This window comes from Hymenobacter psoromatis (assembly GCF_020012125.1).
GTDB lineage: Bacteria > Bacteroidota > Bacteroidia > Cytophagales > Hymenobacteraceae > Hymenobacter > Hymenobacter psoromatis.
In genome coordinates this window covers 4,577,378-4,692,720 of the sequence record NZ_JAIFAG010000001.1, presented here as the reverse complement: position 1 = coordinate 4,692,720, position 115,343 = coordinate 4,577,378, and the positions used below count along the sequence as shown (strand labels likewise).

Genomic DNA, 115,343 nt, shown 5'->3' with positions numbered 1-115,343 from the left:
CCGGCCGCCGCGCTGGCCGTGGCTGAGCAGCAGCGGCAGCTGCTGGCCCAGGTGGTGCTGGCCGGCACCACCATCGGCAGCGTGGCCGCCGAGCTGGACTGCGAGGGCGAGCGGGCCGACCAACTCTCTACCTACCTGGCTAATCTAGACAGCCGCCGCGTGCAGCGCTTCAACACGTTTTCGCTGCTGGCGGGGGCCGGCAGCGGCATCGGGGCCACGGTGGCCAGCGCCCAGGGCGGGCAGTACGGCTTCGCCATCGGGGGCGGCGTGCTCACGGCGGTCCTGGGGCTGCTGGCCCTCAAGCCGCCCAAGTACACGGCCGATTTTCAGCATCCGCGCAACCTGCTGGCCGCCGTGTGGACCGAGCAGGCCGACTCGGCCCTGTGGCCGCCGAGCCTTTGGTATATGCTCACGAATCCGGCGTTCAGTAACTTCGGCAAGGCCAGCATCGCTCATAATACGCGCCTGCGCTGGCAGCACTACGGCCCACTGGCCCACCCCGACTCCAAGGCCAGCCGGCAGCTGGCGGCCCTGCTCTTCGGCCCCGGCGGCACGTACTCGGGCGACCAGCTCGCCATTCGGGCCGACCTGCTCAACGAGCTGCAAGCCGCCGTGCGCCTCTTCGACCAGGAGCGGCAAAGCCTGCTGCTGACGCTGAACGAGGCGTGAGCCCGCGTTACACTACCCCCTACCCCCCTCTAATACCCGGATGATGTTGGCGGTCGTGTCCACTTCCCCGATGCGGGGGAAGATAACCCGCAGGCTGTTTTCCTGGGCGCTGGCTACCATATCCGTCATGGCATCCTGGGCGAAGGTGAGGTTGTAGCCGCGCTCATTGGCGGCGCGGGCGGTGCTTTCGACCCCGATGCTGGTAGACACGCCCGCCAGCACGATGCCCGTCACGCCGCGCTGCCGCAGCGCCTCCTCTAGTCCCGTGTCATAAAAAGCGCCCCAGCTGTGCTTGGTAATGCGAATATCGTCAGGCACGGGCTCGATTTCGGGAGTCAGCGCCAGCGCTTCGGGCGGAAAAACGGTGCGCGAGGGCCGCTGGGCGTCGTTGCGCAGGTCGGGCCGGTTGGCGGGGTCCACGGTGACGAGCACCACGGGCAGGCCCGCCCGCCGAAACGCGGCCAGCAGTTGGCCGGCATTGGTCAGCACGCCGCTAATGGGGTCAACGACGGGCATTTGGACTATCGCCCGCTGCAAGTCAATCAGCACGAGGGCGGTATTTTTATCGAGGGCGGTTACCATGAGAAAAAGGAAAAGAGGGGAAATTTGACGAAAATCAACATCAAGCCCGAACGGCCTGGGTAGCCTCCACGGCTTGACTGGCCAGCAATGGGGTAGGGGCCGCCGGCGCGGCGGCGCGGGTCTGGCGCAGGTTGCGCAAATACAACAGCCCGATGAGCAGCGCCAATACGCCCTCGGCCAGCACGGTGGCGCGCACGCCCACGCGCTGCGACACCGTCCCCACTACCAGGCTGCCCAGCGGCAGCGCGCCCGTGTACATGAGCACGTAGAGGCTGATGACGCGCCCGCGCATGGCCGGCTGCACGGTGGTTTGCAGCAGCGTCACGTTGAGCGTGGTCTGCACCATCATCCCGAACGAGCTTCCCACCAGGAAAGCCAGCGCCAGCCAGTAATAGGGCGTGTAGGCAAACAGCAGCAGCCCTACCCCCAGCACGAAGGCGTTAGTGGTCATCACCCGGTTGAGGTCGGCACCGGGGGGTAGGGACGTGAGGTAGAGCGCCGCCGCGAAGCCGCCCAGCCCCATCGCCCCGTCGAGCAGGCCGAAGGTGGCGGCCGTGCCGTGAAAAACATCCTTCGCAAACACCGGCATGAGCGTGGTGAAGGGCAGCACCAGCAAGGCCATCAGCCCGATAGAGAGCAGAATAAACCGAATGGCCGGCGTGTCGCGCACGTAGCGCAGGCCGTCGGCCAGCTCGTCGCGCAGGGCCTGCGGGCGCGGCTTGGGCACGAAGGCCGGCAGCCGCAGCGCCAGCAGCGACCCAATGACGGCCACGAAGCTGAGCGCGTTCAGCCCGAAGCAGGCCGCCGCCCCCAGCCGCTCGATGGCGAAGCCCGCCACCGCTGGCCCCAGCAGCTTGCTCAGGTTCATCATGGTCGAGTTGAGGGCCACCGCGTTGGGCAGGTCCTGCTTATCAGCCATCAGCTCATACACCAATGACTGCCGGGCGGGCACGTCGAAGGCGTTGATAATGCCCAGCACCGCGCTCAGGCCAATGATTTCCCACACCGCATCCTGCTTGTCAAAAAACACGGCTAGCGCCAGCAGCGCCGCCTGCACCAGCGAGAGCACCTGCGTGGCCAGCAGCACCCGGTAACGGGCGTAGCGGTCGGTCACGACGCCCCCGAGCAGCGAAAAAAGCGCCGACGGAAAGAGCGTGGCAAACACGCTCACGCCGAGCATAAACTTGGAATGCGTCTGGGCATACACTACCCAGCTCACCGCCGTTTTCTGCATCCAGGTGCCCAGCAAGGATACGGACTGCCCGGCAAAGAACAAGCGAAAGTTACGGTTGCGCAGCGCGCGAAAAGCGTCGGAATTCATCTTATCAGTCTACTTCAACTATTCGGGCCAGCACCCGCACGGCCTCCGCCAGGGTGGCCTGCTCCGGGGCCGAGCAGGTGGCTTGCAGCGCGCGGCCCAGCCAGTCGCTGGCTTCCCGGCGCACGGCCGGGATAATAGCCTGGCCGGCGGTCGTGAGACCGATGCGCACCTTGCGCCGGTCGGTGGCCTCGGGCTGCCGCGTGAGGTAGCCCAGCGCATCGAGGCGGCTCAGTATCTGCGACATAGATTGGGTGGTCACCTTTTCGCGGGCGGCCAGTTCGCTGGGCAGCAGCGACCCGTGCTGGGCCAGCTGCTTGACGACCGCCCGCTCGGTGAGCGAGAGCCGGCCGGCCGTGGGCGAGTGCGTGCGCAGCTTTTTAATCAGCCGCGACACGACCATTTGCAGCTCGGCGGCCAGGTGCTGAGGGTCGGGTTGGTTAGTCATACTTGCAAGCAAACTTGTTAGTTTACTTAACAAATATACTACGCGTTTTTGCGAACCGCCTCGTTCGTTATGCAGCCAGTCGGTGGGGTAAGGCGCGAGGCCCTACCCCCATCGGCCAACCCAACGCCCGGTTGGGCGTTAGTACTCTACCCGGCACTACCCGCGGCAGCCGGGCAACTTTCTTACCCCTTCGCTATATCATGGCAACCCTTCGTGAACTCGGCCACTCCGGCCTACATATTGCACCGCTCGTGCTGGGCGGCAACGTCTTTGGCTGGACAGCCGACGAAAAAACCTCCTTCGCCGTGCTCGATGCCTTCGTGGCGGGCGGCGGCAATGCCATTGATACCGCTGACGTGTACTCGGCCTGGGCCCCCGGCCACGCGGGCGGCGGGCAGTCCGAAACCGTCATCGGCAAGTGGCTGAAGCAGCGCGGCCGGCGCGACGACGTGCTCATTTTCAGTAAAGTGGGCATGGAGCTGGGCCCCGATAAAAAGGGCTTGGCCAAAGCCTACATCAAGCGCGCCGTGGAAGACTCATTGAAGCGCCTGCAAACCGAGTACATCGACCTCTACCAGAGCCACAAAGATGACGAGAGCCTACCCGTGACCGAGCCGCTGGAAGCCTACGCCGAGCTGCTGAAGGAGGGGAAAATCCGGGCCATCGGGGCCAGCAACTTTTCACCCCAGCGCCTGCAAGCCGCCCTCGACGCCGGGGGTAGGGACGGCCTGCCGCGCTACGAAAGCCTGCAGCCCGAGTATAATCTCTACGAGCATGAGACGTTTGAAAAGGACGACCTGCCGCTGGTGCAGGCCAGCGGCATCGGCGTGATTCCGTACTTCGGGCTGGCCTCAGGCTTTCTCACCGGCAAATACCGCTCGGCGGCCGACCTTAAAAAGAGCCAGCGCGGCGACGGCATTGGCAAGAAGTATTTGAACGACAAGGGCTTTCGCATTTTGAAAGCCCTGGACACGGTGGCCGCCCGCCACGGCGTGAGCCAAGCGCAGGTAGCGCTGGCCTGGCTCATGCAGGCACCCGGCATCACGGCCCCCATCGCCAGCGCCACCAGCGTGCCGCAGGTGCAGGAGTTGCTGAAGGCGCTGGACGTGCAGTTGTCGGCCGACGACGTGCGGGAACTGCAAGCCAGCCCGCCGGTAGTGGGGTAGTAAAAAGCAAAAAAGGCGTTGCTCTCGTGAGAGCAACGCCTTTTTTGCTTTTTACTACCCCAGCCAGCTAGCGGATGGGATTATCGGCGGCAGCCTGGGGGTCTACCAGCATATTTTGAAAGGCGGTGATGAGCCAGCGGCCCTGGCGCTTCACTAGCGTCGTGGTGCTGGCAGTTTGGGGGTGGGGCGGCGCGCCAGGGGGTAGGGGCTTGCTAACCCACACCACCAGCACCACCTCAGGCGCGATGGGCTGGAACGAGAGCGCCTCCATATCGAGGGGCGGAAAGGTCGTGTTCTTATACCGGCTATCGAATATCACCTGGTGGCCTTTTTGCACGGCCGGTTCGCCCTGCCAGAGCATTCCCACGATAGTTATCGACGTTATATCGGGCGTAGTATAGTCCACCATTTCTGCGAATTTATGGTCGTTCAGGTTTTTCTGAAAGTGCTGGAGCGGGGCCACAATGGCCTCTTTATCGGCCGCTGGTAGCGGGGCGGGGCCGGTCTGGGCGGCGGCCAGCTGGCCACCGCCCAGGCTGACGAACATACTTAGTAAGAGCGTTTTCATAGCGGCTATCAGTGAGTAGGAGCAAGGGTAGGGTAGACTAGTGCTGGTCGGCTACTTGGGCGGGGTCGCTAGCCGCGGGGTTGTTGGGCTGGGCGCTGGCGCGCACCACGGTATTCTGGCCGGCCGTGAGCAGCCACTGGCCCCGGCGCTGCACTAGCACCAGCGTCAGCAGGTCGTTGGTGTCGCCCTCCTTATTGGTGCCCCGGTTCACGCCATCGGGCGGGTAAAAGGCCCCCACGTGGCAGTACATGGTGACGACGGCCACGCCAGGCGCAACGGCGCGCACGCTGGTTTCGCCGGGGGTAAAGGCCACGCCCTTAAACATAGCATCGAAAATATGCTGGTGCGCCTGCTGCACCTGCACCCGGCCGCGCCAGTACATGCCCACAATGTTCACCCAGCCCACGTCGGGCGTGGTATAGGCGGCCATGTCGGCAAACTGGTGGTTTTGCCAATTCGTAGTCATATGGGCCACCGTCTGGCGAATGGCGGCCTCATCGGCGGCCGGGTTTTGGGCAAGGGCGCGGCTGGCCGCCAGCAGCAAGCTCAGGCTTAACAAGCAGGTTTTCATGGGGGTAGGAAAAATGATGAGGCCGCAAAGCTCCGGCTCCATCCCCCTTCCTTACTAGTAAAAAACCGACATTATGCGCCCGGCACCGGCCGGTGGTTCGAGGCCGCCCCGCCGGCCACGCGGGAGTGGGCGGTTTCGGCGGCCAGCAGCCGCGGCGGCGTGGTGCCCGCAAACTCTTGGAAGTCGCGCACCAAGTGGCGGTAATCGTAGTAGCCGCACCGCACGGCCACGGCCAGCCAGTCGAGGTCCGGCAGCCGCTCCTTCAGCCGAAACGCCTGGTCGAAGCGCGCAATGCGGGCAAATAGCTTAGGGCTGAGCCCTACCCGCGCCACAAAATTGCGCTCGAACTGCCGGGGGCTGAGGCAGGCTTCGGCGGCAAGGCTATCGAGCGAGCCACGGAGGCGGCCACTGGGCAGCAGCACTGCCAGCAGCCGGTCGATGGGCCGTTCGGCGGGCGCGCGCAGGCGGCGCAGTTGGCCCAGCAGGTAGGTTTCGAGCACGGCCAGCATGGTGGTGTAGTCGGGGGCTTCGGCCAGGCGGGCTTCTATCTCGGCCACGGCCGGGCCGAGCAGCGCCCGGCTTTCCACGGAGAAATCCAGCATTTCCGTCACCGGCACTTTCAACAAGCGGTGCAGCCCGCCCGGCCAGAACGCGGCGCACACTACCAGGTGGTCGGACGGAAAATGCAAGTCGAGCCGCGCCACCTGCGGCCCCACCAAAATGCTGGTGGGCAAGGCTACGAACCGCTGCTCTTTATGATGAAACGTGCGCACTCCACCGCGCGGGTAGAAGTACAGACACTGCTGCGGGGCCGGCGGCATGGGCTTCACCGCCGGGGCCGAGGCCAGGCCGTCGTAGCGCGTGTGCACCAGCAGGTAGTGCTGCACGAACGGGCGCAATGGCGCGGCTGGGGGGCGAAGGCAGAAAAGCATACGACCAGACGAATAGTGAGCCGTAAAGTAATACCTAGAAAATCAATTAATTAACAGCTAGAAAGTCCCGCTAATTAACTGGCTATTTCCCTACCCCCCCGCCTACGCCGGAAAGCGCAGCGTAAACGTGCTGCCCCGGCCCAGCTCGCTCGCCACGCTCAGCTCGATGCCGAGCAGCTGGCAGGCTTTGGCCACGATGGACAAGCCCAGGCCGGTGCCGCTTATCTCCTTGTGGCTGAGCGCATCAGAGCGGTAGAGGGGGTCAAAAATCCGGTCCAAATCCTCGGGCCGGATGCCGATGCCTTCATCCTGAATGGCGCAGCACAGCCGCCCATCGGCCGCCCCCAGCGCCACTGTGATAGTGGAGCCGGCCGGCGAGTACTTGATAGCGTTGGCCAGCAGGTTGTCCAGAATGAGGTCGAGCAGGTAAGGGTCCGAGCGCAGGGGTAGGGCATCGGCGGCGGGCACTTCCACGCGCAAGCACTTGGCACTGAGCGTTTCGCGATGGCGGTGCAGCACGTCGTGCACGCTGCTCAGCACCGACAGCTCCTGGTGGTGCAGGTCCTGGCCGTGGTTCTCAAAGCGGGCTAGCAGCAGCAGCTGGTCCACGAGGTGGCTGAGGCGGTCAATCTCCTGAATGCCCAGCCCGATGCTGGCCACGTACTCCTCGGGGCGGCGGGGCTTGCGCACCAGCACTTCGAGGGTGCCGCGCAGCGCGGCCAGCGGGGTGCGCAACTCGTGCGAGGCATCGGCCGTGAACTGTTTTTCGCGCGCCACGGCCTGCTCAATGCGGTGCAGCAGCCCGTTGATGGCGCTGGCCAGCGTGTGCAGCTCGTCGGGGCGCGGGGGTAGGGCCACCCGCGCCGATAAGTCGTGCCGCGTGATGCGGTTGGTAGCCGCCGTAATGGCGATAATCGGTGCGATGCTGCGGCCCGCCAGCCCCCGCGCCAGCCCAAACAGCGCCAGCAGCACCACCGGGTACGAGCCCAGCAGCACCAGCCCCAGGCTATCCAGCACATGCCGCGCCGCCTCCGACGAAATAGCGGCCAGCAGGTAGCCCATCCGCCGGCCATCCTGCTCCACGGGCACCTGTATTTGCCGCAGGGCCTTGCCGCGCAGCATAGAGTTGTGCGGGGCGCGCCAGCCGGGCGCGGCATCAAAGGCCAGCTGGTCGGCCTTCAGGTTGGGTGAGCGGTCGAGCAGGCGGCCTTGCGGGTCGCTAAGCTGAATAAAAACGGGGTCCACCTGCACCTCGCGGTGCTCGCGCTCCTCCCATTCCTCTCGGTTGGCGAAGCGGATGACCGGGCCCGCCACGCGCAGCTCGCCCAGGTGCTTGGTGGCCTCCAGGCGCAGGTTGCGGTCAAGGTCGGTATATACCCGGTCGCGCACCACCCCAAATACCACCAGGTAGGCCACCGCTACCAAGGCGGCCGTAGCTAGCAGGTAGTGCAGCGCAATGCGGTCCTTAAACGCCAGGTTCATGAGGAGTTAGTTGTTAATTGGCAATCAACTCAATCCCGCGCCACGTAGCCCACGCCGCGAATGGTTTGCAGATAATCATCCTCCTTGCTGAGGCTCAGCTTCTTGCGCAGCGCGTTCATGTATACATCGAGCACGCCGGTATTGTACTCAAAGTGAATATCCCACACGTTTTCGATGATGCTCTGGCGGCGGCACACCCGGCCTTTGTGGCGCAGCAGGTATTCGAGCAGGGCAAACTCCTTCTGCGTGAGGGTAATTTCCTCGTCGTTTTTGTGCACCCGGTGGGTAGCCACGTCGAGCACGATGGGGCCTACCGCGAACCGCTCGGTAGCCTGCCCCGGCCCTACCCCCCGCAACTGCACCCGGATGCGCTCCAGCAGCTCGGCGAAGTGAAACGGCTTGCGAATGTAATCGTTGGCCCCGGCTTGCAGGCCAGCCACGGTATCGGCCACGGTATCCTTGGCAGTCAGGAAAATGATGGGTGCTCCTACCCCCTGCGCACGCAGCTGCCGGCACACTTCGAGGCCCGTGAGGCCGGGCAGCATCCAGTCGAGTAGCAACAGGTCGTAGGGCTGGGCCAGCGCCAGGGCCAGGCCAGTGGGGCCGTCGGCGGCCACGTCCACGGCATAGCCTTCTTCTTCGAGGCCCTGCTTCACGAACCGGGCAATGCCGGGCTCATCTTCTAGCAATAATACGTGCATGGGCGGGGCGATTAGATGCGTAGCACGGGGTGGTGGGCGAAGGGGGGGTAGGGCAACTCCCTGCCGGAGAGTTCCTAACGGCCAGGCCGGCGTTTGGATACTTCGGCGGGTGGTAGGGCCGGTTTTTTAAGCAAATCTTAATTTTTTACTCAGAAAATACTAAGAAATCCTCTCGTTAAAGGGCTATCCACCAACTCCGAAAGCTAGTTGACATCCTGCCAGCTACTGCTTCACTCGTTTTCTTTTTCATGAAAATTTACCTCTTGCCGTGGCCGCTGCGCTGCTGACCCTGACCGCCCCGCGCGAGGCTACCGCCCAAAACCGGCGCGGCAACAACGTCGGCAACACCACCAATTCCGGGGCCAACACCGTGCCCGCTACCCCCGCCCCCATAACACGGCCAACCCGCCCGGCGAAACCAACGGTAAGCTCGAGTACCGCAACCCCGCCGCCGACCCGCTCATCCCCGTGGAGGCCGACAAGCGCCAGCCCACGACCGACGACATTCAGGCCACCTGGAGCTGCTGCAACTCTACCACGACTCGAAACAGAGCCACTGGAACCTACGCGGCCCCCTCTACCTGTCGTTGCACGAGCAGCTGCAGCAAAACGCCAACACCTACCTCAAGTACACCGACCTCCTGGCCGAGCGCATCCTGCAAGTGGGCCACCCCGTGGACGGCCGCACCAGCGTAGTGGCCGCCACCGCCAACCTCGACAATTACCCCGGCGGCTACCTCTCCGACAAGCAAGTACTCATCCTGATGACCGAGCGCATCAACACCGTGGCCAAGCGCGAGCGCATCGCACATCTGAGTAAGGTGGATGAAGTAACGTCCAATCAGCTTCAGGACCTAAGCTACCAGCTGGATAAGCAAGTGTGGAAATTCCGCGTTATGCAGCAGTAAAGCTGTCAGGACTTAAGGGCCATTAGCCAAAGTTGTCTTTTAACAGCCAAGGAAGAACGTCAGGCTTCCCTGCGGTCTGCCTAACGTTCTTCCTTGGCTGATTTTCCTCACGCCTTATCAGCCAACAGCTCAGAAACTACTGCGCTGCTACCAGCGCATCGGCCCGCTTCTGAGTGAGGGCGATGAGGTCGTTCAGGCTCAGGTCGTTCATTTCCTGGGTGCTGATGAAGGGCGTGAGCTTGCCGGCCGCATCGACGCTGAAGGCTGCGGGCAGCGTATGCTCGGCCAGGGCGGGGTAGGCCGCCCGAAACTGGTCGCGGTGCAGAAACTCGGCGGGTAGCGGCAGGCCGGCCACGGCCTGCTTCCACTCGGCGCGCATCCCGCTGAAGGCGTAGGTTTTGGCGCACAGCGCGCACTCGTAGCTGCTGGGCGCAATGGTCTTGTGCAGCATGTCCTTGAAGCCGTTGAGTGTACCGCCGTCGGCGTTGTACACGAAAATCAGCTTGGTGGCCTTATCCTTAGTCGGAGTCACCACACCAGTGGGGCGGGCCTCATCCTCAAAAAGATACGTGTGCGCCACGTCCAGCGGCTGGCCGTCGGCCTCGGCATAGGGGTACACGAAGTAGTTGAGCGGTGGGCCGGCCTGCCGGGGCGCTAGCGTCAGGTCGCGCCCACGGGTAAACTCGACGCGGTTTTCGTCGTGCGCGCCAAAGAAGTAGGTGCGGCGGCTGGGGTCCTTGGCCGCCTCGGAGGCATCGACGGGCACCCAGCCGGTTTCCTTGGTAAAGAATTCGGCCCAGCAGTGGTAGCCCTTCACCTCGCCTTGGCCGCGCTGGGGGGGTAGAGGCAAGCCAATGCTAAAGCGCGCCGGAATGCCCAGCGCCCGGCAGTAGCCAATCACAATGGCATGAAAATCAGTACAATTACCCCGCCGTGCGTCGCAGGCATAGTAAATATCGCCGCGGCCCCAGCCCTGGCCGGTTTTATCGTAGGTCACGGTGCTCACCACGTGCTCGTAGATGGCGCGGGCCTTTTGCAGGTCGGTTTTGGCCCCGGCCTGGTCCACCACGGCCTGGGCCTGGGCTTTAATCTTGAAATCGAGGGGCACGAGGCGGTCGGGGGCCAGCCAGCGGGCCAGATTGGGGTCTTGGGCCTCGATTTCGGCGGGGGCGCGGTCGTCGGTGGCGCGCAGGTTTAAGTGCTCGCGCCGCGTGACGAGGGCCGTGAGCGTGACGGTAAGTGGCGCGATGGGTGCGGCCGGCAACTTCGCCCAGTTTTGCGATGTCATACCAGGCTGTACCTCCTTCGCGGCCAGCACTACTAAGTGCAGGATATGGTTGCCGTACTGGTCGGTTTCGATGGTATAGTTAGGGACATTTGTAGGCTGGTCACCAGCTTTCCGAATGCGAACTGGCGCGGAGGCGTCAATTTTCAGCTCGCGTACATCTTGGCTTTTATCGTCGTGGGGCACGGGCATCCAAAAGTCCAGCGCCTTGGTGCCGGCGGGCGGCACAGGCACCGTGGCCCGGCACGTGAGCCGGAAGGTGCGGCTACGCTTCGCCGCCGGAGCGGTAGAGGCTGGCGCGGCGGCCGTGAGCAGCAGCGCAGCGGCGGCCAGCAGGACAAGTTTCATAAATGCGGAACTGGTAATAAATCACAAAGTTACGGCCTGGATTCGGGCGCGGTGCCGGCCAGGGAGCGGGCTACCTTCCGGCCGGGCCTGCCTTATTTTGCCGGAAGAACCGGGCGGGGCTTAAAAACGAGGCGAAACGCGCGGAGCGCCGCCGGGTGGTAGATAGTGGCGTGCGTTTCATCGGGCAGGGCCTGGTAGTGCCAATTAAGGCCGGGCTGGGGCGCGTGCCGGAGCGCGGCGGCAAAGTGCCGCACGGGGGCCGTGCCCAAGGCGTCGCGGCTGAAGGCGACGTACAGGGTTTTGGCCGAGCCGGCGTAGGTACGTAGCTGCTGGGCAGCCTGGTTCGCCAACTGCCCGTCATTCCACCACAGGCTTGGGTCGAACGCTACGTAGGTATCAAACAGCGCGGGCTCCCGCAGCAGCGTTTCGACGACAAATAAGCCGGCCAGCGACTCGCCCACGATGGCCGTTTCGGCCGTGGTACGGTAGCGCTGCCGGATGGCGGGCATCAGCTCGGTGCGGATAAACTGCCGGAAGGCGGCCGAGCCGCCCACGCGGGGGGCTATCTTTTGGTCTTCGGCATTGGTGGTGGGGCCGGTTAGGTCGCGCCGCCGCTCGGTATTCTCGATGCCCACCACGATAAACGGGCGCATGGTGCCGTTGCCGGTCAGCACCTGCACCAAGCCGGCCACGTGCAAAAAATCTTCTCCCAGGCCACCGTCGGGCATATAAAGTACCGGTAGCCCGGTGGCCGAGTCGGTGTAGCTAGCCGGCAGATACACGTTGATGCGGCGCGTTTCGCCGAGCACGGCCGAGGGCAGGGCAAATGTCTGGCCGATGCACAGCGGGGCAGCGCCCGCCTGGGCGCGCGCCGCTGGCCGGGCCACAAAGCCGAGCAGGCCGGCCAGCACCAGAAATCGAAAACGGGCTTTGAACACGAGGCGGGGGATTGCTGGGAGGGGAGATAAACGACCCGCGCAACTTTGGGGGTAGCAAGCGTAATAATTCGGAAGGAGATTGAGAAGTAGCAATCTCCTTTGTAGGTTCTAAAAGCCTTAGCAACACCGCAAAGGAGACTTATTTCTGAACGAGTACTGGCAAAGTACCGGTGCAAGCCAGCGTTTCAGCCAAACGCAAAACAGCCACTCCGCTCTTGACGCGAAGTGGCTGCCTGAAGTGGTGGGAAGTAAAGGATTCGAACCTTCGACCTCTTGCGTGTGAAGCAAGCGCTCTAAACCAACTGAGCTAACCTCCCGGAATTTATCGCCTCGGTGGGTATAGCCAAGGTAGTTGTTTAAATCAACGTTTAAACTAAAAGCAAAACACCCAGCTAGCTTCGTAGCTAAGTGGGTGTTACTCAACGTGGGAGATACTGGGTTCGAACCAGTGACCCTCTGCTTGTAAGGCAGATGCTCTGAACCAGCTGAGCTAATCTCCCAAGAGCTATTCCCGTTTGGGACTGCAAAGATGCAAGGCTTTTTTGGAATTGCCAAGCCGGGCGGCTAAAAAAGCGGCCCGCTACCCCGGCGGCCCGAGGTAAAAATGTAGCAATCAGCCCTAAATTTTTTTGGGAAACGCGGCCCGCTGCGCGCAAAAGGGCTAGTCAGGCAACGCCGCCGCGGCGTAGCCGTTAGCAAGGCCGGGCACGGCTGGCAGCGAGCGGGCTGGGCCTCAGGCTTCTTTTTTCATCTTTTTTATTCTTCACATGGATACGCAGTTGCTTCAGAATTATTCGGATGCCGAAAAAACGGCCTACATCAGCGCCATCGCGGCGCTGGCTACGGCCGACCGCCAGGCGACAGCGCCTGAAGCGGAGTTTTTGCAGCACCTCGCGCAGCAGGCTGGCCTCTCTGACGATGCCACGCGCCGGATATTGACCGCCGCCGACAGCGCCGACAACCAGACCGTGCAGCAGGACCTAGACGAGTTGAAAGGCAGCGACCTACGTTTCTCGCTCGTCACCGACCTCATCAGCTTTGCCCGTGCCGATGGCACTTATTCGCCCGGCGAGCAGGAAATGGTGGATAAGATGGCTGCCTATCTCGGCGTGAACCCAGACCAGAAGCAAACCCTCGAAACCGTGGTTGACCAGGCCGCTAACGTGCAGCACAACCCGCAGGACCCCGCTAAGGAAGGCTTTTTGAACAGCATCGGCGATAAGCTCAGCAACGTGGGCATTCCCAAAGGAGCCCTCATGGCGGGCTTGCTGGGGGTAGTAGCCCCGATGGTTATCTCCAAAGTGATAGGCGGCGGTGGCAGCAGCAACAGCGGCCAGCCCCAAAGCCAGAGCGGTAGCCTGGGCGGCTTGCTGAGCGGCGCGATGGGCAGCCTCAGCGGCGGCGGCGGCGGCAGTAGCTTGGGCGGTATGCTCGGCGGCCTGCTGGGTGGTGGGATGCTGAGCAGCGTGCTGGGCGGCGGCAACCAAGCCAGCGCCAGCCAATACCCGCAGCAGGGCTCGATGGGCAGCGGCGGCCTGGGCTCCATCATGTCGGTGTTGGGCGGCCTGGGCGGGCAGTCCAACTCGCAGCCCGCCAGCGCGGGCGGCGGTGGCATCATGGGCAGCGGCCTCGGTGGCCTGCTCGGCGGCCTCTTCGGGAAATAAGTAGTGGAAGTAACGAGTAATGGGAGTACTGTCGTTCTATTACGAGAACGACAGTACTCCCATTACTCATTTATATAGCTGAACAACTCATCGACTCCGACGCGCTCTTGGCTGTGCCAGCCGCGTAGGCCCAGGCGGGGCGCAGCCACGCCGCGCTCCAGGCGCTTGGGACTACGGAAAACCCGGATTTCGTCCCAGGTATTGCTGTTAATGAGTGCGTTGAGGACCGTGGGGCCACCCTCCACCAGCACCGACTGGATGCCGCGGGCGTGGAGGTCGGTGAGCACGGCGGGCAGCAGGTCGGGCGAGGGCGGGGCACCGGGCGGCGCGAAGGGTAGGGCCACGTAGGTCAGGTTGGGCTTGTCGGCCCGCTCGCGGTAGGTATAGATGATAGTAGACTGCGAGCCGTCGAGCAGGTGGTGGCTGGGGGGTAGGGCCAGATTTTTGTCGATGGTGAGGCGCACGGGCTGGGGGCCGGGCCACTCGCGGGCACTCAGGCGGGGGTTGTCGTGCAACGCCGTGCGGGTACCTACCAAAATGGCCGCCTCCTCCGTGCGCCACTGGTGAGTGAGCAGCTGCGCCTGCGGCCCGCTGATTTGGACCTGCTGAAAGTGCGGGCCAGCCAGAAACCCATCGGCCGACTCGGCCCACTTCAGCACCAGGTGGGGGCGCTTCTTTTCCTGAAACGTGAAAAACCGGCGGTTGAGCTGGCGGCCGGCTTCAGCCAGCAGGCCGGTACTGACTTGGATGCCGGCGGCGCGCAGTCGGGCCAGGCCCTGGCCGGCCACCAGCGGGTTAGGGTCGTCATTGCAGACGATAACTTCGGGCACGCCCTTGGCGATGAGCAGGTCGGCGCAGGGAGGCGTTTTACCGTGGTGGGCGCAGGGCTCCAGCGTCACAAAGACGCGGCTTTGGCGCAGCAGGTCCTGGTCGGCCACGCTGGCCAGGGCGTTCACTTCGGCGTGAGGGCCGCCGTACTGCTGGTGGTAGCCCTCGCCCAGAATGGTGCCCGTGGGGCCCACTACCACGCAGCCCACCAGCGGGTTGGGGCGGGCATAGCCCCGCCCCAGCACCGCCAGGTCGAGGGCGCGGCGCATGAAAAATTCGTCGTCGGGCAGCAGCATAAGCAGGGCAGGGTAGGGCCGGGGTCAGCGGGGGGGGTAGGGCCGGGGCAAGGCTAGCCACCATCTTTGCAGCCGCCATGACGACCCAGCAGCTGACGACCACCCTTGCCCAGGCTCTGCAAGATATTTACTCCGCGCCGGAGGCCCAAGCCCTGGCTGCCCTCGTAACAGAGGAATTGCTGACTATCAGCCCCTTGCAGCGCCGGATGCGGGCCGATATTCTGGTGCCCGCCGCCGTGGCGGCCCGCCTGCCCGCCATTCAGAGCCGCCTGCTGGCCCACGAGCCGGTGCAGTACGTGCTGGGTACCGCTCATTTTGCCGGCATGGAGCTATCCGTGACGCCTGCCACCCTCATTCCGCGCCCCGAAACCGAGGAGCTGGCCCAGCTGGTGGCCCGCGCCCACGCCGGCCGGCCGGGCTTGGTGGTGCTCGACGTGGGCACCGGCAGCGGCTGCCTGGCCCTGGCCCTGGCCCGCGCCCTACCCCCCCCGGCACGGGTCGTGGCCGTCGATATTTCGGCCGAGGCGCTGGCCGTGGCCCGGAGCAACGCGGCCCGCTACGCGCCATTGGTCGAGTTCCAAACGCTTGATATTCTGATTGAAAGCCCGGCCAGCCTGCTCCCCGGCAGCCTCGATGTGCTGGTGAGCAACCCGCCCTACGTGCGCGCCAGCGAGCGGGCGCTGATGCGCGCCAACGTGCTGGCCTGGGAGCCCGCCACCGCCCTGTTTGTGCCCGATGCCGACCCGCTGCTTTTTTACCGGCGGCTGGCGGCGCTAGCGACCGCGCTGCTACGGCCGGGGGGTAGCATCTGGCTGGAAATCAACGAGGCGCTGAGCGCGGAAACGGCCGCGCTGTTCGGGCCGGAGTCGTTCGCGGAGGTGGCGGAACTACCCGATTTTCGGGGACGGCCACGCTTCGTGCGGGCCACCCGGCGCTGAAGCGGCCGGCGGCCGGGCGCAGGAAAATAATGTAGCAACACGAAACAAAAGACCGGACTACGGGCTTATCAGGCGCTTGCGCGGCTAGCGCGCGCTACCCCCTTCTTTTTAGTTTTTTGACCATGACTCCGCAATCCCTTTTAACTCCCTACCACACTGATAAGCTGAACCTGCGCAACCGCGTAGTGATGGCCCCGATGACCCGCAGCCGCGCCGACAACGCCGGCAGCGTGCCTAACGACCTGATGGTGGAATACTATTCGCAGCGCGCCGCGGCGGGCCTCCTTATTACAGAGGGCACCTACGTGAGCCGCGAGGCCGTGGGCTACATCAACGTGCCCGGCATCTACACGCCGGCGCAAGTAGCTGGCTGGCAGAAGATTACCAGCGCCGTGCACGAGCTGGGCGGCACGATTTTCGTGCAGCTCTGGCACGTGGGCCGCATGTCGCACCCCGATTTACTCAATGGCAACCTGCCGCTGTCGGCCTCGGCTCTCAACCCCCACGCCCAGGTGTACACGCCCACTGGCATGAAGGACACGGTGGCCCCCGCCGCTATGACGACGGCCCAAATCAAGCAAACGGTGGCCGACTTCGTGCAAGCCGCCCAAAATGCGCTGACCGCTGGCTTTGATGGCATGGAAATCCACTCGTCGAACGGCTACCTGTTTCACCAGTTTTTCAATGGCACCAGCAACCACCGCACCGACGAGTACGGCGGCTCCATTGAGAACCGCGCCCGGTTTTTCTTCGAGGTGCTCGATGCCATGAAGGCCGCCGGGGTAGACCTAGGCAAGGTGGGCGCGCGCCTCAACCCCTCGCTCGACGGCCTCTTTGGCACGACGCTCGACGCGGAAACCATCCCGACGTTTGACTACATTGTGCGGCGGCTCAACGACTACGGCCTGGCCTACCTGCACCTCTCGGAGCCGTTTACCGACGTGAGCCAGAACGAGTTCGCCGAGCCGCACATCGCCAAGCACTACCGCCCGATGTACCAGGGCACGCTCATCATCAACGGCGGCTTCGACCAGGAAAAAGGCAACCAGGTAATCGCCGACGGCGACGCCGACCTCGTGGCCTACGGCACGCTCTTCATCGCCAACCCCGACCTGGTAGCCCGCTTTGAGCACCACGCGCCCCTGGCCGAAGGTGATAAAGCCACCTTCTACGTGCCCGGTGCCCACGGCTACACCGACTACCCGGCGGCAGTAAGCGAGTAAGTGAGCAGACCAGAACGGTCATGCTGACGAAGGAAGCATCTTTACTGCGTAACTACCTCTTAACGACTGGGTTACTTGCGCGGTAGAGATGCTTCCTTATGTCAGCATGACCGTTCTGGTCTGCTCATTTACCGCTGCCGCAGCAGCCAGGCCAGGGCCGTGGACTCGTCGTCGAAGGAGCGGTAGCGGATGGGTAGGCCGTGCACATTGGTGGTAACAAAAGCCGTGGCCAGCCGCGAGTAGATATCGGTGGCCAACACGATGGCCCCGGCGCGGTAGCCAGCTTCGCGCACGGCCGCTGGCAGCCATTGCTGAGTTATCCAAGCCTGCTCCTCGGGCGAGAAAGGAGTCATCTCGACCTGGTTGATGAGGACCAGGGGCCAGCCGTGTCGGCGCATCCCCTGGCTGAGGTGCTGCAACAGGGCCTGGGTTTCGGCCAGCGTACGGGGGGCCGGGCCCCAGTGCGAGCGCATAAAGCCGGCCGGGTCGGCCTCGACGCGGCCGGCCGCGTTCTCAAAAACCAGCATGGAGGCGGGGGCCGTAAGCATTGGCTAAAGATAAAAGCGCGTGCATGAGAGCTTGCTGAAAATAAGGGGGGTAGGGATTTATTAAGCTAATTTTTGCTCAAACCCCGGCGGCGGGGGCGGGGGGAATAAGTAGCCCGCGTCGCGCGTTAGCTAGCGGCGGGCCGCGCCTGCCGACCTTTGCCGGGTCGTCGCCTTTCTCCTGTTTTGCCGCTATGCGTTTTTTGCTTGCCGTTCTGAGTCTGCTTTTGCTGGGGGGCTGCGCCAAGTCCAATGGTCCCGTGCGGCTTTATTTCATCAGCTCGGGCCGCTTCACGTCGGGGAGCCGCACGGGGGTAGGGCCCGGCGACACGCTCGCCACGCGCATCTACGTCGATGCCAACCCCACCAGCACCAGCAGCGCTACTAGCACCAGCAAGAACACGCTCGCGCAGTTCCTGGTGCAGGTGCAGTATTCGCCGCTGCGTACGCCCTTCGTGTATCCTTTTCCGCTGGCCACGTTCAGCTACAGCAGTCTGCCCAAAGACTCGCCGATAACCTACCTCGACTCGACGCTGACCAGCCGGCCCACCGATTTTCTCTACACCTCCGTGTTTGGCACGCGCACCACTTCGGGCAGCGAAACCTGGACGTTTACGGCCACGGATAAGGATGGGAATATGTCGGTCCGCTCGTTCACGCTGGCCGTGCGGCGCGCCGACTCCACGCAGGTTTTTCACGACTACACGCTCAATCTGCCGGCGGTGGCCAACAACGTGGCCGCCCGCCGCTTCATCGACCTGCGGGCCGGGCAGGCTTACCCCCGCTACTCGGTGGCTAACCCGCAGGTGCAGCAGTTCGTAGACCTAGTGCTGCTGCCCGATGGCCAGCGACTGGCCTCGCCCGACGACCCCGCCGTGAAGCTCACTACCTGGGCGGCCCCCCGCCACCATACCACCTTCCGCCTCACCACCCTCACGGCCATCACCTTCACCAGCACCCAGGATACCACGGCTATCCACCAGGCATTTATCGATGCCGGGGCGGCAGCTAACACGACCCTGCTCGATAAGCTGGCCTTTGACCAGGTATACGCCTTCAATGCCCTGAACCCCGCTGACAAAACGAGGCCATATTTTGGGCTAATACACGTGCAGAATCTGCCCACCGGCACCACGGCCGGCTTGCAGCTGCAGGTGCGTCTGGCCAAGCAGCCCCGCTAGCGGGCGCCCTACCCCCCCTGCACCCGCTGGCTACACGTTTTCGCGCTGAAAGAGCGCCGGAATGGTCCGCAACAGTATCTTGACATCCTTCCAGAAGGAAATATCGCGGGCATACTCGTTGTCCAGGGCCTTGCGCTCGTCGTCGGAGAGCGGGCCGCGGCGGCCGCGGCGGCTCACCTGCCACAGGCCGGTGATACCCGCCGGGGCCAGAAAGCGCCGCGCGTGCGCATCGGTCAGCAGCTTCTCGGCTTCGTAGAGGGGTAGGGGCCGGTTGCCGACCAGCGACATCTCGCCCCGCAGCACGTTGTAGAGCTGCGGCAGCTCGTCGATGCTACTGTTGCGCAGAAAATGACCCATGCGGGTTACGCGCGGGTCGTTCACAATCTTCACGAAAGCGGGCGCGGCGGCGGCTTGGCGCAGCTGGCGGTGCCAGCGCTCACAAATCACCTCGCCGCGCCCGTCGATGAGGGGCTGCAAGCAGCGGGAGCCCGCGGCCGCGCAGGCCGCGCACAGCGCCCACGCGGCGGCGGTTTCGGGTGGGCCGGCAGCCGGCTGGTACTGGTTCAGGCCGGCCATTGTGGCTAGCAGCTGGTCGGCGTCGGAGCGCATCGAGCGCAGCTTCCAGAACTTAAATACCCGGTAGCCGGCCCCTACCCGGTAGGAATAGTAGAAGACCGGCCCGCGCGACTCTAGCTTAATGAGCGCCCCCACCAGCAGAAAAAACGGGGCCAGGACGACCAGCGCGCTGCTGGCTACCACCACGTCGAGCACGCGCTTCGCGAGCGGCATTTGCCATTCGGCCCCGGCGGGGGGGGGTAGGGGCTGCGGGCGCACCAGGGCCGCGAGCCGCGCCAGTAGCCGCGCGGGGCCGGCCTCCTGCGCCACTACGTCGCTGCCGCTCACGGCTAGCAGCAGCTCGCGCAGGGCGGGCACGGCCGCCGCCGGGGCCAGCCACAAGATGGGCTGCCGCTGGCCGTGCCGCTGGCGCAGCTCATACACGAAGCGCAGCCCCAGCGGCGAGCCGGGGTCGGTCGCGTTCACGATGGCCGCGAGCGGCGCGCCGGGTGGCGGCACGCGCACGGCGGCCAGCGCCTGGCCCGGCGTAGTAGCCACCACCACGTCCAGCTCGGGCGCGTACTGGTCCTGAAACCCGGCGGCGGCCTGGGCATCGGCCGCCAGCAAGAGCACCCGCAGCCGGGCGGCGGCTACCCTCATACCCTGATGCGCTGGAACAGCTTGGCAATGCGCAGGCTCAGCTCTTCGGGGTTGAAAGGCTTGGCCAGAAAGTCGTCGGCCCCCGCCCGCAGGCACGCAATTCGGGTGCTGGTTGTGTCCTGGCCCGAGAGCATAAGCAGGTTGGTGAGGCGGTGCGCGGCGCTGGCTCGCACCTGCCGCACAAATTCCAGGCCATCGAGAAAAGGCATGTTGTAGTCGGCCACTATCACGTCGGGCTGGTGGCCGGCCGCCAGCCACTGCATGGCTTCCAGGCCGTTGGCTTGCAGCACAACGGTAAAATCCGGCTCGAAATAGCGTTGCAGCACAAACCGGATGGCCGGCTCATCGTCTACGACCAGCAGCGTTTTTTTCATAAAGCAGATAGAGGTGCCAGGCAGCCGGGCTCCCCGCTGCCGCACCAGCCGGCGGCGGGTTAAAGATACCGCGCAAAATAGCAGTCAACCATGCCCGCCGGGTACTTTACGAAGGCAAGGAGGGGTCAAAAACCGGCTGCCAGATTCTCTGCCTACCCCCTCTACTGCGGCTGAAGCGTGTGCGCCAGCCGTTGCCGGAAAATAGCGCAGTACGAATCGGCGGCGGCCGCGACCGCATTGATAAGCGGCTGAAACTCACTGCGCGAGGCTCGCCTTTCGGCCAGCCGCTCTAGCAGGCGCAGCTGCTCCATTTCGAGCTGGATGTTGAAATTGCCAAACGTGGTTTTCAGGTGGTGCGCTTCCCGGATGATGGCCAGCCAGTCGCGGTGGTCGGTCGCTTCTTGCAGCGCCTGCACCTGGGCCGGCACGGTGGTTACGAATATTTCCAGCAGCTTACTCACGAAGTCCTGGTCATCGGCCAGGCGGCCAAACAGTTGCAAGTCATAGGCTAAGCCGGGTCCAGCCGGGGCCGAGGCTGAGGCTGGCGCGGGCACCGGCAGTAGCGGGGCGCGGCGGCTCACCTGGGCCAGCATTGCGTACAGCGCCGCCTCGTTGTAGGGCTTGGTGAGGTAGTCGGTAAAGCCCAGCGACTGGTACGAGCCGGCGTCTACCTTCACCGCGTCGGCGGTGAGGGCCACAATGGGCGTGTGCTGGTTGAGGCCGGGTTCGGCGCGCAGGCGGGCCGTGGCTTCCAAGCCATCAAAATGCGGCATCTGCACGTCCATCAGAATGAGGTCGTACCGGGTGCGGCTGGCCTTGTGCAGCGCATCGGCCCCGTTGTGGGCCACCTCTACCTGGGCCTGCCACTGCCCCAGCATCGCCACCGCGATTAGCTGATTCACGGCGTTGTCTTCGGCCAGCAGAATGGTGAGCCCTTGCAGCAAATCGGACTGCTGCACCACGGCCGCCTCCTGGCGCGCGGGCGCTTCACTCACCGGGTACGGGATGGTGAAAGAGAAGCAGGTGCCGCTGCCCAGCGTGCTGCGCACCCCCATGCTACCCCCTTGCAGCTCCACCAGGTTTTTGCAGATGGTGAGCCCCAGCCCGGTGCCGCCGTACAGGCGCGGAATGCTGCTGTCAGCCTGCTTAAAGCTTTCAAAAACCTGCCCCAGATTTGCTTCGTCAATGCCAATGCCGGTGTCGGCTACGCTTAGCGTAACGGGCAGCTCGAGGCCCCGGCGCTGGCCGGTGTCGAGGGTAATGGTGATGGTGCCTCGCTGGGTAAACTTGATGGCGTTGCTGAGCAGGTTCACCAGCACCTGGCGCAGGCGGTAGGGGTCGCCGCGCAGCAGGGGTAGCGGCTGGTCGAAGCCCGCGTAGCGCAGCAGCAGGCCCTTTTCATCCATGCGAAAGGCCAGCGAGCGCACGGCTTCGCGCACGGTTTTGGGCAGGTCGAACGGGATGGCTTCGAGGCTGAGGTGGCCCGCCTGGAGCTTCACGAAGTCGAGAATATCGTTGATGACAACCAGCAGGCCCTCAGTGCTGGCCTGAATCATCTCCGCATAGTCGGCCTGCTCGTCGGAGAGCGGACTTTTGCGCAGCAGCTCGGCCAGGCCCATAATGCCGTGCAGGGGAGTGCGCAGCTCGTGGCTCATGCTGGCCATGAACACCTGCCGCGCCTGCACGGCCTCTTCGGCCAAGCGGTTGGCCCGCTTCAGGTCGGTAATTTCCGAGGCGAACGTGACCAGGCAGCGCTGGCCATCGGGCTGCACCAGGGGCGTTTTGGTGGTGTAGTACCAGATTGTTTCGCCGCCTGGTAGTTGGTACGACTCCTCAAACGACACGGGGCCTTCGGCTGCGGCGGCCGGCGCGGGCCGATAAGCTACCTGCGCGTGCAGCTGGCGGTAGCGTTCGTTGGCCAGCAAACAATTGCCGGCTTCGTCTTCCACGTATATCAGGTTGGGGCTACTATCCATCACCTGCCAAATCAGTTGCTGCTGGTGGGGGGGGGGTAGGGCCGCGGCGGGCGCGGCTTCGGGCCGGGCGGCGAGCTGCGCCCGCAGCCGCAGCACTTCGGCTTCGGCGGCCTCACGCCGCTGGCGCTCCGATGATAGGGATATTTCCACACTCATAAAGCAACTAACTAAACGAAGCCTATAGCTTCCTAATTTTCACGCTGATTTTGATAGCACTAGCTGGCCGGGTCGGGCACTGCCTTCCGGCCGAAAGCGCCTCCTCAAAAAAGTGGCCGTTTTAGAGAGCACTACCTACGTAGCTGCTGGGCGCAAGGCGTTAAGCCAAATTCAAAACCAGCTTAGGATGGGGCTCAGGCAGCTAATTAGGCATATTTTAATCGCGCCAGCGGGGTTTGGCTGGTTGCCGGGGGGTAGCAAATACGCTGCTTTTTTTTAATGGGCAGCCCCTAACGCAAGCGGGGCACCTCACGAGACTTCTTTGGATTGTGCTCCAAAGAAGTCTCGTGAGGTGCCCCGCGCAGGGCGAAACAACAGCCCCTACCCTACTTAGCCGGGTAGATGCGGGCGGCCCAACCGCCGCCGTTGCTGAGCTTGATGGGCAGCTTATCCTGGGCCGAAACGCTGATAACCTCCCGCTTGTAATCGGTGGCATCGCGGTCGGCGTTCACGCCGTCGCGGAAGACGACGGCCTCGTAGCGGCCCGGCCCCAGGAAGGATAGGTCCAGGGTCAGGTCGCGCGGGTCCCAGTTGTTGAGTGCGCCCACGTACCAGGTATCACCTTTTTGGCGGGCCAGGGCCACGTACTCACCCACGCGCCCATCGAGGGCCACCGTTTTGTCGAACACGGTGGGCACGGCGGCGATAAAGTCGGTGCTCTCCTGCTCTTTTTGGTAAATGGTGGGGTTGTCGCAGAGCATTTCCAGCGGGGCTTCAAACACCACGTAGGTGGCCAGCTGGTGGCAGCGCGTGCCCTGGCTCATGGGGTTGGAGCCGATGGGCCGGAACTGGGTGCGGGTGGCGTTGCGCATGGCCCCTGGGGTGTAGTCCATTGGCCCGGCCAGCATCCGAATAAAGGGAAGGCTGGTGTCGTACTGCGGCACGTCGTCGTTGGGGGTCCACTTGTTGTTTTCCAGGCCCTTCACGCCCTCAAAGTTGAGCACGTTGGGATACGTGCGCTGGAGGCCGTCGGGCTTGTGCATCCCGTGGAAGTCGAGTATCAGGTGGTTATCGGCCGCCTTGCGGGCCAGCGTGTACGACGAGTTAATCATCTTCTGGTCGTCGCGGTCCAGGAAGTCAATCTTGAAGCCTTTCACGCCCATTTTGGCGTATTGGGCGTAGGCCGCGTCCATCTTTTCGCTGATGGCGCGCCAGTTGGCCCACAGCAATATTCCTACCCCCTTCTGCTGGCCGTAGGCGAGGAGCGCGGCCAAATCGACGGCCGGCGAGGGCTTCAGAATGTCAGTTTCTTCCGACCAGCCTTCGTCCATAATAATGTATTCCAGCTTATTGGCCGCCGCGAAGTCGATGTAGTACTTATAGGTTGGCGTGTTGATGCCGGCCTTGAAATCGACGTGCGAGATGTTCCAGTCGTTCCACCAGTCCCAGGCCACCTTGCCGGGCTTAATCCAGGAAGCGTCTTTGATGCGCGAGGGGGCGGCCAGCTTATACACCATATCGTTGTTGGCCAGCTGCTTATCGGCGGTACTCACCACCAGGGCGCGCCACGGGAAGGTGCGGTTGCCCTGGGTTTGGGCCAGGTAGGGCGCGCGCTTGCTCACCAGCAGCTGCATGTTGTGGAAGCCGCCATTGCGCTCCTCGGTGGGGTAGGGCGCAAACCCACCGTGCAGGCCTGGCGCGGCCCCGACGTTACCCTTCAAGAACATGCCGGGGTAGTCCTCCACATCCGACTCCACGATGGCCGCTTTCTTACCGTCGCCCAGCGTTACGAGCACCGGCAGAAAAGCCAGCGTATCGCGCTTGAGCGGGGCCACCTGCGAGAGCTTGAGCGGGGTGTAGAGCGACTCAAACGAGGAGATGTAGAAGTCCTTGGGGTCGCGCAGGTCGCGCACGAAGGGAATTAGCGCCGGCGCGTCGGTGGTAAAGTTGAAGGTGGCCGTTTCGGCCCGCACCGTCAGCGGTCCCTTGCGGGTGCTGAAAAAGCGGTAGGCCACGCCGTCGTCATACGCCCGAAACGTGATTCCATAACTCCCCTTCATATTCAGGGTCAGCTGGTTGTAGTGGTCAACTACCTGGCTTTTCTTGTATATCGGCGTGGCGAAGCTGGTATTAACTGCCGTGGGCACGGCGCTCCGCACCACCGGGCTTTGGCCCAGCACCTCGCCCGTGGCCAGCGTCAGGGCCAGGGCTGAAGGCGCGAGCACCGGCGTGGCCTCGTGGCGCACGGCCCAGGTGAGGGTAGGGCCGGCCTGCACCGTAATTTCCAGCTTACCATCGGGCGAGCTAAGGTGGTAGGAGCCAGCGCCCTGGGCGTGGCCGGCGCGGCCGGCCAGCACGAGTAGGGCCACAAAGAACAACGAGCGTAAACGCAGCATGGGGGAATGAAAGAAGGGGAGTGAAAACGGGCGCGGCAACGGCTTATCCATTAGCAAAGTAAAGCCGCCCGGCGCTTGCGGGGCAGCACATGAGTTAGAGGCGTACTACCTGCTGGAATTTCACCTCGCGCGAGGAAGGCCCCACCAGCACGTTCAGGTCGTCTTTTTCCAGAATGAACTGTTGGCGGCCTTCGTCCCAGTAGCGCAGGTCGGCGGCGCGCAGCGTGAGCTGCACGGTGCGCTTTTCCTGCGCCTTAAGCGTGACGCGCTGGAAGCCTTTCAGCTCCTGCTGGGGCCGGACCACCACCGAGTGCTGGTGGCTGATGTAGAGCTGCACCACCTCGTCGCCGGTGCGGTCGCCGGTATTCTGCACGTCCACGCTCACCAGCAGCTCGCCGGCTTTGTTGAATTTCGGGCCCCCGAGGCGGAAGTTGGAATACCGGAACGTGGTGTAGCTCAGGCCAAAACCGAAGGGGTAGAGCGGCTCGCCCCGGAAGTACTGGTAAGTGCGGCCGTTGCGAATGTCGTAGTCCAGCATCGGCGGCAAGTCGCTCAGCGCGCGCACCCAGGTCTGGGTGAGGCGGCCGCCGGGGTTATAGTCGCCGAAGAGCACGTCGGCCAGGGCGTTGCCCAGCTCCTGGCTGTTCTGGGCCAGGTGCACAATGGCGGGCACGTTCTGCTGCGTCCAGGTAATGGCGTAGGGAAAGCTCGACACCAGCACCACGATGGTGCGCGGATTGGCCCGGCGCACCTGCTTGATAAGCGCCTCATCGCTGAGGGTCAGCGACTTGCGGTCCACGGCTTCCTTGCCCTCCGAGGCATCGGGGCAGTTGGCCCAGCCGGCGTTGCAGGTGGGGTGGTTGCCCACCACCACAATGGCCACGTCGGCGGCCTGGGCGGCATTCACGGCCCGGTTGTCTTGGTTGGTTTCCTCGTAGGTAATCTTCACGCTGTCACCCACTTTGGCCTTTATGCCGGCCAGCGCGCTCACCACGTAGGGCGGCGTGCCGCTGTACCAATCCAGCAGCACCTGGTCGGCGCGCGGCCCAATCACGGCGATAGTCTTGAGCTTGCTTTTATCGAGGGGTAGGAAGCTGCCTTCGTTCTTGAGCAGCACGATGGATTTCTGAGTCACGAGCCGGGCCACGGCCTTGTGCTGGTCGGTCAGCCACGGCTCCGGCCCGTCCTTGATGGCGGCGTACTTATTCGCGCCGGGCGGGTCAAGCAGGCCCAGCTTGAGCATTACCCGAAAGTCGCCCCGAATTACGCGGTCAATGTCCAGCTCGGTCAGCAGCTTCGCCTTCAGGGCGTTGGTGATGGGAATTTTATAGTCGTCCAAAAACTGATTGATGCCCATTTTCACGGCCTGGGCGGCCGCCCACGCGCTATCGGGGTAGTAGTGGTGCTCCCGCACCAGCAGCTTGAGCGCCCCGCCATCGGTGCAGATAATGCCGTTTTGGCCCCATTTATCTACGGTCACGTCGCGCAAAACCGGGTTCACCATCATCGGAGTGCCGTTCCAGGCATTATACGAAGCCATGTAAGCCCGCGAGCCGCCCAGGGTCACGCCCATCCGAAAGGGCACCGCGTAGTACTCGTGAAACAAGCGCTCGTCAAAATTTGACGAAGTGCGCTCCCTACCCACCTCGTTGCTGTTGGCCAGGAAGTGCTTCATGAGCGCCGCCGTTTGCCAGTAGGTGGGGTCGTCGCCCTGCAAGCCTTTTATCAGGCCTACGGCCAGCGTGCCGGTCAGAAACGGGTCTTCGCCGTAGCATTCCTCGGTGCGGCCCCAGCGCGGGTCGCGGCCCAGGTCAGCGTTGGGAGCCCGAATCACTAGGCTGCCGGTGGCGTACTTAGGGTTTTGGAGCGCGTAGCGGGCCTCGTAGCCCTCCACCCGGCCCACCTGCCGCAGCAGGTCGGGGTCCCAGGTTTCGCCCAGGCCGTAGCCCTGCGGGAACTGGGTGGTAGGCACCTCGTGCCGGCGGTTCCAGTGGGCCGGGCCGCCCAGCGCCAGCCCGTGCAGGCCCTCCGAGTGCCCCGTGCCCACAATGCCCAGCCGCGGAATGCTAGGGTTGGTGCCCAGGCAGCTAACCTTTTCCTCCAAAGTGAGCAGCGACAGAATGTTGTCGATGCGCTGTTCGGCGGGTAGCTGGGGGTTTCGGAAGGGGTAAGCGGTTTGGGCGGTAGCGGGTGCCTGAGCGCGCAGCAGGCCCGGCACCAGGGCCAGGAGCGTGGCAAGCAGGCAGGAAAGTACTTTCATAGAGCCAAATATTGAAGAGCGGCGGGCCCTACTTCCCACCCCCTTCGGCGCGGCCAGGGGGGTAGGGGCCGGCCGCCAATTACCGAAAGTCAAACCACAAGCTACCGCTAACCGGCGTGTAGTTAAGCATCATATCCTTCTGGCTGCGCGGCCCCAGCAGGGCCGGCGGCTGAAACTTGGTGCCGATGGGCGCGATAGCGTTCAAAAAGCTCAGGTTGCCGTCGGTGGGGAAGACGGAGGTCATGTTCTCGGTGCGCGCGCCCACGGGCCGGGCCGGCTTGAGCATCTGCAAAAACACGTTCTGGTCGTCGGTATACACCGTGAAGGGCGATTCCTTGTTCTCCACCACTACCCAGTATAGGTCGGCGTAGTAGCCCTTAAACTCGGGGTACTGCCAGGTTTCGCCGGTACGCGCGTCGTTGTACGCCTTGTGCCACACGCCAAACTGCTGGCCCTGGAGGCGGTTTTTCCACACCCGGTAGGGTCCCCTACCCAGCCACTTCATGCCCGTCACCTGGTCTTCGGGGTAGGTGAAGGTGAGGCCCAGGAAGTCGGCCTCGCCCTTCTGCGAATACTGGTAGTCGAGGTGGGCCGGCTGGCCGGCGGCAAACGTCCACTTCACGTGGAGAAAGCCCTGGCCTTCGTAGTCGGCCTCCACGATTTGCGTGGTGCCGGCCGCCGCGTGGCGAAAGCTTTTCAGGGTTTGCGGCACGCCGGCCAACCGCGGGCCGCCACCCAGCGACACGTCGCCTTTGGCAGTAGTTACTTTTAGCAGGTAGCCGGTGGCCGGGTCGAAGGCGTAGCGGATACCGTCGGCGCTTATTTGCAGGCTGCCGGCCGCTTCGGTGGCCTGGGGGGGGGTAGGGCTGCCCGGCGCGGGGGCCGGCCGACGGGTGCGCGTCGGGTAGGCGATGGGCATGGTCCAGGTGAAGATTTCGCGCTGGTCGGGGCCAGTGGCCGTCACGTAGAGCGCGTCGCTTCGGTGCCAGCCTGCGGGCAGCGGCAGCACCAGCTGGCCCGCGGCACCGGGGGCCAGCGCCGGGGCCGGGGCGGTGCCGGCCGCGTCGGTTTTGGGCGCGGTGGCCGGGTCGCCGGGGCCCGGAAACGACACCAGCTTCCAGCTGAAGCGGCACTGGCTGAGGTTGGTGTAGAGATAGCGGTTCTCCACCGCCAGGTGGCCATCGAAGCCGGGGGCCAGGAATTTTTTGGTAATCACCACCGGCGACCATAACTCCTTGATGGTGAAGAAGCTGCCCTCCTTCTCGCGGTGCGGCCCCAGGATGCCGTCGGGAGCCGAGTCGCCGGCCGCATCGAGGCGGCCGTTCTGGTCGGTGCGCACCACGGCTTCATCGTGAAACGACCACAGAAAGCCGCCGCCGAAGTACGGGTGTTGGCGCATCATGTTCCAGAAATCTTCCAGCCCGGCCCCGTGCCCACCGTCGTACAGGCCGTGCATAAACTCGGTGGGGAAGAATACTTCCTTGCCATACAGCACCGAGTTCACCACGTAGTTGAAGTCGGGGTAGTGCTTGGTATCGGTGCCGTTGAAGCGCTCCCAGGGGTGCAGCACGGGCCGGCTCTGCGGGTCATACAGTGCGTAGTCACCATCGAGGGCGCGGTTGAAGCCGCCTTCGTTGCCGTTGTCCCAGAAGATGATGCTCGGGTGGTTCACGTCGCGCTCCACCAGCTCGCGCACCAGCTTACGGCCCACCAGCGTATCGTACTTGGCCTGCCAGCCAGTCAGCTCATCCAGCACAAACAGGCCCAGCGAGTCGCACACGTTCAGAAAGTGCGTGTCGGGCGGGTAGTGCGACATCCGCACGGCGTTCATGTTCATCTCCTTCATCAAACCCACGTCGAGCAGGCTGATTTCCTTGCTCAGCGTACGGCCCGATTCGGGCCATTCGCTGTGCCGGCACACGCCCTTGAGAATCACCCGGCTGCCATTCACGTAGATGCCGTCCTGGGGCCGCAGCTCCATCGTGCGGAAGCCGAAGCGCTGCCGCATGCGGTGCACGGGGCCTTGGGCATTGGCCAGCGTCAGCACCAGCTCGTAGCGCTTGGGGGCTTCCGGGTTCCAGGCCCGAATACCGCTTATTTGGGTTCGCAAGGTGGTTTTTTCCAGCCCTACCCCCGCTTTCACCGCGAAGGGCTTGCCCACCAGCCGGCCGTCCAGCTCCTGCACCTGGCCCGTGAGGGTGTAGCCGGCTTTGGCATTCACGGGAAACGCATCGACGCGCAGCGCGCCATCGGCGCGGGCATCCAGGGCCAGGCGGTCGAGGTAGGCGGCGGGCACAACTTCGAGGTACACCGGCCGGAAAATGCCGCCAAACTGCCAAAAATCGGCCTTGCGCTCGGCCTGGTTGATGGAGGCGTTGGCTGAGCGCTTGCTCACGGTCACTTCCAGCAGGTTGTCCTGCCCGGCGGGCTTCAGCTTATCGGTAATGTCGTATTTGAAGCGGTAGAAGCCACCCTGATGCACCGGCCCCGCCAGCTGCCCGTTTATTTTCACCTCGGTATCGGTCATGCTGGCCTCAAACACGATAAACACATGCTTGCCCCGCCCGGCCGCCGGCACCCGAAACGCGTGCTTATAAAGCCCCTGCTCATCAGGGTTCACCTCATCGCGGTAATAATTATAAGTGCCGAAGCCTTGGGTTTCCCAGTTCGAGGGCACCGCGATTTTGCTCCACTTGCCGCTGTTCTGGCCCTTGGTGCAGTAAAAATCCCACTGCACGGTGTGGTCCTTATCGGTGCCCGACAGGTATTGCGTGACGGTTTGCTGCGCCTGGGCTGGTAGCTTCAGCAAGCTCAGTAGGGCTATCAGCAGGGTTAATCGTAGGTTGCTATGCACTAGGTGTACAGTTGAAAATTGGAGTAATCAGCCGCCCGCTGCCATTATTCACTTCCTGCTTCAGCCAGCCTAAACGGCGCAAGTCATAATAAGCGCTGCATTCCATAAAATACTCTATCTCGCGCTGGCATCGGATTTCGGTCATTATCCGGGCCTGACCCAAGCTGACCATCAACGCTGGCTTAGCTTTAGTTGGAGGCCGGGTTTGGGGCCGCGCCGAGCGCGCCTACCGAGCGCGCCTACCGGGGCGCTGCCGGGCGGGCCGCCCAGCAGGCGCATGGTGTAGGTATAAGAATACATCTTGTCGAGCAGGCGGTAGGGCGCGTGGGGCAGCGCGCCCCAGCTGTTGTCGCCGCCTACGCCGCGCTGTTTCAGGTCCAGTTGCAGGCACACGAAATCGAAGCTGCGCACATCGTCGGTATGCTGCTGCTTTTTGGTGAGGCCGGGGTCCAGAAACTCGGTGCGGGTGGGTAGGGCGCTGAAACCCAGGGCCTGCGCACCTTCGATGCGCAGGCCCTGGCCGGCGGCATCGGTGAGCGTTAGCCAGCGCACGCCGGTGCGGTAGCCGCTCTCCTGGGGCCGGATGTAGTTGGTGGTCAGCTGGGCACTAACCGAGTCGTGGTACACGCCCAGGAAGGCCGCCGAGTGGCGGTCGGCGTAGTTTTCCCAAGGGCCGCGGCCGTAGTAAGCCAGCTGGCCAAAGCGGGCGGGCAGCTCCAGGCGCATCCCGAAGCGGGGCAGCTCGGGCAGGTTTTTGCCGGTCATGTCGATGGCGGCCGTTACGCGCACTGCACCGTCGGGGGCAATGAGGTAGGCCACAGTGTAGGGCACGCCCAGGTCGGCCAGCAGGTAATCTACCGTAATGGGCAGGCCGGCAGCGGTTTGCTCGCCTACCACCACGCGCTGCACTAGGCGGTGAGCGTGGGCCGTGCGCCACACGCCGAGGCGCTCGGGCATGTTGTTGCCAAAGTCGTTATCAGTAGGCGCGCGCCAGAAATAAGGCTCCGGGAATTGGTCGATGACGCGCTGCCCCCTCCGCTCGTAGCGAATGAAGCGGCCGGCCTTGGTGTCAAACTCGCCGCGCACGTCGCCGGCCGCGAAGCTGAGCCGGTCGCCGGCCCGCGTCACGCGCAGCTCGCCAGCGGCCGCGACGGGGGTAGGCGGCGCGAAGTAGGTGGCCTCGGGCGTGAGCACAAACTGCTCGCGGGCCACCTCGTGGCCGGCCGGCACCGCCGCGGTGGCCGCTTTGGTATTGGCAAATACCTGGAGCACGTACTCGGTGCCGGGCGCGGCGGGCAGCGGCCCCAGCGGCAGCCGTACTTCCTGCTGCTGCCCGGCGGCCGGCCGGGCCACGAAGGTGCCCGCCTTGGCCAGCACCCCGTTTTTCAGCAGCTCCCAGCGGAAAGCGTAGTTATCTAAGCTACTGAACGAAAATCCGTTGAGCACCGTGAGGCGGCCCGTGGCGGGCTGGGCGGCGCTGAAACGGATATCCTGGTACACCTTCTTCACTTCCCACAGGCCGGGGTGCGGGGTGCGGTCGGCGGCCACCAGGCCGTTGGCGCAAAAGTTTTCGTCGTTCTGGCGATTGTAGCCGCCCAAGTCGCCGCCGTAGGCCCACCAGACGCGGCCGGCGGCATCGGTTTGGCGCAGGCCCTGGTCCACCCAGTCCCACACGAAGCCACCTTGCAGGTGCGGGCTGCTGCGAATAATGTCCCAGTATTCCTGGAAGTTGCCGGTGCTGTTGCCCATTGCGTGGGCGTATTCGCACATGATGAGGGGCCGCGTGCGGTTGGGGGCCGCCCCGTAGCGCTGCAACGAATCCAGGCCGGGGTACATCGGGGCGATGATGTCGGTATCCCAGTCGGCCCCGGCTTGTTCGAAGGTGACTAGGCGGCTGGGGTCGCGCTGCTTCAGCCAGCGGTACATCTCGTGAAATATTGGGCCGTTGCCGCACTCGTTGCCCATGCTCCAGAGGATAACCGAGGGGTGGTTTTTGTCGCGCTCCAGCAGCCGCTCAATGCGGTCGCGGTGGGCGGGGGCCCACTGCGGCAGGTAAGCGGGGTGCTGGGTTTTGTCGAGGCCCCAGGGCTCATCGCCCATGCCGTGGCTTTCAATATTGGCCTCGTCCACCACGTAGAGCCCGTACTCGTCGCAGAGCCGGTACCACAGCTCGGCATTGGGGTAGTGGCAGGTGCGCACAGCGTTGATGTTGAACTGTTTCATCAGCTCAATATCCTGGCGCATAGAAGCTTCGCTGATAACATGGCCCGTGTATTGGTCGTGCTCGTGGCGGTTCACGCCGTGCACTTCCACGGCCCGGCCATTCACCAGCAGCTGGCCATTTTTAAGCTCCACCTTACGGAAGCCGATGGCGGCCCCCGTCAGGGCCAGCGGGCGGCCCTGGGCATCGGCCAGCGTGAGCAGGCACTGGTAGAGGTTGGGCTGCTCGGCGCTCCAGGGGCGCACGTTTTTAAGCGTACCGCCGAAGGTGACGTGCTGAGTAGCCCCGGCCCCGAAGGCGGCCACCGGCTGCTGCTGGCGCAGCACGAGGCGGCCGGCGGCATCGCGCACCTCCACCGTGAGGCGGGCGGCGCGGGCGGCCGCGCTACCCCCAAAGCCGCGCAGCGTTACGTCGGCCCCAAACTGCCCGTGGCGGTACGTGGCGTCGAGGTCACTTTTCAGGAAGAAGTCCCACACCGTTTGGGGGGGTAGGGCACATAAGTACACCGTGCGCTCAATGCCGCTGAGCCGCCAGAAATCCTGGTCTTCGAGGTAGCTCCCATCGTGCCAGCGCGTTACCTGCACGGCCAGCTGGTTGGGTCCCGGCTTCAGGTACTTGGTCACGTCAAACTCGGCCGGCGACTTCGATGCCTTGGTCATGCCCACGCGCTGGCCGTTCACCCACACCACGGCGTAGCCCGTGATGGAGCCAAAGTGCAGCAGCACCTCGCGCCCCGCCCAGCCGGCCGGCACCGCAAACGTGCGCCGGTAGGAGCCCACCGGGTTGTCGCGCCCATCAATAAACGGCGGGTTGCGCGGGAAGGGGTAGATGATGTTGGTGTAAATCGGCACCCCGAAGCCCTGCATCTCCCAGTTCGACGGCACCGCAATGGTTTTCCAGGCGGCATCATCGAAGTCGGGCCGGGCAAAGTCCAGGGGCTTGTCGGCGGGCCGGCCCACGTAGCTGAACTTCCAGGGGCCGTTCAGGCTCTGATAGTAGGGCGAGCGGGCGGGGTCGGCGGCGGCCACGTCGGCGGGCGTGTCGTAGAGCATAAAGCTGGCGCGCGCCGGCTCCTTGTTTTGCTCAAAAAGCAGGGGGTTTTCCCATTCCTGGGGCGTGGGCTGCGCCCCCACGGGGCCGGCTAGCGCGAGCAGCAACAGGCAGAAATAACGGAAAGCAGTCATGTGAAATTAGCGTGGCTAAAAGTACCCTGCCGCTACCAAGTGCTAGGGGGGAAAAGGAGTTTAAAAGCGGGGGGTTATTCGTCGGGGTGGGGTAGGGCTTCCCAAAGGATTTGCTTAAAAACAAGAGTTAAAGCTGTTTAGAAATAACATAGAGGATAAAAAAGAACGTCATGCTGAACGCAGTGAAGCATCTCTACCGCTTCGTTGCAACGGCGCAAGTGAAGCGGTAGAGATGCTTCACTGCGTTCAGCATGACGTTCTAATAAATTGCTAAACGGCTGTAATTCCCCCCCCAAACCCTACCGGGTATATAGCCGCACCCGCACCACCTGCGGCACCGAGCTGAATTGCAGGCCCCAGTCCGTCTCGTCCCCATTCCAAATGCGAACGGGCTTGAAAACGCCGTTTTCGTACTGCCCTTCCTCCACCCGCATAAACTGCCAGGGCTTGCCGGCGGCGGCCCCGGCCGGCCGGAAATTGACGCGGGCGTAGGCCCCGGTTACCAGAAACTCATCGGGGCCGAGCTGAGCCAGCATGGCGCGCCCGATGGGCTGGGCGTTGGCCCCGGCTCCGGTGCCAACGCGCGGGCCGTAGGCCACGGTGGCATCCCAGCCGGCGAAGTGCAGGGGCGGCGCAAGCTGGGCCACGGCCGGGGCCGGCGTGGCGGTAGCCGCCGCCGGACCAGCCGCCGCATCGGGCGCTGCGGGGGGGGTAGGGGGCGCTTCGGCCACGGCCCGGAGCTTGCCCTCAAAGTTGAGGCGAGCCACCTCGCGGGCCATCGGGGCGAAGGCCCGGTAGTTGAGAGCGAAGGCGGCCAGGTTGGCGGCCGTGAGGGCGGGCGCGCCGGGCGGCGAGTCGGCAAAGTTGGCCAGGTCGAGCCCGAACGGCGCGAAGCCGATGGCCCCCAGGCCCAGCGCGGCGTAGAAGTAGCGGGCGTTGGCGGCCTGGCTGCCGGTTTCGGGTATCAGCAGGGCATTATCGGGCCGCTGGTACAGCTCCAGCACCCGGCGGTAGCGAGCATCGTCGGTCATGTAGATGTCGGGGGCCAGCAGGTCGAGGGCCGGGGCAGCGGCCTTCCAGATGGCCAGCACGTTGTCGGTAGGGTCGCCGCTCTCGTAGCTGGGTGGGCGGCTGGGCCGCAGCGGGTCGCGCAGGGCAGCGTTGGTGTAGAGGGGTAGCGGGTACACCGCCTTGCCCGCCGCGGCTACCTGCCCCACGAAGCGCCCGATAAACCAGGCGTGGAAAAACTCGTCGGCATCTTCCCCAAACACCGCTTGCCAGCTGCCAGCCCCGGCCGGCTTGCCGAGCGCCGCCAGCAGCCCGGCCGGCACCGGGGCCTCAAATAGGCGTTGGGCAGCGGGCGAAAAATCGCGCACGCCGCCCCAGGTACCCGGCTCGTTCTCCACCTGTACCATGATAACGGTGCGCGCCGGGTCGATGAGTTTCAGATGCCCCATGAAGGCGGTAAAAGCCCGAATATCGGCCGCCAGCGTGGCCGGGGCGTGGGGCGAGGGCGAGTCGAGGGGCTGGCCGGTGGCACCCACCACGTTGGGGTAGCGCTGCGGCTGGCGCTTCATCCAGGCGGGCGTGTAGTGGTTACTGCCGTTTTTCCAGGTGCCAAACCACAGCAGCACCAGGCGCACGTGGTGGGCGCGGGCCTGCGCCACCAGCCCATCGACCACCGAAAAATCGAACTTGCCCGGCTCCGGCTCCAGCTGCTCCCAGTACACGGGCATTTCCACGGTGTTGGCGTGCAGGGCCTGCATGGCGGGCCATACCACGGTGGGCAGCACCGCCGGCCAGGCGCTGGAATTGTGTATCTGCGCGCCCAGCATGAGGTAGGGCGCACCATCCACGAAGAGGGCGTAGCGGCCATCCTAGCGCACGAGGCGCGGTATTGGCGCGGGTTGCGGCGGCCCCGCCGCCCACGCGGCCAGGCCGCCGCCAAGGCTCAGCCCGGCCAGCAGCAGCACGCCTACCAGCCGCCGCACCCGCGCCCCGGCCCAGCCAGAAAATGAATGATTCAACTGCTTGACCATCTTTTGAAATTAAGGTTTATAGAACTTGCGCAACAGACGCTTGTCATTGCGAGCGCAGCGGGGCAATCTTTCCCTCACGCCAGGGTTACTAACCAGATGCCGAGGACGACAAGGAAAGATTGCCGCGCTGCGCTCGCAATGACAAGCGTCTGTTGCATGAGCCCTACTATGAAAGTCTCCCCGACCCTTCGGGGGCGCAAAAGAAACCAGCACACCCGCCGGCCCAAAGGTCGGCTGGTGTGCTGGCCAGTTGTTTTCAATAGGTGCTCAGATGCCGCTCACGCCGTAGCTGGTGGTTTTGAAGGTGCCACCAGCGATGATTTCCCAGCCCGCCTGGATGCTGGTCATGTAGTTGGCGTTGCTCATCCAGCCGCGAGCCACGCAGTAGTCGATGATGGGCTTCACGTCGATGCTCACCCAGCTGGTTTTAGTGGTGGGCAGGAAGGAAAACACATTGTCGCGCCGGTACACGTTCCAGGTTTTGCCGGCCAGGCTCACGTTGGAGGCATATGGTACGGCGTTGCCGCTGGCATCGTAGTTCGTCGCGATGGGGTTGGTATTCTGCCAATCGAGCCATATCATCAGCTCGTACTTGGCGGCGTTGTTACCGGGATTGGCCGAGGGGTCGAACCAGATATCATACGCCGCGTCGTAGGCTGAGCCCGACGACGACTGCGTGAACCAGGTATGCACGTTGCCGAGCGCGCTGATTTTCTTGGGTAACGCCGTGCCCGACGAGCACCCGCCGTAGTGGCAGCCGTAGACCACGGCCGGGTAGCCCTTGATACCGGTCGAAGTGTTGGTGTGCGTGGCCGTCACGCCCCAGTCGTTGATGCTGTTGAAGTAGATGCACTGCGAGCCGGCCCCGGCCTTGCTGGCCCCCCACTCATCGCTCATCATAAAATACTGCCCCGAATTGATGGAGCCACCGTTGCAGGACTGGGCATCCTGGACAGCCGGCGCGGCGGCGGTGGGCGCGTCCATTTTATCTTTGGCGCAGCCCGCCAGGCCGGCCGTAGCCAGCAGGGTCAACAAAAACTTCTTCATGGATAAGTGGAAAAATGAAGGGTGGGAGAAAAGGAGCGGCCCGCACGGGCACGAACTACAAGGAAAGAGCCGGCCACACGCCGGCTATTGCTTAACCACGCGGGTCACGGCGCTTTGCGAGCCGCTGGCTATCCGCACCACGTACAGGCCGGCGGACAACTGACTCAGGTCCAGCGTATAATCTGCGCGAGCTGCGGTGCTGGTGCGTACTATGGCCCCCAGGGTATTGATAACGGTAACCGTGCCGCCCACCAATTCGGGGGGTAGGCGCAGCGTGAGGCCACTGCCCGTGGGGTTCGGGTAGGCTTGCAGGCTGGCTTGGCCGCCAGCGGCCAAGCGGGTGGCCAGCGGGGTGGCCGGCATTCCGTAGATGATGCCGCGGCCGGCGGTGCTCATGTACACGCGGCCGTAGGTGTTGAGGTCGCCCATCACGAATTGCCCGTTGGCGGGGCCGCCGTACTCGTGGGCCTCGTCATTCACCCGCACCCAGCTCACGCCCTGGTCGTTGGAGCGGAAGATACCCACTACCCCCCCCACAACGCCGTACATGTAGATGGCCTCGTAGGTGCCGCCGGGCGCGGCCTTGCCGAAGCCCACCGCGTCGCAGCGCGTCACGCTGGCAAGCTTGGTAAACGTAGTGCCCGCATCAACGGAGCGCGTGAGCCCCCCGCCGTAGAGGGCCACCCACAGGTGCCCCTCGCGGCCCTGCACAGCCCGAATAATGTTGGAGCCACCGGCTGCCCCCACGTTGCCGGCCACGGCGAAGGACACGCCGCCGTCGGTGCTCACCAGCATATCGCCGGTGCTGGTATTGTGCAGGTAGAACTTAGCGGGGTTCACGGCATCGGCCACGGGGCGCGAGCTGGTGAGGGTGGTAGGCACGCCGGTGGCCTTAGTCCAGGTAGCGCCGTTGTCGGTGGTGCGGTACACGAAGGTGTTGTCGGCCACCGGGAAGCTGCTGCTCATGCCGTTGCTCGGGCTGTGCAGCAGCACAGTGCCATCGGCCGAGAGGGCCACCTGTCCGCCCGAGCCGTTCATGGTGGCCGTGCGCGTCCAGGTCAGGCCCGTGTCGGTGGAGTAGAGCAGCACCGAAGCCGAGGTTGCGTCGTTGCGGTAGCCTACCCGTGCCACATTAGTAGGGCTGAGCTTGGCAAAGTCCAGGCCGCTGGTGCTCCCGATGCGGGGCTGGTAGATGGGCGCGTACTGCGTCACGTCGGTGTGCCGGAAGCCGTCGTAGTCGCCGATGACGGAGAGCAGCGGCCCGCCGTTGGGCATACTCACCAGGTTCAGGGCCACGGTTTCCTCCAGGCCCTTCACGAAGAATTTCCACGTACCGGCCGTGTTGGTAATATCATCGTTGGCGTAGATGCCGTTGCCCGAGTCCACGAGCACACGGTTGGGTACGAAGGGGTCAAACTGGATGCAGGCAGCCCAGTGAATGGACTGACCTGGTATCCAGGTAATGCCGTTGGGGTCGAGGGTGAAGCCGCGGGCCACTATGTCGGTCCAGGTCGTGCCGCCGTCAGTGGTCAGATAAATCCGGTCGCCGTAGGGGCTGCTCGACGTGGGCCCCTGCTGCAAGTAGCTGTTGGTAGTCGAGATGATGATGCGGTTGGGGTTAGCATGGTCCACGCTGATACCGCCAAAGGCCCGGTTGGTGCCGGTAGTAGGCGTAAGGTTGGTCCAAGTGTCGGCGGCAATGTCATACTTCCAGATTTGGCCCGCGTCATAAGACTCGTTGGAGGCCGGCAGGGTAGCGGTGGCGGCAAAGGTGGTGCCGTAGGGCCCCGAGCCGTTGCCGTAGCTGATGTAGAGGCTGCCGCCCGCCTGCACGGCGCGCTGCGGCATCATGCTGGCCCCCAGGTTGGGGTTGGTCACGGCCGTGAACGTGGCCCCGGCGTCGTCGCTGCGGTAGAAGTTGGCCCCTACCCCACTGTTGCGCGACACGCCCGCAAACACGCGCTGCGAGGCCCCGCCCGCGGCGGCACTGGTATTATCAACCACCACGAAGCTCAGGCCATTGCCGTTGGGCGTCACCGTCACGGGCAGGTTAGTCAGGTTGGTCCAGGTGGTGCCCGAGTCGGTGCTCTTCCAGATGCCGTTGTAGCGGGTGCCGCAATAAAGGGTAGCGCTGCTGCTGGGGTCTACCTGCAGCTTCTCGCCGTTGCCGCGCCCGATGCCGTTGCCGTGCGCCTTGAACTGCGCCGTCACGTCGATAGTCGTGAACGTGGCCCCGTAGTCGGTCGAGCGCATGATGAACGTGCGGCCGTTGTTAAAGTAGCTGATGCCGCAGTAAGCGTATAAGGTAGCCGAGTTCTGCGGGTCGAGGGCCAGCGATTCTACCCCGAACATGCCCTGCTCCAGCTCCGAGGCCCCGTCCATGAGCGGCACCCAGCGGCCGGCGGCCGCGTCCCAGCGGTAGGCCCCGCCCACGTCGGTGCGGGCGTAGTAGAGGCCAGCCTGGGTGTTACTCATAATGAGGCCCGACACGAACCCGCCGCCGCCAATGGCGATGCTGTTCCAGGCATACTGCTCAGTCGTTTGGGCCTGCGCCCGCGGCACGAGGCCGCAGCCCAGGCAAGCCAGCAGGGTCCAAATAAATGCGCGGCGCAGCGAAATTTTTGGCCACTGAGGGGAGGTAAAGGGAAGTGCCATACGGTAGGTGGGAATGGTTGAAAGTGGAAAATGAAGAAGGAAAAACAGCGCAATCGTTTGCGTTAGTAGCCGCAGCGCAAGCCGCGGTAGCACTGCCTGATTGCCAGCGCACAACGCAAAGTCCCCGGATGAATTCGGTGTCCTAAAAGTACCAGGCTCGCCGGAAGCCGGCCGGGGGGTTTTCAGCCAAAAAGCGGGGGGTAGGCCGTCGGGAAGCCACAGCTGGTGCTGGTGGGCACTAGGTCATTTTCGGCTTACTTTGTATGGACCAATGCTAGTACCGTAATAGTCAGTATAGTTGAGCGCAATTCTGTATTTTCTGCTTGCGCGCGCCCAACGCGCGCCCGGGCCACGCTGGGCCGGACTGCTGGCGGGCGGGCTCTGGCTGCTGGCGGTGGTGGCTGTTGCCGCGTCCCTACCCCCCCGCCCGGCGGCCTTCCGCTTCGAGCACCTCACCGTCAACCAGGGCCTCGCGCATTCCGATGCGCTGGCCGTGGCCCAGGACCGCGCGGGCTTTCTCTGGATTGGTACTAACAAGGGCATCGACCGCTACGATGGCTACGAGCTGCGCCACTATGCCCTACCAGTTAACCCCCTCAACGCCATGCCGGCCAACCGGGTGCGGGTGCTACATCTGGGCCCCGATGGCACCCTGTGGGCCGGGGTAGAGAGCGCCGGCCTAAGCCGCTACGACGCCGACCACAACCGCTTCAACTTCGTGGACGGGCCCGCTACCCCCACGAGCCGCCTGCTGGCGCAAGCCACGGTGGTGTCGATTGCCGGCGGGCCGGGCGGGCGGCTGTGGGTGGGCACTGAAATCCACGGCCTGTTTGCCCTGCGCCTCGATGCGCGGGGCCACCTGCTGGCCCTGAGCCGGGTGCCCCTACCCGGCCCCCGGCCCGTGCTCGACTACCACGCCCGCGCCCTGGCCCTGGCCCCCGACGGCCGCCTGTGGATAGGCACCACCGGGGCGGGCCTACTGGTGCTCGATACCCGCGCGGCGGCGGCCCGCCCGGTGGCGCTGGCGCTGGGGTCCACCGTTATTCGGGCGCTGTGCCTCGACCGGCAGGGCGACCTCTGGGTGGGCACTGACCACCAGGTGCTGTGGCTGCCCCAGGCGGCCCGGCACACCACCGGCCGCCAGCCGGCCTGGCCGCTGCCCTACCCCTACGCCGACATCCAGTCGGTACTGCGCGACTCGTTTGGCCGGCTGTGGGTGGGCACCACCTATGGCCTGCACCTGTGGGAGGCGGCCGCAGCCGTCGGCGGCGGCCCGCCACTGCGCCTCGACCGACCCACTGAGTTCCTACCCCTCGATAATGACCCGACCAGCATCAACTCCGACCGGGTGCAGCAAGTGTTTGAAGACCGCGACCAGGTGCTGTGGCTGGCAGCCTCGGCCGGCGGCCTCAATAAGGTAGACCTGCGCCAGAAGCCCTTCTTCAACCTGCAGCGCCAGGTATCGGCCCAGCCCACGCTGGCCAACAATTTCGTCAACGCTATTTATGAGGAGCAGGCCCGCCATCGCCTCTGGCTTGGCACCCGCGGCGGGCTCTCGTGCTATAATCTCGCCAGCCGCACGTACCGCAACTACCTCGTGCCCGAGCAGCCCGGCAAGTCTACCGGCACCGACGTATCGGCCCTGCTCCAAACCACCGATAGCGCCCTGTGGGTGGCCACCATTAACCGGGGCCTCTGGCGGCTGCGCTTTCCCCACGGGCAGGCCAAGGCCGAGCTTACGCCCTGCCCCGGCGGCGGCACCGGGTACTTCGAGAGCCTGGCTCAGGACCGGTTTGGCACCGTGTGGGCAGCTTCTTTACGGGGTCTGAGCCGGTTTGGGGCCGATGGCCGGCTGCTGCGCACATATCGGGATAATGCGCTGCCCACCAGCCAGTTTACCTACCTGCTCTATGACCGGCGCACCGATGTGCTCTGGGCTAGCACCCGCAACGCGGGCCTGCTCAAGCTGCGCGTCACCCCCGATTCGCTGGTGCTACTGCGGCAGTTCCAAGCCAACCCTGCCGGCCCTACCGGCCTGGCCGTAAGCTTCGTGTGGCCGCTGCTGCTCGACGCCCAGGGCACGCTCTGGATTGGCACCATCGGCGGGGGCCTGCACCGGCTGGTGCGCAATGCCCAAGGCCGGGAAACCATCGAGCGCTACCACCGCTGGCTGCCCGAAAGCGACGTGGAGAGTATGCTGCCCGATGCCGACGGTAACCTCTGGATTGGGGGCACCGGCCTCTACCGTTTCACGCCCGCCACCCGCCAGTACCTGCGCTACGACGTGGCCGATGGCTTGCAAAGCAACGCCTTTAAGGTGGGCGCGGCCTGGGCCGCGCCCGATGGCACGCTCTATTTTGGGGGCATTAATGGCCTCACTTACTTTCAGCCCCGCGCCATTCAGGCCAACCCGTTTGCGCCGGTGGTGCAGCTCACCAGCCTGCGCCTGGCCAACAAGCCGGTGGCCGTGGGCGAGGTCGTGCACGGCCGGGTGGTGCTACCCAAGCCCCTCACCAGCCCGCAAGCCATCATTATCAAAGCCGCCGAAAATGACTTTTCCATCGGGTTCGTGGCCCTCAACTACGCCAACCCCAACAAGCACCGCTACGCCTACCGGCTGGTGGGCTACAACCCGGACTGGGTACCGGCTGCCCCCGGCCAGCGCACGGCCAGCTTTGCCAACCTGCCCCCCGGCGACTACACCTTTCTGGTGAAGGCCAGCAACGGCGAAGGCCGGTGGTCGGCCCAGCCCGCCACGCTACGCATCACGGTGCTGCCGCCGTGGTGGCGCACCTGGTGGGCGTATTTGCTCTACGGCCTGGCCGCGCTGTCGGCGGTGGCCCTGTACCGGCGCGTCGAGATGGCCCAGCAAAAGCTGAAAAACCAGCTGGCCCTGGAAGAATACCGCGTTGAAAAAGAAAAGGAGCTAACCGACTTGAAAATCAGTTTCTTCACCAACATCAGCCACGAGCTGCGCACGCCGCTCACCCTCATCCTGGGCCCGATGGAAGAGCTGGTGAGCCACCCCGAAAAACTTAGCCAGGCCGGCGAAAAAGTAGCACTTATGCACAAGCAGACCCGCAAGCTGCTCGACCTGGTAAACCAGCTCTTGGATTTTCGCCGCGCAGAGGGCGGCCACATCCCCCTGCGCGTCAGCCACGGCGATATTGTGGGTTTTCTCACCGAGATTTTCTTGATTTTCAAGCTCAAAGCCGAGGAAAAAGGCATTGCCTACACCCTAGAGGCCCCCGCCGAAGTCATTCCGCTCTACTTCGACCGCAACAAGCTCGAAATCGTGCTCACCAACCTGCTGGCCAATGCCTTCAAGTACACCGAGGCGGGCGGGCGCGTGCGGGTGGCCGTAGCCGCCGTGGGCGACCCCGCCGCCCCGGCCCTGCGCCGCAAAAACAAGTTGCTGAATAACTACCTGGAAATAAAGGTGATAGACGAAGGTATCGGCATGGCCCCCGACGACCTGCACCGCATATTCGACCCGTATTTCCGGGTGGCTTCGGCTCCCAACCAGCCCGTGCCGGGCACCGGCATCGGGCTGGCGCTGGTGAAGCAGGCGATGGAGCGGCACGCCGGTGAGCTGGAGGTGGCCAGCGCCCTAGGCAGCGGCACCACCTTCACGCTGCGCCTGCCGTTTGGGCGGGCGCACCTGGCCCTCAGCGAAATAGAAGCCACCGTGCCCGAAGACGTGCTGGCCACCGCTCCGCCGCTGGCCCCTACCCCCTCCTTAGTGGCCGAGGCTCCACTGCTGGTTCCTGCCAGCCCCGCGCTGCTACTCATCGTGGAAGACAACGACGAAGTGCGCCACTACCTGCACCAGCTCTTTACGCCCGATTTTGAAGTGGCCCTGGCCGCCGACGGCGTGGAGGGCTGGGAAAAAACCCTGGTCCTACTACCCGACCTGGTTATTTCCGACGTGATGATGCCGCGGCGCGACGGCCTGGCGCTGTGCCGCCAAATCAAGGAGCACCCCAAAACGGCCCACATTCCGGTGATGCTGCTCACGGCGCGCACCGCCGCCATGCACGAACTGGCCGGCCTCGAAACCGGGGCCGACGACTACGGCGGCAAGCCCTTCAACCCGCAGGTGCTGCACGCTAAAGCCCTGGCTTTGCTCAATAACCGGGGCAAGCTGCGCGAGTATTACCAGCGCCAGCTGCTGCTCGAACCTACCCAGCTCGTTATTCCTGATGCCGAAAAGCAGCTGCTCGAAAGCGCCATGCGCATCGTGGAGGCCAACCTCGACAACCCGGACTTCGGCGTACCTATGCTGGTGCGCGAAATGAGCATGAGCCAATCGGTATTCTACCGCCGCATCAAGAGCATCACCGGACAGTCTGTGGCTGAGTTTATTCGCGATGTGCGCATGAAGCGAGCCGCCCAGCTGCTGGCCACTGCTGGGCTGCGGGTTTCAGAAATCGCGTATCAGGTGGGCTTCGAAGACGCTAAGCATTTTCGGGAGGCATTCCGCAAGATTTACGACCTCTCACCCTCCGAATATGCGGCCCGGCATCGGCCCGCCGTGAGCAAAGGCCCTGCAAACGGTGCTTAACGCGGCTAGCAAAAAACTGCCTCTACGCCCTATACAGCTCCTGAAACGCCTCGGCCCGGCTGATTTCGCCGTTCAGGTAGCGCTGCAGGCGCTGCTGGCTGCCCGGCCGCGGTGCTTGGCCCCCAAACGCCTGGCACAGCAGCAGGTTCTCCACCTCGCGCAGCCGCACGGCATACGCCTGCTGCTCGTCGGGCGACTGCTGGGAAACCGCCGTGAAATCAAATTGCAGTCCGGAACTCAGGTAGTTTAAAGCCATATACACATAGCAGGTTGGCAGAGCGAAAGGAAGAGGCTGGCTTCGGCAAGGGGGGTAGGGCCTGGCCACCAGCGGCGGGCACGAGCAGCAAATGCCTATTCTAACTGCCTACCTAGCCAGAATAGTATGCTCTCACGCCGGGCAAACGGCATTTTCTCCGTAAATAGAGGGGCCACGCTACCAGCGTGAGCGGGCCTTGCCGGGCCAGCGGTGCGGGGCATCCGGGGCCGGACCGGCAGGCTAGCGGCGGCAACGCCACACGGCGCACAGCGGTCAGAAGCAGCCGGCTGGGCAAAGACCCAGCCGGAGAGGTAAGCTTGTTTCATGGTAGAGTAGAGTAGCGCGAAAGCCGGCCAGCTGCTCGGTGAGCAGCCCGCGGCGGCATTGTTTCCCCTCGGTGAAGAGCGCTTACCCGCTGGCTTGCGCACTGCTGGCAATTACCGGCTACTTACCTGAAGAAAAACAACGGGGTAAAAGTAGGTTGTTTACCGCGCTACCCTGGCGGATATAGCCGAATGAACACTTTGGGTAGCCAGACAGAAATGTGTGCTAGCTGAATAAAAATTTGCACTTTACAAAGAGGCGCTGCCAAAGTGGGCTATTGTATCATCTAAAACTTGCGCCGCTACCAGCGGCCAGTACCTAGAAGGAACCGCCTACTTCCGCAATAAAACCTTATTTATTCTTAGGAAAATACCTGACGTTGTGCCAGATATCGACTAAGTTCGCGCTGTTTCCCTCTACTAAAAAAGCAGAAAATGCCTGGCTCTACCCCCTCATTTCTCAACGTGGGCCCCGCTGCTTTCGCGCTGGTGCGGCCCTCATTTTTCCCGATTAGCCACCGCTATATCGCCTGGCTCTTAGCGCGCGGGCAGGGTGCGGGCGGGGGTAGCGGCGTTCTTATCGTGGGCCGCCAGGTATTGGTGGCGCCATATTACCCAGGCCAGGCCGATGGCGGCAGTCAGCACCAGCAGCGTGTAGACGATGCGGTCTTGCCGAAACAGGATGTCGGTGCGTTTCATGGGCAAAGAAGGTGCTGGTGTAAGCCGCTCCCTTAACGACTTCTTTCCCAGCGGGGTTGCCCGGCCCACTGGCGGGTCAGCGCGGGCGGTAGCTAGCGGGCACGCCCCAGCCGCGCTACTTTTGCCCAATGCCTTTGCTCGAAGTTACTACCCCCCCGCAGCAGCAGCAGTTCTGCGCGCTGCCCCACCGCCTGCACCGCCACGAGGCGGCCTACATCGGCGCGCTCGATAATGAAATCGACGCCGTGTTTGACCCGGCCAAAAACAAGCTCTTTGCCGCCGGCGGCCAGGCCCGGCGCTGGCTGCTGCTTGATGCCCAGGGTACGGCTATCGGGCGCATCGCGGCGTTCGTCAATCCCCTCACTGCTACCATGATGGATGCCTCGCTGCCGGCCGGCGGACTGGGTTTTTTTGAGTGCATAAACGACCAGGCGGCGGCCAATGAGCTGTTTGACGTAGCGACGGAGTGGCTGCGCGGCCAAGGGATGCTGGCCGTGGATGGACCCATTAATTTTGGCGACCGCGACCGGTTCTGGGGCGTGCTCATCGATGGCTTCGACCGCGAGCCCAACTACGGGATGTTCTGGCACCCAGCCTATTACCAGCAACTATTTGAGGCGTATGGCTTTCAGCTTTACTACAAGCAGTATACCTGCTGGCGGCCGGTGCTGCTGCCGCTACACGCCAGCTTTTACCAGAAGCTGGTCACCTTTCAGGCCGATAAGCATTACCGCTTCGTGCACGCCCGCAAGGCCGATACGGAGAAGCTGGCGCAGGATTTTCTATATATCTACAACCTGGCCTGGGGCGGCCATTCGGGCGTACAGCCCATGACCATCGTGCAGGCGCGTGCCATCGTGCACGAGATGGGGCCGGTGCTCGATGAGCGCTTGTTGACGTTCGCGTATTATGACGACGAGCCCATCGCCTTCTTTATCAACATCCCCGAGCTAAACCAGATTTTCAAGCACGTCGGCCACCGGCTGGATGCGCTGGGTAAGCTGCGCTTCGTGTGGGAGCGCTGGCGCTACATGCGCCGCAAAGACAAGAAGCTACTAGGCATTCTCTACGGCGTAGTACCCCGCTTTCAGGGCAAGGGGGTAGACCAGGCGCTGGTATCCTGGACGCAGGAGCCGTTCAGCGCGGTCGGCTACAAAAATATCGAGATGAACTGGATTGGCGATTTCAACCCCCGGATGCTGGTGACCACCCGCAGCATCGGGGCTAAAATCATCAAGACCCACGCCACCTACCGCCAGCTATTCGTGGACCGGCCCTTCGAGCGCTACCCCATTATTAAGTGAATTTAGAACCGGGAATGAGAAATGAAGAATTGCGTTTAAAGACGTACTCAACCACTAATTCCTCATTCCAAATTCTTCCTTCTAAATTGCTTGTCAAGGGCCAGCACCTGGGGTAGCACCAGCTGCGAGTCGTCGTTGTATATCACGTAGTCGGCGCGCGCCAGCATTTCTTCCTCGCTCAGTTGCTTGGCCATAATCGCCTCTACCTCGGCCGCCGAGCGGTGGACATCGCGCTGGCGCACGCGCGCCACGCGCACACCGGCCGGCGCAAATACCGCGATGATGCCATCGAGCCCGCGGTAGGCCCCCGACTCATAGAGCAAGGCGGCTTCCTTGAGCAAGTAGGGCCGGCTGGCCGCTGCCTGAGCCGCCGACCAAGCCGCAAAATCCTTGCCCACGCACGGGTGCACCAGGGCGTTGAGCCGCGCCAGCTGGGCCGCGTCATTAAAAGCCACCCGCGCCAGGTAGGGCCGGTTGAGCTGCCCGGCCGCGTCATAAGCTTCGGCCCCGAAGGCGGCGCGCAGCTGCTCGCGCAGCCTGGTATCGTGGGCCATCAGCCACTTTGCCCGGCCGTCGGAGTCATACACGGGTGCGCCCAGCGCAGCAAATACGCTGGCTACCACACTTTTACCCGAGCCAATGCCGCCGGTAATGCCGATGCGAAGCATACCTTTTTAATTAAGAATGCAGAATAAGGAAGTAGGAATTGCTCTTGACGTAACGAAGCTTTTTAAAATTCAGGTTGGAATTAAGAAAACGGTCTTTCTAAATACCAAGCAGTTCCTACTTCCTTATTCTAAATTTTTACTTCCTTTCAAAGAGTCGCCGCCTGGCACCAGGTAGTAGGTGGCCGAGTCGGCGGGTAGGCTTACCAACAGTACAGTGCCCAGGGCACGGCGCAGCGGGGGCCGCAGGAGCGAGCGTAAGGGCGGCGTACCGGGCAGCCGTAGGCGCACGTCGGCCGGGGGCAGGTGCATCCCGAGGGCGCGGCTCAGGAGCCGCCAGCCATTGCCGCGCACCTCCACGGGCACGGTAAGGGGTAGGGGGCGGGCGGGGTGGTAGCGCGCAGTATTGTAGCGCCAGCTAATAGGGTAATTCAGGGGTGCGACGTAGCTTTTACTTAAAGCACGCAGCATCCATAAGGTACTGGCTATTAAGAAGCAAGCCGCTACTACGCGGTAAAAGCTCGGCTCCTTGCCCACCAGCGGGCGAAGCAATCGGCGCAGCACCTGCACCAACTGGCCCCGGCCGGCCGGGGGCGGCGCGGGCTGCATGCTAGCTGTTGGCGATGGCGGGGCTGTCGGCGGTCGTCGTGGCACCGGCTACCCGCGCTACGGCGCTGCGGTCGAAGCGCAGGCGCTGGCCGCGCTCTACTTCGAGCAACACCGTTTCGGGGCCTACCTCCACCAGCGTACCGTGCATCCCGCCAATGGTTACCACGCGGGTGCCCTTCACCAGCGACTCGCGAAACGTCTTGGCATCCGCCGTTTTGCGCTGCTGCGGCCGAATCATGAAGAAATACAGTACCAAGCCAATGGCCACCGGGAAAACCAGCTGCATAATGCCGCCCCCGGCCGCAGCCTGAAGCAAAAGAGTAAGAAAAGTCATGTGCTTGATGGACTAATGTTTTAATGTGCTGATGTGCTGACTTTTAATGTGCTCATGTATTAAGGTATGGAAACCAGCGAAGTAGCTGCCTTTTCTCTCAGTCAGCACATGAGCAAATCAGATATCATTTAATGTTGCCTTTAATATAAATCGTGGTGATGCCGGGCTGGGTATTGGCCCGCACGCTTACCTGCTTACTGATGAGCCCTTGCTTGCCGCGGCTATCAAACTGCACTTCCATTTCGCCAGTGCTGCCGGGCGCGATGGGCTCCTTGGTCCAGCTGGGGGTAGTGCAGCCGCAGCTGGCCGTAGCATCGGCGATAAGCAGCGGCGTTTTGCCGGTGTTGGTGAACTTGAACGTGTGGTGCACCTTGCTATCGGGCTGAATATCGCCAAAGTCGAACTGGCTTTCCGCGAAGGTCAGCACTGGTGCATTAGGATTCGGGGCCTCGGTATCGCTGGCTACGTTGGGGTTGTCGATAGTGGGGTTGGCCTTGGCATCGGCGGCGGCCGCGTCGGCGTTCATGCCCTGGGTGCCTGCCTCGGTAGTTTTGTCGCGGTTGCAGCCCAGCAGCAGGGTGGCCGTGAGCAGGAGGGGGTAGGCGGCGTGGCGTAGCATATTTTAAGCTGATAGCTTCTAGCGGGGCCCCTTGAGCGGCCCTTGGCTACTAGCTTTCGTTGGGGGTAATCTATTACCAGACAAGCGCCGGCTTACAGTTTCTCTATGACAAAGCTGGTAAACTCCCGCGTGGAGGCCCGGCCGCCGAGGTCGCCGGTGCACTGCTCCTTGATTTTGAGCGTCTCGTTCAGGGCGTGCTCAATGCGGGCAGCGTGCTCCTGTTCGCCCAGGTGCTCCAGCATCATCAGGGCCGAGCGCAACAGGGCGGTGGGGTTGGCCTTGCCCTGGCCCGCAATGTCGGGGGCCGAGCCGTGTACGGCCTCAAAAATGGCCATGTTATCGCCGATGTTAGCCCCGCTTACTACCCCCAGCCCACCCACGAGCCCAGCGCAGAGGTCCGACAGAATGTCGCCAAATAGGTTAGTCGTCACAATCACGTCGAACTGCTGGGGCTTGACTACCAGCTGCATACACATGTTGTCAATAATACGGTCGTCGTAGAAAGTGACCTGCGGAAACTCGGCGGCGGCTTCTTTGCAGGCGTCGAGCATCAGCTTACCGGCACTCTTCAGAATGTTGCCCTTATGGGCCATCGTCACGTGCTGGCGGCCGTGCTTGGCGGCGTAGGCAAAGGCGGCGCGGCAAATCTTGCGGCAGCCCACCACCGTTATGCGGCTAATGGAATCGGCAATACCCAGGCGCTCGTCCATGATTTCGAGGCCCGCGTACAGCCCCTCGGTATTCTCCCGAAACAACACTAGGTCAATACCTTTGAAGGGGGTAGTGATACCCTCCGTCGTCTGCACCGGGCGCACGTTCTGGTAGAGGTCATACTTCTGGCGCAGCGTGATATTGACGCTGCGAAAGCCTTTGCCAACCGGCGTGGTAATGGGTCCTTTCAAACCCACGCGGGTGCGCTCCAGCGAGTCGAACAACGACTGCGGCAGCAGCGCGCCCTCACTTTCGAGCGTTGTGATGCCGGCGTTATGCTCTTCCCACTGCACCGGCACCTGCGCCGCGGCAAAAATATCGAGGACAGCGCGCGTAATTTCCGGACCAATGCCATCGCCGGGCGTGAGGGTTACGAGGTGCATTCTTTCGGTAAATGAATAAGTGAGTAAATAAGCAAGAAAGCAAGAAAGAATAAAGAATTTAAGTATAAATTACTTACTTTTTTATTCAACTTACTTACCTCTTACAGCGTGCGGCGCGAATTAATCTGACTGATAAGTTGGTCTACGTCGCCGAGCAATTGCTCCGCCTTGCTTTTGGCATCCTGAATCACGCGTTGGCCTTCGCTCTTGGCCGAAGAGGGCGCGTTGTCGCGGCCCGTCACGAGCCCTTCGGTAAGGTCGGCGAGCACCGAGCGGTATTTTTCCAGCTGGTAGCTGAGCCACGAACGGGTTTCGCGGCCGGTTTCGGGGGCGTATAATAGGCTGATGGCGGCCCCAGCGAGGGCCCCGCCCGTGAAGCACAGCAGTCCGGTGGTTGTTTTGCTAGCCATTCTTTTTTGGTAATTAGTGATTAGAGAGTAGTCAACATTTAATAAGCAATATTTACTGTCTTTCCGACCGTTAAGCTATTGAAAAACAGTAAACACTACTCACTAAACGTTAACCACTAATTTACTGATTGTCGAGTAGACCGCGGCCCGATTTGCGGATTTCGCCGCTGGCAGCCAGGTCCTGGGCCAGTTTATCGAGTACCCCATTTACGAATTGTTTGCTCTTGGGGGTACTGTAAAGCTTGCTGATTTCGATGTACTCGTTGATGGTCACTTTCACCGGAATGCCGCGGAAGAGCTGCATCTCGCAAAGGGCCATCTTGAGAATAATTTTATCCAGCAAAGCTACCCGCTCCACATCCCAGTTGGGCGTCGAGTCGGAGATGAGTTTTTCCGACTTCGCATCATCAGCCAGAGTTTGCTTATAGAGCGTTTCGGCGAAGTCGCGGTCATCCTGCCAATTGGCGCTCAGGTTCATTAGCTCCTGCTTCTCATCGGCGGGGTAGGGCAGCATCTTGAGCGTTTTAAGCACCAGGTTGCGCACAATGGGCCGGTTTTCCTCCCAGTTCAGGTCGTTGCTTTCCAGCCAGCGGGGTAGGGCTTCGCCCTTGAATACGAACTCCTTGTAGAGGTGCCGCAGCAGCTCCATATCGGTATCGTAGTCGGTTTCGGCCAGGCCCGTGTTCTTGCCGGCCAAGTAAGCCTGCACGGTTTCGTTGGGCTTGATTTCCTTCTGCCAGGCTTCGCGCAGGGCTTCCAGTTCCTCGGCATCATCCCATTGCAGCTTGCGCCGAATGGTAGTTTGCAGCAGCTGCTCGTTCTCGCGCAGCTTGGCGAAGGCCGCGTTATCGAAGAGCCGGGCCGTACCCGCCGCCTCAAAGCGTGGGCCGGTGAAGCGCCGCGCCTCGCGCTCATTATCCTCCGTAATAATTTGCAGCAGCGCCGGCGGCAGGTTTAGCAGGTGCAAATACTGGTCGTGAATGCTTTCGGCCCCGTGCAGCAGCTGCCCGCCGTAGAAGCCGGCCTCCTTTTGCACCTGCTTTTGATAATACTCCACGGCCGACTGCACGGCGCTGGCCACTTCCTGGTCGTCGGAGCCCGATTCGGGCATTTCGCCGGTGCGGTGCCACTCGCGCAACTGCGCCTCGCCCAGCTTGCGCTGGCCTTCGAGCAGGCGGCGGTCGGGGGCCTTATCGGCCATCAGGTCGGGCTCAAAAGCTGCCGCAATGCGGTCCTGCGCCAGCAGCAAATCGGCCGCGACCGCTTGCTGATAGGCGTAAAGCGCCTGCATGACTTTAATACGAAGAAGACGGCGGTTGAGCATGTTGGTACAGTGTGTTTTTTAATCTGAAAACGTTTGTCATTGCCAGGAGGAATGACAAACGTTTTTAATACGTCGATTTAACCTTGCCCACGGCGGCGATGCGCTCCTGGGCCTGGCGAATGGCAGCCGCCTGGGGGTGGCTGTTTTCCTGCTCGGCTTTATCAAGCACTTGCAGGGTGTAGTCGTATATTTTCTCGGTCTGGGTGAGCGCGCCCTCGCGGCTGCTACCCGTTATTTCAGCGTACACGTTGATGAGGCCGCCCGCATTTATCAGGAAGTCCGGCGCGTACACGATGCCGCGGCGCACCAGCTCGGGGCCGTGCTCGTTCTCGTTTTCCAATTGATTATTGGCCGAGCCCGCGATGACGCGGCACTTGAGCCGGCCGATGGTGTCGTCGTTAATCGTAGCACCGAGCGCGCAGGGCGCGTAAATGTCCACGTCTTGGTCATATATCTCATCCAGGCCCACGGCCCGCGCCCCGAAGCGGCTGGCCGCCGCGTAGGCGCGCTCCTCGTAGTAGTCGGTCAGCACCAAATCCGCGCCTTCTTTCTGCAAGTATTCGAGCAAATACGTGCCCACGTGCCCTACCCCCTGCACGGCCACGCGCTTGCCGGCGAGGCTGTCCGAGCCAAAGGCTTTCTTGGCGGCCGCCTTCATGCCCATGTAAGTGCCGAAGGCTGTTACGGGTGAGGGGTCGCCGCTGCCGCCCATGCTCTCGGGCAGACCGGCTACGTGCTTGGTTTCCATGCGGATGTACTCCATGTCCTTGGTGGTCATGTTCACATCCTCGGCCGTGATGTACTTGCCGTTCAAGTTGTTCACGAAGCGGCCAAACTTACGCAGCAGCGCTTCATTTTTATTCTTAATATCACCGATGATAACGGCCTTGCCGCCGCCCAGATTCAGGCCCGAGATGGCGGCCTTGTAGGTCATGCCGCGGCTCAGGCGCAGCACGTCGTGCAGGGCTTCGGCTTCGGTGGCGTAGTGCCACAGGCGAGTGCCCCCCAACGCCGGCCCGAGGACGGTGTTATGGATGCCGATAATGGCCTTGAGGCCGGTTTCGTGGTCGTGGCAATACACCACTTGCTCGTGCTGAAATTCGGCCACCTGCTCAAAAATTGAAGCCGATGCCTGGGTTGGCGCGTCGAGTACCATAGGGGGGGTAGGGGAAAAATGGGTGGGAATGGGAGGGAAGAGTGGGGCGTAACTTTGTTTAAGTAGCCGCAGCCAGTATATACGCCGTTACGGCCACAAAAGTACCCGTTTTTTTCCGGTTGTGGCCCGGTTTTCCGGTCCCTACCCCCCTTCTGCCCATGCCCACCCGCGCTCTCGCCGCCGTTAATCCGCACATTTTTCGCTACAAATGGCGTTTCCTTGGCGGTGTCTCGTTCGTGATTCTGAGCACGCTGCTGACCATTTTCCCAGCCCAGCTGGTGCGCTATTCCTTCGATTTGGTGAACGAGGGAATTGACCTCTACCACCTCTATGCCGGCACCCCGGCCCAGGCCGACGTGTACCGGCTCTTTGGGCGCAACGTGCTGTTTTACGGCATGCTCATTATCGCGCTGGCGCTGCTGCGGGGCATTTTCCTGTTTTTCATGCGCCAGACGCTCATCGTGATGTCGCGGCTCATCGAAAACGACCAGAAAAACCAGATTTACCAGCACTACCAGTCACTGCCGCTCAGCTTCTACCGCCGCCACAGCACCGGCGACCTCATGTCGCGCATCTCCGAAGACGTGGGCCGCGTGCGGATGTACCTGGGGCCGGGCATCATGTATTTTTTGCAGCTGGTGGTGCTCTTCGTGCTGGTAGTGCCGCTCATGCTGATGGTCAATGTCAAGCTGACGGTGCTCACGCTCCTACCCCTGCCGGTGCTGTCGGTCGCCATTTTCTACATCAATAATCTGATTGAGCGCAAATCGGACGAGATTCAGCGGGCGCTGGCGGCCATGACAACCTTCACGCAGGAGGCTTTTTCGGGCATTCGGGTGCTCAAGTCCTTTGTACGGCAGGAAGATTCTTACGCGCAGTTCCAGGTTTCGACTAATGAATACAAGGACAAGTCGTTGAGCCTGAATTTTGTAAACTCGCTATTCTTTCCGCTCATTCTGTTTTTGGTGGGCATCAGTACCATCGTCACGGTCTGGATTGGCGGGCAGGAGGTTATCCGCGGTACTATCACCACGGGCAGCATCGCCGAGTTTCTGATTTACGTTAACCTGCTGACCTGGCCCGTTACGGCGCTGGGCTGGACGTCCTCGCTGGTGCAGCGCGCCGAAGCTTCGCAGGCCCGCATCAACGAGTTTATGGACGTGCACACCGACCTCGTGTCGCGCCAGAACGTAGAGAAACCCATTACCGGCGACATCGTGTTCGACCACGTGTCCTTTACTTACCCCGACACCGGCATCCAGGCCCTGCGCGACGTGAGCTTCCGGGTGCAGCCGGGCCACACGCTGGCCGTGATTGGCAACACGGGCTCGGGCAAAAGCACCATCGCCGCGCTGCTTTGCCGGCTTTACGACGTGAGCAGCGGCGATATTGCCATTGATGGCACCGACGTGCGCGACTACGCCCTGACTTCGCTGCGCGAGCAAATCGGCTACGTGCCGCAAGACGTGTTTCTGTTTTCGGACAGCATTCGGAGCAATATCAACTTCGGCCTCGACCAGCCCGACGAGGAGAAAATGACCCAGGCCGCCCGCGACGCCGACGTGTACGAGAACATCATCCGCTTCCCGGAAGGCTTCGATACGCGGGTAGGCGAGCGCGGCATCACGCTCTCAGGCGGCCAGAAGCAGCGCGTGAGCATGGCCCGCGCCCTGGTTAAGGAGCCCCGCATTCTAATTCTGGACGACTCCCTCTCGGCCGTGGATACCAAGACCGAAAACGCCATCCTCAACAGCCTGCAGCGGGTGATGAAGGACCGCACCAGCCTCATCATCTCGCACCGCGTGTCGTCGGTGAAGCTCGCCGACGAAATTCTGGTGCTCGACGATGGCCAAATTGTGCAGCACGGCACCCACGCCGCCCTCATGGCCGAGGCCAACGGCCTCTACCGCGCCCTCTACGAGCGCCAGCTCCAGACGGAGGAACCTTTGGTTGAGTAAGGAGTAAGGAGAGTAATGTCGTTCTCATGCTTGAACGACATTACTCCCATTACGCTAATTACTCAATTGCACCAAACGCATGCCTTTTTTCTCGCCGGCGGTGCAGCGCACTACGTAGGGGCCGGCGGGCAGCGAGGCCACATTGAGCAGCACGGGCGAAGTGCCGACCATCACATTTTTGGTGAGCACCGGGCGGCCGTCCTTGTCGTTTACCTCGAAGCGGGTAGGGCCGGGCGCGTCGCAGCGCACGGTAAGGGTGTGGGCAATAGGATTTTGCTCCGTTCTGATTTTCAGCGCGTTGGGGTCAGCGGGAGGCGTTACCGGGGCCAGGGCAATGGGTGCAGTTGGCGCATCGGCTTCGGCCGTGCCGGCGGGGGTAGGCGCTTTGGCTGCTGCCGACTTTGCGGCGGGCTTGGAGGCAGTCGGCTTAGCTAGGGCAGAGTGGGCCGATTTAGCGACCGGGGTAGCCTTCTGCGCCAGCAGGCCCAGCGGGGCCAGCAGCAGCGCGCCAATCAGAATAGCTGATGAGTTCATAAGGGAAGTAAACAGGATGAAACACGTAGTTAGTCGGGTAAAGATAAGGCGACCGGCAGCATCCCCTACCTCCCCTTTTTAGGACTATGCGGGAAATAATGCCCTCCTGACCAGCACTTTTCGATAGGAATTGACAAAAAATCGGCTACGTCTTGCGAAAATCACCTCCCATTCCCTACCTTTGCACCTCCAAATGCCCTCGGGGTGTAGCGTAGCCTGGTATCGCGCCAGCATGGGGTGCTGGAGGTCGTAGGTTCGAATCCTGCCACTCCGACCGAGGAGCAAGTTTTGCCCCACGAAAAAGCCCCCGGCCTTCGGGTCGGGGGCTTTTTCAGGCAGGTTTACTTCATTTGGAACTCCCGCCGCGGAGCCGCCCCATCGGCCCGTTAGTTTTCGGGGTGTAGCGCAGCCCGGTAGCGCGCGTCGTTCGGGACGACGAGGCCGTAGGTTCGAATCCTGCCACCCCGACTCTTTTAAAAAAGCCCGGCCCTTCTTTAGCGAGAAGGGCCGGGCTTTTTTAATTATTTTTTCATTTTGTGTGGGAGCTGCAACTACGGGCCTTTTTTTCCTCTCTTGACGATACACCTTACTTTTTTTCTTATATGAGGAAGCGCCTTCTTATTGCAGTTTTATGTGTCGCCGCTCAGGTAAGCCAGGCGCAAACGCCCATCAAAGCGGGCACCGTGCAGTTAGGTGGCAGCGTAGGATATTTTCACCAAAATAACGACCAGCCTTATTACTATGGTAATGGCTCAGGGGGATTAAACACTACTACACAACACGTTTCAGGTAGTAATTTTTCAATAAACCCATCCGTGGGCTATTTCGTGGCGGATAACCTAGCGGTTGGAATGAATCTCGGTTATACCATGGGTAAAAACCTTGTTTCCTACGACGATGGTATCCTACCCGGAATCGACCAACGGAATAAACAACTCGTACTTGGGGCTTTTTTACAGTACTACCAGATGTTTACCGACCAGTTCGGGTTGGTAGGGACACTAAGCGCTGGGTACAGCCACGGTAGTTCGCAGTATAATTTTGCTAGTAGTAACCCCGGCAACGGTACAAGCAATGGCTTTATAGGTGCCATTACACCCAGCTTGGTGTTCTTCCCAGTGCCCAAGTTTTCGCTTGGGGCTTCCATTGGCAACTTAAGCTACAACCATATCACCGGTAAGCTAGATAGGAGCTTAATCAATACCACCTCTTCTTTCGGGGCTAATTTCGGCTTAAACTCCTTGGCTTTCAGTGGCACTTATTACTTCGGACATTAATCGCTATTAATCAGTCAATTACAACAGCGTCTGGTATTTAGCCGGGCTCTGTTAGGTTGACACTACTCCGCCCCGACATGTACTCAAAAGCCCCGCTGAACAGTTGTCCAGCGGGGCTTCTTGGTGAAAAAAGCTTAGCTAAGGCTTACCGACTGTCTGAGCAGTTCGGCGACTTGGCTTGGGCTGACGTGGCTTGTCGCTTTTGCGGGTGAGCAGCACTGTTGTGCCCGCTACAACGGCCGCAAATGCGGCCAGCTTCAGAATTAGCCCCTTCTTATCGTACTTCCACTCAATGGGATAACCCTTCTCGGCAAAAATATTGGGCACGTGGCCGTGCGCTAAGTCATCTAGCACGCCTTCCACTACGTTTACGCGGTCGGCAACTAGCAGTGGGAGCCAGTGCAGGTAGCTATTTTCGCTGTACTTAAATGCGAAGCGCCGAATAACGCCACTCAGACCACTGGGCGGCACGGAGGTACCAAACACGGCCGTAATGCCAGGGCGTTCGATGGATTGCAGCACTTCGATAGTTACGGGCTGCAGTGTGGGGCGCTTCCAGGTGTAGCCTTTGTGGTCGTCCGGGGTGCGCGTGCGCATCGGGTAAGTAGGGTCGTTTTCGGGGTCGGCGTCGATATTCCAGCCAGGGAGCTTCGACGGATTGGTGGTGATAGGTTCCATGATAGCAGCGCTTTACATCCCGGCAGTAGAGGGAATGAGGACGGTTTTGATGCAGTTGTCGAGCTTGGCGGAGAACATCCGGTAGCCATCGGCCACGTCTTCCAGTGCCAAGCGGTGCGTAATGAGTCCCTTGGGGTTAAGCACGCCGTTTTGGATGTGCTCAATGAGGCGGGGCAAGTGGCGCTTTACGGCCGTTTGGTTGGCCCTGATGGTGATGCCTTTGTTCAGCACGTTGCCAATGGGCACGAGGTTATCGGTGGGACCATACACGCCCACAATGGATACCACGCCGCCCTTGCGCACCGAGTTGATGGCCCAATGCACGGCCGTAGCCGAGCCGGCTTGCAGCAGCGTTTTGCGGCCCGTAATGGTTTGCAGGACGTTGCCGGCGGCCTCGGCTCCCACGGCATCAATGCAAACGTCGGCCCCAATCCAATCGGTTTGCTTCTTGATAAACAATACTGGGTCACCTATTTCCTGAAAATTATACGCCTCGCACTTTGAGTAATTGCGGGCGAATTCCAGCCGGTAGTCCTCTTTGTCGATGATAATGACGCGGCCGGCCCCAAACAGCCAGGCGCAGCGCGCCGCCATAATGCCCACGGGGCCCGCGCCAAATACCACCACCGTGTCGCCGGTCTGGATGCCGCCCATCTCAGCGGCCTGGTAGCCGGTGGGCACCACGTCGGTCAGCAGCACGGCATCGTCCAGGTCCATGCCCGGCGGAATGACCGTGGGGCTCACGTTGGCGTAGGGCACCCGCACGTATTCGGCCTGCCCGCCGTTGTAGCCGCCCGTAATGTGGGAGTAGCCAAAAAAACCGCCGGCCGCCGAAGCTTGTGGGGCTGCTTCGTGGCAGTTGCCAAACAAGCCCTGCTTGCAGAAAATGCACTTGCCACAGGCTATGTTGAACGGCACCAACACATTGTCGCCCACTTTGAGCTTGGTTACTTCCGAGCCTATTTCCTCGACCACACCCGTAAACTCGTGCCCGAACGTCTGGCCCACGCGCGTGTCGGGCACGTTGCCGTTGTAGAGGTGTAGGTCAGAGCCGCAAATGCAGGACCGGGTTACCCGCACAATGGCGTCCTCGGGATGCAGTATTTCGGGCATCGGCTTCTGGGTGACCCGAATTCGTCTCGGGCCGCGATATTCCATAGCTAGCATAAGTAGTCTCCTTTCTAAGCCGGGTGAAATGAACGCGCCAGCCAGTAAGTCTTTACTGACTGGCGTACTACTTAGGGGTACTCACTCTGGTGAGCCAGGGTTAAGCTACCAAGGCATATTAGCTGAAATTACGTAGTAATCCGGATTGCAATCGGCCCCAACTACGTATAAACCGCTTATTTTATAAGTGTTTCCCGTAATTTCTGCTAATTAAAGCGCTTTTATTTCACTTCTATCCGCAGTTCATCCGCCTCATTCGGCCCGAACTGCTCCAGGTAAAATGGCTCTTTGGTCAGTTTACGGTCTTTAATACCCTGCTCTACCGCGCCGTAGAGCTTACCGGGGGACAGCATAAAACTGACCCCATTCAGCCGCGCCACCACCGCGCGCCGGCCGGCCGGCACCACGCGGTAGCGCCAGCCGGCGGGCAGCGCGGCAGCCGAGTCGGGCACGCGCAGGCCCACGAAGGCCCGGATGGAATCGCGCACCGACTCGGGGTTATTGTAGTAAAGGTTGGCTAGTGGCAGGGGGGTAGGGCTGGCATCCTGGCGCAGCTTGGCCGCCCGAAATAGCTCACCAAAACGCGCATCGTCGGCCTTGCCGTGGTAGGGCTGGCCGGCCAGCAGCACGGGGGTAGGGCTGGTTTCGAGAGCCACGCTGGGAGCACGCAGGCCGCCCAGGTAGGCATAAATGCCCAAACCCAGGGCTGTGAGTAGCAGAACGAGGGGTAGGAAGAAACGCACGGGAAGTAATGAGCAGTTTTAAGGCTATTTGTCAGCTCTGTCATCAAAAAGCAATTGCTCATTGCTCATTGTTAATTGCTCATTGCCAGCATATTGCATCCGGTAGAGCTGGGCGTAGTAGCCGCCGAGGCGCAGCAGCTCGTCGTGGGTGCCGGTTTCTTTGATTTCGCCGCGGTCGAGCACGATAATGCGGTCGGCCTTCTGGATAGTGCTGAGGCGGTGGGCAATAACGAGCGCCGTGCGGCCTTCCATGAGCTTGTCAATGGCGGTTTGAATCAGCTCCTCGGTCTCAGAATCTACCGACGACGTGGCCTCGTCGAGCACGATGACGCGGGGCTCGTACACCAGCGCCCGCACGAAGCTGATGAGCTGGCGCTGGCCCACCGAGAGCGTGGCCCCGCGCTCCATCACTGGGTAGTCGAGGCCGCCGGGCAAGCGCTCGATGAAGCGCCGCGCGCCCACGAGTCCGGCCGCCTCCCAGATTTGCGCGTCGCCGATGGCATGGTTGCCGAGCGTGATATTATCCCGAATGGAGCCGGCAAAGAGGAATACGTCTTGCAGCACTACCCCAATCTGGCGGCGCAGCTGACTCAGGTCGTAGTCGCGCAGGTCGTGGCCATCCACCTTGATGTGGCCTTTTTGAATGTCGTAAAACCGACTCAACAGGTTGATAATGCTGGTTTTGCCCGCGCCGGTCGCGCCCACGAAGGCCACCGTCTGGCCCGGCTGCACGTGAAAGCTGATGTCCTTGAGTACCCATTCCGGGTCATCGGTAGGGCCATCCTGCTGATTGTAGGCAAACCATACGTGGTCGAACTCCACCTCGCCTTGCAGCTGCGGCACAGCAAGGATGCCGGTGCTGGAAATCAGGTCCTTGCTATCGAGTAGCTTGAGCAAACGCTCAGTGCTCACCAAGCCCAGCTGCAAGGTGTTGAAGCGGTCGGCAATCTGGCGGATAGGCCTAAAGAACAGCGCGTTGTACATGATAAAGGCAATCAGTTCGCCCTTCGAGATGCTGCCCGCAATCTGACCCTGCGCGGCGTACCACACCAGTAGCCCTACCCCTATCGCACCCAGCACCTCAGCCACCGGAAAATAGATGCTGTAATACAGCACCGACTTGATATTAGCGCGGGTATGTTCCTGGTTGATGGCGTTGAACTTACGGTACTCGCGGTTTTCGTTGTTGAAAATCTGCACCACGTTCATGCCCGTCAGGTGCTCCTGCACGAACGAGTTGAGCTTGGCCACTGCATTGCGCACCTCCTGAAAACTACCCTTTACTTTCTCTTTAAAGACATATGTGCTGAAGAGCAGCGGCGGAATAACCGCCAAACTGATAAGTGCTAGCTGCCAGTTAGTGTAGAACATGAACAGCATCAGAAATACGATTTGTAGCAAGTCGCCGACCATCGCCGCCAGGCCTTCGCTGAAAACGTCGGACAGCGTTTCCACGTCCGAGATGTTGCGCGTCACGAGCACCCCGATGGGCGTGCGGTCAAAAAAGCTGAGCTTGAGGCTGAGCAGGTGCCGATAGAGGTCGGTGCGGATGTCGCGCACGATGTACTGTCCCAGCCAGCCGCCATAGTAGGTTTGCAAGTAGCTCACCAGCGTGTGCACCAGTAGTAGCGCCATCAGCCAGAGCGTGGAACGGTTGAGCCCGGCCCAGTCGTTATTAGTAATATCCTGGTCCACCATGCGCTGGATGAGCGCCGGCCGCACCGTGCCGAGCACGGCCGTCGCCACGGTGAGCACAATAAGGCCGATAAATACGCCTCTGTAGGGCGTGACATAGGCCAGCAGGCGGCGTAGCACCAGCCAGTCGAAAACCTGGCCGGTTTTGGTAGTGGAAGTAGGGTCCATAAGCAGTAGGCTACTAACAAAGGTCGGCAGGTTTCGTTGCCACCGCACTCTGCCGCCTACCCCCTGTATTTGGGCTGTTTTGTACTAAGCAAAAGGTCTCCGTGAACTAAACAAGCTTTTTTATACTCAATTCGTAGTTTCTGAAGTTGAATTGGCCTCGGGCACTACGCCCGGCTCGTACTCTACCCTACTCAGGTACAGTCCCTTAGCTGGCGCGGCCCCGCTGGCAGATATCCGCTGCTGCCGCAGTAATATCTGCTGAAACTCGGTGGGCGTGAGCTTGCCACGGCCCACATCGAGCAAAGTGCCCACCACTAGCCGCACCATGCCGCGCACGAAGCGGTTGGCCCGGATGCGGAATACCAAGCCATCCGGCCCCGCGTGCCAGCCCGCCTCGGTGAGGTAGCAGACGTAGTGCGTCTCGCTACCCTTCACCTTGGAAAAAGCCGTGAAATCGAACTGACCCACCAGGTAGGCAGCGGCCTCATTCATAGCCGCCACATCGGGCGCGCGGTCTAAGTACAGCGCCTGGTCGCGCCGGAAAGGGTCGGGCCGCAGGCTTACAAAATATTCATAAGTGCGAGCCTCGGCCGAAAAGCGGGCGTTGGCCTGCTGGCTTACTTCGTGCAGACGGATGGCCCGCACATCAGGGGGTAGGGCCCGGTTGAGGCGGTAGCGCAGCAGGTCGAGGGTCATGTCGGCCGGCAATTCAGCCTCGAAGTGGGCTACTTGGTGACTAGCGTGCACGCCGGCATCGGTGCGGCCGCTGCCGAGCGAGTGCACCGGCTGGCGTAATACTTGGCTTAGCGCCTGGTTGAGAGCAGCCTGCACGGTCGGCACGCCGAGTTGCACCTGCCAGCCGCAGTAGCTGGTGCCATCGTAGGCAAGATGAATGAAATAGCGCATGGGTGGGCAAAAATAGACCCCGGCCCGTTCGCGCGGGTTAGTACATACCGGCGTAGAGCCCAGCAAAGGCCTGCTCGCGGCTTAGCTCACCCGCTACGTAGCGCTGTAGCTGCACTTGGGCGGCGGGGCTGGGCCGCTGCCCACACAGCGCCTGTACCAGCAGCGCGGTTTCTACTTCGCGCTGCCGGGCTGCCAGCACGGTAGCTGGCAGCGCGTCAGTTGGGCAAATGGAAGAATAGGCGTTCATAACTCAGAAAAGCAGCAGCGGTAGGCGGAAGGAAAGCAAGGGTAGTAAGTGTAGGGAGCTTGTTTACCAAGGCAGCAGCGACCGCTGCCGGGCCTTGGCCATAATTTCGGCCTTGGAATTGACGTGCAGCTTGCGGTACACCTGCCGAATGTGGCTGCGCACCGTGTCGAGGCTGAGGTGCAGGCGGTCGGCGATGAGCTTATAGCTCAGGCCATCTTCGATGCCGCGCACAATGTCTTGCTCGCGCGCGGTGAGGCCAGCCGCGGGGGCGGCCGGCGCGGGTCGAAAAAGCCTGATGACATGCCGGGCTACGCTCGGGCTCATAGGTGAGCCACCGGCCGCCACTTGCAGCAGGTGTTCTTTGAGCAGGGGTAGGGGGGTCGTTTTTTCGAGGTAGCCGATGGCCCCTTCGCGCAGGGCCTCCACTACCCGCGCCGCGTCGGTATATACGCTGAGCATCAGCACCTCAGCTTCGGGCAGCGCCTGCCGCAGCAGGGCCAGCCCCTCGATGCCCGAACGCCCTGGCAGGCCAATATCGGAGAGTATGAGCGTGGGCAGTACCACCAGGCCGGGCAAACTGGCCATAAATTCTTCGTGCGAAGCTGCGCACAGCACGCAGCTAAACTCCGGCTGGGCCCCGAGGTATTGGCAGAGCGCCTCCCGAATGGCCGCCTGGTCTTCGATAATGCCAAGAGTTATCACGTGAGCAAAGGTCGGCGCAAACCCTAGGCACTGGTATAGCATAAAGATGTGAAAATACTCGCGGCATAAGCTGGCAGTCAGGCCATCGAAACCATTCGGGCGGTGGTCGCCGCGCCCGGTACTCACCCGTGCTTCAGAGCGGCAGTCGCACTACTACCTCCGTGCCGGCCCCCGCGCTACCGAGCGCGACGCTGCCCCCCACGGCGGTGGCCCGCATCCGCATATTGGCCAGGCCCTGGCCGCCGGTACGCACGTGGGGGGGCAGGCCCCGGCCGTCATCCTGCACTTCCAACTCCAGGAGCCGGCCCACCCGCCGCAGGCGCACCCGCACCTGCTGGGCGTAGGCGTGCTTCACCACGTTGTGCAGCGCTTCTTTGTAGATGTAGTACAGCGCCTGGCGGGTAGCCAGCGGCACCGTCACGGCCGTCAGGCCAGGGTCGGCTCCAAAATCAATTTCGAGGCCCGCGGCCGACAGCACCTCGTGGGCATGGTCACGCAGGCGGTCGAGCAGGCTACCGGCAGAGTCGTAGCGGGCATCGATGCTCCACACGGCATCGCTCATCTGGCGGGCGGCGCGACGACTGGCCTCCGCCATCTGGTCGAGGTAGGCTTGCTGCTGCGCATGGGCGTAGCCCCCTTCGCGCAGCAGGGTACTCTGCATGGAAATCTGGGTCAGGATGCTGCCTACCTCATCGTGCAGGTCGGCGGCGATGCGCGTGCGCAGTTCCTCTTGGCGGTGGCGCTCGCGGCGGCGGTAGTGCCAGAGTAGACCCGCGCTTAGGGCTAGCACCAAGCCCGCCAGACCCGCTAGTGCCCCGGCCTGCTGGCGGTAGCGCAGGCGCGCCAGCTCTTGCTGTTGCGCCTGCAAGCGGCTGCGCTGCTGCAACAGCAGCAGCTGATGCGCTTGCTGGCTGCGGGCCGCCTGCCCTTGTAAGCCCGCTACCCGGCGCCGGGTGGCTTCGCCCGTCAGGCTATCCACGTACAAGCCGGCCAGCACCTGGTAATGGTAAGCTGAATCCCACTGGCCGCGTTGGGCATGAGCCTGGGCCAGTAGGCGGACGGCCTCCAGCGTTTCGGGGCGCAGGCCGTTGCGTAGGGTAGCTGCCAAGCTACGCTGGCTATACAGCCGGGCACTATCGGGCCGGCCAGCAGCCAGGTAGATGCGCGCCAGCAACAGCCGGGCTTGGATGGCCGACTTGTACATACCGGCTTGCTTAGTCAGCCGCAGCACGCGCACGGCCGCGCGCCGGGCGGCCTCGTGGTTGCCCTGGCGGTCTTCCATTTCGGCGATATCAAGCTGCACCGCCAGCAGGCCAGTGCTGTTATAAACGTGCTGGTAGCTCGCCGCCGCTTCAGTATAATACTGACCCGCCAGATTCCAGCGTGCCTGCTGGCGGTTCATATCGCCCAGCCCGCCATATGCGCGGCCTATTCCAATATAATCGTTTATACTTGAGCTAATGCGTAGCCCCTGGTCGAACTCCATGCGGGCCGCCTCCCATTCGCCCAGCGCCGTTTTTATCAGGCCCGACTGCACAAGCTGAAACGCTTCGGCCTTGCGGTTGTGGATGGCGCGCGCCAGCGCCAAACCTTGCATATTGGTAGCCAGGGCATTACTATAATCTCCTTTGTCGTAGTAAATGCGTGCCAGATTGTACAGCCCGCGCGTGCGGTCGTAATCACCGTGGGTTTTACTGGCCAGCCGCAACGCCTGCTGCGTGTGGTAGATAGCCGAGTCGTACTTGCTACTACCCCGGTAGTAATAGCCCAAGCTGAAATGCGCATTAAGCAATCCCCGGTCGTAGCCCAGACGCTGCGCCAAGTGCAGCGCTTGTAGGGCCAGCTGGCGTGTCTGGGCCGCTTCATTAGTGCGCAGGGCGAAGGCTAGCGCATTTAGTTGGTTTACCCGTATCGTATCGGCGGGCCGATTGGCTTGCAGCAGCTTGCTCAGGCTGTCGCGTTCGTTCGTCGGCCGGTCGGGCAACTCCGGTAGCTGAGCCGCTACGGGCTTGGTCAACACCAATACCAGCAATAACCCCAACCAACTTACCCAGCCAGCAGCAGTTCTTCCGGCAGGTAGGCGTTTCATAAGGTAAGGACTATGCAGCAGGCAGCTACCCACTTACGTACCGGTAAAGCTCGGTAATTTTTAGTTGTATCCCATCCTTAGCCAACGCATTCTTTTGCCACTCAGCCGAATCGGCACGAGCTATCACCAAAAAAGCTCAGCGGCACTACTGCTGCTGAGCTTTTACTTAACTTGTTTGCTGTCCTAGCGGCTCGCTGCCAAGGCTTCGGCCCCACCCACGATTTCGAGAATTTCGGTCGTAATGGCTGCCTGACGGGTACGATTATACATCAGCTTCAAGGACTTAAGTAGCTCGCCCGCGTTGTCGGTTGCCTTGTCCATTGCCGTCATGCGCGCGCCGTGCTCCGAGGCGTTGCTCTCTAAAACGGCTTTGTAGAGCTGAATTTTCAAGCTCTGCGGAATCAAGGTTTTAATAATCTCCTCCTTGCTGGGCTCAAAAATATAGTCGATGCTGGTCTCGGGCGCGTTGGCGCTGGGCGTACCAGCTGGCACGTTGGTAGGCACCAGCGGTAGCAGCTGCTCGGCGTTCACCACCTGCGTCGCCACGTTCTTAAACTCATTGTAAACCATTATCACCTGGTCGTAGGTGCCGGCCACGAAGCCATCCATCGCTACCTCGGCCGCCGGCCGCACCGTGTCGAAAGAGAGTTGCGCGAAGACGTGGGTGTAATCGCCCACCTGCTTCGTGCCGCGCCGCGTGTAGTAGTCGTGCGCCTTTTTGCCGATGGCCAGCAGCGTAATATTATCCTTCGGTAAGCTGGCGTAGCGCTCCTTAATCAGCGCGGCCACCCCCTTAAATACGTTGGTATTGAACGCGCCCGCCAAGCCGCGGTCGGAGGTAATAGCGATGATGAGTACCCGGCGCACCTCGCGCACCTGGCCGTACTCACTCACTACCTCGTCGGTAGTGGTGCGGGTCAGGTTGGCTAAGATGCTGGTTAGCCGCTGAGCGTAAGGCCGCATCCGAATGATATTGTCCTGAGCCCGGCGCAACTTGGCCGCCGCCACCATTTTCATGGCTTTGGTAATCTGCTGCGTGCTGCTGACGGACTGGATGCGCGAACGAACTTCTTTTAAAGAGGCCATATTGAAATTAAAATGTCATTGCGAGTAAAGCGAAGCAATCGCATCCGAACGAAATGAACGCGGGCGATTTCGTTCGGATGCGATTGCTTCGCTTTACTCGCAATGGTAGTCTTACTACTTGCTAATCAGTTACTTCGCCGCATAGCCGGCCGCCACGTCCTTGGCCGTCTGACGGATGGCTCCGGTTACGGAATCATCCAGCTTGCCGGCTTTGAGGGCCTGGAGGGCATCGGGGTGACGGGCCTGCATCACCTGGCGGAATTCCGCCTCGAACTCGCGCACCCGATTCACGGGCACGGTATCGAGCAGGCCGTTAGTGGAAGCGTAGATGATAGCTACCTGGTCCTCCACCTTGACGGGCGAAAACTGGGGCTGCTTCAGAATCTCCAGGTTGCGGCGGCCGCGCTCGATAGTGAGCTTGGTTGAGGCATCAAGGTCGGAACCAAACTTGGCGAAGGCTTCCAGCTCACGGAACTGTGCCTGGTCGAGCTTCAGCGTGCCCGCTACCTTCTTCATGCTCTTAATCTGGGCATTGCCACCCACGCGGCTTACCGAGATACCTACGTTGATAGCAGGGCGCACACCAGAGTTGAAGAGGTTGGTTTCGAGGAATATCTGCCCGTCCGTAATCGAGATTACGTTGGTCGGAATGTAAGCTGATACGTCGCCGGCCTGCGTTTCGATAATGGGTAGGGCCGTGAGCGAGCCGCCACCTTTCACCAGTGGCTTCAGGCTTTCGGGCAGGTCATTCATGTTGCGCGCAATCTCGTCCGAGGCGTTGATTTTCGCAGCGCGTTCCAGCAGGCGGCTGTGCAGGTAAAATACGTCGCCGGGGTAGGCTTCGCGGCCCGGCGGGCGGCGTAGTAGCAGCGACACCTCGCGGTAGGCTACGGCCTGCTTCGACAAGTCATCATATACTACCAGCGCCGGGCGGCCCGTGTCGCGGAAGTACTCGCCGATAGCGGCCCCAGTGAAGGGGGCGTAGAACTGCATCGGCGCGGGGTCCGAGGCCGAAGCCGACACCACTACCGTGTAATCCATAGCTCCACCCTTGGTGAGAGCCTGCACTACCTGGGCTACCGTCGAGGCTTTCTGGCCGATGGCCACGTAAATGCAAAACACGGGCTCGCCGCGCTCGAAAAACTCGCGCTGATTCAAGATAGCATCTAGGGCTACCGTGGACTTGCCAGTCTGGCGGTCGCCGATAATCAGCTCGCGCTGGCCGCGGCCAATCGGAATCATGGCATCAATAGCCTTGATGCCGGTTTGTAACGGCTCAGTCACGGGCTGGCGAAAGATTACACCAGGGGCTTTGCGCTCCAGCGGCATCTCATAGGTCTGGCCCTGGATAGGGCCGCGGCCGTCGATGGGCCGGCCCAGCGTGTTTACTACGCGGCCTACGATGCCCTCGCCGACCTGGATAGCCGCGATTTTATTGGTGCGGCGCACGGTCGCGCCCTCTTTGATATCGCCGTAATCGCCGAGCATTACCGCGCCCACGTTGTCTTCTTCGAGATTGAGCACCAGCGCTTGCAGGCCGTTCTCAAACTCAATCAGCTCGCCCGACTGGGCGTGCGAGAGGCCGTAGATGCGGGCCACACCGTCGCCGACTTGCAGCACCGTACCAACTTCCTCCAGCTCGGCAGCCGATTTGAAATTGGACAGCTGCTGCCGCAGGATGGCGGATACTTCGTCCGGGCGTACTTCAGCCATGATAGTAATTAATTTAGACTAGGTTGGAAGGTAGTATTGGTGAGCGAGGTGCGCAGGCGGCGCAGGTTGCCTTTCACCGAATCATCAATCTGCTGGTCGCCCACGCGCAGCACAAAGCCGCCAATCAGCGAGGCGTCCACTTTCTCAGTGAGCGACACTTCGGCCAGGCCGGTTTGCTGCTTCACCATTCGCTCTACTTCGGCACGGGTAGCCGAACTGAGGGGGGTAGCTGAGGTAACTTCGGCTACCTGCACGCCCATCAAGGAGTTATACTGAATTAAAAACTCGTCGCCGATATGTTCCAGCGCCGCCTCACGGTTTTTGCTGGTCAGAATCTGGAAGAAGCGCATCAGCATATCCGACACCTTGCCCTGGAAAATGGCGGTGAGAATGCTGAGCTTCTTATCGTGCTTCACGATGGGGTTGCGCAGCAGCAGACGCAGGTCGCGGCTGCCGGCCATCGTCGTGGCCAGCAGGTCCATATCCTGCTTAATCATTGCCAGGGTCCCTTGCTCCTGCGCCAAATCCAGCAAGGACTTGGCATAGCGGGAGGCTACTCGTTCGTCGGCCATTTAGTGTATTGCTTAACAATTAGCACTTAGTGATTGGTGAGCTAATTAACTGAAAATTAATCACTAAACATTAATCACTAATTCAGTTTAACATCTTTCAAGTACTCATCCACCAGTTGTTGCTGGGCGGCGGGGTCAGCCAGTTCACGGCGCAGTACGCGTTCGGCAATGTCCATGCTAAGTTGAGCGGCGGTATTTTTAACTTCGGCCAGCGCCTGGTTTTTTTCTTGCTGGATGGCTTCGCGGGCCTGCTGCGAGATGCGGTTGGCTTCTTCCACGGCCGTGGTTTTGGCCTGCTCCACGAGCTGGTTAGCAATGCGCTGGCCTTCCTTCAGCATCTGGTCGCGCTCGTGGCGGGCATCGGCCAGCAGCTTTTCGTTGCTGGCTTTTAGACTCTGCATCTCCAGCTTGGCGTTTTCGGCCATTTTCAGGGCCGCATCAATGCTGTCTTCGCGTTCTTTGAGGGAGCCCAAGATTGGCTTCCAGGCAAAGCGCGCCAGCAGGAGAAGCAGGAGAAGAAAAATCACAGTTTGCCAGAAAAGCAAACCAAATTCGGGGGTGATAAGCTGCATACAAACGGCAAATATCGGGGGTGGTGGAGCGCCCGCTATGGGGCACCGGGTAACGGCGAGCAACGGCAGATAAGTTGCCGAAGCCTTTGATTTAGCTTGACTTAACAGCTAAAGCAGCATTTCAGCCGAACGAAAACCCGGCGCGGCCGGCTCCCCGCGGGGAAGCCAGCCGCGCCGGGCTATACCGCCACGACTACTGTAGTTTCAGCGCGATAAGCAGGCAGACTACGACCGCGAACAGGGCTGCTCCTTCAATGAGTGCCGCCACGATGAGCATGGCCGTCTGGATTTTGCCGGATGCTTCCGGCTGGCGGCCAATAGCTTCCATCGCGCTACCGCCGATGCGGCCAATACCCAGGCCCGCGCCAATGATAGCCAGACCGGCACCAATACCGGCACCCATTACAGCCAGACCAACCGAATTAACAACTTGCAGCAACAACGAAAGAAGCATGGTAAAAAAGAAATGTGTGTAGAAGTAGGGAGAAAACTGGGGGAAGGGAAATACAACCCGGCTGCCTGCGGGCAGGCAGCCGGGCTAGCTTAGTGGGCCGCTACGTCGGGCCGGTCGAGGTGGGCTATGTTGGAGCCACCCCGGCGCTCTTCAGCAAAGCCGTAGTCGTCGTGCTCGTGGCCTGCGGCGTGGGTATCGTCGTGGTGTTCCTCTACCGCCCCGCCGATGTACATGGCCGTGAGCAAGGTAAAGATGTAGGCTTGCAGAATCGAAACCAACAATTCCAACACGCTGATGAACAGTCCGAATGGCACCGAAAAAAGACCCGTAGCTGCCGAGCGGAAGATAAAGATGAGACTGATGAAGCTCAGGATGATGATGTGGCCAGCCGTAATGTTGGCAAATAGCCGCACCATGAGCGAAAACGGCTTGGTAATCACGCCAATCACCTCTACCGGAATCATAATAATCCGCAGGGGTAGGGGCACGCCGGGCGTCCAGAAGATGTGCGTCCAGTAGTTTTTGTTACTGCTGAAAAGGGTAATGAGCAGCGTGAGCGTGGCCAGCATCAGCGTCACGGCGATGTTGCCAGTGAGGTTGGCTGCGCCAGGCGTGAGGCCCAGCAGGTTATTAAACCAAATGAAGAAGAACACCGTGAGCAGGTACGGCATGTAGCGCTCGTACTTGGGGCCAATGCTTTTTTTGGCTACCTCGTCGCGGATGAAAATGACGAACGGCTCTAAGAATCCTTGCAGGCCGGTAGGGGCCTGCCCTACCCGATGCTTGTAGGACCTAGCCACTGAGGCGAACACGATGAGCAATACCAAACTGCTCACGGCCAGCGCAGCTACGTTTTTGGTAATGGAAAAGTCGTAGACCTTGCTGCCGTCGAGGGTAGTGAGACGCTCATCTTCGAGCTTAAAATTGTCGTGGGTTTTGCCTTCGGCAATTTTTTCAGACGAAAATACCGAGAGGCCTTTACTAGGCTGATAAGCAATTATAGGAAAATAGCTGACAAAGTTGCCATTGTCGGTACTAAACCAGTGCCACTCGTGCGAGTCGGCTACGTGGTGCAAAATAACTTCGCCGGGGTTAAATGCCTCCCCTTTTTTGCCCGTTTCGGTGGGTTCGGCCGCAGAGCCGACGAACGTGCACAAGCAAAGTAAAAGAGTAAGTAACCGCTTCATTAAGATGGAGTAAAATCCGAATTCGGGAAAAAATTATTCGCTTTCCGAGAAAGGCTTATCCGAAAACGGGCGCAAGTTACTAAAAATAGCCCATATTTCAAATCCAGCGCACAAAAAGTACCCTACAAAGAAGACTCCCAGGAAGGTTAATATACCGTGGTTTTCAGCCAGGCCACCCCGAAAAAAATACGCCAGTACCATCCCGATTCCAAGTAGCAGCCGCAGCCCCACCCCCCCGAAATAAGCTCCCAGAAAGCGGTCGGGTGAGCGCCGGGTAGCCCACGCCGTGAACCAGTACGTGACCAGCGTGAGTGCCAGTAGCGCCGCCAGCACGGCCGGGGCCAGCGGGTGCACCACGGCCGCCCCAAAGGCCGCCCGCAACCCAAACAGTACCGCGAAGCAGGCCAGCGCGAAGGCCGCGAAGTGGGTCAGAAAACGGGCATTCATAGGCAGCGGGCGCAAGCGGGCCGCAAAGGTCGGCACAAACCGGCTACCGGCCGCACATTTAGGTGAAGTGCGGCTGAATTTTGTGCGGCGCGGGCTTTAGAGGCCGCGTTGCGGCCCTACCCCTGCGTGACGGAGCGAATGACTTGGAACAGCGCCAGGAAGATACCGCTCAGCGTGAGGCCGATGGTGTACCAAGGCGTGGTGGTGTGGAAGTGGCCATCGAGCCACACGCCAGCCCAGGTGCTGAGGCCAATGATGGCAAACATCTGGATGGCGATGCCCGAGTACTTGGCCAAGGCCGAGCTGTTGCGGGCGGTATCGTCGGCATCGGGGGCGGGCGGGGGGGTAGGCATGGCGGGCGGCGAAGGTAAGGTGTGGGTGAAGGTTTCGGGCGGGCAGCGCGTAATTTTACGGGTTGCGGGCGCGTTGTGCGCGGGGGTAAGCTTCAACCTGCCATCCTGCCTGCCAACAAACTACCAGCGACAAGCTAAAGCTTCCCGCACTTTCTTTGCTTTTTCCCTTGAAAATCGCTTTTCTCCTGCGTAATCTCCGGTTTTGGCTGCTGGCCGGGCTGGGCCTGGGCGTGGCCGCCTGCGCCTCGGATAAGTCGCTGGTGAGCCACGCGCTCAACAACGTGGCGGCCCGAGACAACGGCTTTTTTCTGGCCCGCGAGAAGCTGCGCGCCACTGAGACGACTCTCTACAAGGGGCGCAACGATGACTACAACCGGGTGCTACCCCTCTACCCCGTGCTGGACAGCGGCACGGTGCGCGCCACCCGGCCCGACCTGAACGATATTATCAAGAAGGCTTCGCTACCCATTCAGCACCGTGCGGGTTCCGACTGGACCGACGACGCCTACCTGCTGGTGGGCTGGGCGCGGTTCTACAAGATGGAGTTTGACGACGCTATTCTCACGTTTAAGTACGTGAATAGCACCAGCCGCGACCCGTTTGCCAAGCAGGAGGCGCTGATTGGGCTGATGCGAACCTTCTTGATAACCAAGCAGCTCGACAACGCCAAGGCTGTGTCGGACTTGCTGGACAAAGAAGTGGGCTTGCCCAAGGACGCGCGGGAGCTGTTTCTGGCCCGCGCCAATTATTATTTGCAGGTGGAGGAGCCGGATAAGGCCATCGCGCAGCTGGAAAAGGCCGCGCCCCTGCTGCCGGTCAAGAACGAGCGCCTACGCCTGCGCTTCATGCTGGCGCAGCTTTACCAGCAGCAGGGCCAGAACAAGGAAGCGACCGCGCAGCTCAACGATATTCTCAAACACAACCCGCTCTACGAGCTGGACTTGCAGGCGAAAATCCTGCTTGGGCAGGTGTCGGACCTGGATAAGCAAACCAAGGAGCGGCTGGATAAATACTTCGCGGCGCTGCTTAAAGACCCGAAAAACAAGGAGTACCGCGATAAAATCTACTACGAGATGGCGCGCGTGGCCTACCGCCAGCAGAAGTACGGCGACGCGCTGGGGCTGCTGCGCACGGCGGCCAAGGTGCCCACAACCAGCAAGTCGCAGAAGGGCTACACGTATTTGCTGGCTGGGCGCATCTACTACGAGAACTTACAGAAATACCGCCTGGCCTCGGCCTACTACGATAGCACGGTGCAGGCCATGCCCAAGGATAACCCGCTCTATGAGCCGACCCAGGCGCGGGCGAGCATTTTGCAGGAGTTTGCTAAGCAGTACACTATTATCGAAACCCAGGACAGCCTGCAAACGCTGGCCCGGCTACCCGCCGCCGACCTTGATAAGCGCCTGAACACCTACGCCGCCGCCGAGCTGGAAGCCAAGCGCAAAGCCGAAGCCAAGGCCCTGGCTGCCCAGCGGGCCCTGGAGCAAAAGCAGCGCGCCGATGCCAGCCGCATCACGGCTTCGCCGAGCGCGCTCAGCGGCAACCAGCGCGACATCAGCAATCCTAATGCCTTCGACGCAACCACGGCAGTGGCCTCGGGGGCGGGCTGGTATTTTGATAACGCCACCACGCTGACTTCTGCGCGGGCAGACTTTATCCGGGTGTGGGGCGACCGTAAGATACAAGACAACTGGCGCACGCTGACTACCCCCAGCAGCTCGGCCAACGACCCGCAAAATGGCGGCGTGCCGGTGAGTGTTACCGGCAATGACCAGACCCGCGTGAACGGCGGGGCCGATGGCGCGGCCCCTACCCCCGCCGCGCCCGTGGACCCGCTGGCCGCTCAAAACGCGCTGGTAGCGCAGTACCGCCAGGCGCTGCCTAGCACGCCCGCGCAGCTGCAAGCCTCTAATGTCCAGATAGAAGCGGCTATGTATGAGTTGGGCGGCATTTATAAGGAGCAGCTTAAGGAAAAGCAGCGCGGCTACGACACCTACGCCGGGCAGGTGGCGCGCTACTCCCGCGGCGAGCACGCGCCCGATGCCGACTACCTGCTCTACCTCTACTACAAAGACCTGCCCGACCCGGCCAAGGCGGCGGCGTACGCCGCCGCCTTGCAGCGCGAGTTTCCGACCTCGACCTACGCCAAGCTCATTGCCGACCCGCGGTACCGCGAGCACGAGCGGGCCCTGCACAATGCGGTGGCCGTGCGCCTGGACTCGGCTTTCGTGCTGTACAAGGACCAGTATTTTACGAAGGCTAAGGCGGTGGTGGCGCACCTGGAGCAGCAGTACCCGAAGAGCGACCTCAGCGACCGGGTAGCCTATCTAAAGCTACTGCTGGCCATCCGAACGCAGCCGCCGGGGGCCGTGCGCGGCGCGGTGGCGCAGTTTGCCACCAATTATCCCGACAGCCCGCTCGTGCCGCAGGTGCAGGCGCTGGCCAGCTCGTTCCAGCGGGCTGAGGCCGGGCAGCTGGCCGGGGCACTGGCCTCAACTGATAAGCCAGTGATTTCGCAGTTCCGGCCGGGCGAGGTGGAGAACCGCGTGCGCCTCTTGGCCGAGGAGGACGGGCCGCTCGCGCCGGCCCCTACCCCCCCGCCGCCGGCTGGGGTGCCGGTGCCCGCTAGTGTGCTGGTGCCCGCCGCCAACCCGGTTGCCGCGCCCGCCGCCGCGCCCATCACTACCCCCGCGGTAGCCACCGCCGCCGCGCCCGCAGTAGCTGCCGCACCCCAGCGGGGCCCAAACGGCAGAAAGCTGACGGCCAGGGAACAACGGGCGGCAGCGGCGAAGCTAGCTGCTGCTACCCCCGCCACCAACGGGCAGCCTGCTTCGGCTACTGCGGCCCCTACCCCCCCGCCGGCTCGCGACTCGGCGGCCACGGCTGCGGCTGCCACTTTAGCGGCTGGGGCAGCGACCTCGGCCCCGCCCGCTAAGGTGGCAGCCGCGCCCGCTACCCCAGCCGCGCCGACTGTGGCTTACACTACCGAGCTAAACGCGCCGCACGTTGTGGTGCTGATTTACCCGAAGGGCACGGCCCCTACCCCCAACCTGGCGGCGCAGCTAACAACCTACAACGGCAAGTTTTTTCGGGCTAATAACCTGGCCGTGCAACCGGCGCTGGCGTTGGGAGCCAACCAGGAAATGGTGGTGGTGAAAGCCCTGGCGGGAGCCAAAACGGCGCAGAGCTACGCTACTAAACTGCGCGGGCCGCAGTCGCCGCTGGCGCGCCTGCGCGGGCAGGGCTACCAGACCGTTATCATCAGCGTGACTAACCTGGCGCTGCTGCAGGCGGCGGGCGGCGACCTAGCTGGTTACCAGCAATTTTACCAAAAGGTTTACCCTTAAGGAAATTTGGTATGTAGCGGTGCGGGGCTGGCCCCCGCTCGTTGTTGAACAAACCCAGCCCGCGAATTCAGGACAGGAATTCAATCCAAGCCCAGAACCCGAATCGTTCAGCGACGGGCGGCGGCCAGCCCCGCATCCAACTTCATTCCCAATTTAACCCATCATGCCCAAGCCTGCTACTTCTACGCCGTCTCGCCGCCCTACCCCCCCTGTGCGCCGGGGACCGCAGCCGGCGCACAAGGGGCGGTTTCAGGCGTTCACGCGCACGCTATGGGGACTGTTTTGGGTGGGGCTGCTGGGGGCGGGGCTCTACGTGGCGGCGGTGAGCGTCAACTTCCTGAACCTGTTCGGGCGAATGCCGAACCTGAAGACCCTGGAGAACCCCAAGAGTGAGCTGGCCTCGGAGGTGTACTCGGCCGATGGGGTACTGCTGGGTAAATATTTCCGCGAAAACCGCACGCCGGTAGACTACAAAGACCTGCCGCAGAACGTGATTGATGCGCTGATTGCGACCGAGGACGTGCGGTTTGAAGAGCACTCGGGCATCGATTTTAAGAGCATTATGCGCGTGGTGGGCGGACTGGGCCGGGCCGGGGGCGGCTCCACACTCACGCAGCAGGTGGCGAAGGTGCTGTTTCGGACCCGCGAGGACCTGAATGACGGCAGCCTCAACGGGCCGGGCAAGCTGGGGCTGCTCATCACCAAAACCAAGGAGTGGCTGCTCGCCATCAGGCTGGAGCGCAACTATACGAAGCGCGAAATCCTGCGCATGTACCTCAATACGGTGGACTACGGCTCCAATGCGTTCGGCATCAACACGGCGGCCAAGACATTTTTCAACAAAAGCCCCAAGCAGCTCACTACCCCCGAGGCGGCCACGCTGGTGGGCATCGTGAACGCGCCCTCGCGCTTCAGCCCGGCCCTGCACCCGGCCCGCTCGAAGCGGCGGCGCAACTGGGTGCTGCAGCAAATGGTGAAGGCCAACTACCTGCCCGCCGACGATATGCGGCGCGATACGGCCAAGGCCATCGTGCTGCACTACAGCGTGGAAAGCGCCGTGCAGGGCCTGGCCCCGTACTTCCGCACCGAGGTGGCCAAATACCTGCAAGCCTGGGCCCGCGACACTGACCACGACCTCTATGCCGACGGGCTGAAGATTTATACGACCCTCGACTCCCGGATGCAGACCTACGCCGAAAAGGCGGTGGCCGAGCACCTGGCGTTGCAGCAAAAGTGGTTTTCGGCGCAGTGGAAGGGGCAGCTGCCCTGGCGCGACGAGAACGGGCGCGTTATCCCAAACTTTCTGGAGAACGCCATGCGCCGCACCCAGCGCTACCGCTCGCTGATGGAGCGCTACGAGGGCAACAAGGACTCGGTGCGTTACTACCTGAACCACAAGTATCCAATGTCGGTGTTTTCGTGGCAGGGCGAGCAGGAGCTAACTATGTCGCCGATGGACTCGCTGGCTTACTACAAGCGGTATCTGCGGGCGGGCTTCCTGGCCGTGAATCCGCTCAATGGCTACGTGAAAGCCTGGGTAGGCGGGCCAAATTACAAGTACTTCAAGTTTGACCACGTGCGGCAGGGTAAGCGGCAGCCGGGCTCCACGTTCAAGCCCATCGTGTACACGGCGGCCATTGACCAAGGCTATTCGCCGTGCTTCCCGCGGCCCGATGTGGCCACGACTTTTCCGGGGGCGGCGGGCCGGCCGCCCTACACACCCAAGAATTTTGAGGGCTCATACTCGGGGCGCACCTTCACGCTGCGGCAGGCGCTGGCGCGGTCCATGAACTCCATCACGGCGTGGCTGGTGCTCAAGCTGGGGCCCGAAACGGTGGTGGCTTACGCTAAACGGCTCGGCATCACCTCGCCGATTGACGCGGTGCCGGCCGTGGGCTTCGGGGCTTCCGATTGCAGCATTTTTGAGCTGGTGGGGGCCTACGGCACGTTCGTCAACAAGGGCGTGTGGACCAGCCCCATCCTGGTGACGCGCATCGAGGACAAGAATGGCAACGAGCTGCGCCGCTTCGTGGCTCAAACCCGCGAGGCGCTGAGCGAGGAAACTGCCTACGTGATGACCAACATGCTGCAAGCCAGCACCACCGAGCCGGGCGGCACCAGCACCATCCTGCACACGGGCTTCAAGTTTAAGACCACCATCGGGGCCAAAACCGGTACTACGTCCAACTACTCCGATGCCTGGTTTATGGGCATCACGCCTAACCTGGTGTGCGGCATGTGGGTAGGCGGCGAGGACCGCAGCATCCACTTCCGCACCGGCGCTTACGGGCAGGGCGCGCGCCTGGCCCTACCCCTCTACGGCATCTTTATGCAGAAAGTGTACGCCGATAAGTCGCTGGATATTGATACGGGGCCCTTCCCGCTGCCGAGCACGCCGCTGACCATTGAGCTGGATTGCTCGAAATACTACGGTGCGGGGCAGCAGGATACGATTCCGAACGACCAGAAACTCAATCAACCCAAGCTGGACGTACTGGATGATAAGGACATCTAGACCGCAGATTCAAACGGATTTAACGGATTTTGTGGATAAGCCGCTGGCGCGGCTGGTTACGCGGCCGGCTGGGGGGTAGGGCGTTTGGAATTGGGGGCGAGCTGGTTTGGAGTGAACGCTACCCAACTGACCTTTTTGGGAAGCTGACTGGGGTCGGAGGGCAGTTGAGTGCCTAAAAAGCGAACCCGAGTGACCTTTTCAGGAAGCCAGGCTCTCTTTCTGGGCACTCGGGTTCCCTTTTTAGGAACTCGAGTGCCTAAAAAGCGAACCCGAGTGGGGTCCGACCCTAGTTAAGCGCCTAAAAAGGGGAGTCAGCTCCTCTTTTTGCTAAACTTACCATCACCGAACAAATACCACGCTCTTCCGCGTTTAACACACTCGGCCCTACCCCCCCACGCTGGCCGCGTAGCCAGCCGCGTCAGCGGCGCATCCGTGAAATCCGTTAACTCAGTTTGAATCTGCGATATGGCAGCCAGCGCCGACTTACAAGAACAAATAAACCGCCTACCCCACCAGCCCGGCGTGTACCGCTACTTCGACGACGAAGGCATCATCTACGTGGGCAAGGCCGTGGACCTGCGTAAGCGGGTGAGCAGCTACTTCACCAAGCAGGACCACAATAAGAAAACCCAGCAACTGGTGCGCAACATCAAGCGCATCGAATTTACCATCGTCGACTCGGAGTCAGATGCGTTTTTGCTGGAGAATAACCTCATCAAGCAGTACCAGCCCAAGTACAATATTCTGCTGAAGGATGGCAAGACCTACCCCTACCTGCTGCTGACGGGCGAGCGGTTTCCGCGCCTTATCCCGACCCGCAACAAGCAGCCCGGCCAGGGCCAGTATTTCGGCCCCTACGCCAACCAAGGCGCGCTCAACGTGCTGGTGGAGCTGCTGCGCGCCCTCTACCCCCTGCGCACCTGCACGTATAACCTGAGCGCCGAAAACGTGGAGGCCGGCAAGTTTAAGGTGTGCCTGGAATACCACATCGGCAACTGCAAGGCACCGTGCGTGGGGCAGGAAGACGAGGCAACTTACGGCCAGTACATCCAGCAAATCCGGCAGGTACTGGGCGGCGATTTGCGGTTGCCCAAGCAGTATTTCCGCGAGCGGATGACGGCCGCCGCGCAGGAGATGCAGTACGAGCTGGCTCATCAGTTCAAGCAAAAGCTGGACAAGCTGGACGAGTTTCAGGCTAAAAGCACCATCGTGAGCGCCACGCTTACCAATATTGACGTGTTTAGCATCGCTTCCAATGAGAAGTCGGCGTTCGTCAATTATTTCAAGGTGATGAACGGGAGCATCATTCTGACCCAAAACCTGGAACTGACCAAGAAGCTGGACGAGACGGATGGCGAGATTCTGGCCCCGCTCATCATGCAGTTGCGCCAGGAATACGAGAGTGAGGCGCGGGAAATCCTCACCAACGTGCCCGTAGACGACCTACCTCTCCCCGGCGTGAGCGTGGCCCAGCCGCAGATTGGCGACAAGCGCAAGCTCTTAGAGCTGAGCATCAAAAACGTGCTCTACGCCCGCAAGGAGAAGGAGAGCATGAACGAGAAGAGCAAGGACATAAACGAGGTGCGCATTATGGAGCAAATCAAGAAGGACCTGCGCCTGACCGAATTGCCCAAGCACATCGAATGCTTCGACAACTCGAACTTTCAGGGCGATGTGCCGGTGGCGGCGATGGTGTGCTTTCGCAACGCCCGGCCCAGCAAGAAGGACTACCGGCACTACCACATCAAAACGGTTATCGGCCCCAACGACTTCGACAGCATGTACGAGGTGGTGCACCGCCGCTACCGCCGCCTCACCGACGAGGGCGCGAGCCTACCCCAGCTCGTGATAGTGGACGGCGGCAAGGGCCAGCTCAGTATGGCTGTGAAAGCGATAAAAGACCTGAACTTGTGGGGCCAGCTGGCCGTCATCGGCATTGCCAAGCGCCTCGAGGAAATCTACGTCCCCAACGACCCCCTACCCCTCTATATTGACAAGAAGAGCGAGAGCCTGCGCCTCTTCCAGCGGATGCGCGACGAGGTGCACCGCTTCGGCATCACCTTCCACCGCGACCGCCGCGACGCGGCTACCCTCAAAACTGAGCTAACCGACGTGAAAGGCCTAGGCCCCGTCACCGCCGATAAGCTCCTGAGCAAGTTCAAGTCGGTGAAAAAAATTCGCGAGCTAACCGAGGCGCAGCTGGTAGCCGAGGTAGGCAAAGCCAAGGCGAAAGTGCTACTTACCCACTTCGACCAGCAAGAGGAAGCTAACAGCTCCGCGCCGCTGGCGCAAAGTGCCAACAATGATAAGGTAGTAAGCTAAAGCTTACCTTACATTATGCAGAAACGAAAAAGGTCCGCGCTGCAAGCGCGGACCTTTTATCTGTCTAATCAGTCAAATCTGTTTGAATCTGCGGTCTAGAAAGACCACAAGCTGTACTCGTACTCCACCAAATCTGCTGCCGTCTGCTGGGCGGCCAGCAGGCCCTCACGCTCGCTGCCGTACTGCGAGGCCAAGTCATCACCCGCAGGATTCGATACTTTGGTAATGTAAGAGTTGAACAGCCACAGCTCAAATGCATCAGCTAAGTTCTTATGTTGCGCGTCGTTCTGTGAATTAAACCAGATGGCCATTTGCGGATTGTTGCGAAATACCTTCACCAAGTCCGAGTACTTGAACGTGGCAATGTTCTTCTCCAGACCCGACGTGTTGCTGGTCAGCGTAGAAGGTAACTTCAGCGACACTGTTTTAATCTGGTGATACATGCGCGAGCGCTTCTTGTCAAATATCATCTCCTCCGTCAGCTCCATCTGGTAGATGTCCTTGGGGCGATACTCGGCCGTAGTGGCGGGCGGCGGGGGCGGCGGGGCAGCAGCCACCGTGGGCACGGTGGTGTAGATGGTTTTACCCCGGCGGTCTTTCATAATGCGGCCGCTTGCGTCCTTTTTAGGTACCCGCCGGGTAGCAGCCGGAGCGGAGGCCACCGGAGCACCCCAGCCATCGTTGGCCGCAGCAGCTTGCTTAGGGGCTTTGGGCGCGCCCGGAGCGTTACCCCAGTCGCCCCCATCCGCGTCAGGGCTGATGGGGGCTTCAATGGCGTAAGACATATTCCCCAGCATCTCCTTGGAGGAGAAGGTTGAGGTAACGGAGTCGTTCTTATAGGCTTGCAACTCACCGCGCTTTACAGCATCAATGATAACCCGGCTGATTTCGTGGCCGTCCGAGAACATTGGGCGGTTCTGCTTTTCACGTAGGTCAATGGCGCGCCAAATGGTTTTGCGAAACATCTGGTCGGAAACCGGAATCGCCCGGATGGCCCCCGTCGTTGCCGTCGAGGTAGCCTGCTCCTGCGCCCGGCCCGCCAGCGCGGCCAGCAGGGCCACGGCGGTAAGGGGCAGTGCTTTGAAATAGCGGGTCATAATAGATTTTATTAAAGCTAACGGATTATTAATTACCTTATTGTACCGACACGGTAAACGAGCGAGTCATGTTCACGTCCTCCACCTTGCCCTGGAAGTTCTGGCGCTGCACGCCCTTTACTTCTACAAACAGGCGGTCGTCGGGGCGCGCCACGTTGGCCATCGAGCTGATGTCACCCTGCGGGCCGTTGATAGTCTGTGTTGTCTGCACTGGCCGCTTGCCGCGGGCCAGCGTTACCTCAAAACGCGACACGCGGAAACGGGCGTCATCAGGCAGAAAGGTAGCAAAACCGGCATCCGGAATGGCGCGCATAGTAATGGTGCGCAACTGACCGGCCGCCACGCCCTTCTTATCCTCCCCATTAGTACCACCTACGAAGCACTGAATAGTTGGTAGCGGAATGGGCCGTACTTTGAAGGTCTGCGAGCCGATAGCGTTGCCGCTGCTACTCACGTTCAGGGTTACCTCACGGGCGTTAGGCACAATGGTTACCTCCCCCTTCTGGCCGGGAATGAACGAGGCCCCCGAGCCGCCGAAGCTGGGCTGGTACTGCGCGCCGAGGGCCGGCACCTGCACGCTCAGCTTGTTACCGCACTGGTAGTACAGCGCCTGCACCGAAGCTGACTGAATCTGCATGACCGGCTTGGTCACGGTGTAGTCAATTTTCTTAGTAAATGTTGTATCGTGGCCATTCTGGTTAATACGAATTGTACCAGTCCATGAAGCCTTGGCATTACCTGAAGCGTCAAAACTGCCCGGCCGGGCTGTGAATTCTACCTTACCGTGGCCGTCGGGGCCTATCAGCAACGGCGAGCCGTTATAGGTCATGGCCTGCTTAAGACCAGTAGCGGCGGCAGTCAGGAATAAGTCTGCTTTGTACTTGGTGCCGGCAGCTACTGTGTTCGACTCAGCCGAGGCGAAAGCGCCCAGTTTATCAAATACGATGACTTTAGCGCCTACCTTCTCGGCTTGCTTTTGTAGCGCGTCGGCCTGGTATTTTAGTACTTCGGTTTCCTTCTGGCTAAGAACAGCCAGAGCGGCTACCACAGGCGTGTTCTCGAAGTTTAACTCCGCGAAATTCTTATGCTTTTGCTCCGAGTCAGGTGAGATACGGGTATCATTCTTCGCGTCGAGAGCCAATGGTTGCGCATCAGGCACGAACTGCTTAATGTAATCCGCATACCCATTCAACTGCTGTTGTAGGGGGTAGGCTAAGCCGTTCTGCTTACCGCCAAGCATAGTAATAGCCACCTTATCCTCAGCGCTCATATTCTTATAGTCGTTCTTACCCTTGGCGTTCTCGGTAGCTGTAATAAGCTTGTCCCGAACCTGACTCAGATAATCAACTACCTTCTTGGTTTCGGCCCGAATCTCCTCACTTTTTTTGAGCACAGCTAAGTCTGCCGGCACATTGTGATTCTTTTGTACGGCCGCCTGAATACCCTTTACCGTGTTATCAGCAGTAAGGTCAGTCTTAGCGTTAACGTCGGTAAGACTGTCGTCAATAAACTTAAATTTCAGCAGAATCGCTGAGTTAACCTGGAGCGCCAGCAGAGCGGTCAGCACGAGATACATCATGCCAATCATCTTCTGCCGCGGCGTTTCATTAGCTGCTGCCATCGATAGTTATTCTAAATAATAAGAGGAATAGAGAGAATAGCCGTTCGGGGCCTAGCTAGCACTGCCAGCGCGCATGGCATTCAGCATGTTGCCGTACACCCGGTTGAGCGACGTAAGGTTACCGGTGAGGTCGGATACCTGGCCTTGTAGACTTTCGGTATCTTTGCCAGTCTGCACCATGTTCTCCATCGCCTTGGCCATCATGCCCGAAAACTGATTCATGGACTTGAGGTGGGTATTAGCGTCTTGCAACTCCATCTCGTACACCGCATTCAGCGCGCCGAGGTTCTTAGTCACGGTCTGCACCTGCATGTGGTACTCCTTGGCATCGTTGGTAGCACCCGATAGCGACGTAACCGCCTCTACCGTGTTAGAATAAGCTTTGTTAATGCCGTCGAGCGAGTTGGCAGCAGCGCGTACTTTCTGGGTATATTCATCAGTCACGTTAGTGGCTTCGCCGAGCTGGCTAAGTTGCGCGGTAGTGGCGCTGAGCCGGTTCAGCCCTTGGCCCAGGTTGGTGAGGGCTTCGGGAGTTACGTTGGCATTCTTCAGCATGTCGTCCAGCTTGCCGGTTAGGCCATTGGGAGCCGGAGTCTTGTCGCGGAAGCGATTATCGTTGGTCGAGGGGTCGTAGCCCTCGCTCAACTCAGGATATACTAATGCCCAATCGTGGTCCGTTGCGTGGGGCTGAAAAGCGCTGAGAAAAAAGATAACAGCTTCCGTACCCAAGCCGACCATTAGCATAGTGTCCGCACCTTTCCAGTGCAGAATCTTGAATAGAGCACCGATGATAACAACTGCTGCGCCAATGCCATATACTTTCGGCATTACGTCGTCATAGAGAAAATTTTTCTTGCGAGCCATAATTGAATTAAGCTAACTAGCTAATGTTAAAAAAGTTAAGAGAAAGAAAAAGGATGAATTGGACTACGAGGGAAAGTTAATTTAGCCGGCGGTTGGTGCCCATACCGATTTGAATCATGGAGCACCGGAAGCCGATATAAGAGCGGGCCGAATCCTGATATTCAAAATTGCGGGTACCGGTTTCGAGGTAATACTGGATGTCTTTCCACGAGCCGCCGCGCACTACTTTGCGGGGTTCGTTATCGTCGGAGTTGGTCGGGTTCAAATCCCATACCACCGGCACGGAAGCTTCCATGTAAGCATCGTCGCACCATTCACTAACGTTACCGGCCATGTCATACAGGCCGAAGTCGTTGGGAAAATACGAGCCCACTTCCGAAGTATAAGCGTAGCCATCGGCGGCGTAGTCGCCCCGGCCCGGCTTGAAATTAGCCAGCATGCAGCCTCTGGTGTTGCGCACATAGGGGCCACCCCAAGGGAAGGTAGCACCTTCGCGACCACCGCGGGCGGCGTACTCCCACTCGGCTTCGGAGGGCAGGCGAAAGTTGGGGTAGGGCGCTTCGCCTAGCTCCTCGTTGGTGCTGTTCTTGAGTTTGGTGCGCCAGTTACAGAAGTAGCGCGCCGCGAACCAGTCCACGCCCACCACCGGGTAGTCGTCGAAAGCCGGGTGCGAGTAGTAATATTCCAGCAGGGGGTCGCCCATGTGGTAGGTAAAGTCACGCACCCACACGGTAGTATCGGGGTACAACTCGGTTTTAATATAATCTTCACCGAGCGCCTCTACCGAATCCTGCATAATGGCGTTGACGAATTGCCGATACTCATTGTTCGTAATCTCGGTTTCGTCCATATAGAAGCCGGCAATAGTTACCTGCTTATTCATGTTCACCATCGAGGCCGAAATGTCTTGGTCGGTCTGGCCCATGTGGAAGGTTCCGCCGGGACAGGGCACCATTCCAAAGGGCACGTCCTGCGGATTAAAGATGGGCCGGTCATCGGTACCTACTAGGTCGCCCTGGAAGTTTTTCGTAAAACAGCCACCCAGAAGTACCCCTGATAACGCTAATAGGGGTAATACCAGAAATTTTTTCATAATAGAGAGAAAGAACTAATTTATAAGACGGTAGAAAATCGGGCAAATTGAGTAAGTACTGGCAAATCTACGGTGAACCAAGTAGCTGCACAACACGGTGCTGATGTCCAAACAGGGTTATTTGCTGAACAGCTGAAAAAACATGTTGAACAACCCTAAAAATCCGGTAGAAATCCTATTTGTTAGGACTTTAGAACGCAATTAATTTCAATGTATTTCGTTTGAAGGTCTTGAATCCCGGACTAATAGCTGTAGCGTGGCGTGCGAATGGTCGGGCGTGTCAGTGTCATCGCCTTGGGCAGGCGCAGTGAAAACAGAATTTCGTGGGAGCTAAAGGCGCGGGCATCCTGGTTGAAGGCAATGAAGTCGAAAGCATACCCGATGCGGTAGCGATTGTCCGCACCAAAGTTGTAACTGACAAGGCCAGATACTGACTCATCGTAGCGGTAATTGAGGCCCGCAGAAAATTGGTCGTTCAGCGTTGCTCGCACACCCGCATCAAACGAGTAATTGTGTTGATTATCGTACTTGCTTGTGGTGCCGTAGCTACCTGGTAATACGGCTTTTACCAGCACCATTGGCGTGACTGTAACGTTAGAGGAAGCCTCGATATTGTAGCCCATGCTTAAGTATGCGTGATTTTCCCCGAGGTATTGACTGGCGATACCTTGCGTAGTACCTGCTCTAGGGGCAAACGTGTACTCCGACTGAAACAGGTTATTCACGCTCAGGCCAGCGTAAAACTTAGGGGCTTCGTACCAGATACCGGCACCGGCGTCAAACTTATGGTCGGAAGAATTAGCAGGTATGTTAATATCATCGGGGCTGATAGCGCGGTAAGTACCCTTGCCGATGTAGGTATAGGTACCCTGCACCCCAATGCCCAGCAGACCACTGCCCAGCTTGATGTGCTGCGAGTAAGAAAGTGCTGCGTTCGTCATTTTCGTCACACCGGCCTGGTCATAGTACACTACCAGGCCTACCCCCCCGTGCAGGGGTAGTATGGGCACTGAGGCCGACACCATACCCGTGCGCGGCGAGCCGTTGTCATCGCCTAAGGAGTTACCTAGATTTAGATACTGGTAGCGACCAATCACTGTAATCTCCGTTTGGCCCTTGATGCCGGCGTATGCCGGGTTCAGGTACATACCGTTGAGGCCGTAGTGGGTAAACTGCGGCTGCTGCTGCGCCAAAACGGGCGCGGTGGCGGCAGCCAGCAGCAGCGCGGCAAGTAACAATCCTTTCATGGGAACTGCGAAGAAAGGGGCTGGAAAAGAGGATAGAGAACGATAAATAGGCAAAACAACCTACCTCCAAATGTAGCGACGAATCACTCGTCGCGCCAGCCGGCCAGCAGCAGAACTCCTTAAGCCCCCTTTTTAGTTGCCCGCCGGGCTGCTAAAGTCGATTAAGCTGCTGGGCTCAGGCATTGTGCTTACGAATGTAAGCCTCGATAGCGCCGGCCATCGAGGGCGCATTAGGCATAGGAGCTTCAATGTCAAGGACTAAGCTAGCATCGCGGACGGCCTTTGCGGTGGTAGGGCCGAAAGCGGCAATGCGGGTGCTATCCTGCGTAAAATCGGGAAAATTAACGAATAGCGAACTGATGCCCGAAGGGCTGAAAAAAGCCAGGCAGTCGTACTTAACTTCCGCCAGGTCAGATAAATCACTAGCTACGGTGCGGTAGATAACCGCTTCTGTAAACTTCAGGTTGTTAGCCCGCATAAACTCGGGCAGGTCGTCCTTGCGAATGTCGGAGCAGGGGTAGAGAAACTTTTCGCCCTTGTGCTTCTTAATCACGTCGAATAGGTCGGCGGCCGTGCGCTGACCCACGAAGAGCTTGCGCTTGCGCAGCACGATGTACTTCTGGAGATAGTTAGCCGTTTGTTCCGAAATACAGAAGTACTTCATCTCAGCCGGCATTTCTAGCTTGGCTTCCTGGCAGATGCGAAAGAAGTGGTCCACGGCGTTGCGGCTAGTAAAAATCACGGCCGTATGCTCCAGGATGTTCACTTTCTCCTTCCGAAACTCCTTGTAGGGAACTCCCTGCACGTCAATAAACTCCCGGAAATCTACGCGAATCCCATATTTTTCAGCTAGCGAAGAATAAGGAGACGTATCGTTGGTGGGCTGGGGCTGGGTAACCAGAATACTGCGGATAGGCTGGGCGTGTCGGTCCAGACCCGACTGTACTGCGCTCTCGGCCATAGAAAAAAGAAAAGGGTAACGCTAGAACTATATGAAAGGAGAATACTCTGCCTAGAAGGTCATGCGGCGCTCAAGCAGGATAGGTAAACACGATGAGCTTCAATAAAACAGCCAGTGGCAGTACTTCGGTAGCACAAAGGTAAGCGAACAAGTGAAGATTAAGCAGGGATGCCCGCTGGTGCAAAGTTCGCGCCACCCGCAGTACGGTAGCCGTGAGCAGCAGCAGCACGCAAGCATTGGCCACGCCAACAATGCCGGGCCACCGCGCGTTCAGCCCCAGGTAGAACAATGACACTAGGGGTAGCAGCAGGCCCAACAGCAGCGTGGTACGCAAGAACTCGCGGTAGTGAATATTGACTAGTAGCCGCAGGTCGAAGATGTAGCTCAGCAGCTCAACCAGCAGATATTTACCCACTATAAAGCTCACAACCAACCCTGTGTAGAGCGAGACGCGCGCCACGATAGCCGACTCGGGTACCTTCAGCACGCGCTGGAGCAAGGGGAGGCTGCTCAGGTCGGTGTGCAGGGCCGTGAGTAACAGGGCCAGCGACAGCGAAAACAGCCCGACCAGCGTGAGGTTGAGCCAGGTGAAGGCCGGGCGGGCCAGAAAAGCCTGCGGCTCGGCGGAACTGCCAAATAGCTCATCTACTTGCAGAATGCGCGCAAGACCCACTGGATAAGTAGCCCGCACCACACCGTAGAGCAGCCCCAGCACCAGCAGCAACACTAGCAACACGTTATCGCTTTGCCGGGTGGGTACGCGCAGCGTAAGGGGGCTGGCTAGGGCGGGCGCAGCCGCGGTGGCGGCAGCGCCAGGCGTGGGCATTTCCACCTCTGTGCTGAAGGAAGTAAGCACCGGGTAGCCTTCGGGCTGCCACACGGCCAGCAGGTGCGGCAGCCCCGGCCGCGCGGCCGGGGCTACAGCAGCTAGGTCTACAGTATAGTGCCCAGCACTAGGAGCCGTAAAAATGAGCTGGTTATCCAGAAAAAGGCTCAGGCCGGGAGCTGCGCTAAAAGAGAGCCGAAAGGGTTGCCGGGGCAGTAGCCGCACCCACTGGTAGTAGGTGTGGGCAAGGGCGTGGTAGCCCGGTAGGTAGAGGATAAGGCGGTTGCCGGCCACATCGTGCAGTAGCCAGTTGTCGGGAGCCAGGCCGGAGGTGGGGGCGGGGGGTAGGGGGCGATATTCGCCGGCGCGCGCCAGCGACGCGCCCCCTACTCCCCATAGCAGCCAGCCAGCGGCTAGCAGCCGGCCGAGGTGGCGGAGCAAGAGTTGGCCCAGGGTCACGGCAGCAGGGGCATTGGGGTCAGGACGGAGAAGCGACTTGCCGCCGGGCAGCCCGACTCTGATACACGCCCAAAAACACGCTCAGTAGCACCGAAAAAGCTATCAGGATACCAATCAGCAGCAAATTACCTAATGAATAGAAGTTGATTACTCCTAGAATAACCACTACGTTGAGCAATCCCAGCAGCAGCACGGTGCTGATTTGGGAGAAACCCATCGCCATGATGCGATGGTGGACGTGGTTTTTATCGGGCATGAAGGGCGAACGGCCCACGGCCATGCGCAGCGTGAAAACGCGCAGCGTGTCGAAGAGCGGGACGAAGAGCACGCCCAGCGTCACGGCCGGGGCCGCGCTGCCAAACGGCTGCCCCGTGCGGCTACCCAGCTCGATAAACTGAATGGCCAGGATGGACACGATGAACCCGCACACCAACGAGCCGGTATCACCCATGAAAATGCTGGCCCGGTGGAAGTTGTAGCGCAAAAAGCCCAGCACGCCGCCAATCAAGCACACAGCCACGAAGGCATAGTTGCTGAACGCCGGGCCGCCGTAGCGGTAGAAATAATAGCCGAACGTGCCGCTGATAATGAGCACGATGGAGCCCGCCAGCCCGTCGAGCCCGTCGATGAGGTTAATGGCATTGGTAATGCCCACAATCATGACGAAGGTGAAGCCATAGCTGAAGCCCATCGATAACTCGTAAATACCCAGAATACCCTGAAAGCTGGTGATGCGCACGTCGGCCATTATCATCACGACGCCGGTAGCCAGCAACTGGCCCACGAATTTTTTGGCCACCGAGATGGTCACCAAGTCGTCCTTCAGCCCCACGAAAAAGAGAATGATGCAGCCGGCCAGCAACTCCTTGACCCCGTTGCTGAGCGGAGCAAAAATGGTGAGTGCCGACATGAAGCCCGCGAAAATCGCTACCCCGCCCAGGCGCGGCGTCAGCGACTGGTGCACGGTGCGGCCGTTGGGCGTGTCGAGCAGGTTTTTGAGGTGGGCAATGTAGACGATGGACGGCACCGCGAACATGGCCACCAGCAGCGCCCACAGGCCTGCTAATCCTAGATAAATACTAAAGTGGTTCATGAAGCAGACGGGGCGGCCCAGGCCAGTTAAGTGAACTCCGACGCGGGGATAAGCTAGCCGTGCAACACCCCCGGCCGGCCCGCCAGCAGGGCAAGGGGACGGCAATTGGCTGGCACGATAGAATCGGGGACGAATATAAATTTTTTATCAAAAATCCGGTCTTGCTGGTAATAGCTCACCCAGTATTGGTTGGTGAGGTGAAATACGGCGGGGTCAATTAATTCAACCTGCGTGGCCGAGTGCGGCGCTACGGCCTCAAAATGGTAGCGCAGGGTAGAGGTGCGCACGGCCTCGCCCGCGGGCTGCGTCCCGTAGCCTTCGGCGCTAATGAGTACGTTGGTCAAGCCAAAGTCATTGTTGTTGAGCAAGTAGACCGTCCAAACTGACATGTCGGCCGTGCCGAGCGTTACCGCCTCGTCGGGCACGACGGCGATGGAAACGCCTTCTACCGGGTCAAAAGGAATGTCTTGCTTCATAGCCTAGAGAACGTAATGAAAGGGAAATCAGATTGCGGCAGACCCTAAATTAAACCGCCAGCCGCGCGTCGAACTGACGTAGAAATTCGGTCAGTAATCGTTCCTGCACTTCTTCCACGGGTACGGCCCGGCCCAGCTCAGCCTGCAAGGAAGTTACGGCCTTATCGGTGATACCGCAGGGCACAATGTGGCCAAAGTAGCTAAGGTCGGTGTTCACGTTGAGGGCCAGGCCGTGGAGCGTGACCCAGCGGCTGCACCGCACGCCCATCGCGCAGATTTTGCGGGGCGCGGGCGCGCCCTCTTCCCAATCCAGCCACACACCAGTGAGGCCCGCAATGCGGCCCGCCCGCAGCCCGTAGGTCATCAGGGTTTGAATAACGGCCTCCTCCAGCGCCCGCAGGTACCAGTGAATGTCGGGCCGGAAGTTCTCTAAGTCGAGCAGAGGGTAGGCCACCAGTTGGCCGGGGCCGTGGAAAGTGATGTCGCCCCCGCGGTTGATGCGGTGAAACGTGGCCCCGTGCGCCGCCAGGCCCACCTCATCGAGCAATAAATGCTCGGGCTTACCACTTTTGCCCAGTGTGTAGGTGGGCGGATGCTGGCAGAAGAGCAGGTGGTTAGGCGTGGGCTGGGGGGGTAGGCCAGCAGCCTCAGACGTGCGGTTGTGGGCTTTGATGACCAGTGTATCGGCGAGTAACTGCTCTTGTAGCTCCCAGGTGGGCACGTAGGGCACCAGCCCCAGGCGTTGCACCTGCACCACCCGCTGGGCGGCAATGGCCGCCACGGGCGCAGCCCCGGCCGCCGGGGCCACTACGGGCGCGCTGCAAGCCGAGTATAAGTCCATAAAATAATAAGCTGAAACCCGCGAGCCACCCGGCCCAGCGGTTCAGCAAAGTTACTTCGCTGTTTAGGCTTTAGCTTGCGAACCGGGCGGGCGGCAGGAAGCGCGCCAAGCCTACCCCTTGTTTTTCAACTCATTACCCCCTTTCTCATGGCCACCGACGCGCACGCCCTGGGCCAGGCTGGCGAGGCTGCCGCCGCCGCTTATTACCGGCAAGCGGGCTACGAAGTGCTGGCCCAGGGCTACCGCCACGGCCGCGCCGAAGTAGACCTGGTGCTGCGCCAGGGTACGGCGCTGCTGGTTTTCGCGGAAGTCAAAACGCGCTCCGGCAGCCAGTTCGGGCCGCCCGAAACTTTCGTTTCAGCCCGCAAAAAAGAGCTTTTTCGCCTCGCTGCCACTCACTTACAAGAAGAGTTGGACTGGCGCGGCGACATCCGCTTCGACATCGTGGCCCTTACCCAACTCAGCAGCGGCTTTCGGGTCGAGGTTTTTGAGGATGCGTTTTATTGAGGCGTGGGCGAGACGGGTGGCGGGGTGGCCACCGGGGCCGGTGGGTGGTAGCCGGGGCGGCGGTCCTGGGGCTTACGAATAGGCGCGCGCGGGAGGCTTTTGCCGTGGTTGCCGGGGCGGCGGGCATCCTTGGTAACGGTGGCCGCGTCGGGGTCGGCCCCGCCGCGGGTGTCGAAGTTTTTCTCCTTATCGAAGATGACCGAGCCACCGCGGCTGTATTCGCGAATGAGTTCGGGCTCCTCCACCTCGGGGTCGTAGCCGCTCTCGCCGTACTGGAACACGTAGTGCGGGTACTTCTTGTAGTCGCCGAAGTTGGTCCACTCCCCTACCCGGTGGCCGTTCTCAAAGTGGCCGGTCCAGAGGCGGCGGCCGTCGTTGCGAAACATCGCGTAATCACCTTCCAGCTTACCATTTACGTAGGGCACCACTTCTTTAAGCATGGTCTGGCCGGCGTCGTAGTAACTGATGTTAGCATCGCGCGGGAAACCCAGCTCGTAGTGGGTTTTAGTCAGCAGCACACCTTTTTTGTCAAATTTCTCCCAGCGCAGGTGGCGGGTACCGTTGGCGAAGTAGCCGGTTTCGAGCACTTGGTTGTTCTGCATTTTCTTATAAGTGCCGTGCAGCACTTTGTCGGTGGCGGGGTCCAGGTCGCCCACGGCCTTGAAAATCTTGTGTTTCTTAGGGCTGAAGTAGTACACGGCCGGCGCCATCGGGTTGGGCTGCTTGAAAGTCTTGAGGTAGTAAAAAATCTCCAGCGTCTGGTTGCGCCCCTTGGGGCCCGATTTCACGACGGCCTTCTTCACCCGCTCGCCCAGAAAGACTTTTTTCTTGACGCGCTTCTTGCGTTGGGCGTTCTTCTCGGCATCCTTAGCGGCACGCTCTTCGGCCTTGGTGAGCACGGCTTTGCGGCCCGCGATGCTCAGCTTGGGCGCGCCCTTGCGGCCGGTGGTCGTGAGCGTGTCGCCAGGGGACACGAAGCCAGCCGCAGCCAGGTCGCCGGACCGCGAATTGAACGACACCGTTTTACGGGTGCAGCCCACGGCCAGCAGCGCCAGCCAACCCACTATCCAGAACCGAGAACGAAGCAAAAGCATGAAATGCGGACAAAATTTTGGTCGCCAGCCCAACGCGAATCTAATAAGTTTTGGTGCCCAAGCAGTAGCGCGAACTTTCCAGTTCGTGCGCGAGTGCCAGCGAGCAAGCAGTACCGCCCGAGCGACCATGCTCGCTACGCTCGCGCACAAATTAGAGAATTTGCGCTACTTCAACGGTGTCGCCCGCCACTAGCAAGCTAACTTGAAAGCCCTGGCCGCCCACGGGCCGGCCGGGGGGTAGGCCCGCGTAGTGCGCGTGGCGGAGCTGGCGGCCATCTACGAGCATAACTACTTCATCGCCAAAAACTTCGGGGGGCTGGCCAGGCCGGAAAATCAGGCCGGTTTCTTCGCTCAGGCCCAGGCCCAGCAGGTGGGGGTAGGCCAGCACGGCGTGCAGCAGGCGCGGGTAGCGTGCGCGCTCGGCAAAGTGCTGGTCGATGAGCAGGCCGGGCAGCACGTCGAGGCCGGGCAGCACGTCGATGCCGCCAGCCAGCAGGCTGCGCCAGCCCCTACCCCCCACCAGCATCTGGGTGCCCAGGGCGGCCGCGCCGGCGCTGGTGCCGGCCAGCACGAAGCCCGCATCGTGCTGGCCGCGCTGGCGCAGCACGGCCAAGAACTCGGTGCCCCGCAGAAAATCGGTGAGGCGCTCCTGGTCGCCGCCCGTCAGCAGCAGCAGGGCGGCGGCGCGCAGGCGGGCCAAAGTAGTGGGGGCATCGGCGGGGTGAGCTTCGTCCACTACCAGGTGGTTTACCTGGCGGCAGCCCAGCGCGCCCAGCTCGGCGGCGTAGGCGGCGTGGGTGCGGGCGGGCTCGTGGGCGGTGGCTGCCGTCAGCACTTCGATGGGGGCCGTGGGGGTAGGCAGCAGCCGGGCCAGCAGCGCCAGCAGCACGGCATCGTGGCCGCCGCCCAGCACCACGATGGTGCCCTGGGGCGGGGCGGCGGCGGGCGGTGGGGGAACAATAGTCAAAACAATGGGCGGAAGCGAATGCAGCCGCGAAGTACGCCAAAAATGCCGGCCGCGTCGCCAACAAGCCAGGTATTCGGGCGTAATTTTGCCCCACTACCCCATACTGCCTAGCGAAACAACTACCTTCAGCAAAAACCATGTAGTGGTTTTTCAGCCCTGCCCATGACCGCGCCCGAGACCTTGGACCATATTACAACGCTGATTCAGGAGGGCGAATTTTTCAAGCTGAAGAAGCTGCTGCGCACGTTCCAGGCCAGCGAGCTGGTGGCGCTGATTGAGAATGAGGAGGAGCGCGAGCAGCTCATTATTTTCCGGCTGCTGCCGCTGGAGCTGGCCACCCAGGTGTTTGAGTACCTCGACCTGGAGGTGCAGCGTCACTTTCTCGAAAACCTGGCCCAGGATAAAATTACCGACATCCTCAACGAGATGTCGCCCGATGACCGCACGGCCCTGCTGGAGTTCCTACCCGCCAACTTCGTGGCCGAGCTGGTGCAGAACCTCTCCGAGCCCGAGCGCCGCGTCACGTTGCAGCTGCTGGGCTACCCCGAGTACTCGGTGGGCCGCCTGATGACGCCCGACTACATCGCCATTCGCGAGAACTGGACCGTGCAGCAGGTGCTCGACTTCGTGCGCCAGCACGGCGGGCAGTCCGAAACCCTGAACATGCTCTACGTAACCGATGCGCGCGGCAAGCTCATCGACGACATTCGCATCCGGGAGTTTTTGCTGGCCGCGCCCACCACGCGGGTCCGCGACATTATGGACCACCGCTTTGTGCAGCTCACCGCGGACCAGGACCAGGAAGAGGCCATCGATATTTTCCGGCGCAACGACCGCGTGGCGCTGCCCGTGGTGAGCTTCGAAGGCATTCTGCTCGGCATCGTGACCCTGGACGATATTCTCAGCATTCGGGAGGAGGAAGACACCGAGGATATTCAGAAGTTCGGCGGCTCCGAAGCGCTCGATGAGCCCTACCTGGCTACCCCCCTGCTGCGGCTGGTGCAGAAGCGCGCCGGCTGGCTGGTGGTGCTGTTTCTGGGCGAATTGCTGACAGCCTCGGCCATGCAGTTTTTTGAGGGCGAGCTGCAGAAAGCCATTGTGCTGGTGCAGTTTATTCCGCTCATTATCAGCTCGGGCGGCAATTCGGGGTCGCAGGCTACTTCGCTCATCATTCGGGCAATGGCGCTGGGCGAGTTCACGCTGGGCGAGTGGTGGCGGGTGTTGCGGCGCGAGCTGCTGGGCGGCATTATGCTGGGCCTGATTCTGGGCGTCGTCGGCTTTGCGCGCATCGCCATCTGGCAGAGCATCACGCCCATTTACGGGCCGCACTGGCTGCTGGTGGCCAGCACCGTAGGCGTGGCGCTGGTGGGCATTGTGCTGTGGGGTAGCATCGCGGGCTCTATGCTGCCGCTGATTTTGCGGCGGCTGGGCCTCGACCCGGCTACCTCGTCGGCCCCGTTCGTGGCCACGCTCGTGGACGTGACCGGACTAATTATCTACTTCACCGTGGCGCTGGTGATGCTGCGCGGCACACTCCTGTAGGCAGGCAGGGGGCAGGTATAACTACCTGTTTTTGTGAATCAGGTAGTTATACGCTATAATTGCCAGGCATCCGGCACTCTCTTTGCAGCTAGCAATCCGGCTTCAGTTTGGTACGAAGGCCTCCCTTGAAAGCCCCCGTGCAGCCTGCGTGGGGGCTTTTTGGATTAAATAGTTACTGGCAGTCACCCTAAGGTGCTCAGCCACTTAGCGCTACTCTATTCTTTCACACTTTCTCCTTTCCTCATGGCTACCCGCGACAGCTCCCTTGTCGGCATCCTGCCGCAGCCAGCATTTGACCAAGCCGTTTCGACCTGGGTTGAGCTTATCAGCCAGCCCGATGAGCGGGCACTGCAAGCTAGCTTTATGTCTGATAAGCAGTTGGTTACCGGCGTTGGATTTTCTATCGAGCGCATTGCGCAGCTGGTGTCTACGATTGGCGCGGTGCATATTAAGGCCCGCTTTATTATTCAGGCGCTGGTACCGGGCGGGGAGCCGCAGTTTTTGCTGGCCCTGTTCGCCGCTGATGCGCTCGATGCCCGCGTATCGTCGTACTACGTGCCCGAGCGCCTCTACCTGGATAAGCCGGAGCTGGGCAATGCCGTAGAATTAGCGGTCCAGACCATTCACAAAAATCAGGTTGCCAATGTGTTAGCGCAGCGTTGGCTGGCTGCCTGGTCCGCTGCCCCGGCTGTGCTGCCGGCGTATTTCGCTAGCCATTATGGCCCGCTGCGCGGCTACACCTTCGAGTTGGGCGAGTTCGCGGCCGTATTTCACTACCTGCGGACGCTGGACGGCCAGCTGCTGCGCATCTCCTTCGTGCTGCACGACTTTTACCAGCCCGACCCCACCGGCAGTGATATGCTGGCCCACACGTTTGCCCTGGCCCTGCACCTGGACCGCCGGGGTAGGGAGGAGGTAAGCGTAGCGAGCGGAGCCAACCCGATTCTGAATATGGCGCAGCCCTGCCCGCCCAAGTGTTAATAGTTGGTCCTCTACTAGTTATAAGCTAGCCTCTGCGCTCGCTGCAAAAACGGACGAATGGACTTTGCGTCTGATGCTGTTACCAATTTAGCCTACCTGATACTTGCTGGCCTAGCACTCAGCAGCCTTATGCGCTTTCGGCGCCTGCCAGCCAACCTGCGTTATCTGACGGGGGTAGTGGCGCTGGAAGTAATCAGCGAAATAGCGGGCTCTACGCTGAAACACTATCATCGACCCAACCTGTTTATCGGCCCCATTTTCGCGGCGGGCGAGCTTTGGCTGCTCGCGCTGGTCTATGATAAGACGCTGCGCTACCCTGGGTTTTCGCGGGTGCGGCCGTGGCTGGCGGGGGCTTTCGTGGTTTATTGCGCCCTCGATAGCTGGCTTTTTCCCGAGGCCGCGCGCTTTAAGCCGGCATTGCAACTGCTAGAGAGCTTCCTCATTCTGGGTATGGTAGGGCTTTACTTTCGCAAGCTGCTGAACGAGCTGCGCGTGACCCGGCTCGACCGGGAGCCGATGTTTTGGGTGTCGGTAGGCCTGGTTATCAATCATTTGGGCAAGTCTCAGATTTATTTATTCAGCAACTTTCTGCTCACGCACTATTCCAACCAGCTCAACCTGGACATCTGGGCCATTCACGCGCTACTTTTGGTGGTGTTGTACAGCTGCTACCTCGTGGCCCTATGGATTCGCCCCCAGAATTAGCGTTCGGCCAGCTGCTGATTGGCGGCATCAGCTTCATGCTGCTTTCGGGGGTAGGGCTGGTGTTATTTATCGTAGTGTACCAGAAGCGGTTGCTGCAGCAGCAGCTGCGGCTGCGCGCGGCCGAGGCCGAGTACCAGCAGCAGCTGCTGGCGGCCGTCATTCAGGCCCAGGAAACCGAGCGCGAGCGCATCGGGCGCGACCTGCACGACGGCATCGGCTCCACGCTGGCCACGGCCAAGCTGCTGGCCGGCCGCCTCGAAAGCAGCAGCCCCACCCCCGAGTCGGCGGGCCTGCTGGCGCTGCTCAAGGATATACTGGGCAACTCGGTGCAGGACGTGCGCGGCCTCTCGCACAGCCTCTACCCGGCCGTGCTCGACCGCTTTGGGCTGGCCGAAGCCTTGCAGCACCTCGCCGACGTGAGCACCGAAACCGGCTCCCTGCCCGTGGAGCTAGCCATCGAGTATGAGCAGCCCCTACCCCTCGCCCAGGAGCTGGCCCTGTACCGCATCTGCCAAGAGTTGATTCACAACGCCCAGAAGCACGCCCGCGGGGCCACCCGCCTCGATGTGCACCTGCACCAGACTGGCCCCAGCCTCAGCCTGGCCGTGGCCGACGACGGCTGCGGCTTCGACCCCGAAGCGCTGGCCCTGGCCCGGCCCGCCGCCCCCGGCGCGGGCCTGCGCAGCATCGAAGTGCGCGTGCGTATGCTGCGCGCCCGCTTCAGCCAGCAGTCGGCCCCCGGCCAGGGTACGCGCACGCTGATAGTGATGAATGGGTAGGGGAGTAGGGGGCTTTCATCATGGCGAGCACAGCGCGGCAATCGCCCCAAAACGATAAATGAACGACCGGCGCGGGTGTCGTTCTGAGGTGATTAACGCGCTTCGCTCGCCATGACAAACGCCCCCTACCCCCCTACTCCCATGCTCCCCATCCAGATTGCCTTACTTGATGACCACCAGCTTTTTCGGCAGGGAATGCGCTACATCTTGCAGGCGCTGCCCTTTGTGGAGGAGGTAGTGGAGGCTGCCGAGCTGCCCGAGCTGCTGGCGCTTTGCCGCCAGCGGGTGCCCGATGTGCTGCTGCTCGACCTGCAAATGCCCAACGTAGACGGCGCGGAGGCCGCCCGCCAGCTGCTGCGGGAGTTTCCCGAGCTGCGCATTATCGTGCTGTCCATGTTTTCGGCCGATAAGTACATTACCCAAATGATGAAGCTGGGCGCGCGCAGCTACCTGCCCAAAGACGTGGACCAAGAGCAGCTGCGCCACACCATCGAGGAGGTGCTGGCCACGGGCTACTGCTTCACGCCGCGCATCTCGCGGGCCCTTATCCGGGGCGTGCAGCACTCCGAGCGCGCCCCTACCCCCCCCGGCCAGTCCGAAGCGGTGCCGCTTTCCACGCGCGAGCACGAAGTGCTGCGGCTCATTTGCCAGGGCTGCACGGCAGCCGAAATCGCCGACCAGCTTTTCATCAGCCGCCGCACGGTGGAGGGCCACCGCCAGAAGCTGCTCGAAAAAACCGGCGCGCCCAACGCGGCCGGCCTGGTTGTGTACGCGGCCCGCCACGGCCTGCTCGATGGTTAGTGCTCCGCCGCCCCCAAACCAGGTAGAAATACGCGGGATAAAAATCGCGTGTTTCTACGCTGAAAAATGTCGCGGCTTTAGTGGTCATTTGTGCCGGAGAAACAAGAAAACTTAACGGTAGTCTTCCCGCCCGCCCTGCCTACTGCCTTTCTAGCTATGAACGCTTGCTACCCCCGCTTCTAATTGCCCTTGGCGCGGCTTGCCTCCGCAAGCAGCGCTTCCGTGTTTTAGCCGGCTACCCTTGTTTCCCCAACGCCACGCGGCCCATACTGCCCTTGCAGCATGGGCCGCGTGGCGTTGAGAGGGGCTTCTGCGCACGGGTTTATTCGGGGGGGCGGCGACGCGCTTTTTTCTCTGCTTGAATTTTTTTGCCTTCCAGGCGCTTGCGCACGGCTCCGGCGCTGGGGCGGGTAGCGCGGCGAGGCTTAGGCCGGCGCAGGCTCTTTTCCAGTAATTGGTGAAAGCGGGCGAGCACGATTTCCTTGTTGCGCAGCTGGCTGCGGTCGTCCTGGGCCACGAGCAGCAGGTAGCCCTCGGTGGTGAGCTGGGAAGCCAGTTTTTCGAGGATGAGGACTTTTTGCGCCTCCGTCAGCACTTGCGAGGCTGGCAGCTGCCAGCGCAGCTCCACGCGGCTTTCCACTTTGTTCACATTTTGCCCGCCCGGCCCGCTGGCCCGGCTGGTCTGAAACGTGATTTCGGGCAAAAAAGCAGCGGCGGGCGGCAGCATAAATTTCAGTTACCAATGAATAAATGAGCAAGGAGCAATTTCGCCCTACTTGCTCCTTGTTCACCGCTCCTTATTAATTATTTTTCCAATAGCATGGCTCCGTAGGAGTAGCCGCCGCCAAACACGGTGATAATGAGCTTATCGCCGGCCTTGATGGCGGGCCAGATTTCGGCCAGGCCGATAGCCGCGCCCGCGCAGCCAGTGTTGCCCAGGCGGTCGATGTTGTTGACGGCACGGGCCGGGTCGAGGCCCAATTGCTTCACCACGTTGGCCGAGATGCGCAGGTTGGCCTGGTGCGGAATAAGGTAGCTCAACTCACTTATCGGCAAGCTGTTATCATCCAGCAGCTGCTGCGTGATGCGGGCCATGTAGGTGCAGGCCTGCTGAAACACGTCGCGGCCGAAGGGCATGACGATGCCCTTATCAATGGGCTTGAGCGTTACGGCTTCGTCGGCTTTACCCATTGGGGCCGCGCCGCCGGTCAGCACCTGCACCACGCGCAGGTCGGCGGGGTCGAGGGGCTCCTTGGTGAAGAGCAGCGCCGCCGCGCCATCGCCCCAAAGGTGGCCGGCCATTGTGTCTTCCTCATTATTATACGCCGTGTTGTGCTCACTCACTACTACCAGTGCCCGGCTGGCCTTGCCGATGGCAAAGTAGCCCTCCACGATTTCGACGGCATTGAGCAGCGACGAGCAGGCCGAGGAAATAGTTACCACCGGTATCTCGTTGATATTCAGCATTCGCTGCACGGCGTGGGCGGCCGTGTAGATGGTATCGTGGGGCGTGTAGGTGCCGGCCACGATAAGGTCGATGCTGGCGGGGTCGAAGGTGGGCAGCGCGGCCAGCAGGGCCTGGGTAGCGGCGATGGCCATGGTGTTGGCATTTTCATCGGTAGCCGCCTTGCGGCGCTCCCGAATGCCAGTACGCTCAATAATCCAGTCCGAAGCCAGGCCGTTGAGCCGGGTAAAATGTTCGTTCGTAACGACGGCTGCCGGCAAGTAGGCGGCCACGTGGTGCAGGTACACGGAGGGGTAGGGAGTAGGGGGAGAAAGAGAATCTACGGACAAAGTTCCGGCTAACAGACGTTAGCGCCGGACAAAAGGCTGTAAAAGCCGGAATTTTGCACATACTCTTTTTGACCCGGCGCGCATACCAGTGGCCCCGTGGGGGCGTTTGGCGGGGGCTTTGCCTCTCTTTTACGTATGCCAAACCGTTTTTTGCTGGTGGGCCTGAGCCTGCTGGGGCTGGCCCGGCCCGCTGCTGCCCAGAAGTATATCACGGCCGCTGGCGTGCGCCTGGGCGGCGGCAGCTATGGCCTCACGGTGCAGCAGCTAGTGGCCCGGTGCGTCACCATTGAGGGCATTGCCGGGCTGGGCGAGCGCGCATACAGCGGCACGGTGCTGGGCGAATATCACTTCGGCATTCTGGGGCCGAGCCTCAACTATTACGTGGGGGCGGGCGGCCACCTGGGCCACCAAAAGGAAACGGGCAGCTTCCGCGGCCTCGATGGCATCGTGGGCGTCGAGTACAAAGTGGCCTTCCTACCCCTCGCCCTCAGCTTCGACTTCAAGCCCAGCCTGGAGTTTGACGGCGACGACTACGCCCACTTCCCCACGGCTTTCTCCATTCGCTACGTGCTGATAAAGCGCAAAATCAACCTCTTCAACCGAATCCGCGGGCAGTAGGGGGGTAGGGACTTAGAGTGTGAAAACCCAGCTCCAAGTCCCGACTCCTAAGCCTGCCAGCCCTGCACGGCGTTTTTGCCAAATACCGCGCCCTTCATCAGCGTCCACATGCGGTCATAAAAGGGGTCTTCAATGCTGACCTCGTCGAGCGTATGCAGCTGCTCGGAGCTGAAGCGCACATCGAGCGCGGCGAAGTTGGCGTGCAGCTGCGCCACATTGCTGGCCCCGATGATGGGGGCCGTGACGCCCGGCTGCGCCGCTACCCAGGCCAGGGCCGCCTGCGCCGGCGAACAGCCCAGCGCGGCCGCTACCGGCCGCAGGGCGTTGAGCACCCGCCAGTTGCGCTCCGTGAATTTCATGTCGCCAAACGGGTTGGGGCCGCTGAGCCGACCTTCGCCGCCGGGCTTGCCGCCACCGGCGGGGCGCTCGTACTTGCCGGCCAAAAAGCCGGCTGCCAGCGGGCTCCAGGGCGTGAGGCCCAGGCCCAAATGGCGGGCAGCGGGTATGTGCTCACCCTCGATGCGGCGCGCCACCAGCGAGTATTCCAGCTGCATGGCAATGGGCCCCGGCACGGCGTGCGCAGCGGCCAGCGTAGCGGCCTGGGTAGCAAACCAGGCCGGCATGTCGGAAAAGCCGAAGTAGCGGATTTTGCCGGCCCGCACGAGGTCGCCCAGCGTTTGCAGCACCTCCTCCACGGGCGTCACCGTGTCCCAGACGTGCAGCCAGTACAGGTCCACGTAGTCGGTTTTGAGCCGGCGCAAGGAGCCTTCCAGGGCTTGGTAGATATGCTTGCGGCCATTGCCGCTGGCGTGTGGGTTGCCAGCCTGCGCCCCGAAGCCAAACTTAGTGGCCAGCACCAGCTGGTCGCGCAGGCCGCGCTCGGCCACGTACTGGCCCACCAGCTCCTCGCTGCGGCCCCCGGCGTACACGTCGGCGGTGTCCACAAAATTGCCTCCGGCCTCCACGTAGGCGTCGAATACGGCGCGCGATACGTCGTCGGCCGAGCCCCAGCGCGGGGTGCCAAACGTCATGGTGCCCAGCGCCAGCGGGCTAACTACCAGGCCGGAGCGGCCCAAGGTGCGAAAATCAGAGAGGCTCATACCTTAATGGAGAAGGGGGTAGGGATGGGGAAAATAGTGACGCGGCCGGTAGCCTACACTGCCGGCAAAGGTCTGGCCCGCGCCCCGGCCCGCCGGTATACGAATCCTGGCTTTTCCAACACAAAACGCGCCGGGCGGGTAGGGTTGAGGGTTGGAAGTTGAGCCAGACCATCGGCTCAGTAGTAGCGTCTTAGAGGCGGTACTTTAGTTTGCATGGCCGACCACTTCTCGTGCGAGGCGCGGGTGTCAGCTAATCGCCATACTAGTGCTCACGGCCACGAGCTTACCCACAGTTCGGATTGAATAAGTATTTTTCCATACTAGCTTATTTTTTCCGGGCTCGCCATGACAACTAAGCGGGCGTAAAGTCTATGAATCAGCGCGGAGAATATCCGCTACCAGCTAATCGCTCAGGACGCGGGCGGCTCCGGTCTTTCGACCCGAAAGCTCGGGGCCGCGTAGCCTTTCGGCAGGTACTGCGGCGGCACGGCTATCTGGTTGCCGTCGCGGGCGGCGCGGTAGTGGGGCGAGAGAATTTCGACGCCAGATTCATTGAACTGGTCCTGAATATTTTGGTGCAGCTGCGAGTAGAGGCCCGCCTGCTTATCCGCCGCGCGGGTGTAGACGTTGAGCTGGTAGCTAACGTAAAAATCATCCAAGCCAGTTTGCAGCACGAAGGGCGCGGGGTCGGGCAGCACCTCGGGCACGGCGGCGGCGGCAGCCAGCAGCAGCGCGTGCACCTGCTTCCAGGGCACGTCGTAGCCGATGGTGACGGTAGTGTGCATAATCAGCCCCAGGGTAGGCGCGGCCGTGCTGTAATTGGTGGTGTAGCTACCCATCACCGACGAATTAGGAATCGTAATTTCCTCATTCTTAATGGTACGCACCCGCGTCACGAGCAAGGTTTTCTCCACAATGTCGCCCGTCACGTCACCGATTTTCACCCGGTCGCCGATTTTGAAAGCTCGCATATAGGTGAGTACCAGCCCAGCCACCACGTTGGAGAGCGAGCCCGACGAGCCAAACGTGAACAAAAAGCCCAAAAACACCGAAACCCCCTGAAAAACCGGCGAGTCGGAACCCGGCAAATACGGAAAAATCACGATGAGCGCGAAGGCAAACACCAGCACCCGCACAATTTGGTAGGTTGGGTTGGCCCATTCGGGATAGAAGCCCTCCAGCGTGAGATTGCCGAGCCGAATTTCTTCTTTAATACTGTGCAAAAACTTGAGCACGTACCGAAACACCACCACGATAACAATGATGGTGAACAATTTAGGTAGATAATTCCAGATGGCTTGCAGGATATGCCGCACCGGGTCGAGCACATAGCCCACCAGCGTATCGGCGATTCCCTGCGTGCCGGGAAAGATGCTGAATACGATGGGCAGCACCAGGTACACGCTCAGTAGAATGACGATGACGCGCAGCAGCGTGAGCACAAAAAGGGCAGCTTTGAGTTGGCGGCGCTCGTTGAAAAGCTCGTAATTGCCCAGCTTCAGGCCCGTAAACCAGGTATCATGCCGGGCCTCCAGCTGCTGGCGCAGCCAGCCAAAAAGCTTGTTGACGTACCTGAGCAGAAAGTAAAAGACCAGCAGTACGAGCAGCGTAAGGCCCGCCTCGCGCAGATAAGTCTGGAGGCTGTGCGTGTTCTGGTAAGTCGTCACGGCGCGGATTATCTGGCGGCGGTGCCGCTGGGCCAGCGAATCCTGGCGCAGATTTTCCCACAGCGCGTCGTTGTCGCTGATGCTTTGCAGCACTTGCTCACCATACATCAAATCCACGGTTTGCTCGCTGGGCACCAGCCGCAGCGAGTCGGGCCGGAAGAAGGCATTCTGCTCCAGCTTCAGGATTTTAGAGGTTGTGAGCTGGGCCCGCTCCTGAGGTCGAAACGGCCCGAATTTGGTATAAACGAAGAAGATAGTATCGCCGTTTGGGGCTACCGGGTAGCCCTTGGCGAAGCGCTTGAGCGAGTCGATGTAGGCGCGGGCGCGCTCGCGGCGCAGCGAGTCGGCCCCGCGCAGCGTGCGCAGCTGGGCCAGCAATTCACGCTCGCGGGGCCGGTTCTGCCCGTCTTTCAGGCTCAGCAGCTCCTGCTGCAACTGGGCCAGGCGGCTGGTGTTTTGCAAGCGCAGTGAGTCGAGCCGCCGCAGGCGGCGCGTGTCGGAGTTCAGGGCCTGGGTCTGGGTCGAATCGGGGGGGGTAGGGAGGACGGCCGGCGCTGGCGCTGGCACCGGCGGCGTTTGAGCGCTGGCTAGCCGGCCCGCACCCAATAGGCACAGGCACAGCAGCCAGCAGCAGTAGCGGTAAAGCATCAAGGGCGAGTAAAAAAGCTGAGCTAAATATAAAGGCGTAAGCCTGACCGGTAGCCCGCAGGCTGACGCAAAATAAAGCTATCCGCCTGTCTGCCTCTGTACCGCTTTTTTGACTTAATTGCCAAAGCCACGCGCCACACCACCGAGCAGCTCGAAGGCAACTTGGCTAACGAATGAGTTGCCTGGTATGGCCCCGCAAGCTGGCGGGAGATTACGCCACGAAAAAGCCCCCGCGCTAAAGTGGCATGGGGGCTTTTTTTGTGGCAACAGTTGGAATGATACCCACATTTTGAGGCCGACCGTAGAACGCTGCAAAAATAGGCCCTCATAGGCTAGAAACGGCTTTTTAGTTCTATAGTTATCGGGTTGAACCGGGGTACACACGGTTTAAATCGGCTAATGTGTACCCCTACGTGTACCCCAAACGGGGTACGCACCTTACCTTTGGGGCGGCAACTACAAACACTCCAATGGCTACCGTATCCTTTCACCTGAAAGAGCCGGGGGCAGACCGCCCTACGGCCATTTTCGCGCTACTTACCATTGACCGGCGCACCCGCTCAAAGGTATACACCGGGCAGAGCATCCACCCCGGCAAGTGGGGCAAGGCCGAACAGCGGGCGCTCACCCGTGGGCGCGGCAATGAGCTGAACGGCCACCTGAACGATACCCTCGACGGGATAAGCCAGCGGCTGCTACTGGCCTACGGCGAATGCCTGGCCGCCGGCACCTTGCCCACGGCCGCCCAACTCAAAGAGGCCGCCGCCCCCGAAAAGCCCGCCGAGCCGGCCCCGCCCGCCCCTACCCCCGGCGGGCAATTCTGGCAACGCTTTGAGGAATGGGTGAGCTACACCCGCAACACCGGCACCCGTGGCACGGCGCAAGGCCACGCCACCGCCGGCCGCCACCTACGGGAGTTTGCCGAAAGCACGGGCTACGCCGTGGACTTTGACACGCTCACGCCCGCCGTGGGCGACCGCTTCACGGCCTATTTGCTGAACGTGGCCGGGCTGGCAGATAACAGCATCCACAAAAATTTATTCCGGCTCAAATCCTTCATTAAGTGGGCTACCCAACGCGGCTATACCACGGCCCCGGCGCTGCATGGCGTAACGTGGGCCAAGCGGGAGCCGGACGTGATAGCTCTGAGCGCCGCCGAGCTGCGCGCCCTCGAAGCCCTACCCCTACCCCCCGGCTTGCGCCTCGACAAAGCCCGCGCCTGGTTTCTGCTGGCCTGCTACACCGGCCTACGGTATTCCGACCTGGTGAGCATCCAGCCCCAGCACCTGCGGCCCGCCACCGATAAGCTGCCCGCCCACCTGCGCCTGACCGCCAAGAAAACCCGCGCCGTGGTGAACGTGCCGCTGAGCGCCCCCGCCCTAGCAATCGTTAATCGGCTGCTGGCCGGGGGACTGGCCAGCGTGAAAAGCCAGCCGATTACCAACCCCGTGCTGAACCGCTTCCTCAAAGAGCTAGGCGCGCTGGCGGGCATTAATTCGCCGGTAGAAGTCATTCGCTACCGGGGCGGCGTGGCCGACGTAACGACGTACCCGAAGTACGAGAAGCTGACCGTGCATACCGCCCGCCGCACGTTCGTAACCCTGAACCTGGGTAAGGGCATGAGCGCCGAGTTCGTGATGAAGCTGACCGGGCACACCTCCTATAAATCCTTTCAGCGCTACGTAAACCTCACGCCCCAACGGGTAGCGGAGGAGTTCGCCCGGTTTCACGAAATGCCTGATTAGGGACGAAAACCTCATAAAACCTCACCTTTTTCACCCATTTAGAGCTGGCAAGCCTTGGAGTCCTTAACCGCCGAACAAACGGAAAAAGCGTTTTTTATCCGTTATGAAGAATTCAGAAACATAGTCAGAGTGAGCTATTCTGCCCCGGCGGAAGACGAGGAAATCAAGCTATACCAACCGGGGGACGTTGAACCCGACGCGGGCCTGTGGTGCCCCTTGCTAGTAGGCGAGTTGGCTTTTGAGAGTTGGCAAGGGTACACGCTGGATAAGCGCCAAGCTATTCGTAAAGGGTTTAGAAATGGATTAGGTGCGCTTATTAACCTAGTCCCCAATATTTCACCCTTCTATTGGCGCGAAGTGCGCGACGAAATTGAGCCCAGAATCAACCTTCTTTTATATTCCCTAAAGCGGGGAGCCGAACAAAGTGGGGACTATGCGGGCAAGCTAGCTAAATTGGAGGGCTGGTTAAAAACTATCTATGCCGCCGGGCGTCTCGTTCCCTTTCACCCCAACTTTGAGCAAGCTTTTTGGGAGCAAATGGAGCGACAGCCGTTACACAACGTACCCGCGTTCTTGGCTGCTTTCTGTAAGTCGAACGGGTTGGCCCACGCGGACGGGTACGCCTATTTATTCGACTTGTTGACTGATACGCCGCTAGCCCGGCCCGCCGTAATAGAACGTGCTCAGACGTGGCTAAGGGAGCGGCTGAACGTGGGGCCAGACGACGCGCAACACCTGGCCGATATACAAACGCACCTACCAGGAATAGCACAGCAATTTTCGTATTACGACACGCTGCCAGCCCGCGCCGCGCTACCGTTGTTCGCGTGTCATTTGGGAGAGTTGTGGGCGGGGGGGGGCCAAATATTCGCCCCGTCTAATTTCGATAGTCATTACCACAGCCTGGGGCCGGTTGAGCGGGCCGCTTTTCTGGCCACGTTGCGCCGCTTGTTTGAAGCAGTTTGGCAGACGCTACAGGCCGACCGTTTGGGGGAGAAGCTGTTTAGCGAGTTCACCTGTAGTGCCCCCGATAACACGCCAAAGTATACAAAACATGAAAGTCGGGCGCTGGCCTTACAAGGGGCCGACCGGCTGGGGCGCTGGCTGAATTGGCGGGAGAAAACCCCGATTGACCAATTACTCGCCGCGCTTCAAACTATCGGCATTTACAATATTGACCTGCCCAGCAGGGTAGATGCACCTTGCCCCCCCGAACGGGTAGCCGTGCCCGACGTAGCGGCTGCTGAGGAACGCCCGCGCTTTGCCGCGCTGCTGAATGAGTTTGAACGGCACTTGCTACGGGAACCCCCGACGCTGTTACGGCTGCTGCTGAACCAGTTGAGACGCTTGCGGGCGGGACTGGCCGTTACGCCGGCCGCTGGACCGCTGGGGACGCTGCCCGCCCAACTGCCCGAAGTGCTTTGGCACGGGCACGGGCTGCTGCTGGGGGACTTGGCTATAACCAAAACTTTTTGGCCCGACCTGGGGCTAGCCCTTCGCACCCGCGCCGAATGGACGGGGCGGGCTTACGAGTTGCTGGCCGATGCGCTGGGGCTTGCGCCCACCCCTCGACACGCTCCCCCACCCCCAGCTGCTGGTGGGGCGGAAGCGCCGGCTATGGCTGACCTGTGCCGAAACGGTTTTGATTCGGCCGCCCTGAATAGGTTACTGAAAGACCTTGATGTGCTGACCGAAAAAAGTACTCCCGCCGGATTAACTTATTATCTTAGCGGGACGACAAAGGGAAAAGGTGGTGTGCGGCTCAGTAAGACCTTCGCCGCCCTTACTGAACTGCACAAACAGCAGTTATTTGTATTATCCGCCGATTGGCAAGCCACCATGAAAATGCCGCCCTATGGCTTGACTTTTGGGGAAAAAGTACTGAAATACGAGTATAAGAGTAAAAAGAGCCGCAACCAAAGCGACACGTTTGACGCGGCTATTGAACAGACCCAGCGCTGGCTGACACGTTGGCACATTGCCCATAACAGTCAAAGAAGCCTTTAATAGACGCTATTACTGCCCTAATGGACACCGTGTCTATTACCGCCCAATAGGGTAAGGTGATTTGCAGCATTACCGACCGGCTTACACCCCCGGCGGGCACTGCATAAGTGAATAATCCCATAGCTATCGGTTCCGCAATGGCAATAGTCGTTGTGGACCGTGCCCAACTGATTGAAGATATTAGGGCCATTGTCCGCTATGAGCTGACCAACGCCGCCCCAGCGCCCGCCGCCGGCCCGCCCCCGGCTCCCGCCGATGAGCTGCTGAGCATCCGCGAAGCCGCCGAGCTGCTGGGCGTAACCGTGCAAACGGTCCACGAATGGAAACGGCGCGGGCTGCTGAAGTACCACAAGCTGGGCAGCCGCTCCTACCTGAAGCGGGCCGACGTGCTGGCCGCCCTGCAAGGCCACCAGCGCACGGTGAAAGCCGGGAAGGGGGCCGCCCGTGGGTAGCGCTTGGCCCATGCTGCCCACGCCGGCTCGCTCATTCGGAGCCGACGCGCTGGCCTGCGCTCTTACCCTGGCTGGCACGAACACGCCCACCTCAGCTGAGCTAACGGCGGCCCTAGCCGAGCTATACCCCAACAACACCGGCCCCACCGTGCCCGACCTGCTGGCCGCTGGCTGGCTGGCCCCGGCTATATCTGACCGCACCCGCCTACGCCAGCCGCCCCTACCCCCGGCCGAAGTAAATGCCCGCCTGGCAGCGGCCAACGAACCCGATAAAACCCGATGTTTTGCCGCGTCCGCACTGGCCGAGAGCAGGAATGAAGCAGGAATAAAACCGGAGTTTTCAGAGTCCTTAAAAAAGGCCGATAACAGGCGGGAGGCAGGCGTAGAAGTAGAGAAAGTGGAGTCCTTAAAAAAGGCCGGTAACAGACGGAAAGCAGACGCGGAACCGCCCACGCTGCCAGCTACGAATGGGGCGAAAGCGGAGCCGGCCGGGCCGCTGTTCAGCTACTACCGGGGCGGTATTGCGGCTACCGTGCCCTACGCGGCCATTACCCCGGCTCAGCTCTTTACCGTGCTTACGTCGGCCCGGCACCGCGCCGCTACCGAAGCCTTACGCGCCGCCCCCGTGGGCAGCCCCCGGCGGGCCGAACTGAAAAAGGGCCTCGACTACGTAACCCCCGCCGGCACCTTCACCCGCCGCGCCAATGAGGCGCTGGCCGAAGCGTCGGGCCTGTTGGTATTAGACTTTGACCATGTGCCCGACGTGGCCGCCGCCCGCGCCGCCCTGCTGGCCGATGCGCTGCTGGCTCCCGACCTGGTGCTACTCTTTACCAGCCCCAGCGGCGACGGGCTAAAAGTGCTGACCAAAGCCGACCCCCGCGCCGCCCACCTCGACAACTTTCGCGCTTACGCCGCCTACCTGGCCGCCCACTATGCCCCGTTAGGCCTGTGCCCCGATGAGGCCGGCAAAGACGTAGCCCGCGCCTGTTTCGTGCCCTACGCCCCCGATGCCTGGCTGGCCCCCGCCTACGCGGCCTGAACCTGATAAAACCTGAGATTTCTCAACATTTCTCAACATTCTAAGAGCTGGCACCCCAATGGATATTCACAAGCTACGGGCCGCAACGCCCGCCCCGCCCCCGCATTCCGGGAGCAGTCCGCACGCGCACGCGGGGGCGCGTACTGCTCCAATAATGCCCGACCCGGCCGGCGCACTGGCCTGGTGCCTGACTCAACACGAAGCCCGCCACGGGGCATTTCCTAGTGAGGGAGGGCGCAATGTTTGGCTAACCCAATTCGGGCTGTTTGGTAATGAGCGGGGCGTACCGCTAGCCGACCTCGAAGCCCACGCCCTGGCCCACTATGCCACCGCCGATTTTACGGAACAGGAAATACGACAAACCGTGGGCGGCATTTACCGCCGGGAAGTTGGGAAGCACGGCAGCAAGCCCTACACCGCCTCCAAAGCCAGCGACAATAGAGCGGCTTTTTCGGCCTCCTTCGGACAAAAGGAAAATGGCCCGCCGGCTGAGCTACCGCCCACCTTTCCGGCGGCCGTGTACGATGCGCTACCCGACTACCTGAGGCGCTGCTGCGCACCCTTTACTGGGCACGAACGGGCCGTGATGCTGCTGGGCACGCTGGCCGTGTTGTCGGGCTGCTTTCCGGCCGTGGGCGGGGAATACAACCGCCGCCGCTTCGGGCTGAACCTGTTTGCGTTTATCATCGCCCCAGCGGCCAGTGGCAAGGGTACGCTGGCCTGGGCGCGGCGGCTGGCCTACCCCCACCACAAAGCCCTGACCGATGCGAGCCGAGCCGCCCGCGCCGACTATGAGGCCGAGCTAGCCGCCCACCGCGCCGCCGGCAAGGGTAAGGCCACCACGCCGCCCCCGGTCGCCCCGCCGCCCTACAAGCTGCTGTACTTGCCCGGCAATACGTCGGCCGCGGCCCTGGCTACGGCCCTGGCTGAAAACGACGGGCGCGGCATTATGTGCGAAACCGAAGCCGACACCTTGAGTGGGGCGCTGGGCTCCGACTTTGGCAACTTTTCCGATGTGCTGCGCAAAGCCTTTCAGCACGAACCCGCCCCGCTACTGCGCAAGACGGACCGCCAACACCTTGACCTGGCCCACCCCGCCCTGAGTATTGCCCTGACCGGCACCCCTGGCCAGCTCCCGCGCCTCATGCCCACGGCCGAAGATGGGTTAGTAAGCCGGTTTCTGTTTTACGTCTTTGAGCAAACCCCCGTCTGGCAAGATGTAAGCCCCGCCGCCGGCCCGCCGCTTACGCCCATTATTGACTTGCTGGCCGATGAGCTGAGCCGCATGATTGCCGCCGCGCCCGTGGCCGAAGAACCCGGCTGCTACGCCGTAGAAATAACGCTGGCCCCGGCCGACTGGCAGCGCCTGAACACTGCTGGGCAAGCGGGCCTGAATGAGGCCAGCGATACGGCCGGCGGGGCGGGAGCCAGCACGGCCTTTCGCCTGGGGCTTATTGCCTGGCGTATTGTGGGCCTGCTGATAGTGCTACGCTGTTTTGAAAGCGGGCAAGCTCCCGCCGGCCGCCTCGAAGCCGACCCCGCCGACGTGGGCACCGCCCTGGCAATAATGGATACCGCCCGCGCCCACGCGCTGGCCGTGCTGGCAATGCTGCCCACGCCTGGCGGCCGGGCCGGGGGCAAGTTCGCTGCCAAAGCCAGCCAGCAGGCGCGGATACACGAACTACATGCGCAAGGGCTGAGCTACCGGGAGATAGCCGAGCAAACCGGCGTGCCTTTCAGCACTGTGCGAAACTGGCTGAAAGATGCCTGACTGTGCCAAAGTGTGCCTGTGCCAAAAATGACACGGCACACTTTGGCACACCAATCCAAAACTGGATTCTGTTCCTACCAAAGCAAAGCTGCTTTCCTTCTTACCCCCGGCCCCCGGCTAAACTAGAATAACGGAGTTTATCAACCCCAATTCAAAACTGGATTCTGCCCTTTACCAATTCAAAACTGATTTTACCCAATCCGATGCGTCATTTCATTTTAGAGAAAATCAAGGCCGATACCCCGCTGGCTCACCTGTTTAACGCCTATCTGGGCGGCCTGTCCACGCTGGAAATATTCAGTACGCCCCGCGAATCCATGCGCGCCTGTCGCCTGGCCTTTGCCCGCGAAGCGAAGGGCAAGAAGCCGACGCTTTCCATTGTCGGGCAAGCGCAACGCTACTATGAGCTAACGGTCCTGAGCAACGCCCTGAACGCGCTGCACGGCCACGTACAAGGCGCGGCCGAGCTGCTGGCGACCTTCTTCACCGAGTACGGCGGCGACCTGCTGGCATACGCCGCCGCCAACCGCTGCCAGACGCTGAACGAATACGGCGGCGGGCAAGATGACGACTGGCAGCACACCGGCCCCGGCGACCCCGACGCGGGCGAAGGCTGGGAAGTAGCCCCTACCGATGACCCCGCCCGCCTGGCTGAGTATAGCTTACACCGGGAGCTGGCCCGCTTCTTTGCCACCGATGACGAACACGGCGAATATATCGGCACGAGCGGGGGGATTGATTATGCTCACTTCACGCTGGCCGTGGAACACCAAACGGACTTTTCCCTACGCAAGATGTTGGCGGGCGTGGGCGGGGCCGAGCTACCCCTGTACCGGCAGACGGAGGCTGGCCAGATGGAACCTATCCCAGTCATTGACCTCATAGAGCAAGAAATAAATGAGGACGTGGCCAACGAGCGGCTGACGGCGCACTTTTGCGCCGTGCTGAACGCGGGCCAGCACCTGGCCGAGCTATACGTCACCATGCCCCGCGATGACGTGCGCGGCTACCATCTGCTGGCCGAGTGCCTGGGTAATATGCTGGCCGTGCGGATGGAAGCCTACCCCCCGTTTTGAGTTTCCGTCCACTTGGCGGAAAAACCTAAAAGGGGGCCGGGGTCAGGAACAAGGTTCGGCTTTTTCGGCCTGTTTTTGTCTAAAAGAGGAGGAACACTCTGTGGCTTGAATAAAAGTGGTTTTTGTGACCTGTTTCGGACAAAAAGAAAAAGCCCCCCAGCGGGAATAAATCCGTTTTTTCCGTCTATTTCGGACAAAAGGAAAAGGTGCCCGCAAAGCACCTTTTGCAAACACCCATAAAAAGGGGGGTTACCTTGTAAACAACAATAGAAAACAACCTCATGCCCTACGAAGAAGGAACCAGCGGCAACCCGGCCGGCCGCCCCAAAGGCAGCACTAACAAGGCCACCGCCGCCGCCCGCGAAACCATTGCCGCCGCCCTGGCCGGGGCTAACGCCGATAAACTGGCCGCCCAACTCGATACCCTTACCGGTAAGGACTATATTGATGCCTACGTGAAGCTGGCCGAGTTCGTAACCCCGAAGCTGCAACGTATGGCCCTGGCTGCTGCTGAGAAAGGCCCGGTGAAGGTTACGCTGCATATCGGCGGCACCCCTGAGCAACGGGCAGCTAATGGCCGCAACGTGGCTAGGTTGCTCGATTGAGAGCCAGCTAAAAAAGTCTGAAAACGGAATAAGCTGCCCTACCTTGTGGCCCGTTCCCACCCTTTATAGCCATTTGTGACCTACCCCGAATTTGCGGCCCGCTGGCAAAATTCCGGCGGGGCCGAGCGGGCCAACTACGGCCTGTTTCTGTCCGATTTGTGCGACCTGCTGGGCGTGCCCCGCCCCGATGCCACCACCGACGACCCCGCGCAAGATGCCTACGTGCTAGAGCGGGCCGTAACCTTTGACGACGGGGCCGGCAAAAAGAGTACCGGCCGCATTGACCTGTACCGGCGCGATTGCTTCGTGCTGGAAACCAAACAGGGCACCGACACGCCCGATGCCCAGCAACGCGCCGAACGGGCCGAGCTGGGCCTACCCCCCGCCCAACGCCGCAAGGGCCATGCCGTGCGCGGCACCCGCAAATGGGAACAAATGATGGAGGCAGCCCGCCAGCAGGCGCTTCGCTACGTGCGGGCGCTGCCAGCAAGTGAGCCGCGCCCGCCCTTCGTAGTGGTGGCCGACGTGGGCTTTTGCCTTGACCTATACAGCAACTTTGCCGGGGTGGGCGATGCCTACGTGCCCTTCCCCGACCCGGCCAGCTTTCGCGTTCGGCTGGCTCAGCTGGCCGATGCCGACGTGCGGGCACGGCTGGCTTTACTCTTTACCGACCCCCAACAACTCGACCCGGCCCGGCGGGCGGCCCAGGTAACGCGGCAGCTGGCCGGGCAGTTGGCCGCCCTATCGGCCCAGCTAGAGCGGGCGGGGCATTCGTCGGAAGTAGTGGCGCAATTCCTAATGCGCTGCCTTTTTACCATGTTCGCCGAAGATGTGGAGCTGATACCCCGCGCCTCGTTTGCGGGCCTGCTGGCCGAGTACGCGGCCACGCCCGTCCTACGCGACATGCTGCCCGACGCGCTGCAAAGCCTCTGGCACCGGATGGACACGGGCGGCTTTGCCCCGGAACTGAAAACCAAGCTACGCCGCTTCAACGGCCTCCTGTTTCACGATGCTTCGGCCTTGCCCTTAAATGCTGACCAACTTACCCTGTTACGAGCAGCGGCCGAAGCCGATTGGACTGCCGTAGAACCGGCCATTTTCGGCACCCTACTAGAGCGTGCCCTTGACCCCCGCGAGCGGCATAGCCTGGGGGCACACTACACCCCGCGCCGCTATGTAGAGCGGCTAGTACTACCCACCGTAATAGAGCCGCTACGGCGCGAGTGGGCCGCCGCCCAAGCTGCCAGCGCCCAACGCCACAACGAGGGCAACGACGGGGCCGCCCGCGCCGAAATTCAACGGTTCCTGACCCGCCTAACCACCGTGCGCGTACTCGACCCGGCGTGTGGGTCGGGTAATTTTCTGTACGTGACCCTCGAACACCTCAAACGGCTAGAGGCCGAAGTACTGGCCGCGCTGGGGCAGTTCGGCGTGTCGGGCTTGCTAGAGCTGGGGGCGGGCACCACCGTTTCGCCCCACCAGCTGCTAGGGCTGGAGCTGAACCCCCGCGCCGCCAGCATTGCCGACGTGGTGCTACGGATTGGCTATTTGCAGTGGCACCTACGCACCCACGGCCTTACCCAACTGGCCGAGCCGCTACTTGACAATTACCAAAATATTCGCCAGCAAGATGCCGTGCTGGCCCACGCCCCGGCCGTGCCCCGCCTCGACGCGGCCGGCCAGCCCGTTACCCGGTGGGATGGCACTACTACCCGCCTCAGCCCGGCCACCGGCCAGCCCGTGCCCGATGAAGCGGCCCGCCTACCCGTGCTCGACTACCCCGACCCGCACCCGGCCAGCTGGCCCGAAGCTGATTTTATCGTGGGCAACCCGCCGTTCTTAGGTGATAAGGCTATGCGTAGTGCATTAGGTGATGGGTATGTAAATGCTTTGCGTAAAGCTTACAAAGGCAGGATACCGGAATCTGCTGACTTGGTAATGTATTGGTGGTATAAAGCAGCTCGGACCTTACAAGCCGGTCAAATTGAACGGTTTGGATTTATTACTACCAATTCTATCACTCAGCAATTTAACCGGCAGGTTGTACAACCGTTTTTGACTGATAGCAGTCAGCCGATTTCAATGTTTTTTGCAGTTCCAAGCCACCCTTGGGTTGAAGGTTCTGATGGTGCAGCTGTTAGAATTGCAATGACAGCGGCTGAGCGTGGGTCACAACCAGGTGAATTGTTAAAAATTGAGGTCGAAAGCTCGCAAGATGATGGTAGTAGCTTAGTCGAGTTCCGCATACAGGCGGGCCAAATTAATGCTGACCTCACTATTGGAGCAGATTTAGATTCGGCCAATGCTTTAGTAGCGAATGATGGAATGTGTAATCTTGGGGTAAGCCTTTTTGGGGCTGGGTTCATGGTTTCATACCAAGAAGCAGAAAACTTGGGGTTAAATAGCAAAATCGGTTTAGCTAGCTACATTCGCCCTTACCTCAATGGGAGGGACATAGTTCAGGTAAGCAGAAATTTTTGGGTTATTGATTTACTTGGCTTAGAAACTCACGAAGTACTCGCCAGATTTCCAGAAGTTTATCAACACGTTTTAGAACGGGTTAAACCTGAACGTGACCAAAACAACCGCGAATCCTACAGAAAAAATTGGTGGGTTTTTGGTGAACCAAGGAAAAGTTTTCGGCCAGCGCTTACCGGGCTAAGCCGTTATATCGCTACTACTCTCACTGCCAAGCATAGGCTTTTTCAGTTCATAAACTCGTCTGTGATAGCCGATGATTCACTTGTTTTATTGGCATCTAATGACGCTTACTTATTAGGCATTCTATCAAGTCGTATTCACCTTGTTTGGGCACTTGCAGCAGGAACGGATTTAGGTGGCAATACTCCGCGCTACCGTAAAACCCGCTGTTTTGACCCGTTCCCGTTCCCAGCTCCTACGCCCGACCAACAGGCCCGCATTCGGGAGCTGGCCGAACAGCTCGACAGCCACCGCAAGCGCCAGCAGGCCCAACACCCCGCCCTCACGCTTACCGACCTCTACAACACAGTCGAAAAACTACGCGCCAGCCAGCCCCTTACTCCCAAAGAGCAAGCAACTAACGAGCGCGGCCTAGCCTCCGTAGTGCTCAACCTACACCAACAGCTAGACGCCGCCGTAGCCGCCGCCTACGGCTGGCCCACCGACCTGCTTGATGCCGAGCTACTTACCCGCCTAGTAGCCCTCAACCACGAACGTCAGCGCGAAGAACAAGCTGGCACCGTGCGCTACCTACGCCCCGCCTACCAAGCCCCAGGCCAACAGCAAGGCGCACTGTCGCTGGGCACCGCCGGCCCCGCCGCTGCCACCGCCGCCGAAGCCACTGGCCCCCAGCCCTGGCCCACCGAGCTAGCCGAGCAAATGCAAGCCGTGCGGGCCGTGGTGCAGCAAGCCGCCGCCCCGCTCACCGCCGCCCAGGTAGCCGCCCGTTTCCGCCGCACCCGCGCCGATAGGGTGCTCCCGCTACTCGACACGCTGGCCGCGTTGTCGTTGCTACGGGCCACACCGGAAGGGGCATACGGGGGGTAATACGCCTGATAGTGTTACGCACTAAAAAGCCCCACGCCCTCATTATTGAGGAACGCGGGGCTTTACGATTAAGTCGTAATTGCTTACCATACTAGGCAATTTCCTTTGTATCAGCAATATAAGTTCGCAGTTGTTTCAACGCTGCTGGGGAGCAGTTGATTATCCGCAAACGGTGTAGTACGTCAATGCCCATTTCTTCGCACAAAGCCCCGATAGAGGAGTTGAGGAAAGAGCTTGAAAAAGCAATAACGCCTTGAAAGTCAATCGATACTGCGTTGT

The 115,343-nt window shown here is 61.2% G+C and carries 96 protein-coding genes and 4 tRNA genes (2 of these 100 running past the window's edge); 31 read left to right on the top strand and 69 right to left on the bottom strand.

Going from position 1 to position 115,343, the window contains the following annotated elements; translation table 11 throughout:
* Positions 1–669, top strand: the 3' portion of a protein-coding gene (locus tag LC531_RS20350; protein ID WP_223653558.1) for a hypothetical protein. Its footprint begins 282 nt before the window's first position; 669 of the gene's 951 nt are visible here — the last part of the coding sequence; its start codon lies off the left edge, out of view; its stop codon occupies positions 667–669.
* Positions 670–681: 12 nt separating this feature from the next.
* Here the strand turns inward: LC531_RS20350 and LC531_RS20345 are convergent, their stop codons facing one another.
* From LC531_RS20345 to LC531_RS20335, 3 genes are read right to left on the bottom strand one after another with little or no spacing between them, the layout of a single operon-like run.
* A complete protein-coding gene (locus LC531_RS20345; RefSeq protein ID WP_223653557.1) occupies positions 682–1,251 on the bottom strand; it encodes an isochorismatase family protein in 570 nt (189 codons plus the stop codon).
* Between the two features lie 40 nt (positions 1,252–1,291).
* Entirely contained in the window at positions 1,292–2,572 is a 1,281-nt protein-coding gene (locus LC531_RS20340) for an MFS transporter (RefSeq protein ID WP_223653556.1), read from the bottom strand.
* 4 nt (positions 2,573–2,576) lie between these two features.
* Positions 2,577–3,017 carry a MarR family winged helix-turn-helix transcriptional regulator gene (locus LC531_RS20335; protein ID WP_223653554.1) on the bottom strand — a complete coding sequence of 147 codons (441 nt, stop codon included), beginning with the start codon at positions 3,015–3,017 and terminating at the stop codon, positions 2,577–2,579.
* A gap of 200 nt (positions 3,018–3,217) precedes the next feature.
* On the opposite strand from LC531_RS20335, the gene LC531_RS20330 reads away from it, so the two are divergent.
* Positions 3,218–4,183 (top strand): aldo/keto reductase, encoded by a 966-nt coding sequence (locus LC531_RS20330; protein WP_223653547.1) that lies wholly within the window; start codon positions 3,218–3,220, stop codon positions 4,181–4,183.
* A gap of 67 nt (positions 4,184–4,250) precedes the next feature.
* Here LC531_RS20330 and LC531_RS20325 read toward each other — a convergent pair whose 3' ends face one another.
* The 5 genes from LC531_RS20325 to LC531_RS20305 all read right to left on the bottom strand — a co-directional run bounded on the left by LC531_RS20325 (position 4,251) and on the right by LC531_RS20305 (position 8,437).
* Entirely contained in the window at positions 4,251–4,751 is a 501-nt protein-coding gene (locus LC531_RS20325; protein ID WP_223653545.1) for an SgcJ/EcaC family oxidoreductase, read from the bottom strand.
* Positions 4,752–4,788: 37 nt separating this feature from the next.
* Positions 4,789–5,322 (bottom strand): SgcJ/EcaC family oxidoreductase, encoded by a 534-nt coding sequence (locus LC531_RS20320; RefSeq protein ID WP_223653543.1) that lies wholly within the window; start codon positions 5,320–5,322, stop codon positions 4,789–4,791.
* 71 nt (positions 5,323–5,393) lie between these two features.
* On the bottom strand, positions 5,394–6,254 hold the full coding sequence (locus LC531_RS20315) for a helix-turn-helix domain-containing protein (RefSeq protein WP_223653541.1): 861 nt from the start codon (positions 6,252–6,254) through the stop codon (positions 5,394–5,396).
* 102 nt (positions 6,255–6,356) lie between these two features.
* Positions 6,357–7,736: a sensor histidine kinase gene (locus tag LC531_RS20310; protein ID WP_223653538.1), complete on the bottom strand. Its 1,380-nt coding sequence runs from the start codon at positions 7,734–7,736 to the stop codon at positions 6,357–6,359.
* A gap of 29 nt (positions 7,737–7,765) precedes the next feature.
* Positions 7,766–8,437, bottom strand: coding sequence for a response regulator transcription factor (locus tag LC531_RS20305; protein ID WP_223653536.1), 672 nt, complete (start codon positions 8,435–8,437; stop codon positions 7,766–7,768).
* 515 nt (positions 8,438–8,952) lie between these two features.
* Between LC531_RS20305 and LC531_RS20300 the strand changes: the two genes are divergently transcribed.
* The gene (locus LC531_RS20300) at positions 8,953–9,345 is read left to right on the top strand and encodes a Dps family protein (RefSeq protein WP_336245537.1); all 393 of its coding nucleotides are present in this window, start codon (positions 8,953–8,955) and stop codon (positions 9,343–9,345) included.
* A 136-nt stretch (positions 9,346–9,481) separates the two neighbouring features.
* Here the strand turns inward: LC531_RS20300 and LC531_RS20295 are convergent, their stop codons facing one another.
* The 4 genes from LC531_RS20295 to LC531_RS20280 form a co-directional block, all read right to left on the bottom strand.
* A complete protein-coding gene (locus LC531_RS20295; protein WP_223653534.1) occupies positions 9,482–10,978 on the bottom strand; it encodes a transglutaminase-like domain-containing protein in 1,497 nt (498 codons plus the stop codon).
* 92 nt (positions 10,979–11,070) lie between these two features.
* The gene (locus tag LC531_RS20290) at positions 11,071–11,916 is read right to left on the bottom strand and encodes an alpha/beta hydrolase (protein WP_223653532.1); all 846 of its coding nucleotides are present in this window, start codon (positions 11,914–11,916) and stop codon (positions 11,071–11,073) included.
* Positions 11,917–12,155: 239 nt separating this feature from the next.
* Positions 12,156–12,233 (bottom strand) — tRNA-Val (locus tag LC531_RS20285).
* A 108-nt stretch (positions 12,234–12,341) separates the two neighbouring features.
* A tRNA-Val gene (locus tag LC531_RS20280) sits at positions 12,342–12,416 on the bottom strand.
* A gap of 267 nt (positions 12,417–12,683) precedes the next feature.
* Between LC531_RS20280 and LC531_RS20275 the strand changes: the two genes are divergently transcribed.
* On the top strand, positions 12,684–13,580 hold the full coding sequence (locus tag LC531_RS20275) for a TerB family tellurite resistance protein (protein WP_223653531.1): 897 nt from the start codon (positions 12,684–12,686) through the stop codon (positions 13,578–13,580).
* A 62-nt stretch (positions 13,581–13,642) separates the two neighbouring features.
* On the opposite strand, the gene ribD is transcribed toward LC531_RS20275, so the two are convergent.
* The gene (gene ribD / locus LC531_RS20270; protein WP_223653529.1) at positions 13,643–14,704 is read right to left on the bottom strand and encodes a bifunctional diaminohydroxyphosphoribosylaminopyrimidine deaminase/5-amino-6-(5-phosphoribosylamino)uracil reductase RibD; all 1,062 of its coding nucleotides are present in this window, start codon (positions 14,702–14,704) and stop codon (positions 13,643–13,645) included.
* A gap of 77 nt (positions 14,705–14,781) precedes the next feature.
* Between ribD and prmC the strand changes: the two genes are divergently transcribed.
* Together prmC and LC531_RS20260 are read left to right on the top strand one after the other, a co-directional pair.
* Positions 14,782–15,642, top strand: a complete 861-nt coding sequence (gene prmC / locus LC531_RS20265) for a peptide chain release factor N(5)-glutamine methyltransferase (protein ID WP_223653527.1) — start codon at positions 14,782–14,784, stop codon at positions 15,640–15,642.
* Positions 15,643–15,764: 122 nt separating this feature from the next.
* On the top strand, positions 15,765–16,865 hold the full coding sequence (locus LC531_RS20260) for an alkene reductase (RefSeq protein ID WP_223653525.1): 1,101 nt from the start codon (positions 15,765–15,767) through the stop codon (positions 16,863–16,865).
* A gap of 128 nt (positions 16,866–16,993) precedes the next feature.
* On the opposite strand, the gene LC531_RS20255 is transcribed toward LC531_RS20260, so the two are convergent.
* Positions 16,994–17,413 carry a hypothetical protein gene (locus LC531_RS20255; RefSeq protein ID WP_223653524.1) on the bottom strand — a complete coding sequence of 140 codons (420 nt, stop codon included), beginning with the start codon at positions 17,411–17,413 and terminating at the stop codon, positions 16,994–16,996.
* 191 nt (positions 17,414–17,604) lie between these two features.
* On the opposite strand from LC531_RS20255, the gene LC531_RS20250 reads away from it, so the two are divergent.
* Complete coding sequence (locus LC531_RS20250; RefSeq protein ID WP_223653523.1) at positions 17,605–18,591, top strand: hypothetical protein; 987 nt, start codon at positions 17,605–17,607, stop codon at positions 18,589–18,591.
* Between the two features lie 30 nt (positions 18,592–18,621).
* Here the strand turns inward: LC531_RS20250 and LC531_RS22840 are convergent, their stop codons facing one another.
* The 11 genes from LC531_RS22840 to LC531_RS20195 form a co-directional block, all read right to left on the bottom strand.
* Complete coding sequence (locus LC531_RS22840; RefSeq protein ID WP_223653522.1) at positions 18,622–19,806, bottom strand: sugar transferase; 1,185 nt, start codon at positions 19,804–19,806, stop codon at positions 18,622–18,624.
* Entirely contained in the window at positions 19,803–20,180 is a 378-nt protein-coding gene (locus LC531_RS20240) for a response regulator transcription factor (protein WP_223653521.1), read from the bottom strand. Before LC531_RS20240 ends, LC531_RS22840 begins: the two co-directional genes overlap by 4 nt.
* 161 nt (positions 20,181–20,341) lie before the next feature.
* On the bottom strand, positions 20,342–22,306 hold the full coding sequence (locus tag LC531_RS20235) for an ATP-binding protein (RefSeq protein WP_223653520.1): 1,965 nt from the start codon (positions 22,304–22,306) through the stop codon (positions 20,342–20,344).
* A 392-nt stretch (positions 22,307–22,698) separates the two neighbouring features.
* Positions 22,699–24,708: a glycoside hydrolase family 97 protein gene (locus LC531_RS20230; protein ID WP_223653519.1), complete on the bottom strand. Its 2,010-nt coding sequence runs from the start codon at positions 24,706–24,708 to the stop codon at positions 22,699–22,701.
* A gap of 94 nt (positions 24,709–24,802) precedes the next feature.
* Positions 24,803–26,968, bottom strand: coding sequence for a glycoside hydrolase family 3 C-terminal domain-containing protein (locus LC531_RS20225; RefSeq protein ID WP_223653518.1), 2,166 nt, complete (start codon positions 26,966–26,968; stop codon positions 24,803–24,805).
* 79 nt (positions 26,969–27,047) lie between these two features.
* Positions 27,048–29,777, bottom strand: coding sequence for a glycoside hydrolase family 2 TIM barrel-domain containing protein (locus LC531_RS20220; protein ID WP_223653517.1), 2,730 nt, complete (start codon positions 29,775–29,777; stop codon positions 27,048–27,050).
* Positions 29,778–29,993: 216 nt separating this feature from the next.
* Positions 29,994–33,227, bottom strand: coding sequence for a beta-galactosidase, LacZ type (lacZ, locus tag LC531_RS20215; protein WP_223653515.1), 3,234 nt, complete (start codon positions 33,225–33,227; stop codon positions 29,994–29,996).
* 299 nt (positions 33,228–33,526) lie between these two features.
* Complete coding sequence (locus LC531_RS22945; RefSeq protein WP_223653513.1) at positions 33,527–35,083, bottom strand: DUF5597 domain-containing protein; 1,557 nt, start codon at positions 35,081–35,083, stop codon at positions 33,527–33,529.
* A gap of 21 nt (positions 35,084–35,104) precedes the next feature.
* Positions 35,105–35,266: a hypothetical protein gene (locus LC531_RS20205; RefSeq protein ID WP_223653511.1), complete on the bottom strand. Its 162-nt coding sequence runs from the start codon at positions 35,264–35,266 to the stop codon at positions 35,105–35,107.
* 267 nt (positions 35,267–35,533) lie between these two features.
* Complete coding sequence (locus LC531_RS20200) at positions 35,534–36,313, bottom strand: GH12 family glycosyl hydrolase domain-containing protein (RefSeq protein ID WP_223653508.1); 780 nt, start codon at positions 36,311–36,313, stop codon at positions 35,534–35,536.
* A gap of 84 nt (positions 36,314–36,397) precedes the next feature.
* Entirely contained in the window at positions 36,398–38,968 is a 2,571-nt protein-coding gene (locus tag LC531_RS20195; protein WP_223653506.1) for a T9SS type A sorting domain-containing protein, read from the bottom strand.
* A gap of 298 nt (positions 38,969–39,266) precedes the next feature.
* Between LC531_RS20195 and LC531_RS20190 the strand changes: the two genes are divergently transcribed.
* Positions 39,267–43,532, top strand: a complete 4,266-nt coding sequence (locus LC531_RS20190) for a hybrid sensor histidine kinase/response regulator transcription factor (protein WP_223653504.1) — start codon at positions 39,267–39,269, stop codon at positions 43,530–43,532.
* Positions 43,533–43,554: 22 nt separating this feature from the next.
* Here LC531_RS20190 and LC531_RS20185 read toward each other — a convergent pair whose 3' ends face one another.
* Together LC531_RS20185 and LC531_RS20180 are read right to left on the bottom strand one after the other, a co-directional pair.
* Positions 43,555–43,788 (bottom strand): hypothetical protein, encoded by a 234-nt coding sequence (locus tag LC531_RS20185; protein WP_223653503.1) that lies wholly within the window; start codon positions 43,786–43,788, stop codon positions 43,555–43,557.
* A gap of 860 nt (positions 43,789–44,648) precedes the next feature.
* Positions 44,649–44,810 (bottom strand): hypothetical protein, encoded by a 162-nt coding sequence (locus LC531_RS20180; RefSeq protein ID WP_223653502.1) that lies wholly within the window; start codon positions 44,808–44,810, stop codon positions 44,649–44,651.
* Between the two features lie 128 nt (positions 44,811–44,938).
* Between LC531_RS20180 and LC531_RS20175 the strand changes: the two genes are divergently transcribed.
* The gene (locus LC531_RS20175) at positions 44,939–46,114 is read left to right on the top strand and encodes a hypothetical protein (RefSeq protein WP_223653501.1); all 1,176 of its coding nucleotides are present in this window, start codon (positions 44,939–44,941) and stop codon (positions 46,112–46,114) included.
* Positions 46,115–46,176: 62 nt separating this feature from the next.
* Here the strand turns inward: LC531_RS20175 and coaE are convergent, their stop codons facing one another.
* The 8 genes from coaE to LC531_RS20135 all read right to left on the bottom strand — a co-directional run bounded on the left by coaE (position 46,177) and on the right by LC531_RS20135 (position 52,325).
* Entirely contained in the window at positions 46,177–46,782 is a 606-nt protein-coding gene (gene coaE, locus LC531_RS20170) for a dephospho-CoA kinase (protein ID WP_223653500.1), read from the bottom strand.
* Positions 46,783–46,905: 123 nt separating this feature from the next.
* The gene (locus tag LC531_RS20165) at positions 46,906–47,388 is read right to left on the bottom strand and encodes a hypothetical protein (protein WP_223653499.1); all 483 of its coding nucleotides are present in this window, start codon (positions 47,386–47,388) and stop codon (positions 46,906–46,908) included.
* A 1-nt stretch (position 47,389) separates the two neighbouring features.
* Positions 47,390–47,722, bottom strand: coding sequence for a preprotein translocase subunit YajC (gene yajC / locus LC531_RS20160; protein ID WP_223653498.1), 333 nt, complete (start codon positions 47,720–47,722; stop codon positions 47,390–47,392).
* Between the two features lie 124 nt (positions 47,723–47,846).
* Positions 47,847–48,341, bottom strand: coding sequence for a DUF1573 domain-containing protein (locus LC531_RS20155; RefSeq protein ID WP_223653497.1), 495 nt, complete (start codon positions 48,339–48,341; stop codon positions 47,847–47,849).
* 92 nt (positions 48,342–48,433) lie between these two features.
* Positions 48,434–49,435, bottom strand: a complete 1,002-nt coding sequence (locus LC531_RS20150) for an isocitrate/isopropylmalate dehydrogenase family protein (RefSeq protein ID WP_223653496.1) — start codon at positions 49,433–49,435, stop codon at positions 48,434–48,436.
* Positions 49,436–49,536: 101 nt separating this feature from the next.
* Positions 49,537–49,845, bottom strand: coding sequence for a YtxH domain-containing protein (locus LC531_RS20145; RefSeq protein ID WP_223653494.1), 309 nt, complete (start codon positions 49,843–49,845; stop codon positions 49,537–49,539).
* A 121-nt stretch (positions 49,846–49,966) separates the two neighbouring features.
* Entirely contained in the window at positions 49,967–51,136 is a 1,170-nt protein-coding gene (nusB, locus tag LC531_RS20140) for a transcription antitermination factor NusB (protein ID WP_223653492.1), read from the bottom strand.
* Positions 51,137–51,233: 97 nt separating this feature from the next.
* Positions 51,234–52,325 carry a Glu/Leu/Phe/Val dehydrogenase dimerization domain-containing protein gene (locus LC531_RS20135; protein WP_223653490.1) on the bottom strand — a complete coding sequence of 364 codons (1,092 nt, stop codon included), beginning with the start codon at positions 52,323–52,325 and terminating at the stop codon, positions 51,234–51,236.
* Between the two features lie 158 nt (positions 52,326–52,483).
* On the opposite strand from LC531_RS20135, the gene LC531_RS20130 reads away from it, so the two are divergent.
* A complete protein-coding gene (locus tag LC531_RS20130) occupies positions 52,484–54,283 on the top strand; it encodes an ABC transporter ATP-binding protein (protein WP_223653489.1) in 1,800 nt (599 codons plus the stop codon).
* A gap of 54 nt (positions 54,284–54,337) precedes the next feature.
* Here the strand turns inward: LC531_RS20130 and LC531_RS20125 are convergent, their stop codons facing one another.
* Positions 54,338–54,817 (bottom strand): T9SS type A sorting domain-containing protein, encoded by a 480-nt coding sequence (locus LC531_RS20125; protein WP_223653487.1) that lies wholly within the window; start codon positions 54,815–54,817, stop codon positions 54,338–54,340.
* Between the two features lie 200 nt (positions 54,818–55,017).
* On the opposite strand from LC531_RS20125, the gene LC531_RS20120 reads away from it, so the two are divergent.
* The 3 genes from LC531_RS20120 to LC531_RS20110 all read left to right on the top strand — a co-directional run bounded on the left by LC531_RS20120 (position 55,018) and on the right by LC531_RS20110 (position 56,094).
* A tRNA-Pro gene (locus tag LC531_RS20120) sits at positions 55,018–55,091 on the top strand.
* 120 nt (positions 55,092–55,211) lie between these two features.
* A tRNA-Pro gene (locus tag LC531_RS20115) sits at positions 55,212–55,285 on the top strand.
* Positions 55,286–55,353: 68 nt separating this feature from the next.
* Positions 55,354–56,094 carry a hypothetical protein gene (locus tag LC531_RS20110; RefSeq protein WP_223653485.1) on the top strand — a complete coding sequence of 247 codons (741 nt, stop codon included), beginning with the start codon at positions 55,354–55,356 and terminating at the stop codon, positions 56,092–56,094.
* 138 nt (positions 56,095–56,232) lie between these two features.
* Here the strand turns inward: LC531_RS20110 and LC531_RS20105 are convergent, their stop codons facing one another.
* From LC531_RS20105 to LC531_RS20030, 16 genes are all read right to left on the bottom strand, one after another.
* Positions 56,233–56,772 (bottom strand): hypothetical protein, encoded by a 540-nt coding sequence (locus tag LC531_RS20105; RefSeq protein ID WP_223653478.1) that lies wholly within the window; start codon positions 56,770–56,772, stop codon positions 56,233–56,235.
* A gap of 12 nt (positions 56,773–56,784) precedes the next feature.
* The gene (locus LC531_RS20100; RefSeq protein WP_223653476.1) at positions 56,785–57,939 is read right to left on the bottom strand and encodes a zinc-dependent alcohol dehydrogenase; all 1,155 of its coding nucleotides are present in this window, start codon (positions 57,937–57,939) and stop codon (positions 56,785–56,787) included.
* A 221-nt stretch (positions 57,940–58,160) separates the two neighbouring features.
* On the bottom strand, positions 58,161–58,682 hold the full coding sequence (locus LC531_RS20095; RefSeq protein ID WP_223653474.1) for a GyrI-like domain-containing protein: 522 nt from the start codon (positions 58,680–58,682) through the stop codon (positions 58,161–58,163).
* A 24-nt stretch (positions 58,683–58,706) separates the two neighbouring features.
* Positions 58,707–60,545 (bottom strand): ABC transporter ATP-binding protein, encoded by a 1,839-nt coding sequence (locus LC531_RS20090; RefSeq protein WP_223653472.1) that lies wholly within the window; start codon positions 60,543–60,545, stop codon positions 58,707–58,709.
* Between the two features lie 126 nt (positions 60,546–60,671).
* Entirely contained in the window at positions 60,672–61,451 is a 780-nt protein-coding gene (gene truA / locus LC531_RS20085; protein WP_223653469.1) for a tRNA pseudouridine(38-40) synthase TruA, read from the bottom strand.
* A 37-nt stretch (positions 61,452–61,488) separates the two neighbouring features.
* Positions 61,489–61,698, bottom strand: a complete 210-nt coding sequence (locus LC531_RS20080; RefSeq protein ID WP_223653460.1) for an antitoxin VbhA family protein — start codon at positions 61,696–61,698, stop codon at positions 61,489–61,491.
* Positions 61,699–61,761: 63 nt separating this feature from the next.
* Positions 61,762–62,400: a response regulator gene (locus tag LC531_RS20075; protein WP_223653458.1), complete on the bottom strand. Its 639-nt coding sequence runs from the start codon at positions 62,398–62,400 to the stop codon at positions 61,762–61,764.
* Between the two features lie 133 nt (positions 62,401–62,533).
* Entirely contained in the window at positions 62,534–64,489 is a 1,956-nt protein-coding gene (locus tag LC531_RS20070; RefSeq protein WP_223653456.1) for a tetratricopeptide repeat-containing sensor histidine kinase, read from the bottom strand.
* Between the two features lie 183 nt (positions 64,490–64,672).
* A complete protein-coding gene (gene atpG / locus LC531_RS20065; RefSeq protein ID WP_223653454.1) occupies positions 64,673–65,575 on the bottom strand; it encodes an ATP synthase F1 subunit gamma in 903 nt (300 codons plus the stop codon).
* 129 nt (positions 65,576–65,704) lie between these two features.
* Positions 65,705–67,288 (bottom strand): F0F1 ATP synthase subunit alpha, encoded by a 1,584-nt coding sequence (gene atpA, locus LC531_RS20060; RefSeq protein WP_223653452.1) that lies wholly within the window; start codon positions 67,286–67,288, stop codon positions 65,705–65,707.
* A gap of 8 nt (positions 67,289–67,296) precedes the next feature.
* Complete coding sequence (gene atpH / locus LC531_RS20055) at positions 67,297–67,860, bottom strand: ATP synthase F1 subunit delta (protein ID WP_223653450.1); 564 nt, start codon at positions 67,858–67,860, stop codon at positions 67,297–67,299.
* A gap of 77 nt (positions 67,861–67,937) precedes the next feature.
* Complete coding sequence (locus tag LC531_RS20050; RefSeq protein ID WP_223653448.1) at positions 67,938–68,432, bottom strand: F0F1 ATP synthase subunit B; 495 nt, start codon at positions 68,430–68,432, stop codon at positions 67,938–67,940.
* A 193-nt stretch (positions 68,433–68,625) separates the two neighbouring features.
* A complete protein-coding gene (gene atpE / locus LC531_RS20045; RefSeq protein WP_223653447.1) occupies positions 68,626–68,886 on the bottom strand; it encodes an ATP synthase F0 subunit C in 261 nt (86 codons plus the stop codon).
* A gap of 89 nt (positions 68,887–68,975) precedes the next feature.
* The gene (gene atpB / locus LC531_RS20040) at positions 68,976–70,043 is read right to left on the bottom strand and encodes a F0F1 ATP synthase subunit A (RefSeq protein ID WP_223653445.1); all 1,068 of its coding nucleotides are present in this window, start codon (positions 70,041–70,043) and stop codon (positions 68,976–68,978) included.
* 63 nt (positions 70,044–70,106) lie between these two features.
* A complete protein-coding gene (locus LC531_RS20035; RefSeq protein WP_223653443.1) occupies positions 70,107–70,520 on the bottom strand; it encodes a hypothetical protein in 414 nt (137 codons plus the stop codon).
* Between the two features lie 116 nt (positions 70,521–70,636).
* A complete protein-coding gene (locus tag LC531_RS20030; RefSeq protein ID WP_223653441.1) occupies positions 70,637–70,873 on the bottom strand; it encodes an AtpZ/AtpI family protein in 237 nt (78 codons plus the stop codon).
* A gap of 167 nt (positions 70,874–71,040) precedes the next feature.
* Here LC531_RS20030 and porW point away from each other — a divergent pair, with 167 nt between their 5' ends.
* The 3 genes from porW (at position 71,041) to uvrC (ending at position 79,060) form a co-directional block, all read left to right on the top strand.
* A complete protein-coding gene (gene porW / locus LC531_RS20025) occupies positions 71,041–74,223 on the top strand; it encodes a type IX secretion system periplasmic lipoprotein PorW/SprE (protein WP_223653439.1) in 3,183 nt (1,060 codons plus the stop codon).
* A 163-nt stretch (positions 74,224–74,386) separates the two neighbouring features.
* On the top strand, positions 74,387–76,738 hold the full coding sequence (locus tag LC531_RS20020; RefSeq protein ID WP_223653437.1) for a transglycosylase domain-containing protein: 2,352 nt from the start codon (positions 74,387–74,389) through the stop codon (positions 76,736–76,738).
* Between the two features lie 465 nt (positions 76,739–77,203).
* The gene (uvrC, locus tag LC531_RS20015) at positions 77,204–79,060 is read left to right on the top strand and encodes an excinuclease ABC subunit UvrC (protein ID WP_223653435.1); all 1,857 of its coding nucleotides are present in this window, start codon (positions 77,204–77,206) and stop codon (positions 79,058–79,060) included.
* A gap of 95 nt (positions 79,061–79,155) precedes the next feature.
* Here the strand turns inward: uvrC and porN are convergent, their stop codons facing one another.
* The 10 genes from porN to lipB all read right to left on the bottom strand — a co-directional run bounded on the left by porN (position 79,156) and on the right by lipB (position 89,638).
* On the bottom strand, positions 79,156–80,157 hold the full coding sequence (gene porN, locus LC531_RS20010) for a type IX secretion system ring subunit PorN/GldN (protein WP_223653433.1): 1,002 nt from the start codon (positions 80,155–80,157) through the stop codon (positions 79,156–79,158).
* A 37-nt stretch (positions 80,158–80,194) separates the two neighbouring features.
* Complete coding sequence (gene porM / locus LC531_RS20005) at positions 80,195–81,778, bottom strand: type IX secretion system motor protein PorM/GldM (RefSeq protein WP_223653431.1); 1,584 nt, start codon at positions 81,776–81,778, stop codon at positions 80,195–80,197.
* Between the two features lie 51 nt (positions 81,779–81,829).
* Entirely contained in the window at positions 81,830–82,642 is an 813-nt protein-coding gene (porL, locus tag LC531_RS20000; protein ID WP_223653430.1) for a type IX secretion system motor protein PorL/GldL, read from the bottom strand.
* 76 nt (positions 82,643–82,718) lie between these two features.
* Positions 82,719–83,735 carry a T9SS ring complex lipoprotein PorK/GldK gene (gene porK, locus LC531_RS19995; RefSeq protein WP_223653429.1) on the bottom strand — a complete coding sequence of 339 codons (1,017 nt, stop codon included), beginning with the start codon at positions 83,733–83,735 and terminating at the stop codon, positions 82,719–82,721.
* A gap of 242 nt (positions 83,736–83,977) precedes the next feature.
* Complete coding sequence (locus tag LC531_RS19990) at positions 83,978–84,982, bottom strand: PorP/SprF family type IX secretion system membrane protein (protein WP_223653426.1); 1,005 nt, start codon at positions 84,980–84,982, stop codon at positions 83,978–83,980.
* A gap of 175 nt (positions 84,983–85,157) precedes the next feature.
* Positions 85,158–85,943 carry a uroporphyrinogen-III synthase gene (locus LC531_RS19985; protein ID WP_223653425.1) on the bottom strand — a complete coding sequence of 262 codons (786 nt, stop codon included), beginning with the start codon at positions 85,941–85,943 and terminating at the stop codon, positions 85,158–85,160.
* A gap of 70 nt (positions 85,944–86,013) precedes the next feature.
* Positions 86,014–87,210 (bottom strand): DUF4271 domain-containing protein, encoded by a 1,197-nt coding sequence (locus LC531_RS19980; RefSeq protein WP_223653424.1) that lies wholly within the window; start codon positions 87,208–87,210, stop codon positions 86,014–86,016.
* Between the two features lie 37 nt (positions 87,211–87,247).
* Positions 87,248–88,321 (bottom strand): MraY family glycosyltransferase, encoded by a 1,074-nt coding sequence (locus tag LC531_RS19975; RefSeq protein ID WP_223653423.1) that lies wholly within the window; start codon positions 88,319–88,321, stop codon positions 87,248–87,250.
* Positions 88,322–88,374: 53 nt separating this feature from the next.
* Entirely contained in the window at positions 88,375–88,797 is a 423-nt protein-coding gene (locus LC531_RS19970) for a hypothetical protein (protein WP_223653422.1), read from the bottom strand.
* A gap of 49 nt (positions 88,798–88,846) precedes the next feature.
* A complete protein-coding gene (gene lipB / locus LC531_RS19965) occupies positions 88,847–89,638 on the bottom strand; it encodes a lipoyl(octanoyl) transferase LipB (protein WP_223653420.1) in 792 nt (263 codons plus the stop codon).
* 147 nt (positions 89,639–89,785) lie between these two features.
* Here lipB and LC531_RS19960 point away from each other — a divergent pair, with 147 nt between their 5' ends.
* Entirely contained in the window at positions 89,786–90,145 is a 360-nt protein-coding gene (locus tag LC531_RS19960) for a YraN family protein (protein ID WP_223653418.1), read from the top strand.
* Here LC531_RS19960 and LC531_RS19955 read toward each other — a convergent pair.
* Positions 90,139–91,239 (bottom strand): toxin-antitoxin system YwqK family antitoxin, encoded by a 1,101-nt coding sequence (locus LC531_RS19955; protein ID WP_223653416.1) that lies wholly within the window; start codon positions 91,237–91,239, stop codon positions 90,139–90,141. The genes LC531_RS19960 and LC531_RS19955 overlap by 7 nt on opposite strands.
* A 151-nt stretch (positions 91,240–91,390) precedes the next feature.
* The gene (locus LC531_RS19950) at positions 91,391–92,206 is read right to left on the bottom strand and encodes a cyanophycinase (protein WP_223653414.1); all 816 of its coding nucleotides are present in this window, start codon (positions 92,204–92,206) and stop codon (positions 91,391–91,393) included.
* Between the two features lie 162 nt (positions 92,207–92,368).
* Here LC531_RS19950 and mgtE point away from each other — a divergent pair, with 162 nt between their 5' ends.
* From mgtE to LC531_RS19925, 5 genes are all read left to right on the top strand, one after another.
* Positions 92,369–93,748, top strand: coding sequence for a magnesium transporter (gene mgtE / locus LC531_RS19945; RefSeq protein WP_223653412.1), 1,380 nt, complete (start codon positions 92,369–92,371; stop codon positions 93,746–93,748).
* Positions 93,749–93,991: 243 nt separating this feature from the next.
* The gene (locus tag LC531_RS19940) at positions 93,992–94,729 is read left to right on the top strand and encodes a hypothetical protein (protein ID WP_223653410.1); all 738 of its coding nucleotides are present in this window, start codon (positions 93,992–93,994) and stop codon (positions 94,727–94,729) included.
* Positions 94,730–94,858: 129 nt separating this feature from the next.
* The gene (locus LC531_RS19935; protein WP_223653407.1) at positions 94,859–95,434 is read left to right on the top strand and encodes a hypothetical protein; all 576 of its coding nucleotides are present in this window, start codon (positions 94,859–94,861) and stop codon (positions 95,432–95,434) included.
* Positions 95,413–96,213, top strand: coding sequence for a sensor histidine kinase (locus tag LC531_RS19930; RefSeq protein ID WP_223653405.1), 801 nt, complete (start codon positions 95,413–95,415; stop codon positions 96,211–96,213). The genes LC531_RS19935 and LC531_RS19930 overlap by 22 nt, the downstream gene beginning before the upstream one ends.
* A gap of 111 nt (positions 96,214–96,324) precedes the next feature.
* A complete protein-coding gene (locus LC531_RS19925) occupies positions 96,325–97,014 on the top strand; it encodes a response regulator transcription factor (RefSeq protein ID WP_223653402.1) in 690 nt (229 codons plus the stop codon).
* A 322-nt stretch (positions 97,015–97,336) separates the two neighbouring features.
* Here the strand turns inward: LC531_RS19925 and arfB are convergent, their stop codons facing one another.
* Entirely contained in the window at positions 97,337–97,741 is a 405-nt protein-coding gene (gene arfB / locus LC531_RS19920) for an alternative ribosome rescue aminoacyl-tRNA hydrolase ArfB (RefSeq protein WP_223653400.1), read from the bottom strand.
* A gap of 77 nt (positions 97,742–97,818) precedes the next feature.
* Positions 97,819–98,766: a 3-oxoacyl-ACP synthase III family protein gene (locus tag LC531_RS19915; protein WP_223654020.1), complete on the bottom strand. Its 948-nt coding sequence runs from the start codon at positions 98,764–98,766 to the stop codon at positions 97,819–97,821.
* 177 nt (positions 98,767–98,943) lie between these two features.
* Here LC531_RS19915 and LC531_RS19910 point away from each other — a divergent pair, with 177 nt between their 5' ends.
* Complete coding sequence (locus LC531_RS19910; protein WP_223653398.1) at positions 98,944–99,426, top strand: hypothetical protein; 483 nt, start codon at positions 98,944–98,946, stop codon at positions 99,424–99,426.
* Positions 99,427–99,473: 47 nt separating this feature from the next.
* On the opposite strand, the gene LC531_RS19905 is transcribed toward LC531_RS19910, so the two are convergent.
* Both LC531_RS19905 and LC531_RS19900 read right to left on the bottom strand, forming a co-directional pair.
* Positions 99,474–100,526: an aldo/keto reductase gene (locus LC531_RS19905; protein WP_223653396.1), complete on the bottom strand. Its 1,053-nt coding sequence runs from the start codon at positions 100,524–100,526 to the stop codon at positions 99,474–99,476.
* 410 nt (positions 100,527–100,936) lie between these two features.
* The gene (locus tag LC531_RS19900; protein ID WP_223653394.1) at positions 100,937–102,841 is read right to left on the bottom strand and encodes a mechanosensitive ion channel family protein; all 1,905 of its coding nucleotides are present in this window, start codon (positions 102,839–102,841) and stop codon (positions 100,937–100,939) included.
* Between the two features lie 470 nt (positions 102,842–103,311).
* Here LC531_RS19900 and LC531_RS19895 point away from each other — a divergent pair, with 470 nt between their 5' ends.
* From LC531_RS19895 to LC531_RS19860, 8 genes are all read left to right on the top strand, one after another.
* The gene (locus LC531_RS19895; RefSeq protein WP_223653392.1) at positions 103,312–104,586 is read left to right on the top strand and encodes a site-specific integrase; all 1,275 of its coding nucleotides are present in this window, start codon (positions 103,312–103,314) and stop codon (positions 104,584–104,586) included.
* Between the two features lie 54 nt (positions 104,587–104,640).
* Positions 104,641–106,593, top strand: coding sequence for a hypothetical protein (locus LC531_RS19890; protein WP_223653390.1), 1,953 nt, complete (start codon positions 104,641–104,643; stop codon positions 106,591–106,593).
* 137 nt (positions 106,594–106,730) lie between these two features.
* Positions 106,731–107,045, top strand: a complete 315-nt coding sequence (locus tag LC531_RS19885; protein WP_223653389.1) for a helix-turn-helix domain-containing protein — start codon at positions 106,731–106,733, stop codon at positions 107,043–107,045.
* A 10-nt stretch (positions 107,046–107,055) separates the two neighbouring features.
* Positions 107,056–108,084 carry a BT4734/BF3469 family protein gene (locus LC531_RS19880; RefSeq protein WP_223653388.1) on the top strand — a complete coding sequence of 343 codons (1,029 nt, stop codon included), beginning with the start codon at positions 107,056–107,058 and terminating at the stop codon, positions 108,082–108,084.
* Positions 108,085–108,238: 154 nt separating this feature from the next.
* Positions 108,239–109,855: a DUF3987 domain-containing protein gene (locus tag LC531_RS19875; protein WP_223653387.1), complete on the top strand. Its 1,617-nt coding sequence runs from the start codon at positions 108,239–108,241 to the stop codon at positions 109,853–109,855.
* 203 nt (positions 109,856–110,058) lie between these two features.
* On the top strand, positions 110,059–110,931 hold the full coding sequence (locus LC531_RS19870; RefSeq protein ID WP_223653386.1) for a hypothetical protein: 873 nt from the start codon (positions 110,059–110,061) through the stop codon (positions 110,929–110,931).
* 281 nt (positions 110,932–111,212) lie between these two features.
* Positions 111,213–111,536, top strand: a complete 324-nt coding sequence (locus LC531_RS19865) for a DUF5681 domain-containing protein (RefSeq protein ID WP_223653385.1) — start codon at positions 111,213–111,215, stop codon at positions 111,534–111,536.
* Between the two features lie 75 nt (positions 111,537–111,611).
* Positions 111,612–115,064 carry a class I SAM-dependent DNA methyltransferase gene (locus tag LC531_RS19860; RefSeq protein ID WP_223653384.1) on the top strand — a complete coding sequence of 1,151 codons (3,453 nt, stop codon included), beginning with the start codon at positions 111,612–111,614 and terminating at the stop codon, positions 115,062–115,064.
* 91 nt (positions 115,065–115,155) lie between these two features.
* Here the strand turns inward: LC531_RS19860 and LC531_RS19855 are convergent, their stop codons facing one another.
* Positions 115,156–115,343, bottom strand: the 3' portion of a protein-coding gene (locus LC531_RS19855) for an STAS-like domain-containing protein (protein ID WP_223653382.1). Its footprint extends 121 nt past the window's final position; the window shows 188 of its 309 coding nt (coding positions 122–309); its start codon lies beyond the right edge, outside the window; the stop codon is at positions 115,156–115,158.

Excerpts from the sequence above, each read along its gene's own strand:
- LC531_RS20345 (WP_223653557.1), bottom strand. The coding sequence starts at position 1,251 with ATGGTAACCGCCCTCGATAAAAATACCGCCCTCGTGCTGATTGACTTG.
- LC531_RS20340 (WP_223653556.1), bottom strand. The coding sequence starts at position 2,572 with ATGAATTCCGACGCTTTTCGCGCGCTGCGCAACCGTAACTTTCGCTTG.
- LC531_RS20335 (WP_223653554.1), bottom strand. The coding sequence starts at position 3,017 with ATGACTAACCAACCCGACCCTCAGCACCTGGCCGCCGAGCTGCAAATG.
- LC531_RS20330 (WP_223653547.1), top strand. The coding sequence starts at position 3,218 with ATGGCAACCCTTCGTGAACTCGGCCACTCCGGCCTACATATTGCACCG.
- LC531_RS20325 (WP_223653545.1), bottom strand. The coding sequence starts at position 4,751 with ATGAAAACGCTCTTACTAAGTATGTTCGTCAGCCTGGGCGGTGGCCAG.
- LC531_RS20320 (WP_223653543.1), bottom strand. The coding sequence starts at position 5,322 with ATGAAAACCTGCTTGTTAAGCCTGAGCTTGCTGCTGGCGGCCAGCCGC.
- LC531_RS20315 (WP_223653541.1), bottom strand. The coding sequence starts at position 6,254 with ATGCTTTTCTGCCTTCGCCCCCCAGCCGCGCCATTGCGCCCGTTCGTG.
- LC531_RS20310 (WP_223653538.1), bottom strand. The coding sequence starts at position 7,736 with ATGAACCTGGCGTTTAAGGACCGCATTGCGCTGCACTACCTGCTAGCT.
- LC531_RS20305 (WP_223653536.1), bottom strand. The coding sequence starts at position 8,437 with ATGCACGTATTATTGCTAGAAGATGAGCCCGGCATTGCCCGGTTCGTG.
- LC531_RS20295 (WP_223653534.1), bottom strand. The coding sequence starts at position 10,978 with ATGAAACTTGTCCTGCTGGCCGCCGCTGCGCTGCTGCTCACGGCCGCC.
- LC531_RS20275 (WP_223653531.1), top strand. The coding sequence starts at position 12,684 with ATGGATACGCAGTTGCTTCAGAATTATTCGGATGCCGAAAAAACGGCC.
- ribD (WP_223653529.1), bottom strand. The coding sequence starts at position 14,704 with ATGCTGCTGCCCGACGACGAATTTTTCATGCGCCGCGCCCTCGACCTG.
- prmC (WP_223653527.1), top strand. The coding sequence starts at position 14,782 with ATGACGACCCAGCAGCTGACGACCACCCTTGCCCAGGCTCTGCAAGAT.
- LC531_RS20260 (WP_223653525.1), top strand. The coding sequence starts at position 15,765 with ATGACTCCGCAATCCCTTTTAACTCCCTACCACACTGATAAGCTGAAC.
- LC531_RS20255 (WP_223653524.1), bottom strand. The coding sequence starts at position 17,413 with ATGCTTACGGCCCCCGCCTCCATGCTGGTTTTTGAGAACGCGGCCGGC.
- LC531_RS20250 (WP_223653523.1), top strand. The coding sequence starts at position 17,605 with ATGCGTTTTTTGCTTGCCGTTCTGAGTCTGCTTTTGCTGGGGGGCTGC.
- LC531_RS22840 (WP_223653522.1), bottom strand. The coding sequence starts at position 19,806 with ATGAGGGTAGCCGCCGCCCGGCTGCGGGTGCTCTTGCTGGCGGCCGAT.
- LC531_RS20240 (WP_223653521.1), bottom strand. The coding sequence starts at position 20,180 with ATGAAAAAAACGCTGCTGGTCGTAGACGATGAGCCGGCCATCCGGTTT.
- LC531_RS20230 (WP_223653519.1), bottom strand. The coding sequence starts at position 24,708 with ATGCTGCGTTTACGCTCGTTGTTCTTTGTGGCCCTACTCGTGCTGGCC.
- LC531_RS20225 (WP_223653518.1), bottom strand. The coding sequence starts at position 26,968 with ATGAAAGTACTTTCCTGCCTGCTTGCCACGCTCCTGGCCCTGGTGCCG.
- lacZ (WP_223653515.1), bottom strand. The coding sequence starts at position 33,227 with ATGACTGCTTTCCGTTATTTCTGCCTGTTGCTGCTCGCGCTAGCCGGC.
- LC531_RS20205 (WP_223653511.1), bottom strand. The coding sequence starts at position 35,266 with ATGGTCAAGCAGTTGAATCATTCATTTTCTGGCTGGGCCGGGGCGCGG.
- LC531_RS20200 (WP_223653508.1), bottom strand. The coding sequence starts at position 36,313 with ATGAAGAAGTTTTTGTTGACCCTGCTGGCTACGGCCGGCCTGGCGGGC.
- LC531_RS20195 (WP_223653506.1), bottom strand. The coding sequence starts at position 38,968 with ATGGCACTTCCCTTTACCTCCCCTCAGTGGCCAAAAATTTCGCTGCGC.
- LC531_RS20185 (WP_223653503.1), bottom strand. The coding sequence starts at position 43,788 with ATGGCTTTAAACTACCTGAGTTCCGGACTGCAATTTGATTTCACGGCG.
- LC531_RS20180 (WP_223653502.1), bottom strand. The coding sequence starts at position 44,810 with ATGAAACGCACCGACATCCTGTTTCGGCAAGACCGCATCGTCTACACG.
- LC531_RS20175 (WP_223653501.1), top strand. The coding sequence starts at position 44,939 with ATGCCTTTGCTCGAAGTTACTACCCCCCCGCAGCAGCAGCAGTTCTGC.
- coaE (WP_223653500.1), bottom strand. The coding sequence starts at position 46,782 with ATGCTTCGCATCGGCATTACCGGCGGCATTGGCTCGGGTAAAAGTGTG.
- LC531_RS20165 (WP_223653499.1), bottom strand. The coding sequence starts at position 47,388 with ATGCAGCCCGCGCCGCCCCCGGCCGGCCGGGGCCAGTTGGTGCAGGTG.
- yajC (WP_223653498.1), bottom strand. The coding sequence starts at position 47,722 with ATGACTTTTCTTACTCTTTTGCTTCAGGCTGCGGCCGGGGGCGGCATT.
- LC531_RS20155 (WP_223653497.1), bottom strand. The coding sequence starts at position 48,341 with ATGCTACGCCACGCCGCCTACCCCCTCCTGCTCACGGCCACCCTGCTG.
- LC531_RS20150 (WP_223653496.1), bottom strand. The coding sequence starts at position 49,435 with ATGCACCTCGTAACCCTCACGCCCGGCGATGGCATTGGTCCGGAAATT.
- LC531_RS20145 (WP_223653494.1), bottom strand. The coding sequence starts at position 49,845 with ATGGCTAGCAAAACAACCACCGGACTGCTGTGCTTCACGGGCGGGGCC.
- nusB (WP_223653492.1), bottom strand. The coding sequence starts at position 51,136 with ATGCAGGCGCTTTACGCCTATCAGCAAGCGGTCGCGGCCGATTTGCTG.
- LC531_RS20135 (WP_223653490.1), bottom strand. The coding sequence starts at position 52,325 with ATGGTACTCGACGCGCCAACCCAGGCATCGGCTTCAATTTTTGAGCAG.
- LC531_RS20130 (WP_223653489.1), top strand. The coding sequence starts at position 52,484 with ATGCCCACCCGCGCTCTCGCCGCCGTTAATCCGCACATTTTTCGCTAC.
- LC531_RS20125 (WP_223653487.1), bottom strand. The coding sequence starts at position 54,817 with ATGAACTCATCAGCTATTCTGATTGGCGCGCTGCTGCTGGCCCCGCTG.
- LC531_RS20105 (WP_223653478.1), bottom strand. The coding sequence starts at position 56,772 with ATGGAACCTATCACCACCAATCCGTCGAAGCTCCCTGGCTGGAATATC.
- LC531_RS20100 (WP_223653476.1), bottom strand. The coding sequence starts at position 57,939 with ATGCTAGCTATGGAATATCGCGGCCCGAGACGAATTCGGGTCACCCAG.
- LC531_RS20090 (WP_223653472.1), bottom strand. The coding sequence starts at position 60,545 with ATGGACCCTACTTCCACTACCAAAACCGGCCAGGTTTTCGACTGGCTG.
- truA (WP_223653469.1), bottom strand. The coding sequence starts at position 61,451 with ATGCGCTATTTCATTCATCTTGCCTACGATGGCACCAGCTACTGCGGC.
- LC531_RS20080 (WP_223653460.1), bottom strand. The coding sequence starts at position 61,698 with ATGAACGCCTATTCTTCCATTTGCCCAACTGACGCGCTGCCAGCTACC.
- LC531_RS20070 (WP_223653456.1), bottom strand. The coding sequence starts at position 64,489 with ATGAAACGCCTACCTGCCGGAAGAACTGCTGCTGGCTGGGTAAGTTGG.
- atpG (WP_223653454.1), bottom strand. The coding sequence starts at position 65,575 with ATGGCCTCTTTAAAAGAAGTTCGTTCGCGCATCCAGTCCGTCAGCAGC.
- atpA (WP_223653452.1), bottom strand. The coding sequence starts at position 67,288 with ATGGCTGAAGTACGCCCGGACGAAGTATCCGCCATCCTGCGGCAGCAG.
- atpH (WP_223653450.1), bottom strand. The coding sequence starts at position 67,860 with ATGGCCGACGAACGAGTAGCCTCCCGCTATGCCAAGTCCTTGCTGGAT.
- LC531_RS20050 (WP_223653448.1), bottom strand. The coding sequence starts at position 68,432 with ATGCAGCTTATCACCCCCGAATTTGGTTTGCTTTTCTGGCAAACTGTG.
- atpE (WP_223653447.1), bottom strand. The coding sequence starts at position 68,886 with ATGCTTCTTTCGTTGTTGCTGCAAGTTGTTAATTCGGTTGGTCTGGCT.
- LC531_RS20035 (WP_223653443.1), bottom strand. The coding sequence starts at position 70,520 with ATGAATGCCCGTTTTCTGACCCACTTCGCGGCCTTCGCGCTGGCCTGC.
- LC531_RS20030 (WP_223653441.1), bottom strand. The coding sequence starts at position 70,873 with ATGCCTACCCCCCCGCCCGCCCCCGATGCCGACGATACCGCCCGCAAC.
- LC531_RS20020 (WP_223653437.1), top strand. The coding sequence starts at position 74,387 with ATGCCCAAGCCTGCTACTTCTACGCCGTCTCGCCGCCCTACCCCCCCT.
- uvrC (WP_223653435.1), top strand. The coding sequence starts at position 77,204 with ATGGCAGCCAGCGCCGACTTACAAGAACAAATAAACCGCCTACCCCAC.
- porN (WP_223653433.1), bottom strand. The coding sequence starts at position 80,157 with ATGACCCGCTATTTCAAAGCACTGCCCCTTACCGCCGTGGCCCTGCTG.
- porM (WP_223653431.1), bottom strand. The coding sequence starts at position 81,778 with ATGGCAGCAGCTAATGAAACGCCGCGGCAGAAGATGATTGGCATGATG.
- porL (WP_223653430.1), bottom strand. The coding sequence starts at position 82,642 with ATGGCTCGCAAGAAAAATTTTCTCTATGACGACGTAATGCCGAAAGTA.
- porK (WP_223653429.1), bottom strand. The coding sequence starts at position 83,735 with ATGAAAAAATTTCTGGTATTACCCCTATTAGCGTTATCAGGGGTACTT.
- LC531_RS19990 (WP_223653426.1), bottom strand. The coding sequence starts at position 84,982 with ATGAAAGGATTGTTACTTGCCGCGCTGCTGCTGGCTGCCGCCACCGCG.
- LC531_RS19985 (WP_223653425.1), bottom strand. The coding sequence starts at position 85,943 with ATGGCCGAGAGCGCAGTACAGTCGGGTCTGGACCGACACGCCCAGCCT.
- LC531_RS19975 (WP_223653423.1), bottom strand. The coding sequence starts at position 88,321 with ATGAACCACTTTAGTATTTATCTAGGATTAGCAGGCCTGTGGGCGCTG.
- LC531_RS19970 (WP_223653422.1), bottom strand. The coding sequence starts at position 88,797 with ATGAAGCAAGACATTCCTTTTGACCCGGTAGAAGGCGTTTCCATCGCC.
- lipB (WP_223653420.1), bottom strand. The coding sequence starts at position 89,638 with ATGGACTTATACTCGGCTTGCAGCGCGCCCGTAGTGGCCCCGGCGGCC.
- LC531_RS19960 (WP_223653418.1), top strand. The coding sequence starts at position 89,786 with ATGGCCACCGACGCGCACGCCCTGGGCCAGGCTGGCGAGGCTGCCGCC.
- LC531_RS19955 (WP_223653416.1), bottom strand. The coding sequence starts at position 91,239 with ATGCTTTTGCTTCGTTCTCGGTTCTGGATAGTGGGTTGGCTGGCGCTG.
- mgtE (WP_223653412.1), top strand. The coding sequence starts at position 92,369 with ATGACCGCGCCCGAGACCTTGGACCATATTACAACGCTGATTCAGGAG.
- LC531_RS19940 (WP_223653410.1), top strand. The coding sequence starts at position 93,992 with ATGGCTACCCGCGACAGCTCCCTTGTCGGCATCCTGCCGCAGCCAGCA.
- LC531_RS19935 (WP_223653407.1), top strand. The coding sequence starts at position 94,859 with ATGCGCTTTCGGCGCCTGCCAGCCAACCTGCGTTATCTGACGGGGGTA.
- LC531_RS19930 (WP_223653405.1), top strand. The coding sequence starts at position 95,413 with ATGGATTCGCCCCCAGAATTAGCGTTCGGCCAGCTGCTGATTGGCGGC.
- LC531_RS19925 (WP_223653402.1), top strand. The coding sequence starts at position 96,325 with ATGACAAACGCCCCCTACCCCCCTACTCCCATGCTCCCCATCCAGATT.
- arfB (WP_223653400.1), bottom strand. The coding sequence starts at position 97,741 with ATGCTGCCGCCCGCCGCTGCTTTTTTGCCCGAAATCACGTTTCAGACC.
- LC531_RS19910 (WP_223653398.1), top strand. The coding sequence starts at position 98,944 with ATGCCAAACCGTTTTTTGCTGGTGGGCCTGAGCCTGCTGGGGCTGGCC.
- LC531_RS19905 (WP_223653396.1), bottom strand. The coding sequence starts at position 100,526 with ATGAGCCTCTCTGATTTTCGCACCTTGGGCCGCTCCGGCCTGGTAGTT.
- LC531_RS19900 (WP_223653394.1), bottom strand. The coding sequence starts at position 102,841 with ATGCTTTACCGCTACTGCTGCTGGCTGCTGTGCCTGTGCCTATTGGGT.
- LC531_RS19895 (WP_223653392.1), top strand. The coding sequence starts at position 103,312 with ATGGCTACCGTATCCTTTCACCTGAAAGAGCCGGGGGCAGACCGCCCT.
- LC531_RS19885 (WP_223653389.1), top strand. The coding sequence starts at position 106,731 with ATGGCAATAGTCGTTGTGGACCGTGCCCAACTGATTGAAGATATTAGG.
- LC531_RS19880 (WP_223653388.1), top strand. The coding sequence starts at position 107,056 with ATGCTGCCCACGCCGGCTCGCTCATTCGGAGCCGACGCGCTGGCCTGC.
- LC531_RS19875 (WP_223653387.1), top strand. The coding sequence starts at position 108,239 with ATGCCCGACCCGGCCGGCGCACTGGCCTGGTGCCTGACTCAACACGAA.
- LC531_RS19870 (WP_223653386.1), top strand. The coding sequence starts at position 110,059 with ATGCGTCATTTCATTTTAGAGAAAATCAAGGCCGATACCCCGCTGGCT.
- LC531_RS19865 (WP_223653385.1), top strand. The coding sequence starts at position 111,213 with ATGCCCTACGAAGAAGGAACCAGCGGCAACCCGGCCGGCCGCCCCAAA.